The sequence below is a fragment of the Methylophilus sp. Leaf408 genome, from assembly GCF_916856905.1.
GTDB lineage: Bacteria > Pseudomonadota > Gammaproteobacteria > Burkholderiales > Methylophilaceae > Methylophilus.
Genome location: NZ_CAKASK010000001.1, coordinates 747,689 through 863,031 on the forward strand (window position 1 = coordinate 747,689; position 115,343 = coordinate 863,031).

At 46.4% G+C, this 115,343-nt stretch carries 100 protein-coding genes, 6 tRNA genes and 1 other RNA gene (2 of these 107 running past the window's edge); 52 read left to right on the top strand and 55 right to left on the bottom strand.

Annotated features, from left to right (window positions below):
* Together LPA26_RS03290 and LPA26_RS03295 are read left to right on the top strand one after the other, a co-directional pair.
* Positions 1 to 3,074, top strand: partial view of a hypothetical protein gene (locus tag LPA26_RS03290; protein WP_229007338.1) — the 3' portion only. The gene continues 586 nt to the left of window position 1, outside the view; the window shows 3,074 of its 3,660 coding nt (coding positions 587-3,660); its start codon lies off the left edge, out of view; it ends in the stop codon at positions 3,072 to 3,074.
* Between the two features lie 264 nt (positions 3,075 to 3,338).
* Entirely contained in the window at positions 3,339 to 3,836 is a 498-nt protein-coding gene (locus tag LPA26_RS03295) for a hypothetical protein (RefSeq protein WP_229007339.1), read from the top strand.
* A 118-nt stretch (positions 3,837 to 3,954) separates the two neighbouring features.
* On the opposite strand, the gene LPA26_RS03300 is transcribed toward LPA26_RS03295, so the two are convergent.
* The 5 genes from LPA26_RS03300 to LPA26_RS03320 form a co-directional block, all read right to left on the bottom strand.
* Positions 3,955 to 6,390: an AAA family ATPase gene (locus LPA26_RS03300; protein ID WP_229007341.1), complete on the bottom strand. Its 2,436-nt coding sequence runs from the start codon at positions 6,388 to 6,390 to the stop codon at positions 3,955 to 3,957.
* The gene (locus LPA26_RS03305) at positions 6,387 to 6,962 is read right to left on the bottom strand and encodes a hypothetical protein (RefSeq protein ID WP_229007342.1); all 576 of its coding nucleotides are present in this window, start codon (positions 6,960 to 6,962) and stop codon (positions 6,387 to 6,389) included. The genes LPA26_RS03300 and LPA26_RS03305 overlap by 4 nt, the downstream gene beginning before the upstream one ends.
* Positions 6,959 to 8,686, bottom strand: coding sequence for an SIR2 family protein (locus tag LPA26_RS03310; protein ID WP_229007344.1), 1,728 nt, complete (start codon positions 8,684 to 8,686; stop codon positions 6,959 to 6,961). The genes LPA26_RS03305 and LPA26_RS03310 overlap by 4 nt, the downstream gene beginning before the upstream one ends.
* A gap of 323 nt (positions 8,687 to 9,009) precedes the next feature.
* The gene (locus LPA26_RS03315; protein ID WP_229007345.1) at positions 9,010 to 9,393 is read right to left on the bottom strand and encodes a hypothetical protein; all 384 of its coding nucleotides are present in this window, start codon (positions 9,391 to 9,393) and stop codon (positions 9,010 to 9,012) included.
* A gap of 209 nt (positions 9,394 to 9,602) precedes the next feature.
* Positions 9,603 to 9,899 carry a DUF4113 domain-containing protein gene (locus LPA26_RS03320; RefSeq protein ID WP_229007347.1) on the bottom strand — a complete coding sequence of 99 codons (297 nt, stop codon included), beginning with the start codon at positions 9,897 to 9,899 and terminating at the stop codon, positions 9,603 to 9,605.
* A gap of 347 nt (positions 9,900 to 10,246) precedes the next feature.
* Between LPA26_RS03320 and LPA26_RS03325 the strand changes: the two genes are divergently transcribed.
* From LPA26_RS03325 to LPA26_RS03335, 3 genes are read left to right on the top strand one after another with little or no spacing between them, the layout of a single operon-like run.
* On the top strand, positions 10,247 to 10,744 hold the full coding sequence (locus LPA26_RS03325) for a chemotaxis protein CheX (RefSeq protein WP_229007348.1): 498 nt from the start codon (positions 10,247 to 10,249) through the stop codon (positions 10,742 to 10,744).
* Entirely contained in the window at positions 10,741 to 11,628 is an 888-nt protein-coding gene (locus tag LPA26_RS03330; RefSeq protein ID WP_229007349.1) for a response regulator, read from the top strand. Before LPA26_RS03325 ends, LPA26_RS03330 begins: the two co-directional genes overlap by 4 nt.
* A 27-nt stretch (positions 11,629 to 11,655) precedes the next feature.
* On the top strand, positions 11,656 to 12,423 hold the full coding sequence (locus tag LPA26_RS03335) for a hypothetical protein (RefSeq protein WP_229007350.1): 768 nt from the start codon (positions 11,656 to 11,658) through the stop codon (positions 12,421 to 12,423).
* A 34-nt stretch (positions 12,424 to 12,457) separates the two neighbouring features.
* Here LPA26_RS03335 and LPA26_RS03340 read toward each other — a convergent pair whose 3' ends face one another.
* The gene (locus LPA26_RS03340) at positions 12,458 to 13,381 is read right to left on the bottom strand and encodes a DNA-binding protein (RefSeq protein ID WP_229007351.1); all 924 of its coding nucleotides are present in this window, start codon (positions 13,379 to 13,381) and stop codon (positions 12,458 to 12,460) included.
* Between the two features lie 285 nt (positions 13,382 to 13,666).
* Between LPA26_RS03340 and LPA26_RS03345 the strand changes: the two genes are divergently transcribed.
* A complete protein-coding gene (locus LPA26_RS03345) occupies positions 13,667 to 14,038 on the top strand; it encodes a hypothetical protein (RefSeq protein WP_055831398.1) in 372 nt (123 codons plus the stop codon).
* Between the two features lie 144 nt (positions 14,039 to 14,182).
* Here the strand turns inward: LPA26_RS03345 and ssrA are convergent.
* Positions 14,183 to 14,548: a transfer-messenger RNA gene (ssrA, locus tag LPA26_RS03350) on the bottom strand.
* A gap of 81 nt (positions 14,549 to 14,629) precedes the next feature.
* On the opposite strand from ssrA, the gene LPA26_RS03355 reads away from it, so the two are divergent.
* Entirely contained in the window at positions 14,630 to 15,499 is an 870-nt protein-coding gene (locus LPA26_RS03355) for a prephenate dehydrogenase/arogenate dehydrogenase family protein (protein WP_229007352.1), read from the top strand.
* A 22-nt stretch (positions 15,500 to 15,521) separates the two neighbouring features.
* Entirely contained in the window at positions 15,522 to 16,802 is a 1,281-nt protein-coding gene (aroA, locus tag LPA26_RS03360; protein ID WP_229007353.1) for a 3-phosphoshikimate 1-carboxyvinyltransferase, read from the top strand.
* Here aroA and LPA26_RS03365 read toward each other — a convergent pair whose 3' ends face one another.
* On the bottom strand, positions 16,803 to 17,024 hold the full coding sequence (locus tag LPA26_RS03365; RefSeq protein ID WP_055831403.1) for a DUF2061 domain-containing protein: 222 nt from the start codon (positions 17,022 to 17,024) through the stop codon (positions 16,803 to 16,805).
* A gap of 89 nt (positions 17,025 to 17,113) precedes the next feature.
* Here LPA26_RS03365 and cmk point away from each other — a divergent pair, with 89 nt between their 5' ends.
* From cmk to LPA26_RS03395, 6 genes are all read left to right on the top strand, one after another.
* Positions 17,114 to 17,791, top strand: a complete 678-nt coding sequence (cmk, locus tag LPA26_RS03370) for a (d)CMP kinase (RefSeq protein ID WP_229007354.1) — start codon at positions 17,114 to 17,116, stop codon at positions 17,789 to 17,791.
* Positions 17,792 to 17,970: 179 nt separating this feature from the next.
* Positions 17,971 to 19,467, top strand: coding sequence for a 30S ribosomal protein S1 (gene rpsA / locus LPA26_RS03375; RefSeq protein ID WP_055871984.1), 1,497 nt, complete (start codon positions 17,971 to 17,973; stop codon positions 19,465 to 19,467).
* A gap of 16 nt (positions 19,468 to 19,483) precedes the next feature.
* A complete protein-coding gene (locus LPA26_RS03380; RefSeq protein ID WP_055831407.1) occupies positions 19,484 to 19,768 on the top strand; it encodes an integration host factor subunit beta in 285 nt (94 codons plus the stop codon).
* A 169-nt stretch (positions 19,769 to 19,937) separates the two neighbouring features.
* On the top strand, positions 19,938 to 21,167 hold the full coding sequence (gene lapB / locus LPA26_RS03385) for a lipopolysaccharide assembly protein LapB (RefSeq protein ID WP_055831410.1): 1,230 nt from the start codon (positions 19,938 to 19,940) through the stop codon (positions 21,165 to 21,167).
* Positions 21,168 to 21,196: 29 nt separating this feature from the next.
* Positions 21,197 to 21,892 (top strand): orotidine-5'-phosphate decarboxylase, encoded by a 696-nt coding sequence (pyrF, locus tag LPA26_RS03390; protein ID WP_229007355.1) that lies wholly within the window; start codon positions 21,197 to 21,199, stop codon positions 21,890 to 21,892.
* Positions 21,893 to 22,003: 111 nt separating this feature from the next.
* Positions 22,004 to 22,324: a ComEA family DNA-binding protein gene (locus LPA26_RS03395; RefSeq protein WP_229007356.1), complete on the top strand. Its 321-nt coding sequence runs from the start codon at positions 22,004 to 22,006 to the stop codon at positions 22,322 to 22,324.
* A gap of 98 nt (positions 22,325 to 22,422) precedes the next feature.
* Here LPA26_RS03395 and LPA26_RS03400 read toward each other — a convergent pair.
* A tRNA-Ser gene (locus LPA26_RS03400) sits at positions 22,423 to 22,512 on the bottom strand.
* Between the two features lie 349 nt (positions 22,513 to 22,861).
* Between LPA26_RS03400 and LPA26_RS03405 the strand changes: the two genes are divergently transcribed.
* Positions 22,862 to 24,382, top strand: a complete 1,521-nt coding sequence (locus tag LPA26_RS03405; RefSeq protein ID WP_055831416.1) for an aldehyde dehydrogenase family protein — start codon at positions 22,862 to 22,864, stop codon at positions 24,380 to 24,382.
* Positions 24,383 to 24,480: 98 nt separating this feature from the next.
* Positions 24,481 to 24,858 carry a DUF779 domain-containing protein gene (locus LPA26_RS03410; protein WP_055831417.1) on the top strand — a complete coding sequence of 126 codons (378 nt, stop codon included), beginning with the start codon at positions 24,481 to 24,483 and terminating at the stop codon, positions 24,856 to 24,858.
* 69 nt (positions 24,859 to 24,927) lie between these two features.
* Here LPA26_RS03410 and cheZ read toward each other — a convergent pair whose 3' ends face one another.
* From cheZ to flhD, 20 genes are all read right to left on the bottom strand, one after another.
* Positions 24,928 to 25,614 (bottom strand): protein phosphatase CheZ, encoded by a 687-nt coding sequence (gene cheZ, locus LPA26_RS03415; protein WP_055831419.1) that lies wholly within the window; start codon positions 25,612 to 25,614, stop codon positions 24,928 to 24,930.
* Positions 25,615 to 25,616: 2 nt separating this feature from the next.
* Positions 25,617 to 26,015 carry a chemotaxis response regulator CheY gene (gene cheY / locus LPA26_RS03420; RefSeq protein ID WP_055831421.1) on the bottom strand — a complete coding sequence of 133 codons (399 nt, stop codon included), beginning with the start codon at positions 26,013 to 26,015 and terminating at the stop codon, positions 25,617 to 25,619.
* A 111-nt stretch (positions 26,016 to 26,126) separates the two neighbouring features.
* On the bottom strand, positions 26,127 to 27,200 hold the full coding sequence (locus tag LPA26_RS03425; protein WP_055831423.1) for a chemotaxis response regulator protein-glutamate methylesterase: 1,074 nt from the start codon (positions 27,198 to 27,200) through the stop codon (positions 26,127 to 26,129).
* A gap of 27 nt (positions 27,201 to 27,227) precedes the next feature.
* The gene (gene cheD / locus LPA26_RS03430) at positions 27,228 to 27,836 is read right to left on the bottom strand and encodes a chemoreceptor glutamine deamidase CheD (protein ID WP_055831425.1); all 609 of its coding nucleotides are present in this window, start codon (positions 27,834 to 27,836) and stop codon (positions 27,228 to 27,230) included.
* Between the two features lie 2 nt (positions 27,837 to 27,838).
* Positions 27,839 to 28,729 (bottom strand): CheR family methyltransferase, encoded by an 891-nt coding sequence (locus LPA26_RS03435; RefSeq protein ID WP_055831426.1) that lies wholly within the window; start codon positions 28,727 to 28,729, stop codon positions 27,839 to 27,841.
* A gap of 42 nt (positions 28,730 to 28,771) precedes the next feature.
* Positions 28,772 to 29,479: a formaldehyde-activating enzyme gene (gene fae / locus LPA26_RS03440; protein WP_055831428.1), complete on the bottom strand. Its 708-nt coding sequence runs from the start codon at positions 29,477 to 29,479 to the stop codon at positions 28,772 to 28,774.
* 57 nt (positions 29,480 to 29,536) lie between these two features.
* Entirely contained in the window at positions 29,537 to 31,648 is a 2,112-nt protein-coding gene (locus LPA26_RS03445; RefSeq protein ID WP_305080458.1) for a methyl-accepting chemotaxis protein, read from the bottom strand.
* 301 nt (positions 31,649 to 31,949) lie between these two features.
* On the bottom strand, positions 31,950 to 34,673 hold the full coding sequence (locus LPA26_RS03450) for a methyl-accepting chemotaxis protein (RefSeq protein ID WP_229008323.1): 2,724 nt from the start codon (positions 34,671 to 34,673) through the stop codon (positions 31,950 to 31,952).
* A 202-nt stretch (positions 34,674 to 34,875) separates the two neighbouring features.
* Entirely contained in the window at positions 34,876 to 35,100 is a 225-nt protein-coding gene (locus LPA26_RS03455; RefSeq protein WP_055831513.1) for a hypothetical protein, read from the bottom strand.
* Between the two features lie 238 nt (positions 35,101 to 35,338).
* Positions 35,339 to 38,059 carry a methyl-accepting chemotaxis protein gene (locus tag LPA26_RS03460; RefSeq protein ID WP_229007357.1) on the bottom strand — a complete coding sequence of 907 codons (2,721 nt, stop codon included), beginning with the start codon at positions 38,057 to 38,059 and terminating at the stop codon, positions 35,339 to 35,341.
* A 509-nt stretch (positions 38,060 to 38,568) separates the two neighbouring features.
* The gene (locus LPA26_RS03465; protein WP_229007358.1) at positions 38,569 to 41,187 is read right to left on the bottom strand and encodes a methyl-accepting chemotaxis protein; all 2,619 of its coding nucleotides are present in this window, start codon (positions 41,185 to 41,187) and stop codon (positions 38,569 to 38,571) included.
* A gap of 57 nt (positions 41,188 to 41,244) precedes the next feature.
* Positions 41,245 to 41,757 (bottom strand): chemotaxis protein CheW, encoded by a 513-nt coding sequence (locus LPA26_RS03470; protein WP_370634310.1) that lies wholly within the window; start codon positions 41,755 to 41,757, stop codon positions 41,245 to 41,247.
* A gap of 12 nt (positions 41,758 to 41,769) precedes the next feature.
* Positions 41,770 to 44,160, bottom strand: coding sequence for a chemotaxis protein CheW (locus LPA26_RS03475; protein ID WP_229007359.1), 2,391 nt, complete (start codon positions 44,158 to 44,160; stop codon positions 41,770 to 41,772).
* Positions 44,161 to 44,187: 27 nt separating this feature from the next.
* Positions 44,188 to 44,556 carry a response regulator gene (locus tag LPA26_RS03480; RefSeq protein ID WP_055824936.1) on the bottom strand — a complete coding sequence of 123 codons (369 nt, stop codon included), beginning with the start codon at positions 44,554 to 44,556 and terminating at the stop codon, positions 44,188 to 44,190.
* A gap of 42 nt (positions 44,557 to 44,598) precedes the next feature.
* The gene (locus LPA26_RS03485; RefSeq protein ID WP_055866456.1) at positions 44,599 to 45,141 is read right to left on the bottom strand and encodes a hypothetical protein; all 543 of its coding nucleotides are present in this window, start codon (positions 45,139 to 45,141) and stop codon (positions 44,599 to 44,601) included.
* Positions 45,142 to 45,232: 91 nt separating this feature from the next.
* The gene (gene motB / locus LPA26_RS03490; RefSeq protein WP_055824942.1) at positions 45,233 to 46,195 is read right to left on the bottom strand and encodes a flagellar motor protein MotB; all 963 of its coding nucleotides are present in this window, start codon (positions 46,193 to 46,195) and stop codon (positions 45,233 to 45,235) included.
* Positions 46,196 to 46,234: 39 nt separating this feature from the next.
* The gene (motA, locus tag LPA26_RS03495; RefSeq protein ID WP_055824944.1) at positions 46,235 to 47,095 is read right to left on the bottom strand and encodes a flagellar motor stator protein MotA; all 861 of its coding nucleotides are present in this window, start codon (positions 47,093 to 47,095) and stop codon (positions 46,235 to 46,237) included.
* Positions 47,096 to 47,304: 209 nt separating this feature from the next.
* A complete protein-coding gene (locus LPA26_RS03500) occupies positions 47,305 to 48,165 on the bottom strand; it encodes a class I SAM-dependent methyltransferase (RefSeq protein ID WP_229007360.1) in 861 nt (286 codons plus the stop codon).
* A 59-nt stretch (positions 48,166 to 48,224) separates the two neighbouring features.
* Positions 48,225 to 48,791 carry a flagellar transcriptional regulator FlhC gene (gene flhC, locus LPA26_RS03505; RefSeq protein WP_055824947.1) on the bottom strand — a complete coding sequence of 189 codons (567 nt, stop codon included), beginning with the start codon at positions 48,789 to 48,791 and terminating at the stop codon, positions 48,225 to 48,227.
* A gap of 46 nt (positions 48,792 to 48,837) precedes the next feature.
* Positions 48,838 to 49,161: a flagellar transcriptional regulator FlhD gene (flhD, locus tag LPA26_RS03510; protein ID WP_055824950.1), complete on the bottom strand. Its 324-nt coding sequence runs from the start codon at positions 49,159 to 49,161 to the stop codon at positions 48,838 to 48,840.
* Positions 49,162 to 49,776: 615 nt separating this feature from the next.
* On the opposite strand from flhD, the gene flhB reads away from it, so the two are divergent.
* The 7 genes from flhB to LPA26_RS03545 are packed head-to-tail and all read left to right on the top strand — an operon-like array spanning position 49,777 to position 57,598.
* Positions 49,777 to 50,949, top strand: coding sequence for a flagellar biosynthesis protein FlhB (gene flhB / locus LPA26_RS03515; protein ID WP_055824953.1), 1,173 nt, complete (start codon positions 49,777 to 49,779; stop codon positions 50,947 to 50,949).
* A gap of 27 nt (positions 50,950 to 50,976) precedes the next feature.
* Positions 50,977 to 53,064 carry a flagellar biosynthesis protein FlhA gene (flhA, locus tag LPA26_RS03520; protein ID WP_055824956.1) on the top strand — a complete coding sequence of 696 codons (2,088 nt, stop codon included), beginning with the start codon at positions 50,977 to 50,979 and terminating at the stop codon, positions 53,062 to 53,064.
* A gap of 1 nt (position 53,065) precedes the next feature.
* On the top strand, positions 53,066 to 54,400 hold the full coding sequence (flhF, locus tag LPA26_RS03525; RefSeq protein ID WP_229007361.1) for a flagellar biosynthesis protein FlhF: 1,335 nt from the start codon (positions 53,066 to 53,068) through the stop codon (positions 54,398 to 54,400).
* Positions 54,393 to 55,199 carry a hypothetical protein gene (locus LPA26_RS03530; RefSeq protein ID WP_229007362.1) on the top strand — a complete coding sequence of 269 codons (807 nt, stop codon included), beginning with the start codon at positions 54,393 to 54,395 and terminating at the stop codon, positions 55,197 to 55,199. The genes flhF and LPA26_RS03530 overlap by 8 nt, the downstream gene beginning before the upstream one ends.
* Positions 55,200 to 55,215: 16 nt before the next feature.
* A complete protein-coding gene (locus LPA26_RS03535) occupies positions 55,216 to 55,953 on the top strand; it encodes an RNA polymerase sigma factor FliA (RefSeq protein WP_055824965.1) in 738 nt (245 codons plus the stop codon).
* On the top strand, positions 55,953 to 56,705 hold the full coding sequence (locus LPA26_RS03540; protein WP_055824968.1) for a flagellar motor protein: 753 nt from the start codon (positions 55,953 to 55,955) through the stop codon (positions 56,703 to 56,705). The genes LPA26_RS03535 and LPA26_RS03540 overlap by 1 nt, the downstream gene beginning before the upstream one ends.
* A complete protein-coding gene (locus LPA26_RS03545) occupies positions 56,705 to 57,598 on the top strand; it encodes a flagellar motor protein MotB (RefSeq protein ID WP_229007363.1) in 894 nt (297 codons plus the stop codon). Before LPA26_RS03540 ends, LPA26_RS03545 begins: the two co-directional genes overlap by 1 nt.
* 26 nt (positions 57,599 to 57,624) lie before the next feature.
* On the opposite strand, the gene LPA26_RS03550 is transcribed toward LPA26_RS03545, so the two are convergent.
* The 8 genes from LPA26_RS03550 to smc all read right to left on the bottom strand — a co-directional run bounded on the left by LPA26_RS03550 (position 57,625) and on the right by smc (position 71,180).
* A complete protein-coding gene (locus tag LPA26_RS03550) occupies positions 57,625 to 59,919 on the bottom strand; it encodes a bifunctional diguanylate cyclase/phosphodiesterase (protein ID WP_229007364.1) in 2,295 nt (764 codons plus the stop codon).
* A gap of 311 nt (positions 59,920 to 60,230) precedes the next feature.
* On the bottom strand, positions 60,231 to 60,854 hold the full coding sequence (locus tag LPA26_RS03555) for a sulfite oxidase heme-binding subunit YedZ (protein ID WP_229007365.1): 624 nt from the start codon (positions 60,852 to 60,854) through the stop codon (positions 60,231 to 60,233).
* Between the two features lie 59 nt (positions 60,855 to 60,913).
* Positions 60,914 to 61,864 carry a protein-methionine-sulfoxide reductase catalytic subunit MsrP gene (msrP, locus tag LPA26_RS03560; protein WP_229007366.1) on the bottom strand — a complete coding sequence of 317 codons (951 nt, stop codon included), beginning with the start codon at positions 61,862 to 61,864 and terminating at the stop codon, positions 60,914 to 60,916.
* Positions 61,865 to 62,040: 176 nt separating this feature from the next.
* A complete protein-coding gene (locus LPA26_RS03565; protein ID WP_082504794.1) occupies positions 62,041 to 62,934 on the bottom strand; it encodes a DUF4394 domain-containing protein in 894 nt (297 codons plus the stop codon).
* Between the two features lie 275 nt (positions 62,935 to 63,209).
* A complete protein-coding gene (locus tag LPA26_RS03570; RefSeq protein ID WP_229007367.1) occupies positions 63,210 to 64,100 on the bottom strand; it encodes a hypothetical protein in 891 nt (296 codons plus the stop codon).
* Between the two features lies 1 nt (position 64,101).
* Positions 64,102 to 66,195, bottom strand: a complete 2,094-nt coding sequence (gene ligA / locus LPA26_RS03575; RefSeq protein ID WP_229007368.1) for an NAD-dependent DNA ligase LigA — start codon at positions 66,193 to 66,195, stop codon at positions 64,102 to 64,104.
* Between the two features lie 2 nt (positions 66,196 to 66,197).
* Positions 66,198 to 67,622 (bottom strand): cell division protein ZipA C-terminal FtsZ-binding domain-containing protein, encoded by a 1,425-nt coding sequence (locus LPA26_RS03580; RefSeq protein ID WP_229007369.1) that lies wholly within the window; start codon positions 67,620 to 67,622, stop codon positions 66,198 to 66,200.
* Between the two features lie 51 nt (positions 67,623 to 67,673).
* Entirely contained in the window at positions 67,674 to 71,180 is a 3,507-nt protein-coding gene (gene smc / locus LPA26_RS03585) for a chromosome segregation protein SMC (RefSeq protein ID WP_229007370.1), read from the bottom strand.
* A gap of 80 nt (positions 71,181 to 71,260) precedes the next feature.
* Here smc and queF point away from each other — a divergent pair, with 80 nt between their 5' ends.
* The 16 genes from queF to fabG all read left to right on the top strand — a co-directional run bounded on the left by queF (position 71,261) and on the right by fabG (position 84,005).
* A complete protein-coding gene (queF, locus tag LPA26_RS03590) occupies positions 71,261 to 71,707 on the top strand; it encodes a preQ(1) synthase (protein ID WP_055825001.1) in 447 nt (148 codons plus the stop codon).
* 156 nt (positions 71,708 to 71,863) lie between these two features.
* Positions 71,864 to 71,939, top strand: a tRNA-Ala gene (locus tag LPA26_RS03595).
* An 88-nt stretch (positions 71,940 to 72,027) separates the two neighbouring features.
* Positions 72,028 to 72,103 (top strand) — tRNA-Glu (locus tag LPA26_RS03600).
* Positions 72,104 to 72,431: 328 nt separating this feature from the next.
* Complete coding sequence (locus tag LPA26_RS03605; protein WP_055825004.1) at positions 72,432 to 72,698, top strand: phosphopantetheine-binding protein; 267 nt, start codon at positions 72,432 to 72,434, stop codon at positions 72,696 to 72,698.
* Positions 72,699 to 72,730: 32 nt separating this feature from the next.
* Positions 72,731 to 73,372 (top strand): hypothetical protein, encoded by a 642-nt coding sequence (locus LPA26_RS03610; RefSeq protein ID WP_229007371.1) that lies wholly within the window; start codon positions 72,731 to 72,733, stop codon positions 73,370 to 73,372.
* Positions 73,373 to 73,391: 19 nt separating this feature from the next.
* Positions 73,392 to 74,723 (top strand): AMP-binding protein, encoded by a 1,332-nt coding sequence (locus LPA26_RS03615; protein ID WP_229007372.1) that lies wholly within the window; start codon positions 73,392 to 73,394, stop codon positions 74,721 to 74,723.
* Between the two features lie 25 nt (positions 74,724 to 74,748).
* Complete coding sequence (locus LPA26_RS03620; RefSeq protein WP_229007373.1) at positions 74,749 to 75,066, top strand: hypothetical protein; 318 nt, start codon at positions 74,749 to 74,751, stop codon at positions 75,064 to 75,066.
* A gap of 4 nt (positions 75,067 to 75,070) precedes the next feature.
* Positions 75,071 to 76,021, top strand: coding sequence for an acyl-CoA synthetase (locus LPA26_RS03625; RefSeq protein ID WP_229007374.1), 951 nt, complete (start codon positions 75,071 to 75,073; stop codon positions 76,019 to 76,021).
* Entirely contained in the window at positions 76,018 to 76,638 is a 621-nt protein-coding gene (locus LPA26_RS03630) for an outer membrane lipoprotein carrier protein LolA (protein WP_229007375.1), read from the top strand. The genes LPA26_RS03625 and LPA26_RS03630 overlap by 4 nt, the downstream gene beginning before the upstream one ends.
* Positions 76,639 to 76,654: 16 nt before the next feature.
* Positions 76,655 to 79,051 carry an MMPL family transporter gene (locus LPA26_RS03635; RefSeq protein WP_229007376.1) on the top strand — a complete coding sequence of 799 codons (2,397 nt, stop codon included), beginning with the start codon at positions 76,655 to 76,657 and terminating at the stop codon, positions 79,049 to 79,051.
* Complete coding sequence (locus LPA26_RS03640) at positions 79,035 to 79,712, top strand: alpha/beta fold hydrolase (protein ID WP_229007377.1); 678 nt, start codon at positions 79,035 to 79,037, stop codon at positions 79,710 to 79,712. Before LPA26_RS03635 ends, LPA26_RS03640 begins: the two co-directional genes overlap by 17 nt.
* Entirely contained in the window at positions 79,709 to 80,542 is an 834-nt protein-coding gene (locus LPA26_RS03645) for a polysaccharide deacetylase family protein (RefSeq protein ID WP_229007378.1), read from the top strand. The genes LPA26_RS03640 and LPA26_RS03645 overlap by 4 nt, the downstream gene beginning before the upstream one ends.
* Positions 80,543 to 80,728: 186 nt before the next feature.
* Positions 80,729 to 81,988 carry a beta-ketoacyl-[acyl-carrier-protein] synthase family protein gene (locus LPA26_RS03650; RefSeq protein WP_229007379.1) on the top strand — a complete coding sequence of 420 codons (1,260 nt, stop codon included), beginning with the start codon at positions 80,729 to 80,731 and terminating at the stop codon, positions 81,986 to 81,988.
* Positions 81,985 to 82,785 carry a beta-ketoacyl synthase chain length factor gene (locus LPA26_RS03655; RefSeq protein ID WP_229007380.1) on the top strand — a complete coding sequence of 267 codons (801 nt, stop codon included), beginning with the start codon at positions 81,985 to 81,987 and terminating at the stop codon, positions 82,783 to 82,785. Before LPA26_RS03650 ends, LPA26_RS03655 begins: the two co-directional genes overlap by 4 nt.
* Positions 82,779 to 83,264, top strand: coding sequence for a 3-hydroxylacyl-ACP dehydratase (locus LPA26_RS03660; RefSeq protein WP_229007381.1), 486 nt, complete (start codon positions 82,779 to 82,781; stop codon positions 83,262 to 83,264). The genes LPA26_RS03655 and LPA26_RS03660 overlap by 7 nt, the downstream gene beginning before the upstream one ends.
* A 21-nt stretch (positions 83,265 to 83,285) precedes the next feature.
* Positions 83,286 to 84,005, top strand: a complete 720-nt coding sequence (gene fabG, locus LPA26_RS03665; protein ID WP_055825031.1) for a 3-oxoacyl-ACP reductase FabG — start codon at positions 83,286 to 83,288, stop codon at positions 84,003 to 84,005.
* Positions 84,006 to 84,038: 33 nt separating this feature from the next.
* Here the strand turns inward: fabG and LPA26_RS03670 are convergent, their stop codons facing one another.
* From LPA26_RS03670 to LPA26_RS03685, 4 genes are all read right to left on the bottom strand, one after another.
* Positions 84,039 to 84,809: a glycosyltransferase family 2 protein gene (locus LPA26_RS03670; RefSeq protein ID WP_370634312.1), complete on the bottom strand. Its 771-nt coding sequence runs from the start codon at positions 84,807 to 84,809 to the stop codon at positions 84,039 to 84,041.
* A 14-nt stretch (positions 84,810 to 84,823) separates the two neighbouring features.
* Entirely contained in the window at positions 84,824 to 85,672 is an 849-nt protein-coding gene (locus LPA26_RS03675) for a 1-acyl-sn-glycerol-3-phosphate acyltransferase (RefSeq protein WP_229007382.1), read from the bottom strand.
* Positions 85,669 to 86,772 carry a hypothetical protein gene (locus LPA26_RS03680; RefSeq protein ID WP_229007383.1) on the bottom strand — a complete coding sequence of 368 codons (1,104 nt, stop codon included), beginning with the start codon at positions 86,770 to 86,772 and terminating at the stop codon, positions 85,669 to 85,671. Before LPA26_RS03680 ends, LPA26_RS03675 begins: the two co-directional genes overlap by 4 nt.
* A gap of 329 nt (positions 86,773 to 87,101) precedes the next feature.
* Complete coding sequence (locus LPA26_RS03685; protein ID WP_229007384.1) at positions 87,102 to 87,632, bottom strand: glutathione peroxidase; 531 nt, start codon at positions 87,630 to 87,632, stop codon at positions 87,102 to 87,104.
* Positions 87,633 to 87,858: 226 nt separating this feature from the next.
* Here LPA26_RS03685 and LPA26_RS03690 point away from each other — a divergent pair, with 226 nt between their 5' ends.
* Together LPA26_RS03690 and queD are read left to right on the top strand one after the other, a co-directional pair.
* On the top strand, positions 87,859 to 88,032 hold the full coding sequence (locus tag LPA26_RS03690) for a hypothetical protein (protein WP_200934417.1): 174 nt from the start codon (positions 87,859 to 87,861) through the stop codon (positions 88,030 to 88,032).
* 56 nt (positions 88,033 to 88,088) lie between these two features.
* A complete protein-coding gene (gene queD, locus LPA26_RS03695; protein ID WP_229007385.1) occupies positions 88,089 to 88,535 on the top strand; it encodes a 6-carboxytetrahydropterin synthase QueD in 447 nt (148 codons plus the stop codon).
* A 51-nt stretch (positions 88,536 to 88,586) separates the two neighbouring features.
* Here queD and dnaQ read toward each other — a convergent pair whose 3' ends face one another.
* From dnaQ to LPA26_RS03710, 3 genes are read right to left on the bottom strand one after another with little or no spacing between them, the layout of a single operon-like run.
* Positions 88,587 to 89,267 carry a DNA polymerase III subunit epsilon gene (dnaQ, locus tag LPA26_RS03700; RefSeq protein WP_229007386.1) on the bottom strand — a complete coding sequence of 227 codons (681 nt, stop codon included), beginning with the start codon at positions 89,265 to 89,267 and terminating at the stop codon, positions 88,587 to 88,589.
* 11 nt (positions 89,268 to 89,278) lie between these two features.
* A complete protein-coding gene (rnhA, locus tag LPA26_RS03705) occupies positions 89,279 to 89,725 on the bottom strand; it encodes a ribonuclease HI (RefSeq protein ID WP_229008325.1) in 447 nt (148 codons plus the stop codon).
* Position 89,726: 1 nt separating this feature from the next.
* Positions 89,727 to 90,494, bottom strand: a complete 768-nt coding sequence (locus tag LPA26_RS03710) for a class I SAM-dependent methyltransferase (RefSeq protein ID WP_229007387.1) — start codon at positions 90,492 to 90,494, stop codon at positions 89,727 to 89,729.
* A gap of 86 nt (positions 90,495 to 90,580) precedes the next feature.
* On the opposite strand from LPA26_RS03710, the gene gloB reads away from it, so the two are divergent.
* The 7 genes from gloB to LPA26_RS03745 all read left to right on the top strand — a co-directional run bounded on the left by gloB (position 90,581) and on the right by LPA26_RS03745 (position 98,851).
* Complete coding sequence (gene gloB / locus LPA26_RS03715; protein WP_229007388.1) at positions 90,581 to 91,360, top strand: hydroxyacylglutathione hydrolase; 780 nt, start codon at positions 90,581 to 90,583, stop codon at positions 91,358 to 91,360.
* Between the two features lie 237 nt (positions 91,361 to 91,597).
* Positions 91,598 to 93,169 (top strand): transglycosylase SLT domain-containing protein, encoded by a 1,572-nt coding sequence (locus tag LPA26_RS03720; RefSeq protein WP_229007389.1) that lies wholly within the window; start codon positions 91,598 to 91,600, stop codon positions 93,167 to 93,169.
* Between the two features lie 63 nt (positions 93,170 to 93,232).
* Positions 93,233 to 94,879: a peptide-binding protein gene (locus LPA26_RS03725; protein ID WP_229007390.1), complete on the top strand. Its 1,647-nt coding sequence runs from the start codon at positions 93,233 to 93,235 to the stop codon at positions 94,877 to 94,879.
* Position 94,880: 1 nt separating this feature from the next.
* Positions 94,881 to 95,906 carry an ABC transporter permease gene (locus LPA26_RS03730; RefSeq protein ID WP_229007391.1) on the top strand — a complete coding sequence of 342 codons (1,026 nt, stop codon included), beginning with the start codon at positions 94,881 to 94,883 and terminating at the stop codon, positions 95,904 to 95,906.
* 14 nt (positions 95,907 to 95,920) lie between these two features.
* A complete protein-coding gene (locus LPA26_RS03735; protein ID WP_229007392.1) occupies positions 95,921 to 96,745 on the top strand; it encodes an ABC transporter permease in 825 nt (274 codons plus the stop codon).
* 35 nt (positions 96,746 to 96,780) lie between these two features.
* On the top strand, positions 96,781 to 97,566 hold the full coding sequence (locus LPA26_RS03740; RefSeq protein WP_055825068.1) for an enoyl-ACP reductase: 786 nt from the start codon (positions 96,781 to 96,783) through the stop codon (positions 97,564 to 97,566).
* Between the two features lie 271 nt (positions 97,567 to 97,837).
* Positions 97,838 to 98,851 carry an acyltransferase gene (locus LPA26_RS03745; RefSeq protein WP_229007393.1) on the top strand — a complete coding sequence of 338 codons (1,014 nt, stop codon included), beginning with the start codon at positions 97,838 to 97,840 and terminating at the stop codon, positions 98,849 to 98,851.
* A gap of 373 nt (positions 98,852 to 99,224) precedes the next feature.
* On the opposite strand, the gene LPA26_RS03750 is transcribed toward LPA26_RS03745, so the two are convergent.
* From LPA26_RS03750 to LPA26_RS03795, 10 genes are all read right to left on the bottom strand, one after another.
* Positions 99,225 to 101,123 (bottom strand): SurA N-terminal domain-containing protein, encoded by a 1,899-nt coding sequence (locus LPA26_RS03750; protein ID WP_229007394.1) that lies wholly within the window; start codon positions 101,121 to 101,123, stop codon positions 99,225 to 99,227.
* A gap of 423 nt (positions 101,124 to 101,546) precedes the next feature.
* Positions 101,547 to 101,623 (bottom strand) — tRNA-Asp (locus tag LPA26_RS03755).
* 167 nt (positions 101,624 to 101,790) lie between these two features.
* Positions 101,791 to 101,866, bottom strand: a tRNA-Val gene (locus LPA26_RS03760).
* Positions 101,867 to 101,924: 58 nt separating this feature from the next.
* Positions 101,925 to 102,197 (bottom strand): HU family DNA-binding protein, encoded by a 273-nt coding sequence (locus LPA26_RS03765; protein ID WP_055825077.1) that lies wholly within the window; start codon positions 102,195 to 102,197, stop codon positions 101,925 to 101,927.
* 117 nt (positions 102,198 to 102,314) lie between these two features.
* Positions 102,315 to 104,750 carry an endopeptidase La gene (gene lon / locus LPA26_RS03770; protein ID WP_055825080.1) on the bottom strand — a complete coding sequence of 812 codons (2,436 nt, stop codon included), beginning with the start codon at positions 104,748 to 104,750 and terminating at the stop codon, positions 102,315 to 102,317.
* A 134-nt stretch (positions 104,751 to 104,884) separates the two neighbouring features.
* Positions 104,885 to 106,174, bottom strand: coding sequence for an ATP-dependent Clp protease ATP-binding subunit ClpX (gene clpX, locus LPA26_RS03775; RefSeq protein WP_055825082.1), 1,290 nt, complete (start codon positions 106,172 to 106,174; stop codon positions 104,885 to 104,887).
* Positions 106,175 to 106,207: 33 nt separating this feature from the next.
* Positions 106,208 to 106,852 (bottom strand): ATP-dependent Clp endopeptidase proteolytic subunit ClpP, encoded by a 645-nt coding sequence (gene clpP / locus LPA26_RS03780; RefSeq protein ID WP_055825085.1) that lies wholly within the window; start codon positions 106,850 to 106,852, stop codon positions 106,208 to 106,210.
* 3 nt (positions 106,853 to 106,855) lie between these two features.
* The gene (gene tig, locus LPA26_RS03785; protein WP_229007395.1) at positions 106,856 to 108,163 is read right to left on the bottom strand and encodes a trigger factor; all 1,308 of its coding nucleotides are present in this window, start codon (positions 108,161 to 108,163) and stop codon (positions 106,856 to 106,858) included.
* Between the two features lie 274 nt (positions 108,164 to 108,437).
* On the bottom strand, positions 108,438 to 108,818 hold the full coding sequence (locus LPA26_RS03790; protein ID WP_055825091.1) for a RidA family protein: 381 nt from the start codon (positions 108,816 to 108,818) through the stop codon (positions 108,438 to 108,440).
* A 168-nt stretch (positions 108,819 to 108,986) separates the two neighbouring features.
* Positions 108,987 to 109,071, bottom strand: a tRNA-Leu gene (locus LPA26_RS03795).
* 164 nt (positions 109,072 to 109,235) lie between these two features.
* On the opposite strand from LPA26_RS03795, the gene LPA26_RS03800 reads away from it, so the two are divergent.
* The 4 genes from LPA26_RS03800 to LPA26_RS03815 all read left to right on the top strand — a co-directional run bounded on the left by LPA26_RS03800 (position 109,236) and on the right by LPA26_RS03815 (position 115,236).
* Positions 109,236 to 109,472, top strand: coding sequence for a hypothetical protein (locus LPA26_RS03800; protein WP_055825094.1), 237 nt, complete (start codon positions 109,236 to 109,238; stop codon positions 109,470 to 109,472).
* A 92-nt stretch (positions 109,473 to 109,564) separates the two neighbouring features.
* Entirely contained in the window at positions 109,565 to 110,983 is a 1,419-nt protein-coding gene (locus tag LPA26_RS03805; RefSeq protein ID WP_229007396.1) for a TolC family protein, read from the top strand.
* Complete coding sequence (locus tag LPA26_RS03810) at positions 110,980 to 112,044, top strand: efflux RND transporter periplasmic adaptor subunit (protein WP_229007397.1); 1,065 nt, start codon at positions 110,980 to 110,982, stop codon at positions 112,042 to 112,044. The genes LPA26_RS03805 and LPA26_RS03810 overlap by 4 nt, the downstream gene beginning before the upstream one ends.
* Positions 112,045 to 112,080: 36 nt before the next feature.
* Entirely contained in the window at positions 112,081 to 115,236 is a 3,156-nt protein-coding gene (locus LPA26_RS03815) for an efflux RND transporter permease subunit (protein ID WP_229007398.1), read from the top strand.
* Here the strand turns inward: LPA26_RS03815 and LPA26_RS03820 are convergent.
* Positions 115,214 to 115,343 carry the final stretch of a hypothetical protein gene (locus tag LPA26_RS03820; RefSeq protein ID WP_229007399.1) on the bottom strand. It continues 521 nt past the right edge of the window, so only the last 130 of its 651 coding nucleotides appear in the window; its start codon lies beyond the right edge, outside the window; the stop codon is at positions 115,214 to 115,216. The two genes, LPA26_RS03815 and LPA26_RS03820, sit on opposite strands and share 23 nt — an antisense overlap.

A 115,343-nucleotide genomic window follows, 5' to 3' on the forward strand; every position in this document is an offset into this window, starting at 1 on the left:
GGGAAAGCGTATTGGAAGTTGTTGGGCGGTTCTTTAAGGTCGCTAGTTACATCAGAGAGTTTCCCAGAGCTTCGTTTGATCGCAGTAAATATCTTGCAGATCATTTGAATTTTGACACCCCAATCTTCCCCAAGGTATCTGATGAACCCTTGCCTGATTGGATGCGTGGAAGTAGTGCAGCCAATCCTCTTCCAGTTGAGTCTGGGTCGAGAAAGTTTATAAAATCATTTAATGACCTTGCAGAGATCAACTCTGGAGAGCTAGTAATAATTCTGGGCGATGGCGGCGTAGGCAAATCGACTGCTTTGAAATTATTACGCAGAGAAATAATTAAGATAAACCCAGAGCTCAATCTTCCAATTTTAATTTCTCTTGCGAATTATTCTGCAGGCAGCTTGGAAAGAGCTATACACAATGAATTGGGGGTCATTTATGGCTCATGGAAAACATTACCGGACAACATCTATTTGCTTTGTGATGGTTTGAATGAATGCCAGTCAAACATTATCGAGGGTTTTTTGGATGAATTGAAGCTATTGCTAAGGCGTAGGCAAATAGCATGCATTCTTTCAACCAGGGGATCATCAAGACATAAAACAATCGTACTACCGAGCAATGTTACATACTGTGTGCAGGTTGATAACCTAACTCCCATAGGAGTTAAGCGTTTAGCTGAATATACACTCAAAACCAATTGCGACGAATTTATAAAAAAGTATCGATCCCTTGCAGATGCTTCATGGTCACCAATGCTGTGGACTCCATTTTCCGTAAATGTTGCTCTCAGTCTTTGGGAAAGTAACACCAACATCCCAGATAAGCTTAGTGAAATGCTGCAGAGTTTGTTAGAAGCTCGTTGTGCTAGAAATGCTGAATCTGCAATAAGGAGCTTGAGCAATGAAGTGGTATTGAAAATTGCAGGCTCACTTGCATTTCAATTTCTTATCACGCATCAAAAACTAGAGTGCTCTCAACTTGAGGCTGGTCAATTAATTCGCAATGCAAAACTTCAATGTTCAGATGCGCTTGGAGTTTCTGATATTACTGAGTTAGAGATTCTTCAAGTATTAGTTAGACATGAACTCCTTACCCTATCGCCTGATGAGCATTTGAATTTTGGGCATCAGCTTATTGCCGGCGCTTTGGCTGGTAATTTACTCGCTCAAAATTGGAAAGCAAATTTAAATTCTTTAGAAAACTCGTTAGCCGATGATGCATGGGTTTTTGCCACAAAATTTATAGATCATGGTGAGATACCGCAATACCTTGAGAATATTTTTAAGGTTGATTTGGTGCTTGGTGCCAAAGTTGCAAGAGAACTTCCAAACTGCTATGTGAAAATAGCAGAGGATTTGTTATATAAAGCCATTCACCCCACTGCCCCTGAAACCCTTAGATTTATGGGGCTACGTGCATTGGCTAGATTAGGCACTCCTGATGCTTTAGCAAAGGTTCAGGAGGAAATAGCGAAAAACAATGAAAATAGTTATGCTGCTCAACGAGCGCTATCTATCGCTGGAAATTTAGATTTTTTACGTCAAACGTTGATTGAGGTTGAAGCTCAACAACGCTTCCCTGGCAAAGTGTCAGGCGGTCCGATGGACCTTTGGGAAATTGCACCACTACCGATTCGAATTGACCTTGCTAGGCAATTTTTATTAAATTACTCTCCTACCAAATCAGTAAAAGAGTCTTTAAGATACGTTGCCTATGAGCGTGATGAAAACGATGCTGAGATCATTGAATCATATTTATCCGCAGCTAACACGCCGGACGCCTGTCAAGCCGCGTTGTACGCCTTAGCGGAGGTTTCCCCAAGCAATGCACAATCATTTGTCGAAAATGCTCTGAAAAGTGAGGAGCCCCTATTTCATAAAATGAGCATAATGAGGTTTGCAGTGCAGTCTGGTATACCAATCGATTTAGATTTTGCAATGAATTGCGCTCTCTCCGAATTTAAAGAACCAGGCTCGGATGAACATAATACGGCTTACAAATATACCAATTTCATTGAGCAAGTTATAAATGCGAATCCATTGCCTAGTCATCTTGTCACTTTAGTCGAGCAGAAACTAATTCTTAGTAGTGGAGTGACTAAAGAAAAACTTTGGATCATGGCTACTAAATGCAAAAGTGCTGTAATTTCTAATTACGCCGTCGCTTGTATTCACGAATGGGATCTTTATTTAGGAGCCGCTTGTAACTATTTCATAGAGCAAGATGATGAACGGTTAATTCATCACGACAACATATTAAATATATGCGAATCTCATTTTGCTACAGTTGTCGATTGGGACGATTGGAAAATCTGGCGAGCATTGTCCCTAACAATTAAATTACAACCCTCTCCTCTAATTGCAGGAAGTTTAACAACAGCAATTAGAACAGCAAACAAAGTACTTGGTGCCGTCCTGCAAGAAAAAACTGAGGTGTTATCTGCAGATGAAAAAATACTGCTTGGAAAAGGCGGAATTGAATTAGCCGCAATCCATCTGGATAGTACAATTGCAAAGTTAATTCCTGCGATAAACCATGTGAAAACTTTTATAGATGAGGCAGATTTAATTTCCTTACTTAATTTTGATTGTAGGCACTACGAGAGCGCAAAAGAGAACCTTGCCAATTGTTTAAGCGGATTAAATGATGATTTAATTGATCTCGCCCTTCTAGAGTCTAAAGATCAGTGGACTCAAATGAATGGTTTGATTGCTTCATGTGCAAATAACATAACAAGCACACGATTAAACTTGATATCAAATTTAATTTTTGAGCTTTATACTATCCCGGCTGGAATCCATATCATCTGTCAAATACTTGACTCCTGCTGGAGCGATGAAGTGGCCAAAATGGTAATTAAAACCATATCTGAAATCCCAGTCTGGCCTCAAGCCGAGCAGCAGTTTTTTAATAATTTTATAAACTTAGTTGCAAGAAAGATTACTGAAGCCGACCAAGCAATAATAAATGAATCGCTCGAGAGTGCCAAAACGCGCTTTGCAAAAAGGGTTATAACATTTTGGTCTGAGATTATTAGTGGCAATCGGGTTGGACTTTCAAGATTAACATCGCATTAGAGATTCTCAGCCGTTGATTATCCACATAGTGACTATTTAATACTGAGGTCAGCTAAAGCCTTCTCAAATAAAGGCCGAACGTCACTACCGAGTCCAGTATGCATCAACCCGACTTTAATATCTGTAAAAACCCTAAGCCCCAAAGCTTAAAAACCATTATGCTTTTCAAATTAGTTATGAGTACCATACGTAGTATTAGTTGTATTCCTGAGCCAGAATCCAATACTGTGTCGGATCAATAAAGTTTTTGTCATGGAGTTTGCAATGAATGCAGCTATTTGGGGACTTATCGGAACTGTAGTAGGGGCAATAGCAAGTATTGCGACAACTTGGATTGCCTCTCGAAACAATCTCCATATTCAATTAATTACCAACAAACAAGAGCTCACTGAACGTGCTAGCGCATTTCAACGTCAGACACTAGTCGACTTACAAGATGCGATTCACGACACTCTACGACTTACTACACAAGGTTATATTCAAGATCGTGATGCGCATTTTAGAGGCAACGCTTGGGGAGACAATATGCTTGAAGAACCACTCAATGAGGAGATCCGTCTTGCTGAGCGTAGAGTAGCAATACTGAGAGAACGAGTTTCTGATGACCAACTTCGCAAAGAAATAAAAGCTTTAATGAAAGTTGCCCAAAAGACTCTGCTTTCGACAAGTGCAGCTGAAGCAAAGTCCCTTATGGAAGAGTGCTATGTTGTAGGTAATAATTTATTAGAGTCTATTGGTACGGTTTTACGAAAGCATTATTAAAACTGCGATTGGCGATATATGTTGTGTCTGATATAACTTCACTCGCAAGGCTGCGCTTTTTTCGATAACGACGATAAGCCATATTTTTCTTTTGTGAACTTAACCAAGCTAAATTAAGTTATGCAGCCAAGGCTTGATCAGGAATGTAAATTTTTGGCTCATAGATAGCAGTTGTTACGCCTTCTGAATTTCGTCCAAGTTCGATTGTAATTAGGCGATCATCCTGAAACGCTGGACTAAGCTCTAAAGCCAAATATTCAAATAAAGGTCGTTCGTGAACCGCAATAATAATTTGTCGCTTATGTTGTTTTGATAATGTACGTAATAGAGCTGCAAATTGTGAGATATGCACTTCATCCATACTTTGAACTGGATCGTCGATTATTAGCCAAGGCAAAGTGGGTTTGACAGAGAGATGTAAAGACAAGAACAATGTTAAAGCGGCTGTATTAAGATTCCCAGCGCTTAGCATAGCTTGTGGGTTACCACCCTTCCCACCTGATCTATAAAGAGTTTCCAATTTTGCTTCAACCGATCCAGTGGATGGGTCTGGTAATGCGAATGCAGGGACAAAAGGTTCATCCGGTGCCAATCTGATGAATAAATCTTGCCAGACTTTATTTAGCTTATCATTGAACACACGCCTGACAATAGCAGTTCTTGCTTCACGTGCTTGGAGGCTTAAGTTTTTGGCTAAATCAAGACGCCTTTCTGACTCAGCTTTTGCAACTTTTAATTTCTCTAATTGAATTTTTAAAGGTTTATTGCTATCGGATAATCGCATTTTTTGATCTAAATGCGATTGCCAAGTTTTCACATATTCTCGCCCTAAACGTGACACCTGTTGTCGATTTGTCATTAAAAATTCAATTGATTCAGTGAAGTTTATAAGGCGGGCGAGTACCTCTTCAAGAGACTCTGACGTCCCAGGCAATGGCTGATTTAGAGTCTTTGCAATTTCCCCAATAGAAAAACGTAATGAAGTTGCGCGCTCATCACTGCTTCTAAACTCTGCTAACCGCAGTGAAGTCTCAGATGCACGTTGTTGTAACTCAACTCCTTTACTTGCAGGGACTTTTAATTTGTCCAACTTGACTATTAACTCTTCAAATCTTGCACGCCTTGTTTTTAGCAGGTCTCGTAATTCAGGGTCTAATATACGATTAAGTACTTCAGCTCTTTCACGTTCCGCAGCAGCTATGAGTCCTAAAGTAGTTGATTTGTCTGTAGCTAAAGCTTGCAGTCGACCTGCCTGCTCGGTTAGAGCTGCAATATGCCCAGACAAATGTGACTTCAATGGTGTAGAAGATACCTCACTGTAATCTCGTCCACAAACTGGGCAGTCCTCAGATTCTATATGTGGCGACAATTGTGCTAATAATTGGGCCAAACCCATGGTTAGAGTCGCACTTTCAGTTAGCTGTGAGTCAAGAACTGCGTTTCGTGCTTTTCCTTGTTCAATGCTTTGATTGAGCTCTGATAAGCGGACACCATCTTTCAAATCCTGTGTGAGAAGTGCAAGGCATCGTTCCAATTCTCTATCAACAGCACTGTATGCTACTGAACGGGCCAACTCAGGACTGCTTACTGATGGTGATGGCAAGTCAGGAAATGTTGTTTTCAGTTCTTGATGAATTAATTCAAGCTCGTTTCCCGTTTCTTGTTTCCAAAGGTCCAGAGCAGAGCGCGTCTGCGTCTCTTCATCTTCGATAACAGTTCTTTGAGCTGACTGAGTAGATATTATTAACTGATTCCATTGTGCTTCAGAGGCTTGTAAATCACGACGAATACGAGCAATTGAATCGAGTTGGGTCTCTTCTGATGTCTCTTGAAAGTAGACTAACGCATCCTTAGGGTTTATAAACGGATTATTTTTTTCAGGATACAGTGTGGAAATTCGTTGTTGAATTTCAACTTTAATTAAGTCGATCTCTTTATCAAGCTTGTCGATTTCGGCAGTACTATTCGCTATGAGTTTTTGTATTTCATTAATATCCTCTTCTGCTTCCCCATAACTTGGCACAGATTTACGAAGGCGACGGATATCTCCGGTCGGGTGTAGGCCATCAATTAAAGCTTCTAGACGATCTAAACCCAATAAATCCTTAACGAATTTAGTAAGAGCGGAATCACTTTTTCGAGTGTCCTGATGTTGATAGAGTTCTAACAATCTACTCAGTGTAGATTGGGAGAGATAGCAACGTTCACTAAAAAACCTACTGAACTCTTCATCTAATAAATGGTGATTCTGTACACCTGCGTTAGTGACAATTAATTTAGATGCTTTATTTTGACCGTTATGGTCATTCATAGTCACTTCAACACTACCTTGAGTTTTAGATTTATGTGTCAAATGTGAAACATAATCAACCTCACTACGGCCCAATGCTTGTACCGCACCAGTAAGGCCAAGTTCAATTGCTGAAAGTATGCTAGTCTTCCCCGCACCATTTTGCCCATGTATGATTACAACTGGTGCATCAAGGGGTATCGTAACTTCGCCATTAATACTTCTGAAATCGCTTACGGTTATTGATGTTAAGCGAGGCGTCATAGCACATCCTCATCGATAACGTTATCTAATGGCTCAGAAATTAACGTATTTAAGCGACTTTCAACTGCTTCGGTGCCTTGATTAGATGATTCAATTAACGCCATTTTGATAGTGTCTTCTTTTTCAATGTCCGTGAATGCAAATACAATATCTTTTTGCAGATCTTCCGGCTCTGGTAAATCCAATGGGAGCAATACTGCCAGCCAATTTAACATGTTTGTATTTTGATAATTTTCAGCCGACACCCCTAGTGGCAACACTCTAGATACTCGTGACATAGCATCTATGAAAGCGCTTCTAGGCCGAGGGCCAGCAACTACAGTAGTCAATGGCCTCAATGATTTTATCGAGTCCAGTGCTCGTGCAATACCCTCTACTTTTTGCTGAATACGTTTTTCTGAATCAAATGCCGTATCAACTAAAAGAATTAAATCTGAAGAGGTGCCTGTGCCTACAAATGCAGCTGGGATATCAAATTGAATTCCAGCCAAATTCAAAGGTACTGTAACTCGTTTAAAGTTAGCGGCGCTAAGCACTGCAGCTACTTTTTCCACTGGTGTTGTAGCGGTCACAATGCTGTTTCCTCTCTAAAGCGTTCAAATAGGGAAGTTACATTCGTTGATTCTTCCATCAACTCATTAATACTTACTTCGCGTAGCGTAGCTCTTCCTGTACGTCCTGGTGCTCCTCTAGGTGAGCGAGACATTGCTGGCGGAATATCTAAACTATGAACAATCACGGCATTATCACCTGTTGTGACATGCTCATTATTATGCAAACATAAAGCAGCATGAACATTGGCAGCAAAGAATAAGTTAGCACTATGAGTTTTGGTCACAATACCCAATGCCCCGCTTTTAGGGTCTGTTCTATCAGAGGGCTTTAAATTCCAATTATTTTCACTCAAACCCATGCCTATAAGCCCCACAGCGACTCCCAATTCTCTTAACCCCGACATCCCTATATGCGGATGATTAACTGTAATATTTACTGGGTCCGTAGATAGCGGATAGTAAAAATGAGATTCTTGTGCAGGTGCTTTGCCTTTATGAAAAAGTGAAAGAACTCTTTCACTCTGAGCTATTAATTCCCGTATAAATGGTTCATGACCCAAACCTTCTACTACTTGGCTTAAAGTATCCCTGACTACAAAAATGCCTTTTTCAATCTCTGAACGTCCAGCAGGATCAATTGCTCCGGGACAAGTTGATGCGAGCGCAGAAAGCTTTAAGCATAGAACATTCAATACTAAGGCTGTTAATAAAGGTTTACCGTAAGCTTTAATAAGAGCTTCTTCGTTAATTGCACTTCTGTTTTCAACTGAGTAGTTTTCACGATATACATTCTTAAGTAGGCCAGCGTGATCAGGATTTAAAGAGTTTGCTGAAAAAACATAAGCAAGGTCAGTAGATGGCCATGGCCATGGCATGCTTGTTTCGGCTTGTGCAAAAACTCCTTGAATGTTGCTATCCTGAGCTGACAAGCCAATCATTAAAGTGCGTTTAGTTGTGGCTAAAAGTACCAGTTGATTAAGTATGACCCTATTCTCAGGCACAGCTGTCCATGCGTCAATTTGAGACTTCCTGGCTACTAGTCTTACGCGATAATTGGCCTCATCCTGACTTGCCTTCAGTGCGCATCCATGAAACTTGTAAAGATGAGTTCTTTGTTGATTCCCTCTTAAGTCTTCAGGTCTGACAACTACGGACAATGCAGTGCCATTACTTAACTCGGAGACAGCTTTTTCAACTAAATCATCCCAATTTGCACTTGCTATACTGGACGCAACCCCTTCGGATACGAGTAAAGCGAGGCATAAGTGTTCTGCGTCAGGTCTTGTTGATGGATTTGCATATGTACTGGCTACATCAATTCCAGCCCAAACAAGAAAGTCAGCAGCCTCTTGGTCAACAAGAACGTCTAACATACGAGCGTAATTCGTGACTAATCTTTGCGAAAACGGCTCAAGATCTGGCCAGTTTTCGATGGGTTGATCTAAATTGTTTCTTTCGATTTCTTGTGCGGTTGGATGGGTATATCCAATTATTTCAGTTAGAGCTATCCTGAAGCGACAATTTGCATCACCCTTAACAACTCGTTCTTGCAGAAATTTCAGTAAATTTTTTATTACTGTTTGTAGCCCAGGTACACGTCCATAAGATATGCCAGATCCTAGCCATAGGGTATAAATATCTTCAGATACGCCCTTCGCCATTTCTGCAAAAGGACCGTCAAGCAATTCAAGAGTTGCTCTAACAGTTATTGTGTTTGCATCGTATACTGGTGCCAAGGCCATTATTTTTTATTGTACTTATAATTATCTAAACAATACCACAATTGTGAGATGCTTAAACTCTTTGTCAGCCTAATACAAATAACAGTGTTTAGACTTCAAAATGCAGTCAATATAATTACCTAGATTTTTTGTCACATTCCCTGCACAGAGTCCTAATCCAAGAGGTTTGTCTAAATTCCCCAGGTGCGCCACAAATCTCACATATCTTGTTTGATTCTTCTTCGGCAGAAAAAATCAAACTTGAATCGCCACTAATCTCCTAGAATGGCCGAAGCAGTAAGATACTGATTTCTTGCTACAGCCATCAATCGGTAAATTTGAAATTATTTAACGAATATGTCTAGCTGCTTTCCAATTAATGCAAACGCCTGTGCGGCGCTTCCCAAAGCAATATAAAAAACCCCCGCTGGTATTGGCGCCGAGCCCTCGAGTGAGATATTTGCCAAAAATGCAACGAGCTTACTCCTTGATGGGTTGCCTTTTGTTAAGTGATTTCTATCTTCAGCGAATTGGTACGCACCAGATGCAATCCACACAGTGCCAATGAAGTTGCTTAGAATTCCGAACAAATTAAATATAGTATCAGACGGCCAATCAAGACAATAGTCAAGGTACAAAATGAACCCGCCTGCAAATACTACTAAAATAAAAGCCGTTGACTGTATCAGATTGATTTTTTTGAATTCACCAATTAGGGTAGCTATCATTTTTACTCTCATTTTTACTTAAGTTGATTTTTAATTAGAAGCTGATAACTCTCTTATCAACTAACCTTTTAACCGGACTCTCTATTTATCCATCATTTATATGTGCATTTCAAAGGCATGAGCGAACGCGGCATTGGATTAAAGCTTATTTTAGTGAGTCTTCATAGAGGCCGTATTCATTCTGATGCAAAACTGTATCGACTACATAATCATCTGACTCCTAATAGGTCACCCCAGTCCCCAGTGTAATTCGGACTCTTAAAATTACGCTGCATCGCCCAGTCTTTAATGCCTTCTATTCCCTCTGATGCAAGCCAGATCGTTCCCCTGGAATATTTGTTATTGATCTTTCCACGACCTGCACCAAAGAGTCCCGACTTCTCATCGCGGTCTGAGTAACCAAACAAATCCGTTTGCAATCCATCTGAGGGAACGGTGAATTGACCAGGATGCACTGACCTGCACAACCGTTTGACTTGTCTGTCTAAAAGTTGTGTTGGGAGCATCACCAATTGATTTCAACCTGCTGGATGCTTTATGCAACAGTTGAGATTTTGACATTAAAAATATCAGTGAAAACTGTTGCGGATGAACTGAAACATTTAGCAACAACATCATCCTAAATCCTTCAGCAACACTACAAAAGAAAAGTCGTTATGAAGTGTTTATTCCTCAAGCCTAGGAAACGCAACACACCGCCGAAACTACTAAGAATGCGAATAATAATATTTAAATATCAACGCAAAGAGCATTGATAATAATACAAATAATTAATGTGGTTTTCCTGCACTCATTCAACATTTATTATCGCATTAACCCTGTAGCATCTTAACTCTACATTGGGAGATACCAAATGCAGTTGTTATCGACAACAGACATGGTGAAAAGAATTTCTGAGTCATGGTCATTTGTGAGCGGAACCCCTTTCGAGTTTAGGGAAAGCGATCACCGTTCCACCATTGCTGACCATGAAAACATGATGGCAGTGATTTTGCCTATGTATATTGATAGCCTGCCACATCGTGAATCAATCGCAATTGGTTTGATTTTGGATGACGCTGAGGCAGTCAAGGTGGCGGCACATATGTTTGGCCTGACACCAGAAACGCTTTCAGTGGCAGATATACAAGATGCAAAAAAAGAGACCTGTAACATCCTCGGCGGTAACCTCGTTGTGGGTGAAAATAGCAAATTAGGACTCCCCAGAGAAATTCCGCTGGCTGAGTTTCTTGAGTTGCAAAAAAATGCGACATTCAGCATGCTGTTTGTAAGCGATAAACCGAATGAGGACCTGGTTAATCTGGTGATCTTCAACGTAAATAATGAATCTTCCGGGGAATTTTTATCATGAGTACAGTGGCGAAATTTTTGATTGTCGATGACAGTCGAGCTATACAAAGCATTATTAAACGAGTCATTGAATCTTGTAATTATCCGAATCTGGAGATTCGAAGTGCAAGCGACGCAGAAGCTGCAATGGAAATTCTGGAAAAATATACACCGGATTTAATCATCACTGACTGGCATATGCCTAAAATCAGTGGCCTTGAATTTTGTCAGCATGTATGCCAAACCTATAATAATCGTATTCCAATCGGCTTTATTACGACCGAATCCAACATGGATAAAATAGAATCGGCTTATAAAAGCGGTGCTAAATTTGTGATTAACAAACCATTCCAAGATGCTGATTTAAAGACATATTTAACGAAATTTGTACCCTTTTCTTCTAATGAACAATCATCGGGTAAAGCCAGTGAAGAGCTCGCAAACGTAATGACTGTGCTCTCCAGCATGCTTAAAGGACAAGCATTCACACTGGAGCCCTGCCCTGAATTAAAGCTGGCAGATTACAGCGAAAATAATTTAATTGGCTTGTTTGGAGAAAATGGAAAAACGCCGCCAGTGAATGCCCTTGCTATTATGGAAATGAGTGCAGTAGGCATATTGTGGGCACTGAATAATGACCAACCTGCCATGGTGCAATCGTTTATCAAAAATGGTACTGCTTCAAATGATCAACTGGACGAGGCACGTAAATTTATGGATGAGTTTGGTGCAGGCATGTCACTTAGCAATAAAAATGGCCCACTTAAACTGGCACGCTCCAGCATCGTCAGCAGACAGTTTCCACGCCTGGAAATGTCGTTAAAAACCAATGAAGGGCGTGCTGACTATAAATTAAATGTACCTGGCATCGGTGCAGGTTATATCACTTACATCAAATTGATTTAGGGTATCAAATTGATCTAGGAGTATTTTATGGCTTATACCTTTAATGAAATTTTTGGCAGCGTTGGACTGTTAATCAGTTGCGGCGCAGCTGTTTTGCTCGTTAAGTTGCTATTAAGCAATACCGTGCAACAAGAAAAATTTTTCAATTCACTGGGAAGGTGTAATGCCGAATTGCAAAATTCATCAAAGAATCTTGAAACGCTGTGCGCGATACTGGATAGACGTTTCTCCAATATGGAAGAGAATTCCAAACAGCCAGATCCATTATTAATCAATACCTTGCAGAGATTTGATAAAGTATCAAAAGAAATACATGAACGCCTGGATGAAATGTTTATCACTAGCTCCTTAAGTAGTAATGATAAACAGGCCAGTGATATGCCCAGTGAAGCTGTGGTCAATGAAATAAGCAAATTACAAAGTAGCATGGCAGAAATCGCCAACCAGCTACGCAAAAGTAACTATCTCTCCATGGATGAAAACGCTGAGCTTGCTGCCATGCGTAAACGGATTGAGAGCTATCAATCCATGGTCATGAAGGCGCGTTCAGAAGCTAAAGACTCTGAAACCATTATGTCTGAACTCAGGCTAGAGATAAAACAGCTACAAACTTCCAAAAAAACCAATCCGACGGCCGAAACCAGTGCTGAAAATCAGCGTTTGCAGGAGCAATTGGAAGACGCAGAGCGCGAGAAAAAAGCGCTAGAAGACAAAATCAAAGCACTGGACAATGAAATGCAACGCAACAATATTGAAAAGAAATTTATCGAAGACCGGTTTATCGAACTTTCATGATCATTTTCCTCAGGCCACCGAAGGTGGCCTGGTTTTATTTGATCAAAGGCTTTTTTTTCTCAATCTGTTTTAGCTTGTTTGAAGCTGCCAACTGCTGTCGTTGTGATTCTTTTAACTGCCCTTTTATCATGCCAACATTTTCACGCAACTCATTCACCAGTTTCTGATTTTTGGCGGCCTGGCTTTTGGTGACTGCATGCTCTTTCAGGAGTGCCTTCTTTAATTCGCTGATTTCAGATTCCAGCTTATAGGCCCGCTGGCGTTCTCGATCAACTTCTATAAATGACCTTGCTTCCAGCTTTCTGAATTTGTCTTCTGATAATTTCAAGGCTGCATGCAGCTTATTAAATTCTGCTGAAAATTCATTATTGACGCTTTTTAGTGAGCCCTCCAACGCAGATTTTTCATTTTGCAGCGTTTTTACAGCTTCTTTCTGAGTAGCCGACACCTGATGGTCAATCAGGAATCTTTTTTCACTTTCCTGCAACTGCTTTCTAAGCATGGTTAATTCTGAATGCTGTTCAGCGCTCAGGCTCTCCATTTTTTTTAGCTGGGCTTTCAGGTTTTCCAACTCAAGCTTGTTGTTGCTTTCCAGGTTATTAATAACAGAATGTTTTTCCTTCACGTTCTGCTTGGCGACTTCAAGCGCGGATTTCCATAAAGTACTCAGCGCCTCACCAGCAAATTCCCGCAAAGTATCTGGCAACCCCGAATACTCAACATCCACCCTGTTTTTAAGCCTGAGTTCGTTCCAAAAGTTATTCACCGTTTGAACCGGCGTTGACATCGTCCCTTTGCGCACAAGCTGATACAGCTTATTGGCAGTGGGTTGAATCCCATAGCGAAAGAACATCAAGCGACATACTTCACGGTATAAATCTTTTACTTGTGGAAACTGGCTGCGAAGCACTTCAACATCCTGGACAAGCTTGGCTTCATTGATATGTACAGAGGTCATATTTCAAGTAATCAAATTGCTTAATTTGTTTTGTGACAAAAATATGTACTAAATAGTTTGCGAAAAATTTGGCTCAGCTACTTTCATGTTTACAAAATGCATCAACCCATATGTTACTGGTATCATTTTATTAATACGGCAAACTATTGATTTAAATTGATATTTTGCATAATTCAGACACATTCCCATTGATTACATAACAAAAGAACAGAATCGTTTTTAACATTTTTTATCGGAATGTTAATATTTTGATTGCAGATTTATCTGCACTTTTGGAGGGAGTTAATGAAAAACAAAATCAAAATTAAAAAATTACACACGAAATGTTTATTAAACTGGAGTTTGAAAGTTGGTGATCAACTGGGTACATTAAACAAACATAAAGCAATCAAGTTAGCTAACGTAAAACCGGCTGTTTTTCACCGCTGGGTATCAGGTAAAGTAGCAGCACCAAGCTGTACACTCAACCGCATAAAACATCATGCATTTGCTACTTTGCGAATCAGGCATCGAAAAAAACTAAACCAGTGTTTGGCAGTTGGCTTGGATGAAGAAATAATTAAAGCGCAGTTCTTATGGAAAAATATGATCTTCGATCAACTAAGCATGCCAGCAAAGCGCAGATTCTTTACCGGTTTGAAAAAGGTCCATCGTTAGTCTTAGTTAGTGAAAGCCACTCGCCTTGAGTGGCTTTTTTATTAACAATCAGAGAAAAAACCAATTATCTGAAATCAATATTAAATTACAGACACAAAAAAGCCAGCATTACAAAATGCTGGCTCTTAATTTACTACTTTAAATTGGTGGAGCTGGGGGGAATCGAACCCCCGTCCGCAAGCCCTCCACAGACAGTTCTACATACTTAGCTGTGTTGTTTATGTTTAACCGTACACTCACCAACGAGCAAGCAAGAGTAAAGCGAGTTGCCTTGGATTTAATACGTGATTAAGCAACCCAACCACGCACGATCCTCTCTAAATGACGCTGCTGCCGGTTACCCGGCCCGACCGAGAGGCTCTTCGGGGCAGCGTTCAGCCGGGATTAAGCGGCTAAAGCGTAAGTTTCGTCGTTTGCGACTATACTTTTTCAGATGGATTTACGAGGGAACCTGAATCCTCGGTATGCCCTGCACTGCTTTGCAACCCACGTCGAAACCTGGTCAGCCCCAATGCAAGCTAGCAAGTATACGCCTGAAACCCAGTCAAGCCAAACTTCAGACGCAGTTGTATGACATGATACAATTCGTGAATGTTCAAGAAAATCGTGATATTCGGCGTAGGATTGATAGGCGGTTCAGTCGCGCTGGCGCTGAAAAAATTACCTAACCCGCCACACATCACCGGCGTTGGCCGTTCAAATCAAAGCTTGCAAGAAGCTCTGAGCCTGGGATTAATAGACAGCGCGGAAACAGATATTGCAATTGCGCTGGAAAATGCAGACTTGATACTCATTGCTACACCGGTCGCACAAACGCCAGCCATTTTAAAATCCATTCTTCCGCACCTTGCAGCACAGACGGTGATTACCGATGCAGGTAGCACGAAATCTGATGTCATGGCTTATGCCGAAGCCGAGCTCGGTGAGCAGTTTAAGCAGTTTGTCGGCGGGCACCCGATTGCCGGCGCTGAAAAGAGCGGTCCAGCTGCTGCGATGGCAGATTTGTATATAGGCAAAAATGTAATTCTGACGCCAGGCTTGGTCACTGACCCGGAAGCGGTATTAAAGGTGACAGAGTTATGGAAAGTGTGTGGTGCTTTGGTATCCAATATGCGCCCGGAAGAACATGACAGTGTATTCGCAGCGGTCAGCCATTTGCCGCACTTGTTGGCATTCGCGCTGGTGGAAGATTTAGCCAAGCGTGACAATGCTGAACTGCTGTTTAAGTTTGCCGCCAGTGGTTTTCGCGACTTCACGCGGATTGCCGGTAGCCACCCTGAAATGTGGCGTGACATTGCGCTAGCCAATAAACAGGCCTTATTGCAAGAACTCAACACATACCAACAGGCGATAGGCGAGATGACTGCGCTACTCGAAAATAATGACCATGAAGGGTTATTTGCGCTGTTTGAACATGCCAGCCATGCGCGTAATGCCTGGGCAAAATCCAAAATCCAATAAAAGACTTAAAAGATTCATAGATATGGAACAACTGCACTTACCTTCATATACCAAAGCGCTTGGGTCAATTACTTTGCCCGGCTCTAAAAGCATTTCCAATCGCACTTTGTTATTGGCGGCACTTGCTGAGGGCGTGACAGTAATTCGTGATCTTCTGGATTCAGACGACACTGCAAGAATGCTGGAGGCACTGCAATCGCTTGGGGTAAAACTGGAAAATATTGAGGAAAATACATGGAGAGTGACTGGCTGCGGGGGAGCGTTTCCCAATAAAGAAGCCGATTTGTTTTTAGGTAATGCGGGTACTGCGTTTCGTCCACTAACTGCGGCGTTGGCTTTTTCAAATGGTCATTATCATCTGCATGGTGTTCAGCGTATGCATGAGCGCCCGATTGGTGACTTGATCAATGCATTACGACAAGCTGGTGCAGAAGTGAGTTACGAGAGCAATGAGGGCTACCCTCCCCTGCAAATTTCGCCTGCGACACTGGATGTCAGCCAGCCAATTCAAATACGCGGCGATGTGTCCAGCCAATTTTTAACCGCCTTGTTGATGGCATTACCGCTGACAGGTCAGGCCGCCACCATTGAAGTGGTTGGTGAGTTAATCTCAAAACCTTATATTGAGATCACATTGAATTTAATGCAGAGGTTTGGCATTCATGTACAAAGAGAGGGCTGGCAGAGCTTTCATATTCCAGCATCAACACGCTATCAATCGCCAGGTGAGATATATGTTGAAGGCGACGCTTCCAGCGCTTCCTACTTTATTGCCGCAGGTATTCTGGCCGGCGATGTCACTGTACTGGGTGTAGGCCAGGGCAGTATTCAGGGCGATATCCTGTTTGCTGAAGCCGCAAAGTTAATGGGTGGCCAGGTTAGCTATGCGGAAAATCATGTGCGCGCTGAAAAAACCGGTGACCTGAAAGGCATAGACCTGGATTGCAACCATATTCCTGATGCCGCGATGACGCTGGCAGTCATGGCCATGTTTGCCAAAGGCACTACCACTTTACGGAACATAGCCAGTTGGCGCGTAAAGGAAACGGACCGCATTGCCGCGATGGCGACTGAGTTGCGCAAAGTTGGCGCAAGCGTGATTGAAGGGGCCGATTTTATTCAGATCACGCCACCGGAAAAGTTAATAGAAGATGCAGTGATCGACACGTATGACGACCACCGCATGGCTATGTGCTTTTCATTGATCAGTCTGGCGGGTGTGCCAATCACGATTAATGACCCCAAATGTGTTGCTAAAACCTTTCCTGAGTATTTCAGGGTATTCAGTAGCATTGCCCAATAATCATGCGGCATAAGCCCATTCATGCTCGTCTCGCTGATTAACCGGCGCATGCGCATGTTGATGATGGTTCCAGGCACGCTCATGGAAATAAAACACAACCGTATTAATCGCTGGTTCAATGAGGGCCATCAACCCGCCAATCAGAATGCTGCCGGTAAGCAGATAAGCAATGCTGAACGCAACGCTGAAATGCAGTATCGCGAAAGAAAATGTTTTAATCATGCTGAGCTCCTTGGTTGTTAAGCACATCATATAAAAACCGAGTTGTTTTATCCAATTCATTGTTTTTAAGTATTTGATAAGAAAAATTTATGACTGAACAAACTTTATGGCCGGTAATAGCCATTGATGGCCCTTCAGCTTCAGGGAAAGGTAGCGTTGCTGAACTTGTTGCCAAAGCATTTGGCTTTCATTACCTGGATTCCGGGGCGCTTTACCGTTTACTGGCCTATGCAGCGCATACACAATCGGTGGCCTGGTCTAATGAATCCGCGCTGGCGGATATCGCCGTTAAGATGGATATTAGGTTCGAGAGTGGTGAAATATATCTCAATGGCGAACATGTAAGTGCCTATATCCGCACTGAACAAATGGGCAAAGGCGCATCTGAAGTTGCAGTCCACCCACAAGTGCGTACTGCTTTATTGCAGACACAAAGAAACTTCAGGAAATCCCCGGGCCTGGTTGGAGATGGGCGCGATATAGGCTCAGTCATTTTTCCGGACGCCATCTTAAAAGTTTTCCTCACTGCAGGCGTGGAAACACGTGCCCAGCGGCGTTACGACCAGCTTATCAACCGAGGGGATCGTGCAGATTACGATACGATTCTGGATGATTTAAAACAACGTGACCTGCGTGATACACAGCGATCTTCTGCCCCGTTAATACAATTGCCGGATGCGATGCTGGTTGATACTACGAAAATGAATATCGCCCAAGCCGTCGATTTGATAATTGAAGCCTATAAAAAGACCACCAAAATCACATAAAAAAAGCTTTAAGTCATTGAACTGAATAATTTTTTTGTGTATAGTCCCAGATTCGCGTTACATCTGGCGCCAGCTGGATGTGACAAATATTAACTTCATCCATTGCCTGCTTATCTTGAGTAGCAATGGCTCGTACAACGGCATGTGCTGTTTTACGTGTAAATTTGGACAATTTTTTAATGGCTTCTATTTCTAATTCAACCTCTTCTAACGAATCTTTTGCAGCCCTCTTCGAAGAAAGCCTGGCCCGCCAGGAAATGCGCGCAGGTGAAGTGATCACCGCCGAAGTAGTGTCTGTAGACAATGATTTCGTGATTGTTAACGCTGGTCTTAAATCCGAGAGCGTGATTAATGCCGGTGAGTTCAAAAATGCCCAAGGCGAACTGGAAGTTGCAGTAGGCGACTTCGTTAAAGTGGCGATCGAAAAGCTGGAAGACGGTTTTGGTTCTACACAACTGTCTCGCGAAAAAGCGAAGAAAATGCAAGCATGGCTGGATCTGGAAGAAGCCATGAACGAAGGCCGTGTCGTTAAAGGCTTTGTGAGCAGCCGTGTTAAAGGCGGTTTGCGTGTGTCTGTCAGCGGTATTATGGCATTCCTGCCAGGTTCACTGGTAGACATCCGCCCGGTTAAAGATACTACTCCTTACGAAAATAAAGAGTGGGACTTCAAAGTTATCAAGCTTGACCGCAAGCGTAACAACATCGTGGTTTCTCGCCGCGCAGTGATGGAAGACACCTTGGGTGCCGACCGTGAAGCGTTGCTGGGCAGCCTGACCGAAGGTGCTGTGATCAAAGGTATCGTTAAAAACATCACTGACTACGGCGCGTTCGTGGATCTGGGTGGTATCGATGGCCTGTTGCATATCACTGACCTGGCATGGCGCCGTGTTAAGCACCCATCTGAAGTGCTGACTGTTGGTGAAGAAGTTGAAGCCAAGATCCTGAAATTCGACCAAGAGAAAAACCGTGTTTCTCTGGGCATCAAACAATTGGGCGACGACCCATGGGTGGCATTGAGCCGCCGTTACCCAGTAGGTACACGCCTGTTCGGTAAAGTGTCTAACCTGACAGACTACGGTGCATTCGTTGAAGTAGAGCCAGGTATTGAAGGTTTGGTACACGTTTCAGAAATGGACTGGACCAACAAGAACATCCATCCGGGCAAGATCGCTCAATTGGGCGACGAAGTTGAAGTCATGATCCTGGAAATCGATGAAGACCGTCGCCGTCTGTCTCTGGGTATGAAACAGTGCAAACCAAACCCATGGGATGATTTTGCTGCTACACACGCCAAAGGCGACAAAGTATCCGGCCAGATCAAGTCTATCACTGACTTTGGTGTATTTATCGGTCTGCCAGGCGGTATTGATGGTCTGGTGCACTTGTCTGACCTGTCATGGACACAGTCTGGCGAAGAAGCTATCCGTAACTTCAAAAAAGGCGACGAGTTGCAAGCGGTTATTCTGGCAATTGACGTTGAGAAAGAGCGTATCTCTCTTGGCGTGAAACAATTGACAGAAGATCCAAGCGGTAACAGCGCGCCTATCGGTGAAGACAAAGGTGGCAAACAAAAAGCCAAAAAAGCTAAAGCTGATGATGTCATTATGGATGAAGCTTCAGCAGGTACCACTAATCTGGGTGCTTTGTTGAAAGCTAAATTGGACAGCAAAAAATAATAAAGGCTTTTAGGTCATGACTAGATCTGAACTTATTGATTTACTTGCCCAGCGTTTTCCGCAATTAGTGTTGAAAGATGCCGAGTTATCTGTCAAAACCATCCTGGATGCGATGACAGAAAACCTGGCAACTGGCGAGCGTATAGAAATCCGCGGTTTTGGTAGTTTCAGTTTGAATTACCGCCCGCCCCGTTTGGGACGCAATCCTAAAACTGGCACTAAAGTACAGGTGCCAGCCAAGTATGTGCCTCACTTCAAGGCTGGTAAAGAACTGCGCGATCGTGTAGACGCAATGGTGTAAATCAGCCTTTAATTATAAAAACGGCATCTCATTGAGATGCCGTTTTTTTTTGTTGCTACGGTTGCTGATCATATAATCCTGGCAACGTGTCTTCAAGCCATTAGTATATTCATGGCACCACTACTGGCGCTTAAGGTAAAATAGGCGCTACCTAAAAAAGAGACCTTGTATGCTGGTTGAATTTGAATATTGGTGGCTACTCATTTTGCCACTGTTTTTCACACTGGGCTGGATTGCAGCCAGGGTGGACATCAAGCAATTGATCGCAGAGTCCACTTCCCTGCCCGCTACCTACTTTAAAGGTCTAAATCTTCTGATTGCCGACCAGTATCATAAGGCAGTCGATGCGTTCAGCGAGGCCCTTTACCTGAATAAAGATTCGCTAGAATTACATTTTGTACTGGGTAGTTTGTTCCGCCGCACCGGTGAAACTGACCGCGCCATTCATTTACATATGAATTTGCTGGAAAATTACGAGCTCACTGATCAACAATCGACTTCGATCAAAGTTGAGTTGGCGCAAGATTACTTTAAGGCAGGATTGTATGACCGCGCAGAAGAACTGTTCCAGACTTTGCGCCACACGCGTTATGAACAGGCCGCCCAACGCCACTTGTTGGAAATTTATGTCAAAGAGCGAGAATGGTCACAAGCCATTGCCATTGCGACTGAGTTAGAAGGCTCTTCTGGTATTTCTTACCGTAAAGAAATCGCACAGTACTCGTGTGAACTGGCGGTCAACGCCATTATTCAGCAGAACTGGCAAGAAGCTAAATACCACCTTGAGCAGGCACTCGATGCCAACAAAAACTGCGTACGTGCCAACGTGTTGCTAGGCGATATGGCCGCACAGCAAGAAGACCATGCGGCTGCGATTGCATTCTGGAAAAGAATTGAGATGCAGGATCCTGAATATTTGGGCTTGGTCGCGCAGAAGATGTTGAAAAGCTATGCGGCATTACCATACAGTCATGCCGCGGCGGAGCAGCATGGCATCAAAGGCTTAAAAGAAGGCTTAACCCAATTAAACCTATATCTTGAAACCTACCAGTTGAGCAGCATTATGTCGGTGTTGTATGAAGCAACCTTGCAAGCCGAAGGTGCTGAAACCGCCGCAAAACTGGCACGTAATGAACTGATCCGTAAACCCAGCCTGAAATCACTAGACCAGTTGTTGCAAGCGCGTGCAATCCTGGATGATGAACAGCATGACTTACAGTTAATGCAGCAAACCGTCCGTAATGCGATTGGCGACCGCGCAGCTTATTATTGTGACCAGTGCGGCTTCCGTGCCAAGCAGTATCATTGGCAGTGTCCGGCATGCAATGCATGGGAATCCCTCCCCGCTGAGCCAACAGAAGCCACAATCCGTGATATCAAATTGCTAAAACGCAAGTAAGTGTTTCCCATACCAAATAGTAATCAAATATGACTGATAGCAAAATTATTGTGGCCCTCGATTATGCCGATGCAGAATCTGCAAAGGCATTGGTCAATCGTCTCGACCCTGCCCTGTGCAAATTGAAAGTAGGCAAAGAGCTGTTTACCGCAGCCGGGCCATCGTTTGTAGAATCGCTAGTAAAGCAAGGCTACGATGTTTTTCTTGATTTGAAATTCCACGATATTCCTAACACAGTGGCAAAAGCATGCCAGGCAGCTGCAAACTTAGGTGTATGGATGCTGAATGTGCATGCAAGCGGCGGCTTGCCTATGATGCAGGCAGCACAAGAAGGGCTTGATAAAGCCTACGGCGCGAAAGCACCGTTGCTGATTGCTGTCACTGTGCTCACCAGCATGGATGAGTCAACTTTGCATACATTGGGTATACAACGTTCTTTAAGTGATCATGTATTAGCACTGGCGAAACTAACCCAGCAAGCAGGTTTACACGGCGTAGTCTGCTCTGCACAAGAGTCAGCCATGCTCAAGCAAGCATTAGGTAGCGATTTCTGCCTGGTGACTCCGGGTATACGCCCTGCTGATGCTAGCCAGGATGATCAAACCAGGATTGTTACCCCTAAAGACGCCCTTTCTTTAGGATCCCACTATCTCGTCATTGGCCGCCCGATTACCCAAGCTGACGACCCAGTTGTTGCATTAAACACAATTATTAAAAATATTTAACATTTATTAAATAATTTAAATTTATACACCCTCTCTGTAGCGTTCTTGAAGCTAGAATCGAAGCAGGCTGATTGTTTAGCCTGTTTTTTATTTTATTGATCAGGAGAATATATGAGATACATGTTTTTAGTTTGTCTGATGTCGTTACTGTTATCACCATTGGCCCATGCCGCCGTCGATATTAATACAGCCAGTCAGGCCGAGTTGGAAAGCCTGAATGGCATAGGCCCAGCTAAAGCCCAGGCGATCATTGAATATCGTAAAAAGAATGGTGGCTTTAAAACGGTCGAAGAACTGGATCAGGTACCTGGCATCGGACAGGCGACATTCGCAGGCCTTAAAAAAGATATCAGCGTTGGCGGTAAAAAAGCCACGCCTGCGGAATCCACAAAAGCCGATAAATCAATAGAGAAAAAGAAACCCTTACAGTGATTGATATTGTCGTTATTGACCGTGCACCTATATTCATTAAAAGCAAAATAGGTGCATCGAATATAAAAACAAAAAACACCCATTCGGGTGTTTTTTATTGGCGGAGAGAGAGGGATTCGAACCCTCGATAGAGTTGCCCCTATGCCACCTTTCCAGGGTGGTGACTTAAACCGCTCATCCATCTCTCCGAAAGAAGGCGCGATTATAGCCCATTCCCTATAACGCGCCAAATTATTTATACCGCAATAATCAACATGAAAAAAAAGTGATGTTGAAGACAACTTCTATACGTAAAAGAGATTGAACTTTTCCTCATTAAACGAAGTAACTCAGTTATCTTATAAATCATTTAAAACACGGCAAAAAAGCTTGATTTTGTGGTTTTTAAGGTTTAATGTTTATCCCGTTAATCATCCTAAAAAGCCTTATTTTAAGCGGCTCAGATGATGATTGATCAGGTAATTGAGCTATCGCTCAATATGGCGGTTTGGAGAGCAGTTCTGCTATAACATCTATATAAAAAGTACAGGAGTGAATATGAGTTTGGATCTATTGAAAGCCATGGGTGTAAAAGTCCCTTACAAAGCAAAATACGACAATTTTATCGGTGGTAAATGGGTTGCCCCTGTTAAAGGTGAATATTTTGACGTAATTTCCCCGATTACTGGCAAGCCTTACACGCAAGCCGCTCGCTCCAGTGCTGAAGATGTTGAGCTTGCGTTGGATGCTGCACATGCTGCTTCAGATAAATGGGCAAAAACCCCCGCAGCAGAGCGCTCTAATTTACTGCTGAAAATCGCAGACCGTATCGAACAAAATCTTGAGCTGATTGCTACTGCTGAAACGGTCGATAATGGTAAACCGATCCGCGAGACCTTGAATGCGGATATTCCTTTGGCTGCAGATCATTTCAGATATTTTGCTGGTGCTCTGCGTGCGCAGGAAGGCAGTCTGAGTGAGTTGGACGAAAACACTGTGGCTTACCACTTTCACGAACCTTTAGGTGTGGTTGGCCAGATTATCCCATGGAATTTCCCGATTTTAATGGCGGCCTGGAAACTTGCGCCAGCCGTTGCAGCCGGTAACTGTGTGGTCATGAAACCGGCAGAATTCACCCCTATCAGTATCCTGATATTGATGGAAATCATTGGTGATCTGATCCCGCCAGGCGTGATGAACATTGTGAACGGTTATGGCCGCGAAGTGGGCGCCCCGCTCTCTAACAGCAAACGTATTAATAAGATTGCTTTTACCGGTTCTACCGCAACGGGCCGCTTTATTGCCCAGGCTGCAGCCAATAACCTGATTCCGGCAACCTTGGAATTAGGCGGAAAATCGCCTAACATCTTCTTTGAAGACATTATGTCTGCAGACGATGACTTTCTCGATAAAGCCGTCGAAGGCCTGGTGCTGTTTGCATTCAACCAGGGCGAAGTCTGTACCTGCCCATCACGTGCCTTGATACAGGAATCCATTTACGACAAATTCATGGAGCGCGTATTACCACGTGTTGCTGCGATTAAACAAGGTAACCCACTAGATCCAAACACCATGATCGGCGCACAAGCGTCACAAGACCAGATCAACAAGATTCTTTCTTATATGGATATCGGTAACCAGGAAGGTGCGCAACTGTTGTGCGGTGGTGAACGCAATGTACTGGGTGGTGATCTGGCTGAAGGTTATTATGTCAAACCAACCCTATTCAAAGGCCACAACAAAATGCGTATTTTCCAGGAAGAAATTTTTGGACCAGTATTGGCTGTGACCACCTTTAAAGACGAAGCCGAAGCCTTGAGCATTGCCAATGACACTATCTTTGGCCTGGGTTCAGGCGTGTGGTCACGTGATGGCAGCCGTGCTTATCGCATGGGCCGTGGTATTAAAGCTGGTCGTGTGTGGACCAACTGTTACCACGCCTACCCTGCGCATGCAGCTTTTGGTGGCTATAAAGAATCTGGTATTGGCCGTGAAACGCACAAGATGATGCTTGATCACTACCAGCAAACTAAAAACCTGTTGGTGAGCTACAGCCCTAAAAAACTTGGTTTCTTCTAACCCTGATTCCCATGCTTAAGGACCATCAGTAACAATAAAGGGGCGAATTTTTCGCCCCTTTATTGTCTATACTTTTAAGCGACTCATTAAGGAAAATAATGGCTGAACGACTTTCTGCAACGCCCTCAGCAATCAGTTTGATAGAAAAGCTCACTGAACAACATGGGCCGATAGTTTTTTTACAATCTGGTGGTTGCTGCGAAGGCAGTGGCCCGATGTGCATGCCCGCTGCTGAATTCAGGCCCAGCCCTTCTGATGTAAAGCTTGGGGTGCTGGCAGGAGCTATTTTTTACATGGGTGACAGCCACTTCAGCTTTATGACTAACACGCATACTATTCTGGATGCAGTTCCTGGCTCCAGCGGTTCGTTTTCGCTGGATGGCGGTAGTGGTTTTGCCTTTATAACCCGCGGACGCGTGTATACCGATGAAGAATTAGCGACACTGCCTGCAGAAGAACGTGTTGGCTATGCATAAGCAAAAAGGGCCAATCGGCCCTTTTAATATTTAAATCTAGCAGCATGAAAACCTGTTTAAAAACCTGCTTTAAAAGCCTAGGCTATCCAGCAAATCATCTACCTGTTCCTGGTTAGAAACTACATCGACCTTATTGTGTGGGTCAATTTGCGGACCGTTTAGCAATGAGTCTGAAGATTCTTCTTTTTTAGCACCTGGTGAAAAATCTACCAGCACCTGTACCAGCTGCCCTTCCAGTTCTTGCACCAGGGTCGTAATTTTTTTGATTACTTGACCTGTCAAATCCTGGAAATCCTGCGCCATCATGATATCCATCAGCAGTGATTTGGTCGCTGTCGTATTTTTATCTGCCAGAGACAGATAATCCAGGGTTTCATGCACGACTAAATCGTATTCTGATTTAAGGGCGGACTTGGCCATCACCGCTTTCCACCGTTCCTGCAATGCATGGGCACGATCAGCCATTTCAGATTGCAATGGCGTAGCCTGGTCGGTTGCATTTAGTACACGTTCAGCAGCTTGTTCCGTCATTCTGGCAACATAGTTTAACCGGTCACGCGCATCCGGGATTTCCTGTGCCACTTGTTCTAATACCTTGTCATAACCTAATGCACTCAAGCTGTCATGAAGCGTGCGTGTCATATGGCCAATCCGGCTGATCATTTCTTCTTGTTGATTACCGTTCAGGTTTTGCATCATGGCAGAAGCCATTTCTACCACGATGTTTTCATGTTTCGGATTGACAGCTTCGGTCATGATTAAGCCTCGCCTTTTTCCAATTTCTCAAAAATCTTCGATAATTTTTCTTCCAGCGTGGCGGCCGTAAAAGGCTTGACTACGTATCCGTTGGCTTTAGCTTGTGCTGCGGCAATAATGTTTTCTTTTTTAGCTTCTGCAGTCACCATCAATACCGGTAATTTGGATAACTTGGCATCTGCACGAATATTCTGCAGCATGGTCAGCCCATCCATATTTGGCATATTCCAGTCAGATACGACAAATTCGAAATCACCGCTACGCAGCTTGCTTAATGCATCAGCACCATCTTCGGCCTCTTCAACATTGTTGTAACCCAGCTCTTTAAGCAGGTTACGCACAATTCTGCGCATGGTAGAAAAATCATCAACCACCAGAAATTTAGTATTCGGATTGCCCATTTATTACTCCGCTATCTTTAGTGACATATTTATATCTAGCATTATCACTCCATATCCTTTAAATGCTAGCGGCAATAAAGCCTTGATTTGCCTGTTTATTCTTTGAAGCCTTCACACACGCAAGGCGCGTTCACTATTTGTTGCCAGATAATGCAATACCATTTTTGGCAGGTCTTTCAAATGCGCAACTTCATGCACGCCACCATGTGCAACCGCTTCACGCGGCATGCCATAGACGACACAGCTTTCTTCATTTTGTGCAAAGTTGTAAGCCCCGGACTCTTTCATACGCAACATACCCACTGCGCCGTCTTTGCCCATACCGGTCATAATAATGCCAATCGCATTCTTACCGGCATGCACTGCTGCAGAATCAAACAATACATCCACAGAAGGCTTGTGTCTATTCACGGGCTCACTGTCAGACAAGCGGGTGACATAGTTGGCACCGCTTCTAGCCAGCAGCAAGTGTTGATCACCTGGCGCAATATAGGCATGGCCCGGCAATATCCGCTCGCCATCCACCGCTTCTTTGACTGATATTTTACATAGACTGTCTAAACGGGCAGCGAACGATTTAGTGAACCCTGCCGGCATATGCTGCGTGATTAAGACGCCGGGACAATCTGAAGGCATTTGCATTAAAAACGATTTGATGGCTTCGGTACCCCCGGTAGATGCACCGATAATCAATAATTTCTCACTACTGATCAACGGGTTACGGATGGCATTTTGTACCTGGCCACCAGCCACTGATGCTTTCGCTATACTTTGCAAAGTGCTGACTTTAGCTTTGGCTGCAGTACGGATCTTATCGGTAATTTCATCGGCATATTGCTGCATGCCCTGGGTGATACCCATTTTTGGCTTGGTGACGAAATCTGTAGCGCCCAGTTCCAAAGCGCGCAGGGTGATTTCAGAGCCCTTTTCAGTCAGCGTCGATACCATCAATACCGGCATAGGCCGCAAACGCATGAGCTTTTCGAGAAAATCCAGTCCGTCCATTCTCGGCATTTCTACATCCAGCGTCAGGACATCCGGATTCAATTGCTTGATCATTTCACGCGCAACCAGAGGGTCAGGCGCAGCCCCTACCACTTCAAGGTCCTTGGTATCGTTAATAAGTTCAGTCAGCAAGCTGCGTATCAGTGCTGAATCATCAATAACTAACACTTTCGTTTTCATGGGATTTCCTTTTTATAATTATTATTATCAAAACAAATCGATATCGCCGCCCACATCGTTGGTTTTCAGCTTGCTTGAGTAAGCTTGCTCGCGTTTGACCAATGTGTAATTGTTCAGCTGTTTCAGTTTTTTAACCAGTACTTTGCCGGTCTTCGGGAAATAGTAGACTTTACGCGGATAGATATCCAGCAGGTCTTCACCTGTCACTTTAATACCTTCATCCTTGAGGTATTGTTTAACAAATGCGGCGTTGCGGTCACCTACGTTATTGGTGGTGAAACTGCGCAGCACATTACCGCCGCCAAATATTTTAGCTTCCAGGTTCTCGCGTCTGGCGCCATTTCTCAGCAACTGGTTAATCAGCACTTCCATGGCATAGGTGCCATAACGCATAGACTCTGACACCGGGCTATCGCGATCAGCGCTGCCGCTCTCCGGCAACATAAAGTGATTCATGCCGCCAATACCAGACTTGGTATCACGGATACAGGCAGACACACATGAACCTAACACGGTGACAATCAGCATGTCTTTATCGGTGTAATAATACTCTCCGGGAGAGATTTTGGCCGCATCGCAGTTAAACGTTCTGTCAAAGTACAGGGTGTTTGCAATATCTTCTTGTATAACACTCATGACTATTTCCGATTCATTAATAGGCTGGAACGTGCCGCGCCATTAGTTTTTAGTTTGTAAACGGTTTTGCCGAGCAATTGCAATTGCTGCGAAACATATAGAAAGTTCTCTGAATGCCCCGCCAGTAACAAGCTGTCTTCGCCCATCAGGGTGATAAACTTTTCAATAATCTTGCCTTGGGTAGGCTTGTCAAAATAAATCATGACATTGCGGCAGAAAATCACATCAAAACCATCATTGAATGGCCATTGATGGTCCAGCAAATTTAGCTGGTTGAAACTAATGAGCTCGCGCACCGCTTTTTTCACTCTGACCAATCCATCCTGTTTGCCAGTCCCCTTTTCAAAGAACTTGCGTACTCTGGATTCGTCCATTTTCTTGATGCGATCAATCGGGTAAACACCCGCCATCGCAGTAGTTAATACATTGGTATCGATATCAGTCGCGATAATCTCAACCGGGGGTTTGAGCGTATTAAATGCTTCACAGGCTGTGATAGCAATTGAATAAGGCTCTTCGCCGGTGGAAGCCGCCGAACACCAGATACGAATGGTTTTTCGTTTTTGTGAAGCCGTCTTGACCAAATGGTCAGACAGGATGGGAAAGTGATGCTCTTCCCTGAAAAATGAAGTCAGGTTGGTGGTCAAAGCATTGGTAAATGCCTGCCACTCATCTGAATGATTATTTTGCTCAAGCTTATCGAGATAGAGCTTGAAACTTTGCATATCGAGCGCACGTAAGCGCCGCCCAATACGGCTATACACCATGTCCGTCTTTGCATCGGACAATGAAATGCCTGCATGGCGATAAATCAGACTTTTAATTCTGACGAAATCATCGCGCGTAAACAAAAACTCGCGATCTTCTTGTTCTTGTTTTTTTAAGGCAGTCACTTCGTTATCCTATGCAAATCCGTCAGGTTCCATCAGCTTGAATTAAGCCTTGGTCGTGTTGATGCGATCTTTCATCTGGTTGATAGCCAGCTCAATCTGTTTCTCTTCACGGGCTTTGCTTTCAGCGCTTGTGCGTGCATATTTGCTACGCTCTTGCATTTGAGAGATTGCCAAAGCAGCCGCTGTATCATCAGAACGGCGGTTTTTTGCTTCTGGTGTTTGCGCTGCGAATGGGTGTAATGCTTCTTTGTACTGTTTAACAACATCAGCAGCTTTAGGCTCACGTGCTACAGCGGCTTTGATTGCAATTTTAGTTGCGCGATAGTTCCAGTCCTGGATACGGTCATCCATGTCGGCCTTGCTGTCGATAAATACACCTACACAAATAAATACATCATCTGCCTCTTCCAATGGGATGGTGCCATCAGCAACACAATCCATCACAGCCATGGCCACGCCACGTTGTGCTGGTCCAAACATCTGAGTAGCCTGGCGACCATCTTTAATGGTGACCTTGTTAAACATTACAGTGTTTGGTTTTACCATCATGTTTGGCGCTGCAATCGCCAATAAACCGTTTACTCCTTGTTTTTGATCGGTGAGCGTACGACAAAATGCGTCTTCTGCAGCGCTACCGCGTGGGCCCATAATTAAGTCAATATGTGCCACGTTTTTCAAATCCAGGCCACCCTCTGGGCGATCTTCGATGACCAAACCTTCGCCAATCAATACTCGATCAATCACTGCCATTTTTATACTCCTGTTAATTATTAAAAGTACTACTTATAAAAGGGCTTACAGCCTGCCCTATCCGTTACTGACTTTGCGGAAATCTCCCGCCCAGCCTGCATTTTCATGACGCGAACCTTTTGCGTTGCCTTCTACGATAAATACGCTAACCGCTGTTGCCAGCTCATTGGCGTGATCCATCAGTGATTCGGCAGCCGCAGCAGCCTCTTCAACCAAGGCGGTATTCTGTTGTGTTACATCATCCATACGGATCACGGCATCATTCACCAGGGCAATGCCTGCACTTTGCTCGTTAGAAGCAGAGGCAATCTCGCCGATAATGACGCTGACACGTTTAACCGAGCCAACAATTTCATGCATGGTTTTACCGGCTTCTTCTACCTGGCGGCTACCTTCTGCCGTCTTGTTGACCGAGTCATTAATCAATTCTTTAATTTCGCGTGCAGCGACTGAGGAGCGCTGGGCAAGATTACCCACTTCTGCCGCTACCACTGCAAATCCACGGCCTTGTTCGCCAGCACGCGCCGCTTCAACAGCCGCATTCAATGCCAGGATATTCGTTTGGAAAGCAATGCTGTCGATGACAGAAATAATGTCTTCAATCTTGTGGGCACTTTCATTGATGTCGCTCATGGTGTGAACTACTGCATTCACAGCATCGCCACCTTTGATCGCCACTTCGGACGCCTGCGCAGCCAGTTCATTCGCCTGTTTAGCGTTTTCGGCATTCTGTTTCACGGTTGAAGACAGTTCATCCATGCTGGATGCTGTTTTTTCAAGGTTAGCTGCCTGGTCTTCAGTACGACGGCTTAAGTCGGCGTTGCCCTGAGCAATTTCTTTCGCTGCAATATTGATGGATTCAGCGGCGGTTTTTACCGTCAATACCGGCTCAACAATCATATCCAGCGTATTGTTCATCCCTTCGACAATTTTGCGGTAGTCGCCTGGATGACGGGAGGCTTCGGCACGTACAGTGACGCGTCCTTCTTTGGCCGCTTCAGCCAGCATTTCAGCATCCTGGTTCAATGCTTTCAGGTTGCTACGTACTTTCTCGATAATCAGGTTGATTTCAGCTTTCTGGCCTGGGAACTGCTCTAATGGCGCATCGAAATTACCATCACCAAAGGCTTTCACACAGGCCATGGCTTTTTGGTTTAACTCAATATGACCAGCAACAATTTTATTAATAGAATCGGCTAATACCGAGAACTGGCCTTTAAACATATCCGCACGTAGCGTCATGTCAATATTGCCTTTTTCATGCTCGGTGTTGACCCAGTTGACGGAATCTACAATACCTTTGAGATTGCCACGGATACGATCAACACTCTTGTTCATCGCTGCTTTTTTACCTGGCATAGGCTCAAGCTGGGCTGTTAAATCCCCGCGTCCGATGCTATCCATCACGGCGATGAATTTTTCGGTTTCGCCCACATAGGCAGACACCATATTGTTGATGCCTTGCGCGACTACTTTAAAGTCGCCATCAAACTTAACGAGTTCAAGTGCAGTATCGGATTCGCCTTCTGCATGCGCAGAGGCCATTTTTTGCATTTCTGTAATCAAGGTTTTGACGTTAGTTTTTAAACTGTCAAAATGATGATTCAGTTGGGAGAGGTCACCAGGTAAGCTATCGAGTTGTGTATCGAAATTGCCCTGGCTCAGTGCCAGCATAGAGTGACTGGTTTTTTCCAGCAGCTCGGCAGGCAGCGCTAATATCTGATTGATAGCTTGCGCAATATTACGGTATTCGCCATTAAATTGTGCAAGATCAATTGTTTTCTTCAAATTGCCATTCGCCTGCTCGGCAGAGATCAACGCAATTTGCTGAGCCAGGCTATTTAAAGAACCTTTAGCCTGATGCAATGCATTCAGTACACTCTCGCCACCAGAGCCAGCAGTGTCATCTGTGCTGCTGAAATCTCCATCAGCAATTTCTTGTGCGGTCGCTAATACTTTGGCGGCTTCACCACCGAGATTACGTTTGACACTCAACACCAACAGCGTGCCCAACGCCATATTGCCCACAATCAAACCTGTCACCAAGCCACTATGTGATACACTGACAACAGCCCCCACACCTGACACAGCCAGCAATAAGCCTAATTGAGACGACAATTTCAAACGACCAAATTTGCCTGTTAATGCACCCAATTTCTCTGACAACATGTTGTCACTCCTTATTTTTGATTTCCAAAATCCCTGTAAATGGATGGTTTGTACTATTTATCGGTTTATGGTGGTCATTATTAAGGAACTTGCCTGGATTTAAATGATGCTAAAAAAGGGGAAACTCCATTCTATTTTGGTAATTGCAAAGCTAAAGAAAACAAGAAATGTGACGTAGGTCATGCGACATTGCTATCGCAATAACGAAAGCGTCAACATCTAAAATACACCCTTTGACATGTCTTTACAAACAAAAAAAGCCGACCTTATTTAGGTCGGCTTTTTTTGATTCCGTTACTGGCTAAAACTCTTCCCAGTCACTATCGTCAGTACCAGTCCGTTTGGAGGCGCTGGATTTCATCGGTGGCGGACTACTGCCACCTCCGGAAGCCGACTTGCCAAATGAGCCTTCAGAGACAGATTTCGAGCTATAACCGCTATCCCTTTGCGCACTCTGCTGGCTAGAGGCCACTTTCACCGGGCTGTGTCTTGCTGCCGGTTTCTGCGTCACCGCATGCCCGCCACCAAAGCTCTTGCCTTCCAGCTTGAACTGGCTGATGGCATCAGCCAGCTGGTTAGCCTGGTCTACCAGTGATTCAGCTGCTGCTGCCGCTTCTTCAACCAAGGCCGCATTCTGTTGCGTGGTTTCATCCATGCTGGTCACTGCCTGGTTGACTTGGTCAATACCGGTGGTCTGCTCGGCAGAGGCAGCCGAGATCTCACTGATGATGTCAGCCACACGTTGTACCGAGGACACCACATCTTCCATGGTGCTACCGGCATTCTCAACCAGGCGCGTACCTTCAGTGGTTTTATTCACTGAGTCTGTGATCAACTCTTTAATCTCTTTCGCAGCACTGGCTGAGCGTTGTGCCAAATTACGCACTTCACCTGCCACTACGGCAAAGCCTCTACCCTGCTCGCCTGCACGGGCGGCTTCCACCGCTGCGTTCAGGGCCAGGATGTTGGTCTGGAAGGCAATACCATCAATCACAGAGATAATGTCTTCAATCTTCTTGGCGCTATCATTAATGGCACTCATGGTCGCGACCACTTCGTTAACCACGGCACCGCCTTTGACAGCCACATCAGAAGCAGTTAATGCCAGCTGGTTCGCCTGTTTGGCGTTCTCGGCATTCTGTTTCACCGTTGAAGCCAGCTCTTCCATGCTGGCAGCCGTTTGTTCCAGGCTGGAGGCTTGCTGTTCCGTACGGGCTGACAGGTCGGCGTTACCGCTGGAGATTTCATTGGCGGCTGTGGTGATGGTTTCTACGGCTTCAGTCACGGCGATGATCGGGTCTACCACCATATCCAGGGTGCTGTTCACACCTTCGATAATCTTGCGGAAGTCGCCCTGGTGTTTGTCAGCGTCTGCACGTACGGTAATACGGCCTTCACCGGCAGCTTCGGCAAGCAGATTCGTGTCTGCAACCAAAGCGTTCACCGCGTCGATACACGTATTCAGGTTATTCTTGATTTCATTAAAGTTACCGTTGTAGTGCTCGGTAATAGGCTCAGGGACATCGCCTTTTGAAATACGGTCAACATAGTTTGCGGCCACATTCAAAGGTCCAATCACTGAGTCCAGCGTGGCATTGACGCCTTCTACAATCTTGCGGAAATCACCCTGATGTTTGGAGGCATCTGCGCGAGTTGACAACTGTCCATCCACCGCTGCTTTTGACAGCAAGTTGGCATCACCCACCAATGCATTGACGGCATCAATGCACGTGTTCAGATTATTGATGATCAGGCTGTAATCGCCCTGGTATTGCTCGGTGATCTTGGTCGGAATATTGCCCTTGGCAATGTTATCCAGGTAGCCGGAGGTGACATTCAACGGCTTCACAATTGCATCCAGTGTGTTGTTCAAGCCTTCCACAATCATGCGGAAGTCGCCCTGATGACGGGAAGCGTCAGCGCGTGTAGATAAACGACCCTCTACAGCGGCATGCGCAAGCTCGTCGGCATCACTGACCAGGCGCTTAATATTGCCACGCACCTGTTCAATCGCTTCGTTCACGAACGCTTTTTTACCCGGGAATTGTTTCAGTGTTTTATCAAGGTTGCCTTCACCAAAGGCTTTAACCACCTCAATCGCTTCTTTGTTCATCGCAATATGGCCAGCCACCATTTTATTGATGCCTGCGGCCATTTCACCGTAACCACCTTTGAAGCGGGTTTCGTCTACAGAACAATCTATATCACCTTCGTCGTGCTGCTGGCTGACATAGTTAAGGGACTGTACCAGGCCATCCAGCGTTTTTTGCAGTACGCGGATAGAGTAAGCCACACTGGTTTTATCGGTTTCGGGCAAAGTGATCTTCTGGTTAAGGTTGCCCTCAACAAAGTTACGTGCGATGACGGTTAACTCTGATGGCTCCATACCCAATTGCTTGAACATATTGCGCTTGATCAGCAACCCGATAGAAACCACCATCGCAAGCGCCACCAGTGCAATCGCAAACAGCAGGATTATGGCCTGATTTTTAATGCTCAAAGCCTGGCTGGCATTTGCGCGCGCCATATCATTATTAAATTTACGATGCTGACTGATCGCCGTTTGTACACGACTGATCACGGCCTGGTTAGCCAGCAACACGTCGCGTGCTTCTGTTTTTTTGTTTGAAAGAGACAAGGTAAGTGCATTACTGCCCAAACCATCATATGCACTGATCGCATCATAGTCTTTTTTCAGCAGTGCCTTATCATCGGCATTGCTGACATATTTGTCATATTTTTTGAGCGCAGCCATCAGTTTGCCATGAGTTTCGGCAACCTGTTTTTCAATCACCTGCATTTTGCCGTTATCTGTATTCAGCATGTGCTGCCAGATCAGACTATTCAATGTCTCAAATGCGGCCAGTGTTTCGTCTAACACTTCAATACTGGGTGCAGCTGTTTCATTCGCATAATTGGTATAATCATATACTTTCTCAGTCTGAAAATAACTGATACCAGTCAGTGTGAATAGCCCCAAAGCTGCCACGACAATCAGAATGTACATTCTTTTTGCGACGCTCATAATTTTCATACTCCAAATCCGTTAATTTTTTCGCCATAATTTGGCTTGCATACTATGTTGTTACACCTAAGTAATTTTCTATCAGCCGATAAAATGCGTTTTATTCGTTCTTTTCAGGCTCAAGTTTTCAAATCACGAAATCCGGGCCTGAATAAAAAAGCCCCTTATCCAGTAAGGGGCCTCTGCTTAAGCGATGCTTTGCTTATTTTTTTACTTTTGATGCATCAGCTACATCAGTTTTTTTCTTTGCTGCAGATGATTCGGCCACGGCATCACCTTTCATATGCGTGGCAGTCAGTTCGGCACTACCTTCTTCGTAACAAACACGACCCATCATTGATACTGTACAAACTTCAGCTGCCAGCGCATGAGCGGACAATAAAGATAATGCGCACAAAGCGACGGCAGTTTTAAACGTGTGTTTCATAAAGTCTCCATTAAAGTGTTGAATCTGGTTTAGCGGTTATCTCTACCACTTAACTGTGTTTACGAAGACTTTGAGTAAAACTTGAGAATACTTACACTTGCGTTACAAAATATATTTATTGCAACATTTAAGATACTTTTTGTTGCACTTTCATCACAGTTTGATCACTCTCATCATTAATCCTCAATACAAAAAAGCCGACCTTATTTAGGTCGGCTTTTTGTGATTCCGTTACTGGCTAAAACTCTTCCCAGTCACTATCGTCAGTACCAGTCCGTTTGGAGGCGCTGGATTTCATCGGTGGCGGACTACTGCCACCTCCGGAAGCCGACTTGCCAAATGAGCCTTCAGAGACAGATTTCGAGCTATAACCGCTATCCCTTTGCGCACTCTGCTGGCTAGAGGCCACTTTCACCGGGCTGTGTCTTGCTGCCGGTTTCTGCGTCACCGCATGCCCGCCACCAAAGCTCTTGCCTTCCAGCTTGAACTGGCTGATGGCATCAGCCAGCTGGTTAGCCTGGTCTACCAGTGATTCAGCTGCTGCTGCCGCTTCTTCAACCAAGGCCGCATTCTGTTGCGTGGTTTCATCCATGCTGGTCACTGCCTGGTTGACTTGGTCAATACCGGTGGTCTGCTCGGCAGAGGCAGCCGAGATCTCACTGATGATGTCAGCCACACGTTGTACCGAGGACACCACATCTTCCATGGTGCTACCGGCATTCTCAACCAGGCGCGTACCTTCAGTGGTTTTATTCACTGAGTCTGTGATCAACTCTTTAATCTCTTTCGCAGCACTGGCTGAGCGTTGTGCCAAATTACGCACTTCACCTGCCACTACGGCAAAGCCTCTACCCTGCTCGCCTGCACGGGCGGCTTCCACCGCTGCGTTCAGGGCCAGGATGTTGGTCTGGAAGGCAATACCATCAATCACAGAGATAATGTCTTCAATCTTCTTGGCGCTATCATTAATGGCACTCATGGTCGCGACCACTTCGTTAACCACGGCACCGCCTTTGACAGCCACATCAGAAGCAGTTAATGCCAGCTGGTTCGCCTGTTTGGCGTTCTCGGCATTCTGTTTCACCGTTGAAGCCAGCTCTTCCATGCTGGCAGCCGTTTGTTCCAGGCTGGAGGCTTGCTGTTCCGTACGGGCTGACAGGTCGGCGTTACCGCTGGAGATTTCATTGGCGGCTGTGGTGATGGTTTCTACGGCTTCAGTCACGGCGATGATCGGGTCTACCACCATATCCAGGGTGCTGTTCACACCTTCGATAATCTTGCGGAAGTCGCCCTGGTGTTTGTCAGCGTCTGCACGTACGGTAATACGGCCTTCACCGGCAGCTTCGGCCAGCAGATTCGTGTCTGCAACCAAAGCGTTCACCGCGTCAATACTAGTGTTCAGGTTATCAATCATCTGGCTGTAATCGCCTGGATAATGATCGGTAATCTTGGCTGGGATATGACCACGGGCAATATTCTCCAGATACTCTGAAGTCACTGTCAGTGGTTTCACAACTGCATCCAGCGTGCTGTTCAGGCCATCAATCACTTTGCGGAAATCGCCATTGTGCTTGCCGGTATCTGCACGGGTAGACAAAGCACCATTTTGCGCGGCAACTGCCAGTTCATTCGCATCTGCCACCAGTGCATTCACAGCATCAATACACGTATTGAGGTTGTTAATGATGAGGCTGTAGTCACCCTGATATTGCTCGGTGATCTTGGCTGGAATATTGCCTTTGGCAATGTTGTCCAGGTAGCCGGAGGTGACATTCAAAGGTTTCACAATCGCATCCAGCGTGCTGTTAAGCCCCTGGACAATAGTGCGGAAATCACCCTCATGCTTGCTTGCATCAACGCGTGCAGTCAAACGACCTTCAACCGCGGCATTCGCAAGCTCATCGGCATCACTAATCAGGCGTTTAATATTGCTACGCACCTGTTCAATCGCTTCGTTCACGAACGCTTTTTTGCCAGGGAATTGTTTCAGTGTTTTATCAAGGTTACCTTCACCAAAGGCTTTAACCACCTCAATCGCTTCCTTGTTCATGGCAATATGGCCAGCCACCATTTTATTGATGCCTGCGGCCATTTCACCGTAACCACCTTTAAAACGGGTTTGGTCGACTGTGCAATCAATATCGCCTTCATCATGCTGCTGGCTGACATAGTTCAGGGACTGCACCAGGCCATCCAGGGTTTTTTGCAATGTGCGAATCGAATAAGCCACACTAGTCTTATCGGTTTCTGGAAGGGTAATTTTCTGGTTAAGGTTACCTTCAACAAAGTTGCGTGCAATCACGCTCAGCTCAGTTGGTTCCATACCCAGTTGCGCACGCAAACGTTTGGTAATCAATATACCTGTCACCACAATCACAGACAGGCACAGCAAAGCAATAGCCGCAGATTGCCACAGGGCTTTCTGTTTAATAGCGGCCGCATTGTCGGCATGCACCTTACTGATCTTCTGGTTATACACCATATGATCATCCAGCTTATTAGCCAGCTCAACGGCCACTTTATCTGCTGCCTGCAGAAGGCTGGCCGCTTCAGGCGAACCGGCATCGGACAAAGCAAGCACACGGGTCATCTGGTCGAAATATCCCGCAAGCATATTCTGCTCTTGCGCGAACATTTCCTTGTCTGTGCTATCGCTGGTCAGGTCTTTGTAATTACTCATCGCTTCTTCAACCACTTTACGGCGGTCCTGAATTTGCGAGGCAAGCTTTGCCTTCTCGGCAGGCGTAGTTGCAGACACGTGTCTCAAAAGATTCAAACGCAGGCGCTGGTAATAATTTTCAGCTTTGGATAACTCCAGGATGCTTGGAATACTATTCGCATTGGCATGATTGGTGTACTCATAAACCTTGACTACCTGAGTTAAGGTAAAGCCAATTAAGACTACCATTGCGATCGCGCAGGAGGCGATCAGCAGATACATTCGTTTCGCAATTGTCATAACAAATCCCTAACCAAAATAACTGACATATTCAGTTTTATATCGCTGAATTATGGCAAAAAAACAATGAACAATATGCGGCTATCAGAGGGGTATTTACCTGCCAAATCTTGCTCAGGCAATCCTGTAAAAAAAGTCGCTGTGATCAGCTGGTTCTGTCTCATGCAGACTTTACTGATACACATCATGAATATCGACTTTTTTCAGGGAAACTTTAGGTTAAGTGCAGACGAATTTAGTGATTAAATTCAATGACTTTTGCTATATAAAAATGATTTCAGGAAGAAATATTTTTTAATTGGTTTTGAAGAGAGTTTTCGTTTAAAAATTAAGAAAAATATCTTCCTTACCGGATAAAAAATAAACACCACCAAAGCCTCCTGGTGGTGTTTATTTTTTTAAAGTGGATAACCGATCAAGGCGGATGCCCACAACAAAAAACCTTCATGCAATGTATTAAAAATTTCACGTAGTCTAATTGTCATGCTGCACCCTCCGTTAGTTACATGTTAAAACTCTTCCCACTCGTTGTTATCGGTACCGGTTTTAGCCAGTTTTGGCTGTGCCTGCTGGCTGCTTGAAGTGCGCTGTGTCACTGGTTTTGCTTTATGTGTGATAGGTGCTGATGCAGGCTTTCTCGCTGGGGTAACCGTTGTACGTGCCGCTGGCTTTTGAGTGTGCAGTCTGTATTTATTGACTGAATCCATCAAGTTTGAAGCCTGCTCAACCAGAGACTCAGCAGCCGCGGCCGCCTCTTCAACCAAGGCAGCATTCTGCTGGGTTGTTTCATCCATTTCAGTCACTGATTTATTGACCTGATCAATGCCGGAACTTTGCTCGGCAGAGGCGGCAGTGATTTCACCCATGATATCGGTCACGCGCTGCACAGAAGTCACAATCTCGTGCATGGTTTCACCAGCACTTTCAACCAGTTTGGTACCTTCTGCTGTTTTGCTGACTGAATCACTGATCAACTCTTTGATTTCTTTAGCAGCGCTGGCTGAACGTTGTGCCAGGTTACGCACTTCACCCGCCACCACCGCAAAGCCTCTACCCTGCTCGCCTGCACGCGCAGCTTCAACCGCAGCGTTCAAAGCCAGGATATTGGTTTGGAAAGCGATGCCATCAATCACGGTAATAATGTCTTCAATTTTGCGCGCACTTTCGTTAATCGCGCTCATGGTAGTGACGACATTACCAACCACTTCACCGCCTCGAACAGCCACTTGCGATGCAGCTTCAGCCATTTGATTTGCCTGGCGTGCATTGTCAGCATTCTGTTTTACGGTAGAAGCGAGTTCTTCCATGCTGGACGCAGTTTCTTCCAGGCTGGATGCCTGTTGTTCTGTGCGGCTGGAAAGGTCATTGTTACCGCTGGCAATTTCTTGTGCAGCAGTGTTGATGGTCTCGCCTGCTTCACGAATCTGCATCAATAACTCTGTCATGTTTTCCAGCAGGTTATTCACACCTTTACAGATTTCTGCTGTCGGGCCCGTTTTATCAGACAAATCGATACGGTCAGTCAAGTCACCCTCTGCCGCATTGGCAATGATGGATGAAATCTGGTCACTGACGCGACGCTCCTGTGTAATATCCACCCACTCTAGTGAAGTGCCAGAACGTACGCCAGCATTGTCAAAAATCGGCATGGCTTTCAGGCGTACAAACATGTCACCCAGTGGCATTTCAACCACATGTTCTTTGGTTAAACCAGTCAGTAAATTGCGTTGATGCGCCGGATTTTTATGGAAAATATCAAAATTCTGGCCGATGATTTTTGAGGCTTCAAAATGTGGCAACACTTTACGGAAATTAGATTCCGAGCTACGCATTAAACGCTCTGTGGAGGCATTCATGTAGCGGATAATGCCATCGTTATCGGCCATCATCATATTGGTAGAAGCTGAGTCCAGTGTTGTTTGTATTCTGAAGGCTTCAGCAGATTTAATCGCTTGTTCCTTATCAGCCAATACCGCTTTTGTAATGTCGGTGGCATATTTAACAACCTTCACCGGCTTGCCGTCCAGGCCGATAATCGGGTTATAGGAGGCCTGTAACCAGATATCCTTGTTGTTCTTGCCATAACGATGATAGACACTCTCGTCTGGCTCGCCACGGTTTAATTTGGCCCAGAACTCTTTGTATTCAGGGCTGGCTTTATGACGCTCACTGACAAACATGCTGTGATGTTTGCCGACGACCTCTTCCAGGGTGTAACCGGTTACCGCCAGGAAGTTCGGGTTGGCAGTGATCACGTTACCGCTAAGGTCAAACTCAATCACGGACTGTACTTTAGCGATGGCTTGAACCTTGCCCTGGTAATCCAGTTCAAGTTGTTTTTCTGCAGTGATACAGAAAGAGTAAATCTTGATTTTTGCCAGTTTTTTATCATCATCCAGGAGTGGCACATAATTAGCGCTAAACCAGTATTCATTACCGGATTTTGAGACGCGGCACACTTCCTGTTTACCACTTTCACCCCGGGCCAGTTTTTCCCATAATGCTTTATATTCAGGGCTTTGGGCAGAATGTGCTTTCAGCAAGAATCCGATGTGCTTCCCGATCACTTCTTCGCGGCTGTAGCCTAAAGGCGCTACCACGAGTTCATTACAATTCAGGACTTTTCCATTGACATCACATTCCAGTACACCAAAGGTCTGGTTGACCGCGTAGCCGTCTTCCTGGAAAGAGAAATTTAGTTTTTTGTCACGTGTAATATCAGTCAGGTAGGCTACGGCTTTGCGCAGTTTGGCGTTTTTATCCAGCACCGGTGCGTAATAGCCCTGAAACCAGGTTTCTTTATCCGACTTATTGATCAGTTTGAACGTGCCTACAGATGACTTGCCTGCAGCAAGATCTTTCCAGAAACTTTGGTATTCAGGCTTGGCTGCATCTTCTGCAGACAATAACTTGCGATGATGTTGTCCAAGCAATTCATTGGCGCTGTAACCTAGCACTGCACACAAATTCTCATTTGCGTGGATAATTTTTCCATCAGCATTTAATTCAATGATGGCTCTCGCCTTATTGATCTCAGTCTTAAGCGCTGAGAATTCGGCATACTCATCCAGAATATGCTGATACTGCTTAGTACCTGCTGCCAATTTATTTAAAATTGTTGAAAACATAATGGGCCCCTAGGAAGAAATTCCTGTTTCAATTCCGTTATTGAAAAGCGCCAGTGCTTAATGCACGACTGCATCCATTAATTCCATTTCATTGCTTGTCATCAGTTTCTCTATATCCACCAGTATCAGCATTTCCTGCTCTATGGTGGCTAAACCAACGATGTACTTGGTATCAATACGCGTCACCAGTGATGGCACTTCGCGCAGATGCTCTTCGCGCAGTTCACGCACATCAGACACGCCATCTACGACGATGCCGACAATACGGCCATTCAGGTTAAGGATGATGACAACGGTAAATTCGTTGTACTCAACCTTGCCCAGTTTGAATTTGATGCGCAAATCCACAATCGGCACAATTTTGCCGCGAAGATTGATCACGCCTTTAATGAATGGCGGCATATTGGCAATTTGCGTCACCGCGTCATAGCCGCGAATCTCTTGTACCTTGAGAATCTCGATGCCATATTGCTCATTGCCCAATACAAACGTCAGGTATTCGCCGGCTGCCGTTTTCATGCTGCCAGTATTGTTACCGCCGTGGTTGTTAGTCGTTTCTGTTGTAGTCATTGCATATGCTCCTTATGCATTGATGTGATTCTGTAAATTGGAATAATTCTGGTCAGCAAAAGACCGACCGCCCGTGATGTAATTGGTTGTTTGGCCCATCTGTGTAATGGCCGGCACATCAAGAATCAATGCTACTGAGCCATCACCCATGATGGTGGCGCCGGATACACCTGGAATACGTTTGAAGTTGGTTTCCAGGCTCTTGATCACTACCTGTTGCTGGCCTACCAAGCGATCGACAAACAATGCAGATTTCTTGCCATCCGCCTCCAGGATCAGCAGCACGCCGTCAGTCGGGGCTGTGATTTCGGTAGGATGGTTAAACAAAGCATGCAATGCGATGATCGGCAAGTATTCGCCCCGCACATGCACCATCAAGCCTTCGCCAGTAACGGTTTTCAGATCTTCTGCACGTGGTTGCAAGGTTTCTACAATCAGGTTCAACGGCACTACATACAGGCTCTTGCCCAGTGAGACAGACATACCGTCCAGAATCGCCAGTGTCAGCGGTAGTGAAATGGAAATAGTGGTGCCATATCCCAGCGCCGAGCGGATTTCGATATTACCGCCCATGGCACTGATGTTACGTTTGACTACGTCCATGCCTACACCACGACCTGAAACATCAGTGACCACTTCAGCAGTAGAAAAGCCTGGTGCGAAAATAAGGCTGTATACCTCGCTATCGCTCATGCTCTCGTTCACCGGTAATCCATTCGATGCTGCTTTAGCCAGGATACGGTCACGGTTAAGGCCACCACCGTCATCCGTAACTTCAATGACAATGCTGCCGCCTTTATGGGCTGCTGATAAAGTCAGCGTACCGCTTTCAGACTTGCCGAGTTCGCGACGCACTTCAGGCTTTTCAATACCGTGGTCCACACTGTTACGCACCAAATGCGTTAATGGGTCGACAATACGTTCAATCAGGCTCTTATCAAGCTCTGTCGTCGCACCATTGGTGACAAATTCAACTTTTTTGCCCAGTTTACCTGCCAGGTCACGCACCATCCGTGGGAAGCGCGAGAACACGAAGTCCATAGGCATCATACGGATAGACATGACAGATTCCTGCAAGTCACGTGTATTACGGGTCAGCTGGCTGACACTGTTGATCAGGCCTTCGTTATCAGTCGGATCCAGTGCATTCACGCGCTGTTCAATCATGGCCTGGGTAATCACCAGTTCGCCAACCAGGTTAATCAACTGGTCAACTTTTTCAATACCAACACGAATCGAACTGCTTTCTGCATTCTGTGGTGCAGCAGGCTTGTCTGATTCGCGACGTGATTGTGCACGGCGGTCTTCTTTCACTTCTGCAGGCGGTGCATTGGTGGCAGCTTTGGCCTCTGCTTCAGAGGAGGCTTTCGCCAGCGCTGCAGCTGCATTGTCATCACCAATCATTTGTGCTTTTGGTGCATCAGGGTGTGGCTTAAACGGTGCAAAGAAACCGTAACCTTCTTCCTGTGGTTCTTCACCGCTATTGGTAAAGAAGCCATAACCCACTTCTTCAGCAACAGCAACTTTGCCGTTTGCGCTGGCAGCTTGTGCCGGCTTGGCGTCTGCTGACACAGGTTCACTATCGAAGAAACCGTAGCCAAGATCAGCTACAACTGGTGCCGCCTCTGCTGGCGCCGCTTCTGCGGCTACCTCTACAACAGGTGGCTCGGCTGCAGGCGCTTCTGCGCCGGCTACTTTAACCACCAGTGCATCCGGATCCACAATAAAGGAACAGATGGAAATAATGTCGTCGGCACTGGAGTCTGTTTTAACCAGCAAAGCATGTTTATCACCACGCTTGTAAATAGCAACTTCGCCTAACAAGGCTAATTCATCTTTGAGATTATCTAAATCTTTTTCGGTGACTTCCGGCAGGCCCACATCGTAAACCTGGATACCGCTTGCCTGCTCTTCAGCTGTAGCGGTTAATGCCAGTGCTGGTGCGGGTGCGCTTGCTTGAGCCGCAGCAGGTTCTGGTGCAGCCGGTGCAGCAGCCGGGGCTGGTGCTTCAGTTTTTCCTTCAGAAAGGGCTTTTAAGGTGGCAGAGATTTCGTCCACTTGCGTGGCATCGACTTCGGACCCGTGGCGATGACCATCCAGTTGCATTTTGATCACGTCTTTAGCGGCCAGGAAAGCATCTACATGCTCCATGGTCAGTGCCATTTCCTGCTTGCGAATCTTGTCCAGCAAGTTTTCCAGGACATGGGTAATGCCCGCCATATCCATAAAGCCAAACGTAGCTGCACCACCCTTGATTGAGTGTGCTGCCCTGAAAATAGCGTTCAGCTCCTCAATATCGGGAGAGTCCACATCAATATTCAGCAGGAGACGTTCTGCCTCAGCGAGTAATTCCTCAGCCTCGTCAAAAAACACCTCATAAAACTGGCTCATATCCACTGTCATTATTTTCTCCAGTCCCTTAACCGGCGCTTAAGCACCAATGACTTTTTGTACGACTTCGATCAAACGTTTAGGATCAAAAGGCTTTACCAGCCAGCCATTAGCTCCAGCGGCTTTACCCTTTGCTTTCATTTCATCTGATGACTCAGTAGTCAGCATCAGGATAGGTACTTTTTGATAGGAAGCCAGGTTACGCAGATTGGTAATCAGCGTCAGGCCATCCATGACAGGCATGTTCTGGTCGGTCAATACCAGGTCAACGGTCTTTTCCTTGGCCCTGTTCAAGCCATCCTGTCCGTCTACGGCCTGCACGACATCATAGCCGGCGGCTTTCAAACTGAACGCAACCATTTGACGCAAAGAACCTGAATCGTCTACTGTTAAAATTGTCTTCGCCATTTTCACTCGCCTTTTTCGCTCATTATGTTAAACATGCTGTGATTAGAATAAATCGATATCACCGGTCGCCAAATCCTGCTGATTTACTGACTTACGTAAATGGCCGGTGAGATGGGCGCTACCTTGATCAAAATTCTGGTTTAGTTGCATGATGAAATCTCTGATTTCTTCATGCTCGTTCTCTGCCGCCATCGGAAACTGGTGGCTGGATAACTCATCTAATAATGTTTTCAAGCCATTGACACGATTGATCGTGCGTTGCAATAGCTGGTTGGTCATGTCCTGGAATTGCATGCCAGTCACAACCTTGTTTACTTCCTGCCCGATATTGTCCTGATAGACCTGCAACTGCTGCACCAGGTCAAGGTGTAGCTTGCCAGTGTCAGCCAATGACTGAATGACGGCTTGCTGCTCCGTCAATTGGGCATAGACATTCATAAAACTGGCGCTCAGTTTTTCAATCGCTTCGTTCAGCAAAAAGGTCGTTTGTTGTAAATCGGTTTCGATTTCCAGCAAATGCCAGTTGCCATTGCGAGAAACTGCAGCCAGTAACTCTCTTAACTCTTCGATGGGCAATGTTTTCATAGTGGTCCCTATCTTGCCTGATTTCCGTGTTTTTCAATCAAGAAATAAGCATTGTAAAAATCGCTCATTTCTTGGCTCCTTGATTTAATGTTTATTTCTTTTCAATTTCTTTTTGTGGCTCTTGTTGCGAACTGCTTTGTAATGCCTTCACCTGTGAAAGATCACTTTCGCTGGCTGAAATCTGGTCATTGTCTTTCAACAGATCTTCTTCGGTTTCTTTATTCATAATGATCAGGCTGATACGCCGGTTAATCGGATTAAATGGATTTTCTTTATCCATCATGATGGCAGAGCCTAAGCCGACCACCCGCATCAATTTGGTCTCATCCATACCACCGGAAATCAGTTCACGGCGCGATGCATTCGCCCGGTCTGCCGATAACTCCCAGTTGCTGTAGCCATGGTCACCATTGGCATAACCTGCCGCATCCGTATGGCCGGACAAACTGATCTTGTTATCCACGCCATTCAGCGTTTTACCTATCTCGTGCAGAATCTGTTTGGCATAAGGCTGCAATTCCGCCTTGGCATTCTCAAACATGGGCCGGTTCTGCTCATCAATAATCTGTATGCGTAACCCTTCACTGGTGATATCCAGTTTAAGCTGCGACTTGAATTGCTTTAAGGTCGGGTTTTCTTCAATCGCCTGTTCAATCTTGGCTTTGAGTGATTCCAGCTTGATCTTTTCAGCGCGTTTCAACGCTTCTTTCACATCTTCGATCTTGACCGTTTTCAGCTTACCGGGATCGCCATCTACCGGTTTCACCTGTCCTTGTTTTTTGGTGACATCGCGGCCGCCGGTATTTTTCAGTGCAGAATCACTTTGCCCGACAGAAGGCCCCATCAGCACCATGTGTAAAGGTGTCTGGAAATATTCGGCAATGCCTTCTTTTTGTGCTTTGGAGGTAGAGCCCAGTAACCACATCAACAGGAAGAACGCCATCATCGCAGTCACAAAGTCAGCATAGGCAATTTTCCAGGCGCCACCGTGATGACCGCCACCGGATTTCTTTATCTTTTTTACAATAATCGGGGCAACACGATCTTCTGCCATGATGTTCTCCAGCGATGCGCTGATTAATAACTAGGTTAACTATTTCGACTTGGCCTGTTTCACGTGCTCTTCAAGCTCGGTAAATCCAGGGCGTTCGGTGGAGTACAAAACTTTGCGGCCAAATTCCACGGCAATCGGTGGGGCGTAACCGTTGAGGCTGGCAAGCAATACCACTTTCACGGTTTGAAAGCTTTTGCTGGACTCTTCCAGTTTTTGCTCCAGCAGTCCGGACAACGGGCCAACAAATCCATAAGCCAGCAAAATACCGAGGAAAGTACCGACCAGTGCGTGCGCAATCAGGATGCCAAGCTCGGCAGGTGGCAATGCCACGTTTTCCATGGTGTGCACCACACCCATCACCGCGGCCACAATACCAAATGCCGGCAGGCCATCGCCCAGCTTGGCGATACAATGCGCTGGTACATGGCCTTCCATATGGTGGGTTTCAATTTCGTTATCCATCAGGTTTTCTACCTGGAAAGCATCCATGTTGCCGGAGACCATTAAACGCAGGTAATCAGTGATGAATTCCACAAGGTGGTGGTCATGCAGGATGGACGGATATTTGCTGAATAGAGCACTGGATTCAGGGTCCTCGATGTCTTTTTCAATCGCCATCAAGCCATCCTTGCGAATCTTGGTCAGGATCTCAAACAGCAATGCCAGCAAATCCATATACAGCTGTTTGGAGTATTTGGAGCCTTTGAATAAGGTCGGCAAGGCTTTCACGGTAGCCTTGATGGCTTTACTGTCGTTACCGACAATAAACGCACCAAACGCGCCGCCAAAAATCATCATGACTTCAAGCGGCTGCCACAGTGCGCCCAAATGACCGCCTGCGAGCGCATAGCCCCCGAAAATCATGCCGCATACGACTACATACCCGATGATAACGAACATGCCCTACTCCACTTTTAGCATTGAATACCTACAGCATAGCAATCGCCAGCTGGTTTCAATGTTTCAAATAAAAGGGATTTAGCAGGTTAATTATTGATCGTGCCGTTGCCGGCATACACTAAATACGGATAAGTTCGAATATAAAAATGGCTGCCAGCCATTGCTTGACAAGTGATTTTAAAAAACAGCTTCTACAGAGTTAAAGGGTGTTACAAGGAATACACGTACAGTGCAGGAGAGCTATTGGAGGGATAGATAATACGCCCTGCAGTTAAGCCAGGCACAGGAAACTCTGAGCTGACAAACAGGCTTCCTGGTCGCATTTCCCGGTGAACTTTTTGCCATACATCCGGCATCACCGCAGGCGACAAATAAGCAAACACTACATCCAGTTGTGCAAAGTCACTCTGGCGATAATCACCTAGCGTGAATTGCGTACGCCTGTGGGAAAAAATCGACCGTACCTTGCTCACCAGCCAGGGTAATGGCGCGATCTCAATCCCGTCGATCTGGTCTTGAGTGCGTTGGCGTGATAGAAACAACGACACATCACCAAGACCGCTGCCAATATCCAGCACACGCAAAGGCTGTTCACCGGCATGTTGCTCCAGGATTTGATGCATCGCACGCCATGTGGCAGGAAACGAAGGGTAAAAAGGGACGCGGGTATTGTGCACCGACCAGTAAAGCGTCAGGGTCACTACAAAACCGGCAAGATAGACCATAGCAGGGATATCAACCTGCTGCATCACTAAGACGGCTACAGGAAAAACAAGATGAATCCAGCGCCACCAGACCGGCATAAACGCAGCTCTGGCCATAAGGCTGACTAGAAATGCATGTGGAATTAACCAGAACCAGACCGAGTCCAGTCTTAATCCGACGCTACGTAGTTCGAAAGCGAATACGCTGTTGATTACGCCTGGCGCAATGCTCGCAATCAACAACAAACTCAAACACTGAATCAGCAATGCCTGACACCATAATTTCTGTGGCCATAACTTTTGAGACAGGGAACGTTGTGCAACAACTTGCTGCAACGCCCCTGACGAAAGTTTAATAGAACGCATGCTGTGTCTTTCTATCAATACCAGGTTGCACTCATCAACCTGACCAGTCACTCATTCACTTAAGCTGTCATTGAAACCAGTTTGTAGCTGAGTTCTTTGGCTTTTTTGGTTTTACCGGCACGTGAAGGTACGTGGCAAAGGTTGCACACATAGTTCTGGTTCAAATCGTAGCTGTTTACGATGTATTGGCCACCGCAGCAATGACAGACTTTAGTTGTCAGCATTTTGCTTTCAATAAAGCGAACCAGGGTCCAGGCACGTGTCAGAGACAAGATTGGCTCTTCAGTCTGGCTTGCATCTGGGCTTTGCACTTGCTGGATATACAGTGTGTAGGCTTTGATAATGGCGTGTATGCCTTCAACACCTGCGTAATCCACCATGAAACGATAGATATTATAGAAAATGGAGGAGTGAATATTTGGCTGCCAGGTCAGGAACCAGTCGGTCGAGAATGGCAACATGCCTTTTGGTGGGGAAACACCTTTCATCTCTTTGTAGAGCTTGATCAAACGCTCACGAGATAAAGTCGTTTGTGATTCCAGCAATTGCAACCGTGCGCCCAACTCAATCATTTGCATGGCCAGTTTAATTTGTTCTGCTTCGTTAACTACACTCTTCTTTTGCATGATAAACCCTCTTTTCTATTATTTATCGTCAGATGGGAATGACAACTTATACGGTAGATTCTGCTGCTTGAGCGGACATCAATACCGCTGTGTGCAAATGTGCTTGTGCAGGATCTTTAGTGTAGCTGGTCAACATACCCAGGATTTCGCTGTCATCAAAACGGAAGCGGGTCAGGAGCATGTTTGTGTTACACAGTTTGAGTAATTGTAGGTTGGTCAGGTTTTCCAGCAGGTCTGCGATTTCTTTGTTGATACCCAGACGGAAAATTGCGGTGGCTTTATCAGCGCGGATCAGTTGTTGTGCCAGCATCAGGTAGTTCAGATTGGCATCTTTGATTTCAGCGAGTAAATCGTTTTGCATGACATTCATGATCTTTTCTCCATTTATTTGCGGTTCAATTTAAGTACGCATTTGCGTTAGGCGTACTTTGCGCGCATTCATGGATGCCAACAATCAGGGTTTGTCGGTTAATTTTGTAAGACGGACGAAAACAGCCATGTAGGTGTTTGTCTTACAAAACCCGACATGGCATAACACATAACCATAAAAAACATAAGGTTATGATATTTATTTAATGTTTAACTAGAATAAATATAGCTCTATTTTCTCAGTGATGATCTTCTTTCAATTCAAAAAATAATTAAAGTTTTCCCTTTGTATTCCGATAACAGATGCTTTTTCTCTAAGAAAACGTCATTCGGTTAATCACGCGGGCACTTTTTGTCATAACTCGTTTACGGCAGTACGAAATAAAACTTTAGGGTTTTCTTTGAAAATAATTCATTTATTTTTTAAGTGATTGTTTTTAATAGGAAAATAAATTTAATATTTGCATTTATTAACACAAATCATTCTATAACTATTAGATTGCGGTCAATAAGTCCCTTTATTCGAACTATAAAAAAATGATTCACTGCTTAATAATCACTCATGTATTAACGGAACACCTGTCGTGTTTCTGAATACCAGATCAAAGAGTGAGTTATGGCAGCTGATGACAGCGATATGGAGAAAACCGAGGACGCGTCCCCCAAGCGATTGGAGAAGGCACGCGAAGACGGTGATATCCCCCGCTCCCGTGAGTTGGCAGCCTGTGCAGTATTGTTCACCAGTGGGATGGCCATCATGATGCTGGGCAAACCGATGGGTGAGGCATTAAAAGATGTATTGAGGCAAGGTTTGAGATTTGACCAGGCCTTGGCGTTTGAGCCGGAACTGCTGATCACTCATTTATTGAAAGTAATCGAGCAAGTGATGTGGGCCTTCCTGCCACTGGCAGTGATTATTGTGGCGGTAGCCGTAGCCTCTCCTATATTAGTGGGGGGATGGGTAATGTCACAGAAATCACTGATGCCTAATTTCGGCAAACTTAATCCTATTAAAGGATTAAGTAACCTGATCTCTAAAAACTCAGCCGTTGAACTGGTGAAATCGATTGCGAAAACGGTGCTGGTGGCTTCAGTCGGCTATGCCATCGTTAAAAAAGATCTGCAACCTATGCTGGGTTTATCTGAAATGCCGCTGGAATCCGGCATTAGCGCCATTAACGATTATATGGTGACCGGCTTCCTGACCATTGCTTCAGCCCTGGTGCTGATTGCGGTGATTGATGTGCCCTACCAGCTTTATCAGTATGCGCAAAAGCATAAGATGACCAAGCAGGAGCTGAAAGACGAAGCTAAAGAAGCTGAAGGTAGCCCTGAAGTGAAAGGCCGTATCCGCCAGCAGCAACGTGAAATGGCCCGCAGGAGAATGATGAGCAATATTCCGACTGCCGACGTCATCATTACCAACCCTACCCACTATGCGGTGGCTGTACGTTATAAAGAAGGTGAAAATGGCGCGCCTATCGTAGTGGCTAAAGGTGTAGATACGATCGCACAGAAAATTAAAGAGATTGCAGCTGAACATCAAGTGATGACACTGGAATCCCCTAAGCTGGCCCGTGCTTTATATGCACATACGGAATTAGAGCGCGAAATTCCACAAGCCTTGTATGCGGCCGTGGCCGAAATTCTGGCGTATGTATTCCAGCTGCGCGTGTTCAGACAACACGGTGGTGTACGTCCGGCCATGCCAGACAATGTGCCGGTACCGGATGCACTGGATCCACACGCTCTGGTGGCTACACCACCAAGCGCAACAGATATTGAATAGTTAAAGCAAGGTTTAAGGAGCTTATAGATGAATAACTGGCAACAAATGATGGGGAAACTGGATGGTCGCGCAGTCGCGGCACCACTCATTATTGTATTGCTGCTGGCCATGATGATCCTGCCGTTACCGGCCATCGTGCTTGATGTGTTTTTCACCTTTAATATCGCGTTGTCCATCCTGGTGCTGATGATAGGCCTGCAAACAACCAAAGCACTCGACTTTATCGCTTTCCCAACCGTATTGCTGATGACCACCATGTTGCGCCTGGCGCTGAACGTGGCTTCTACCCGCGTGGTGTTGACCGAAGGACATGCCGGACCGGATGCAGCAGGTAAGGTAATTGAAGCTTTTGGCCACTTCCTGATTGGCGGTAACTACGCAGTCGGTATCGTAGTGTTTGTGATCCTGACCATTATCAACTTTACGGTAATCACCAAAGGTGCCGGCCGTATTGCTGAAGTAGGCGCACGGTTTACCTTAGACGCAATGCCAGGTAAACAAATGGCGATTGATGCTGACCTGAATGCCGGCCTGATTGGAGAAGACGAAGCCCGCCGCCGCCGTAAGGAGGTCAGCCAGGAATCCGAATTTTACGGCGCGATGGACGGTGCCAGTAAATATGTTCGTGGTGATGCGATTGCCGGTATTTTAGTGATCATCATCAACATCGTTGGTGGCCTGATCGTCGGCATGGTGCAGCACGACCTCAGCTTTGGCGACGCAGTTAAAAACTATACCTTGCTGGCGATCGGTGATGGCCTGGTGGCGCAAATTCCATCACTGGTGATCTCTATCGCAGCCGGTGTGGTGGTTTCACGTGTTGCCAACAACGAAGACATTGGTGGTCAGCTGATCACCCAGCTGTTTGAGAATCCACGTGTCTTGAGTGTGACTGCTGGCATTATCGGCGGTATCGGCCTGATTCCTGGCATGCCGCACCTGGCTTTCCTGGCACTGGGTGCCATGCTGGGCGGCATGGCTTACTCTGTGAAAAAGAAACAGGAAAAAGCAAAACTGCAAGCCATTCTGGAACCGCAACCGGAAGATAAACTGGCACCTGCCAGTGAAGCCGAGGAGGCGACCTGGAACGACGTACTGCCAGTGGACACTGTCGGTCTCGAAGTGGGTTACCGCCTGATTCCATTAGTGGATAAAGCGCAAGGTGGTGAATTGCTGAAACGGATCAAAGGTATCCGCAAGAAATTCGCGCAGGAAATCGGCTTTCTGGCACCTACCGTACATATACGTGACAACCTGGCCTTAAAACCGAATGCATATCGCATCACCATGAAAGGTGTAGAGATGGCGAGTGGTGAATCCAATTTCAACCAGATGCTGGCGATTGACCCCGGTGCAGTGACTGGGGAACTAGATGGCGCAAAAACTACTGACCCTGCATTTGGCCTGCCAGCAGTATGGATTGAATCCGAGCGTAAAGAATACGCGCAAAGCCTGGGTTACACCGTAGTGGATGCAGGTACCGTGATCGCCACACATTTAAACCATATTATTTCACTGAACGCCGGTGAACTGCTGGGCCGCCAGGAAGTACAGCAATTGCTGGATCACCTGGGTAAAGAGTCCAGCAAACTGATTGAAGAGATTGTCCCAAAACTGATTACGCTTTCTTCATTGCAAAAAGTATTGCAGAACCTGTTGAACGAAGGCGTGCATATCCGCGATATGCGTACGATCCTGGAAACATTGGCTGACCATGCGCAATACAGCCAGGACGCTAACGACCTGACCGCCATGGTGCGCGTCAAGCTGGGCCGTGCCATCGTACAGGATTTATTCCCTTACAGCGACGAAGTGACGGCGATGACCTTGGACGGACAGCTGGAACGTTTGCTGCTACAGGCATTACAGAACAATCAATCCGCACAAAACGTGATTGAACCTGGCATTGCTGAAAAACTGTCTCAACAGACAGAAATGGCTGCCAGACAACAGGAGCAAATGGGGCTGACACCGGTATTGCTGGTAGCCGCCCCGCTACGCCAGGCCTTATCAAGATTTTTAAGAAGGACTGTCCCGCATCTCAGAGTGCTGTCGCACGACGAGTTGCCAGACAACAAATCCATTCGAGTGACCAGTTTAATCGGAGCGCAATAACATGAATATCAGAAGATTTTTTGGCAAGAATGCACGTGAAGCATTGGCTCAAGTCAAGCAAGCCTTAGGCGAAGACGCCATTATCGTGGCCAACCGCAGCGTCAATGGCGGCACCGAAATTATGGCAATGCTTGAAACTGATATCGAGAACTCTGGTGGCAAGCAGTCAGCAGAGACTAACCATGATGCGCGCAGTCTGCTCGAATTTGTCAACGGCAAAGAACCAGCACCACGCATGATGGCACCTCAGCCAGTGGCCGCGCCTGCTCCGGCGCCTGCTGAAGAAGCCGTATTAAAAGATCACGCGATCATGGATTTGTTCAAACAGCACAGCGAACAGCAAGAGCAGGCCTACCAGGTCGCTACGCAAACGCTGGAAGAAAAAATGCTCACCATGATGCAGGAAATGCGTCATATGCGCAGCAACTTTGAAACCCAGATGAGCGCCATGACCTGGCAACACCATTTACAACACAGCCCTGCAAAATCCAAAGTATTGAGCACCCTGCTCTCTGCCAGCTTCAGCGCGGCGCTGTCACGCCAGATTGCAGAAAAAATGCCGCAACATATCGATGTACAAAAAGCACCGATGTGGGCTAAAGAAGTGATCAGCCGCAACCTGCATACGCTGGATGATGAAGATGCATTGCTGGATAAAGGCGGTGTATATGCCCTGGTTGGCCCGACTGGCGTTGGTAAAACCACGACCACAGCTAAACTGGCAGCACGCTATGTGATGAAACATGGCACGCAAAACCTGGGCCTGATCACCACAGACAGCTACCGTATTGGCGGTTACGAACAATTACGTATTTACGGCAAAATCCTGGGTGTGATGGTACATGCGGTAAAAGATGAAGAAGACCTGAAAATTGCACTGAACGAGTTAAAAGGCAAACACATGATCCTGATTGATACCGTCGGTGTCAGCCAGCGTGACCAGGCAGTGACTGAGCAGTTATCCATGCTGAGCCGTGCTGAAACACCAATCCAGAAATTACTGTGCCTGAATGCGACTTCAACTGGTGAAACCCTCACTGACGTGATGCGCAGCTATAAAAAGCATGATATTGCCGGTTGTATCGTCACCAAACTGGATGAAGCGGCAGCGATTGGCAATGTGCTGGATGTGCTGATCCGTGAGCGTATGCGCCTTTTCTACACGACCAGTGGCCAACGTGTACCGGAAGATATTGAAGTGGCAAACAAACATGCACTGGTAGAACGTGTGTTAACACCACATCAGGCCAGCCTGCCATACCAGTATCTGGATGAAGAGTTGCCGCTGGTGATCTCAAGCATGATGCAAGCGCAAGGAGAGCAGCAGCATGTTTAACTACCATGACCAGGCTGATGGATTGCGCCGTATCATGGCCCGCTCATCAGCACGTGTGATCAGCGTCATGGGGGCGAATGGCCAGCCTGCTGAAACCTGGCTCAGCCAGTTGGCGGCAAGTATGGTGGGTCCTGGGCAGCGTCTGTTGCTAATTCAGGCTAAGCAACGACCTATGACAAAATACACACTACATGCGGTGGCTTTGCGCCAAAGCATACTCAGCCGCGCGGTGGTCAAGCATCCGCAAGGTTACGATCTGGCGACGCTGGCTGAAACTGACATATTAACCTCGTCCTTATCCGGCGATTTAAAAACAGAGCTTAACGGTATAGTGAATCAACTTGCGTATGACTACGATACCGTGATGATAGAAGCATTATTAGATCCGCTTGACCAGACCCTGATATTGCCCGTGATGGCACAACATACATTAGTGTTGCAGATGGGGCGTAATGAAGCAGCCATTAAATCGGCTTACATGACAATCAAGCGCCTTTGCCAGCAGCATGGGCAATTGCCATTAAGCGTAGTGGTGACGGATTCCAGCCATGAGCAGGGCCAGCAATATTTTATGCGACTGAACCAAGTCTGCCAGCAGTTCCTGGGAATCTCCCTGAGTTTTCTGGGCGCTATTCCTGAAAATAAAGTGCTACAAAAGACAGAAAATATTCAAGCCCATGGCTTGAAAAACCGCCATGGCCTGGAGCCATCTCCGGCAACGCAGTCTGCACTGGCATTCAAGGCAATTGCCAGAAGCCTGGATCAACGTGTAAGCACGTCGTCACTGGCTGCTGCCTAGAGTAAAGAGGGATAACATGTATACCGCTAAAGGCAAAACTAACAATACTGACCAGATGCTCAAGCAGCATAGCGGCCTGGTCAAGAAAATGGCATACCAGCTGAAATCAAAATTGCCCTCTTGCGTGGAGGTCGATGATTTGGTGCAGGCCGGGATGATAGGCCTGATGGATGCTATTCAACGTTATGAAGATACGCACGGTGCGCAGTTTGAGACCTATGCCTCACAACGTGTGCGCGGCGCCATGTTGGATGAATTACGTGGCGCCGACTGGCTGCCGCGTGGTATCCGCAAAAACATGCGAGATATCGAAGTAGCCGTGCAACAGCTAGAACAAAAGTTGGGCCGCCCGCCTACCGAATCAGAAATCGCCAAACACATGAATTTCAGTCTCGAAGACTACTATGATGTATTGAGCGACTGTCAGGGTCACCAGCTTATTTATTATGAAGATTTTCATGATGACGATGGTGGTGGCGAGCACTTCCTAGACCGCTTTGTGGATGATGACAGCAATGACCCGGTTAAATCCTTGCTGGAAAGCGATTTCCGCGAGGCGTTGATTGACTCCATCGATAATTTGCCAGATCGAGAAAAAATGTTGATGGGCCTTTACTACGAACAGGAACTGAACCTTAAAGAGATAGGCGCCATTATGAATGTGTCAGAATCACGTGTCTGCCAGCTGCATAGCCAGGCCGTGGCCCGCTTGCGTGCGTCAATGCGTGACAAATCCTGGACCGGAGTCTCCTGATGGATTGGGGTAGCCTGGCAGGCCTGCTTATCGCCCTCGCCGGCCTGGTGCTGGGTCAAACGATTGAAGGGGGACACCTTAAATCGCTGATGCAACCGTCAGCGTTTGTGGTGGTCATGCTGGGCACGGTCGGTGCAGTCTTGCTGCAAACCGAACTGAAAACATTTATCAAAGGCCTGCGCATGCTGCGCTGGGTATTCGTACATCCTGAAGACGACCGTCACAAGCTGGCCCAGCGCATTAACCAATGGAGTTTGCAGGCTCGTAAGGAAAGTGTCTTATCCCTGGAAAGCCAGATCAAGCGCGAGCAAGATCCTTTCGTACGCAAAGGCTTGCAATTGCTGGTAGACGGTACACCGGCTGACCGCATCCGCGAAGTGTGTGCCATTGATATGTATTACTTTGAAGTGCAAGAGCGCGATGCCGCCAAAATCTGGTCGGCTGCCGGTGGTTATGCGCCAACAGTAGGTATTCTGGGCGCGGTACTCGGTCTGATTCACGTCATGGAAAATCTTTCAGATCCTGCCAAAATCGGTAGCGGTATTGCGGTGGCTTTTGTGGCAACCATCTACGGTGTGGCATTGGCCAACCTGGTTTTCCTGCCGATTGCCAATAAGCTAAAGGGCCATATCCAGCATGAAATCTCACGCCGTGAAATGCTCCTGAATGCCTGGGTTTCTATCGCCAGAGGCGATAATCCGAAACTGGTCAGTGAACGTCTGGAAGCCTATTTGCGCCTGCGGGAGTCGTGATGTACAGGCGTAAGATCTACGATGACGATGATGAAAGCCACGACAGGTGGCTGATTTCGTATGCGGATTTCATCACCCTGCTGTTCGCTTTTTTTGTGGTGATGTATGCCACATCAACGATTAACCTGAACAAATACCAGACATTATCCAATTCGGTAGTGAATGCTTTTCAGGGTAATCCTAGCCAAGCGCCATCGCTGAATACTGAAAACCCATCCTCTTTGCAAAACCTGAGCGCCATCAAGAAACCATTGCCGCTGAGCTATTTGTACCAGGAGAAAAAACAGCGCGACATGGAAAAAATGCGCGCCATTGGTCAACAATTGGCCAACGTGTTATCCGTTTGGATAGAACAAAAAGCCATCACCGTGCAACAAGGTGAGTTTGGGGTGGATATTGCCATCCAGAATAAATTGCTGTTCAAGGCTGATCAATCCACGATGTCGGACGAAGGCCCGTATGTCATTAAACTGGTGAGCGAAGTGTTGAAAAACGAATATCGCACCATACAGGTGGAAGGCCACATTGACCGCCATGCGTTTGCTGATGATCCTAACCCAGAGGCAAAACGCTGGGAAATAACCGCGACTCAGGCCGCCCGTGTGGCAGGGATACTGGGTACACGAGGCGTGATCAGCAAGCGGCTTTCTGCGATTGGCCTGGCCGATACCAAGCCTGCTTCCAGCAGTGAAAATGATCTGGCGCAGACCATCAATAACCGTATTATCATCCGCGTGCTGACTGCTGAAAGTAATGCGCAGCAAGCTGCCAATAATACCAGTACCACCCAGCTGGAAATTTTACCGAAGGCGACTGAGCCTGTTGAGGCTGCCGGGGGGTCAATCAAGGAAACATTGATTGAAACGCCTGCTGTCGTTTCAACCAACCCATAATTCATGCAGCCTGATTAGGGCAGTCATCAAACCAGTGCCTGCTCCAGGCAGGCATCAAACTGTGCAATCGGCATAGGCTTACCAAACAAATAGCCTTGATAGCGTCGGCAACCATTATTCAGTAATAAATCCATCTGCTCCGGCGTTTCCACTCCTTCAGCAATCACGCTGAGGTACATGCTTTGCGCCATGGCAATAATCGTGCGCACAATAGTGCGGTCGTGGCTGTCGGTAACGATATCATTGACAAATGAGCGGTCAATCTTGAGCTGGTATAAAGGTAATTTTTTGAGGTATTGCAGCGAAGAATAGCCGGTACCAAAGTCATCGAGTGAAAACTGGATCCCCAGGCGACTCAGCTCACTCATGATACTCACAGCGTCATCCACATTTTCAAGCAACAGGCTTTCGGTCAGTTCAAGGCGCAATACATTCGGGTTGATCTGGTGTTTCTGGATACAGCTTTTGACCATTGCAATAAAGTTGGCTTGCCTGAACTGGCGGGCGCTAATGTTTACCGACAAGCTGAGATCACTGGTTTTACGGTCTTGCTGCCACTGCGCAATCTGCGCGCATGCCTGATCCAGCACCCACATGCCTATATCGATAATTAACCCGCTGGATTCCGCCACCGGGATAAACTGCAACGGGGAAATAAAGCCACGCTCTGGATGTTGCCAGCGCAATAAGGCCTCGGCACCAAACGGCCGACCGGTATGATCAACCTGTACCTGATAATGCAAAGCCAGCTGCTGCTGCTCGATCGCCTGGCGCAATTCAGTTTCCAGCATGATCTGGGTAGCAATTTCTGTCTGCATGCCGGCTTCGTAAACGCATGCGGTGTTGCGTCCCGCCTGTTTGGCTCTATGCATGGCGATATCAACCGCTTTCACAAAGTCGGTTTCAAGCGCATCGGCACTGGTAAAAGTGGATAGGCCCATGCTGGCAGTGATCTGCAGCTTATGGTTGGCGACTTTAAATGCACGCTGAAATACCTTTTTGAGTTTGCGCTGTAGTGCCCACACTTGCTGCAGCGCTTTCTCGCCTTCGCCGGACAGACCCGACAGCAATATCAGGAACTCATCGCCACCCATACATGCCAGAAAATGTGGTGACGCAACCTTCTGCAGCCGCTCTGCCACTTGTAATAGCAAATTGCTGCCCAGCGTATGCCCATGCGCTTCATTTATCCACTTGAAGTGATCCAGGTCAATATAGATCAATCCCCAGTGATGAGTCGTCTCTGCTTGTGATTGCAAGTGTTGAAGCACCTCGTAGGCTTTACGGCGATTAGGGAGGCCGGTCACCGGCTCCAGGTAAGCCAGTGCTTCTATCGTATCCTGCGACAAATGCCTGTCGACCACGATACTTACTAGCTTGGCCGCCTGCTCAATCATCGACTGTTCGTTTGCCGTGGGCGTCTGCGGCTGGCGATAGTAAATGGCAAACGCACCCAGCACGTCACCCTCCGCTGTCAGCAGGGGTTCTGCCCAACCCGCACGGATACCAGAAGCTTTGGCTGCATCGCGGTGATTTATCCAGTTGGGATGCGTCATCACATCTTCCACAATCACGCGTTGTTTAAGTGCAATTGCAGTCGCCAGCGACCCTTTGTCAGTTTCAAGTTGCAGCTGGCACAAGGTTTCCAGCATGGCCTTAGGCAAGGTCGGCGCAATCACCGTTTGCACCAGCTTGCCCAGGTGTTGCGTGAGCACAATGGCGCAATACATATCCGCATGCATGGCTTCAATATCGCGGGCTATTGTTTCCAGCACACGGGTGGCATCCTGCTCTTTAAGGACCAGTTCCAGCATTGAAAACTGGAAGCGCTCATAAGCGATAGCGCGCAATTTCTCATGCTGGAACTCCTGCGCGGACTGGCGTTCTTGCGTTACTTCACGCACCAGTAACAAATAGCGCTTCTCGCCGTCACTGTTGGAAAAATCGTGGGTGACTATCTCAAGCCAGCGCTGATCTACATTTTGTATGGGGAGTTGCGGTAATTGGAGTTGCTGTAAAGGGAGTTGTATGGTCCGCTGGGATACGCCTGGCAAAGGCTGGGAAAGTAATCCTTGTAACGGCCCATGTATAAGCTCTGGCAAATGTGTCCATATTGAGGAAACCATTTGTCCATCGTTATCTGAAACAGCGATATTCGCCCGATTAAAAAATAATAAGGCATCACAATTTCCGTGCTGATCGGTTTCCGCAGCTAAACCAAAACCAGAGGAATCAAAAGAGGAACGCCATTCTTCAACCGTGCTGGCGAGTGCTTGATTGGCCAGAACGAACGCGCTGGGCTCGAAAATTACTTTTAACATCAGATACCTTCACAACCGCAGTGTAAATCCAACTGCCGACAACCAAGACACTATGCCTGTCGGTTGTTGAAATGACACACCCCAAAATCATTAGTGAGAGTCGTCCCTAAAGTATTGCTCTCTTTTATATTTGCGATAATGTGTCCTGGCGTTAATGATGTCAAGCCTGAATTAAATATACAGGCGTGCGGCTGTCACATGAGAAGCTTAAACAAGGGATTAGGCGCTATGAATAACGCTCATGCCTTCTTGGAATCAGCTCTTTGTTGGAAGAGCGTAGTGAACATAGGGATGGCATCTGGCATCAATACCTATCGTTTGGCCTGATTAACATGCAGTTTCCAGCGCGCAATCATTAATCCGGCAAACACCATGCTGTAAATCACCGGTTCAGTGACATCTTTTTTGACCAGCCACCAGTAATGCAATAAAACCAATAGCCCGATGACGTAAACCAGTTTATGCAGGCTTTTCCAGCGCTGTTTGAGTGCACGTATGGCACGCTGGTTAGAAGTGGCGGCCAGTGGTAAAGTCAGCAGAAAAGCAGATGCGCCAACCAGCACATAGGGGTGTTTGATAATGTCTTTAACGATATCCGGCCAGTCAAAACTGTAATCCAGCCACAGGTAAGTCAGCACATGCAAGCAGGAATAGGCAAACATCCATAGCCCGAGTAGGCGGCGCACGGCAATCAACCAAGCTTGCTGCGTCCATTGTCTGAGTGGCGTGATACTTAAAGAAAGTAGTAAAAACACCAGCCCCCAGGTGCCAGTGGAGCGCTCGACGAATTCAACAGGATTGGCACCTAAATCATCGGTCATTCCCAGGATTAGTAGACGTAATAGTGGCAGGCTTGCACCTAGCCAGATCAGGGTTTTTAAGGTGCGGATTTTAGCGACAGGACCTGTCGGTAATAGGGACGTCAGAGGGTTCATACAAACGTTAAAATCTGTTTTAGGCTGTACAAAAATACTAGCGGTTTAACGATCAGGCCCTAGAAATTCTTTTTTAAATCCATTCCGGCGTACAGCTGCCCTACTTCATCATAACCATTAAACATTTTGGTTTTGATCCGCCCGGCAAATAAGCCTGCACCAATACGTTTTTCTGAGGATTGTGTCCAGCGTGGGTGATCAACTTGTGGATTGACATTCGCATAAAAGCCATACTCACGCGGGCCGGCTTTCACCCAGGTGGTAGTCGGCATTTTCTCCACAAAGCGGATGGTAGTAATTGCTTTGGCACCTTTGAACCCATATTTCCAGGGCACGACCAGGCGGACTGGTGCACCATTCTGGTTTGGTAACACTTTGCCATACAAACCCACCGCGAGTAGCGTTAACGGCTGCATGGCTTCATCCATTCGCAACCCTTCTACATATGGCCAGTCAAGAATAGGCATCCTTGCACCAGGCATATGACGCGGGTCATTGTAAGAAACAAACTCTATATATTTGGCATTGCCGGTCGGTTGCGCCCAATCAATAAGCGCTTTCAATGGCAAGCCTATCCATGGGATCACCATTGACCATCCTTCAACGCAGCGCATACGGTAAATACGCTCTTCAAGGGGTGCCAGTGCGAGTAACTGCTCAATAGTGATTGTTTTTGCCTGCTTGACTGCGCCTTCTATCTTGATCGTCCACGGTGTAGGTTTAAATAATACGGCTTCGCGCGCAGGGTCTTCTTTACCGGTGCCAAATTCATAATAGTTGTTGTAACCGGTGACATCCTCGTAGCTGGTCAGTTTTTCGTCTTTACCATAGGCGGTTTTTTTCGCATCCAGGGTAGCAGTCGCCGCTTTGGCATAAGCAGGCAACAACAGACTTGTGGTTAAAGCACTGGCCGCCTTAAGTACCGCACGACGCTGGTGAAACACCTCAAACGGAGTGATTTCAGAAGGCTGTATGTCACTGGGGTTACGGCGATTATTGTCCAACAACATACTGGCTCCTAAGATGTTTTAAAAGGTTCATGCGTTAATCAGATTGGACATGATAGATTAATAAAGAATCCCAGATAGCCTTCTTTAAAAATAAAGCCTGCCCAGCTGACGGAAGTATGGTTAAAAAAAGGGCTAAAGTCGTGAGACGTTTAGCCCTTTTGGTATTACTCAGATGATTAAACGCGCTGCTTGGATTTTCTCGCTGCAACACCTGCAATCAAACCCATCCCCGCCAGCAACATGGCGTAGGAACCTGGCTCTGGTACAGCTGCCAAACCTGTTACACCATTAAACGTACCGTTCAAAGTGGTTAAATATGTGGCTGCACCTGTGGTCAGGTTGATAGAAAACAATTGCGAATTCAATGTGCCGTCATCAACATTAAACAATGCATACGCTTGACCGTTACCTAAAATATCAAAGCCATTAGCGGATAAAGGGTCAATTCCTAATGAACCTACTGTTTGAATTCCACCATTCGTACCTGGACTATTAAAACCGGTATTCAGGAAGTTCAGGGTGTTGCTGCTTGTGTTGATGTAATACAAATCAGTAGTATCACCCGCCCCTGGATTCACGCCGGGATTGGAGTTCGTGTAAGCAACTGCGGTGTAACCATTGCCAATATTGTTAGCGGTATTACCCACAACGCCGGTATTAGCATTAACCGCATAATTATTGCCTGCGCCAGTCACCACACGTAATGAAGGGTTGCCACCAAAATCCGCTGTAGGATTAAAGTCGATGCCTACAGATTGACCAGTTAATGAAGCGCCAGTCAAACTGGCTTGAAAAGTAGCCGCGCCAGTCGTCGTGTTGAATGTATAAAGATTATTAGCACTTGTCACACCGTATACCAATCCATCGGTAGGCCTGAGATCGACGCCAAGTAATCTCTCACCGGCAGACAGGCCGCTGACATTGATATAGGAAACAGCGCCAAGATTCAGCGTATCTATCACTGCCAATTGATTAGTGTTGAAGGTGTATAACGTGTCAGCGTTTGCCTGTAAAGCGCCGGCCAGCATGACTGTTGCAAGTACTGCCTTTCGAATAAAGCGTGTATTCATTGTCTAACCTCTCTCAATAATTATTTTATATAGAAATCTGATAACCCCGATAAACTATATCACGATAAATAATACTGTGTTTAATTATTAACAAATCCAACTTTTACACATAAGAATCAAGTTATTGTTATCGCAGATAGTCGAGCGTCACGGCGCTTAATCAGACTAATTTGTAAGGCAAGTTTGTAAGACGAGTCAAATCACATAAGAGATTTAACTCTTACACGTTGACAGGCTGAATTTACTGCTAGTTCTGAAGAATATGTAAATAATTATTAAGGATTTGCAGCGCGTGCTTTTTCAAGCATGGCAGTTAATTCTGGATCCTGGATTTTTTGGCTGATACTTTCTGCTTGTGCCAGTAAACGCTCGGCCCCCGCTGCATCATTTTGTAAGTGCTTGGCTTCTGCCCATTCAATGGCCGTTTTAGCTTCATAAAAGCTGCCACCATTTTCTTGCGCATACTCCATCAGGCGTTGATAGGTTTTATCAGCACTCACGAAGTCTTTTTTGGCTACAAATAACTTAGCCAAAACCAGACTCGCTTCAGCGTATTGCTGAGGTTCGGCTGATTTACGCAACATCATGACGCCTTTCAACTGATATTCAATCGCCTGGTCCAGTTGTTGCATTTGCTGAAACGTAAGCGCTTCATGTACATAGCTATCAGCTCGTTCATCATCATTTAGTGCCAGTTTTTCACCTGCCTGAAACGCTTGCAGTGACTCGCTGTACTGGCCATTCTCAAACAGAGCTTCGCCGATCAAATTATGCGCTATTCGTACATAGCGCCGCATATTTTGCTGCTCGCTTAATTTGAGCGCTTGCTGGTAACTATCCAATGCAGCTGTGGTGTGCCTTGATTCCTGCTGCACATTCCCCAGCAGCATGTAGGCTGAAATCAAATCCAGACCTTGTGGCTTGAGGGCAATGGCTTTTTTAAAGCTTTGCTCTGCATCGGCTGACTGATTCAAGGCAGATTGCGCACGCCCTTTGCATAACCAGAACTCCGCTTGTGCGGGGTGTTTTTCAGCGATGTTGATGGCTTGGGAGAACTGACGTTTTAGCAGTGCCGAATCACAAGACTCTAATGCAGCATCTCGTGCAAATGATTCATTAATAATCAATAAATTAAGTAATATAATTAAAGTAATTTTCAGATGCATATCACAATAGATCAGCTTGTTTAGGTGAAGTAGTTTCCGCAGATAAATTTTCTTTGGTTATTGTTTCTTGAACCGTACCGGCACCAGACGATGCCAGCATCGCCAGCAATGCGTCTTCATCAAGAATGGTGACATTAAGTTGCTGTGCTTTTTCCAACTTGCTGCCAGCCTCTGCACCTGCAACCACATAACTGGTTTTGGCAGAGACACTACCGCTTACCTTACCGCCTTCTGCTTCTATCAATGCCTGAGCCTGATCTCGCTTGAGTGTAGGCAGCGTGCCTGTCAGTACAAAAGTCTTGCCTGCAAATGCCGCTGATTGGGATTTTTTTGGCAGATCCGCCCAATGCACGCCCAGTCGCCGCATTTCAGCAATCACTTCAATGTTGTGCGGCTCTTGAAAAAATTGGTACACCGCCTCCGCCACCACCGGTCCTACGTCATTGACCTGCATTAAACTTTCAATGTTGGCATTGATCAGCGTATCCAGATCACCGTAATGCTGAGCGAGATCCTTGGCCGTTGCTTCACCCACATTGCGAATTCCTAGCGCATAGATAAATCGTGGCAAGGTGGCTTTCTTGCTTTTTTCAATGGCAGCCAGCACATTTTGTGCTGACTTATCGGCCATACGGTCCAGGCCTGACAATTTTTCTAAATCAAGGCGGTAAACATCATCCAGATGATTCACCAGGTTACGTGCAACCAGTTGGTCAACCAGTTTCTCGCCCAAACCTTCAATATCCATCGCACGGCGCGAAGCAAAATGTGTAACTGCCTGTTTACGTTGTGCCGGGCAGATCAATCCACCGGTACAGCGCGCAATCGCTTCATCCTGCAGGCGGACTACATGTGAGCCGCATTCAGGACATGTGACCGGCATGACAAATAAGCGCGCATTTGCCGGACGCAACTCAGGTTTGGGTGAAACAACTTCCGGAATGACATCCCCCGCCCGTCTGACAACCACCGTATCACCAATTTGAATATCTTTACGGCGTAACTCATCTTCATTGTGCAAGGTGGCATTGGTGACTGTGACACCGCCGACAAACACCGGCTTCAACCTGGCCACCGGGGTAATGGCACCTGTGCGACCCACCTGCACAGTGATGTCTTCAACTATGGTCAACGCTTCTTCAGCCGCGAATTTATGCGCAACCGCCCAGCGTGGCGCACGCGAGACAAACCCTAGCGTGCTTTGCAGATCAAAATCATTGACCTTGTAAACCACTCCGTCGATGTCAAAAGGCAAACTGGGGCGCAAAGCACCAATCTCGGCATAATAATCACGTAAGCCTTGTGCACCTTGCTTAACGCTGCGCAGAGTCGTCACCGGAAAGCGCAAGTCAGCCAGGTACTGCATGGCCTCTGCATGTGAATGCAATGCAGGAATCCCTTCACTTGCACCCAAGCCATAGGCAAAAAAATGCAATGGGCGTTTTGCCGTAGTATTAGAATCCAGCTGGCGCAGGCTGCCGGCAGCGGCATTACGTGGGTTAGCGAACAGCTTGCCACCGATAGCGGCCTGTTGCTGGTTCAGTTTTTCAAAATCTTTCTTCAACATCAGTACCTCACCGCGCACTTCAAGTAAAGCTGGCGGGTTGCTTGAGGTTAGCCTGGTTGGAATCGCGCGGATGGTTTTAAGGTTGTGGGTGACATTCTCACCGGTATAACCATCTCCACGTGTTGCGCCTTGAACAAATACGCCATTTTCATAAGTCAGCGTAATTGCCAGGCCGTCAAATTTGGGTTCTACCGCGTATTCAATTTTTGTTTCATCTGTCGCCTCACGCACGCGGCGATCAAATGCTTCGAGCTCCTGCTCACTGAAAGCATTGTTAAGCGAAAGCATGGCTTGCCGGTGTTGTACGCTTTCAAAAGCGGCTGACGCCAACCCGCCTACACGTTGGCTGGGGGAGTCTGGAGTGACCAATTCAGGATGTTTTTGTTCAATCTCCAACAACTCCCGGTAGACACCATCATATTCATTGTCATCCACTTGTGGTTCATCAAGCACATAATAATGGTAGTCGTATTCAGCGATACGCTGCTTAAGCTGTTGCAAAACCAGCGCAGCATCATTCACAGACATGATTAAGAGAACAGGCGTTTGGCATGGGCGCTACCGGGCGTAATACCCTGTGCAGCCATGGCATTTGAAATATTGTTTAACTGCTGGCGGATTTTGTCTAGCTGCACATCACCGATAGGCTTGCGGTTTACATCAATCAAACTCGCACTCAGGCTGCCTGCCATATTGCGTGCTAAATCGACCATGCGATCAAACACCTGCAGGCTGTTAGCTGTTGTAGGGATATCCAGCTGAAATGTCACTCCTGTCATAACTGCCGTTTTTAGCATCTCGCCAGAAAAAGGTTTACCTTCATAATTGCGAATCGAATACTCGAGGTCGCCATCACTGTTAAATAACTCAAAACGGCCTTCTGGACTAAGTTGCATACCGCTGGCTTCTGCGAGGCCGCGTAGCTTGGTTGCATGGAACATTCCCTGATTGGCCAGCACATGAAACTCTACGGCTTTATCCACCTCAATGCAAAAAGCATCAATTAACTGAGCCTGTTGCGACGGCTCGTATCCGCCCTGCCAGTGAATGGTCAATCCTAATGCGCGTGCCAGTGTTTCCATCGATTTCTGGAAGCGTTTCAGTGTGTCCTGGTCAACCGGGCCACCCCTGTCTGCCAGCTGCAAACTGCAAACTACCTGGCTTAATGGTACTTGATTCTGCATCGCGGCTGCATCCATTGCCAATACATCCAGCCACACTGCTGATGAAGCTTGTTGCCCCCATAAAGTAGCATGGTGCGGGAACGTCCGGGCTTCAGCTTGCAAGTCTTCCAGTTCAATCAGCATGACCCCTAATGGCGCATCGATTACGCCTACCCAATCCATAGCGGTATGCAAGGCAGCCGGTATGACAACGGCTGATACTGAACCTGCTGCGGATTCGGTTTGATAGTCATTATCTGACCTTGAATCGTAAGATTCTGGAGAGTAATCTGTGGTTAATTGCTCCATTGCCGGTGATTTCGGCTCAGAGAAATGATCAGTTGCCTGGTATTGCGGCTGATGCGCGGATGGCTCGGCTTTATAAGCAGGCTCTGTGAAAGCGGGTTCTGTTTTTGAAACTGAAGGATTAGCCACTGGTGGCACTGGACGTACTTCGTTACCCTGCTTATTGGCATCAGGGTTTTTCAGGGGTGGTGCGGAGGCTGTTTTTGCTTTTGCATTATCCCCAACATTAAATTCCGGCTCGAATTTTACTGATGGGCGAACACGTGGTTCTGACATCCAGCCTTCAACTTCTTCGGCATTTTCAGCACCTTGTGTTTTCCTGGCAGGTTCTTTTACCTGGCTGCCGTCCAGCACATCGGCACGGGTGTGGCTGAAACGGTATTCAACATCTTTACGGTACTTTTTCTCTTGCCACCAGTTAAAAACTACCACTGCCAGTACAATGCTGACCCCCAGCAATACCAAAATCATCCACAAATCAGACATGTATGCTTACTATCCTTTAAAACTCCGCGATATGATACAACAAAACATGCCTTACGCCGCATGCATGCGTATCGCCTCATCTATATCAACATCTACAATCCTTGATACTCCGGATTCCTGCATGGTTACGCCTATTAATTGTTGAGACATTTCCATGGTGATTTTGTTGTGCGAAACAAACAAAAATTGCGTTTTTTCAGACATTACCCGCACTAACTGACAAAACCGCTCGGTATTACTGTCATCCAGTGGTGCATCCACTTCATCCATCAAACAGAATGGTGCGGGGTTCAAGCGGAACAACGCAAAAACCAGTGCCATCGCCGTTAAAGCTTTTTCGCCGCCAGAAAGTAATTGAATAGTTGTATTTTTCTTGCCGGGCGGCTGCGCAAACACTTGCACACCTGTATCAAGGATTTCGTCACCCAGTAACTCCAGCTTGGCCTGACCACCGTTAAATAACGTCTGGAACAACTCGCCAAAGTTACGATTGGCCTCTTCAAACGTTGCACGCAGCTTGCCCCGCGTTTCCCGGTCTATCTTCTGGATGGCTTCTTCAAGCGTCTCGCTGGCGGTCAGTAAGTCTTTCAACTGGCTATCCAGATAGCCCTTACGCTCTTTCTCAACAGACAACTCTTCAATCGCTGCCATGTTAACCGGCCCCAATTGTTGTATCTGCTGCTGTAACTTTTGTGTAGTTTGTGCCAACACATGCACTTTGCTATCAGTATCCAATCCATTCTGAATCAATGCCTCATCCAGCCCGGTTTCTGCCAGGGCAGATTGACATTGTTCTACCTGTAAGCGGCATTCTTGCTGCTTAAGGCGGCGTTGTTCAACAGCATCCCTTAACGGATGCAACTGTTGCTCCACCAACATGCGGTTGCGCTCTTGTGTCTGCAGTGAATTTTCCTGCTCAGCAAGCTGGTTTCTCGCCTGAGCCAATGCTTGCTCGCAATCGTGCTGTTGCGTCAGCGCATGCGCAAGGTTTGCTTTCAGCGTTTCCATATTGCTGATGGCTAATGTCTGCTCAGTTTCAACCAGATGATGTTGCAGGTTCTGACTTTCCTGCTCGTTTTGCGTCAGTCGCTGCTGTAAGTCATTGACAGCATTTTTGAGTAGTGTTTGCTCAAACACTTGTGACTGATGTGCCTTTTCAGCTTGTTGAACAGTATCACGAAGATTGTAATATGCCTGTTCGGCTTGCTGTTTTTGCGCCTGTGTTTCGCGTGCCGTTTGTTCCAGGTTAGCAAATTGCGCTTGATGCCCTGAAATATTGGCATGTGCCTGTGCGATTTCCGCAGCCAGATCAGCCTGGCGGCTTTCAACTTGAGTAATGTCTTCTTTAAGTACTGTTTGACGACGCATGGCATTGTCATGCGCCTGTTGCAAACGTGATACCTGCATCTGCGCGTCATGGAGGCTAGTCGTCAATTGCTTGATGCTTTGGTGGGTTTGCTGCTGTTGCTGGCGGGTATTTTGCAGGCTGACTTCTTGCGTATGCACTTGTTGCTGCGCCACAGCCACGGCCTCTTGCGCGTCTTTCAACCCGGCTTGAAGATTATCCAGCTGTTGTTGCCGCTCCAGAACGCCTTGCATCTGGTTTTGGCGACCATGAAACACCGCACTAAACCGCTGGTAAATATCCCCGCTTTTGGTCAGCAAACTAATATCATCTGGCAATAGTGATTGATAGCTTGATAATTGCTGAGCATCAGCAAGCACATATATTCCAGCCAACCAGTGTTGCAATGCAGCAGCCACCTGCGGTTGCTTGATCGTCAACAAGCTATACAGACTTGGCAACCCTTGCCATTGCTCCGTCGATGAAGAGGTTGACCCAGCATGAACAATCGCAATAGCAGCCTGGGGATGTGGCAACTGCGACCACTCCAATATAGTTTCTGGCAATAATGCATTTAATTTATTACCCAGGAACGCCTCTAATGCCGTCTGCCATTCTGAATCGACCTGAACGACCTGCCATAAGCGAGGCGCGGATTGCAAACCCGTTTTTTGCAACCAAGGGCCTAGTTGCTGGTCCTGTTTCATGCTTTGCTGCAACTTTTGCAGTGATTGAATCTCGGCTTCCAATTGATGCAATGCACGTTGTGCTTGTTGCCAGCCATTGCGTGATTGCTGCACCGTTTGCTGTTGCGTGTGTTCCATCGCCCGCAAATCGGCAAGCTGCTGCTCTTCACGCTGCAAAGCAGCCTGCTGCTCAATCATCTGCTGTTGAAGCTGTCCTAAGGCCTGTGTATCCGGCAATGCCCAGCGTTCAAGCTCATTATGCAATTGCTGTAAACGTTGCCCCGCTTCGGTCAGGTTACGCTGGATAAAATTCACGTTATTCTGTTCCAGCTGCATTTGCTGGCGGCTTTGCTGCACAGCTTGCTGCGCCTGATTTGCTGCTTGCTGGATTACCTGTAATTGTGTTGATTGCTCTGGCAAACCTTGCTGCAAGGATTGCAGATTCAGCGCATGCTGCGCCACCGAACTCTCAGCAATGGTCAATGCAGCCGTTTTATCAGCTACCTGGGTTTGCAACTGTGAGTGCTGTTGGGCGCGGTGTTCCATCTGGCGCTGCAACTGCAACTGCTCCTGCAGCAGCCGGTCTCTCGCTTCTTCTGATTGCTTGACTTGCAAACCGAGATTAGAAACCTGCGAATTCGCTTCATAAAAAGCGGCTTGTGCCGTATGCAATTGGGAAGAAGCTTCCTGATGATGTTGACGCGATTGTTCGAGTTGTAGCTCCTTGTCGCGCAAGCTGGCCATTTGCGCTTCCAATGCATTCACCGCCTGGTCAACCGTTTGCGAAGCGGCTTCATGCGCTAGCACGGCATCCCGCTTGCGTAACCACCACCACTGGGCCTCAGCCAGCTTGTGCGCGTCTTGCAAGGCATGAAATTTTTGCGTGACCACTGCTTGCGCTTCAAGCTTGATAATCTGCTTATTCATCTCCCGCGAAATATCTTCAACCCGTTCGAGGTTTTCACGGGTGTCTCGCAGTCTCAATTCCGTCTCACGCCGACGTTCCTTATATTTGCTGATGCCGGCGGCCTCTTCGAGAAAAACCCGTAATTCTTCAGGTCGGGCTTCCACGATACGTGAAATCGTATTCTGTCCAATAATTGCATAAGCACGACCACCTAAACCAGTGCCCAGGAACAAATCTGCCACATCACGTCTACGCACGGCGGTATTATTAATATAGTAAGTAGAGCCTTTATCGCGCTCGATCACGCGCTTGACCGAGATTTCGGCATATTGATTCCACTCACCACTGGCGCCGCCCAGGCTGTTATCGAACACAAGCTCCACACTCGCACGTGAAATTGGTTTTCGATTGCCTGAGCCATTAAAAATCACGGCATCCATCGCATCGGCACGCATTTCACGCGCTGAGGATTCGCCCAGCACCCAGCGTACGGACTCCATCACATTGGATTTACCACAGCCATTCGGCCCGACCACGCCTACACGCTGGCCGTGCAGATGAATGGTGGTCGGATCGACAAAAGACTTGAACCCCGCAAGTTTTAGATGAGTGAGACGCAAAGTAAGAAAACCGCTTATAAGAATTTGAATGGTTGCTTAAGCGTTATAATACCCACTTTTCCCAAGAAACATAGCCTGCAATGAACGAACAATTACTCGGTGGCAAACCAACAGCTGAACCCACTAAAGCACTGGAAACCTTTGAAAACCCGAATTCAAGCCGTGATTTTCATATTCATATGGAAATTCCGGAATTTACCTGCCTGTGCCCGAAAACCGGCCAGCCTGACTTTGCAGTGATTTATCTGGATTACATTCCTAACAAATTGTGTGTGGAATTAAAAAGCCTGAAACTGTATATGTGGTCATTTCGCGATGAAGGCTGTTTCCACGAAGCGGTCACCAACCAGATACTGGATGATTTAGTGGCAGCAATTGACCCTAAATTTATGCGCGTTACCGCTAAATTTTATGTACGGGGCGGCATTTTCACGAATGTAGTGGCCGAACATCGCGCCGCTGGCTGGCAACCACAACCTTATGTCGAGTTGTCACAATTCAGCGCACAGAGCAATATCCGTGGCTAAAAGCAGCTTTTAAACTGGCGCCAGCCATAGAATGAACGGCAATCACAGTTTTTTACAGAATCCTGCGAAAAATCGTTGACAAGATATGTGCCCGTCATTAATATGGCGCCTTCTTTGAATTGCAGTGCAAAACAAAGAAATGCATTACCAGGATTAGGGGGTATAGCTCAGCTGGGAGAGCGCTTGCATGGCATGCAAGAGGTCAGCGGTTCGATCCCGCTTATCTCCACCAAGTAGTTGAAAGTATTGAGTTTTTTTATAAAAATATTTTTCGATTTCTTGAAACAATGGTATACTGCACATGTTGCAAAATTTCTTAGGTCCCCATCGTCTAGAGGCCTAGGACACCTCCCTTTCACGGAGGCGACCGGGGTTCGAATCCCCGTGGGGACGCCAAAACACTTTATAGTGTTTCTGCTTCAAAATTCATTGCAATCAAGGTTTAACCACTAAATCTTGAATACTTGAAAAATTCCGGTTTCACCTCCAAAACGGCATCGTTATTCCGCCGCACAAAACTTCAAGACTCATCCTCGTTCCACATAGTCATTCATACTTTCCTACTGACTAGTGATGTCTTAAAGGTTTCCAACATTTGCTTGAGCCTAGACGCTCTGAACTTATGGTTTCAATTAGCTATCAATGAAAATTGAACAATACTGCTAAAATACATCAAACTTAAAGATTATGTTTTTGACCTAACCAACTTCACATAAAGAGTTATATGACGGAAAACACTGCTTTACAACTGGAAGTCGCCGAGTTAATGGTACAGGCATTGAACCTGGATGTTGCTGCGAATGAGATAGAACCTGATGCACCTTTATATGGCACTGGCTTAGGCCTGGATTCGATTGATATCCTTGAAATTGCACTGGTGGTTTCCAAACGCTATGGTCTGCAACTTAAGTCCGATAACGAAAACAATCACCAGATTTTCAGCTCTCTGCGTAGTCTTACCGATTACGTAGCAGCCAACAAAACCAAGTAGCGCGGCCTTCCGCCAAGTAATCAAAAGACGCCATGCCTAAAGCTTTTAAAGCCATCAGTGGCCTGCTAATAGCATTAGTCATCGTCTCTTTTGCGCTCCTTGTTCACCATGTAAATACCTTGGGACAAGCTAGTCTGTTAGGTGCCCTGCTCGCCTTAGCGCCACTGTTATTGATTGCATTTGTATTTGCGATAAATATTGATTCCAAATTATTGGGCATCGGTTTCGTATTGCTGGTTTTAATCTCAAGCTGGTGGGCATTGCCGCTGATCAAACAGCATACCGGTTTGATTTTCTGGTTACAGGACATAGGACTTATGCTGATGTTACTCATTACTTTCGCCAGAACACTGCAAGCCGGTCGTAAACCTTTATGTGTAGGTTTTGCCGAGGCTATTAATGGCGGGCCACTACCCGCCGATCACGAACGCTATGCTTATCATGTAACAATAGCCTGGGTTATTTTCTTCGGTTTGATGATAATTGTCTCTAGTTTGCTTTTCTTTCTTTCCCCGCTAGCTACCTGGTCGTTTTTTGTGAACTTCCTGACACTGCCTTTGGTGGCGCTGATGTTTATTGCAGAATTCCTGGTGCGCCGAACCGTTCTTACAGACTTGCCAAATGGCAATGTTATGGATGCTGTCCGTGCATACCTGGACTCCAGACAATCTTGACGCTTTAAACAATTATTCCATGCAGAAATTTCCCTTAGTAAGCCACACCAGCCTCAATGACAAGATTGCCTGGCGAAAAAATTCAGCGGTAACTGTCGGGCAGTTTCTTGCTGATGTGGCTGCACTGGCAAATCAACTCCCGGCAAGCAGGCATGTGTTGAACGTCTGTCGTGACCGTTATCACTTTGCCGTTGGCTTTGCGGCAGCTTTGGTGAGTAATAAAGTGAGCCTGCTACCCCCGACACACACGGTTGAAATGGTGCAGCGACTGCAAGCTTTTGCTACAGATGTTTTCTGCCTGCATGACAATCAGGATTGCGACATCGCGCTGCCTAAATTGCTTTACCCGTTAAGTTTGGCTAAACAAACAACTGCTGAAGAAATTCCATTGATTGATGCTCAACAAGTAGCGGCTATCGTTTTTACTTCCGGCTCAACTGGCACACCATTGCCTCATATAAAAAGCTGGGGTTCGCTGGTGCATAATGTACAGGCGCAAGCCGAAAGTTTGTGTTTAAAACCGGACATTACTTACACTTTTGTAGGCACTATACCGCCCCAGCATATGTACGGATTCGAGTCCACAGTGTTACTGCCGTTGCAAAGTAGCAACGCTTTGCACAGCGGACAGCCGTTTTACCCCGAAGATATTACTGGCGCGCTTAACCAAACCAATGGCGAACGGATACTGGTTTCCACCCCTCTGCACTTACGCTTGCTGTTAGATGCAGAAGTGTCGTTACCTGAAATAGCATTAGTTTTATCAGCAACTGCGCCGTTATCGGAAGCTCTCGCCCACAAAACAGAAGCATGCGTGCATGCACCTTTGATTGAGATATACGGCAGCACTGAAACCGGCCAGATTGCGACCCGGCGTACTACGCAAACCGATGAATGGCGACTCATGCCAAATGTGCGCTTGAAAACCGTCGCTGACCGGTTATGGGCTGAAGGTGGCCATGTAGAGATCCCAGCGGCACTCAATGATGTGATTGTGCCCACTGCTGATGACAGGTTCCTGTTGCAAGGACGCATGCAGGATATTATCAATATTGCAGGAAAGCGTAACTCTCTAGCCAGCCTCAATCATCACTTGACCAGTATAGACGGTGTGGTTGATGGGGCGTTCTTTATGCCAGACGAGCTGTCGCAAGACCACGTGACGCGTCTAAGTGCGTGTGTAGTGGCGCCTACCCTTACTGCCGCACATATATTAGACGAACTGCGCAAACGGATTGATCCGGTATTTTTACCCAGGCCTCTGTTGTTTGCGCAATCGCTGCCTCGCAACAGCACGGGCAAACTTCCCCGCCAGGCATTACAAATCTTTATTAGTGAGCTCACGAGGTAACACTAAAGTAACTGAAGAATAGCTCATGAAAAAACATACTCCATTCAGCATCTCTCCAGACCACCCGGCTTTCCCAGGCCACTTTCCGGGCACGCCTATCGTGCCGGGCGTTGTGCTGTTAGATAAAGTACTGCATGCCTTAAGTAGCGAGATTGGCCTGACGGTTACTGATTGGCAGATCAGCTCGGTCAAATTTCTGAGCCCGCTGACCCCGGGTGAATCTGCTAGCCTTGAATACGAGCAGCTTGCCAATGGCAGCATCAAATTTGAAGTATTGTGTCACCACAATAATAATCAACGCCACATCGTCATTGGCAGCCTCAGTGCAAAAGTGAAGGCTTAACAGCATGTCACAACCAAAAGAAAGCGTTTATAAGAAATCTGCCCCATGGTTGCAGCGCAAAGAGCGTAGCAATATGCTGATGCTGCATATTATGAGCTGGATCTCATTGCGCCTGGGCCGTACTATCTCTCGCTCGGCATTGCATCTTATCGCCTTTTATTTTGTACTGTTCTCACCGGCCAGCCGTAAAGCTTCCCTGAATTATTTACCGCGTGCACTGGGGCGGCCGGCTAGCTGGCGAGATCTGTACCGGCATTTTTTCAGCTTTGCTTCCACTATCCATGACCGCATTTACCTGATCAACCGTGACTACGATTTATTTGATATCGAGATTCACGGTAAAGATGTCATTCGTCCCCTGATCGATGCCAAAGAGGGTGTGCTGCTGATGGGTGCACACTTGGGAAGTTTTGAAGTGATGCGTGCGATTGGCCGGCAACTACCCGGTTTAAAAGTGTCTATGGTCATGCACGAAGACAATGCACAGAAAATCAATGCCATGCTGGCAGCGATCAATCCGGAAGCCTCTATGGGGGTGATTCCTTTAGGCCAGATCGACTCTATGTTGCAACTACAGCAGTGCCTGGATGAAGGCATGCTGGTAGGCATGCTTTCTGACCGCACCTTGGGTAATGAGCCTATGGCAGAGGTAGATTTGCTGGGCGATACAGCAGCCATTCCAACCGGACCGTTCCGCATGGCTGCCTTGCTGCGCCGCCCGGTCGTATTTATGGCAGGTTTGTATATGGGCGATAACCGCTACCAGGTACACTTTGAAACGCTGGCAGATTTTTCAGAGGTTCCACGCGGTCAGCGTGAGCAGACGGTAAATGCAGCGATTGCGCGTTATACCGAATTACTGAACCAATACACGCGTGTGGCGCCTTACAATTGGTTTAATTTTTTCGATTACTGGCAGTCGACCCCTGCTTCATTGCTGGATAAGGACAAATGAATATCCCGAATTTTATGATCAAACGCTACATAACGATGGCGCTTACTGGCTTGTTGCTATGTCTGTTGTCTTTGACCGGCAAAGCCGAGGGCACCTGGGATCTGGACCAACTCATGCGATTGCTGGCAAATAACCAAAGCGGGCATGCCAGTTTTATTGAGAAAAAAAATATCGCTGTACTGGATAAGCCTGTCGAATCCTCTGGTGAGTTGTTCTATACCGCTCCTGACCGTCTGGAAAAACGCACCTTAACGCCAAAACCAGAAAGCATGCTTCTAGAGAAAGACAGATTGACTGTTGAACAACGCGGCAAAAAACACGTATTGTCTTTGCAGAGTTACCCTGAAATTGCTGCCTTCATTGATAGTATTCGCGGCACGCTGGCTGGCGACCGCAAAGCCCTGGAAAAGTCTTATAAACTAAACCTCTCCGGATCACAGGAAGATTGGAAACTCAGTCTGCTGCCTGTACAGGATAAGATGAAAAAAGTAGTAAGCAATATTATGATTAGTGGCGCCAATCAGTGGGTGCAGACCATAGAAATCAAACAAGCCGATGGTGATAGTTCAGTCATGACAATTACGCCTGTTCCTCAAGCGCCTGCCTCACTCGAATAATAAGCCTACTTCTCTAGTGACCAAACCTTCTTTATTTGCTCAACAGAGCCCTGCGCGTACGGCATTAGTGCTGTGGCTACTCATGGTCTTGCTTAGCCTTGGAATTATAGCCCGTAGCCATTTTACCGCCGACTTATCGGCATTTTTGCCTAGCCACCCCACTGCAGAACAGCAATTGCTGATGGATCAGCTTAAAGATGGTTTGGCTTCAAGACTGATATTGGTCGGTATCGAGGGCGCTGACCCGCAAACGCGTGCAATGCTTTCTAAAGCTGTCGCCCATAAGCTACGCAGTCACCCTGCATTTGTCAGCGTTAATAATGGCGAAGAAATTACAGCAGAACGTGACCGTGAGTATCTGTTTAATCATCGCTACCTGTTGAGCCCCGCTGTGACGCCTGAACATTTCAGCACCGAAGGCCTGCGTGTAGCCATCGCTGACAGCATAGACCAGCTAGCATCCCCGGCTGGTTTGCTGACGAAGTCTTTGTTACCGCATGACCCAACTGGTGAGATGCTGCAATTGCTGGATGCCTTCAGTGGGAGTAGTCGCCCGGATATGTTTGAAAGCGCCTGGGCATCGCGGGATGGCAATACTGCACTGCTACTCATGCAAACAAGCGCCGCAGGGTCAGATACTGATGCGCAGAAACTGGCGATGCAGGCCATCAGCACTGCATTCGACCAAGCGGTAAACATCAGTGCATCCGGCATCAAGCCAACATTATTAATGACCGGCCCCGGCGTATTCTCAGTCATTGCGCGCGATACCATCAAAATGCAGGTCAGGGTTATTTTTATCGTCAGTTCGGTCCTGATCGCATTGTTGCTGTTAGCCGTATATCGCTCGAAGATAGCTTTGTTATTAGGTTTTCTACCGGTCGCTACCGGCATCCTGGCTGGCATCGCATCGGTAAGCCTGGCATTTGGCGTGGTGCATGGCATCACCCTGGGTTTTGGTACGGCATTGATAGGCGAAGCAGTGGATTATTCGATCTATTTGTTCATGCAAACCGAGCATGGTGGCAACAGGGAACAGAACCGCAAAAAGTGGGTGGCAACCGTGTGGCCTACCGTCAGGTTGGGCGTGCTCACTTCGGTGTTTGGCTTTGCATCGCTGCTGATGTCCGGCTTTCCCGGTTTGGCGCAACTCGGCCTGTATTCGGTTGCAGGGTTGATAGCCGCTGCGGCCATGACACGCTATGTACTGCCTTTCTTGTTACCTGCTAATTTTGATATCAAGGACTTCAGTAATAGCGGCACTCGACTGGCACACTATGCTAAATCCGCAAGCATCTTGCGCTGGCCGGCCATTTTGCTGGTAGTGGCGTCAGGCATCATCGTCTACAACCACCACGATCGATTATGGAATAAAGAGTTATCGGCACTCAGCCCGGTAAGCGCGGCTGACCAGGCATTGGATGGCCGGCTACGTAGCGGTATGGGCGCACCGGATGTGCGTTATGTCATCGTTTTATCAGGGGATAGCCAGGAAACGGTACTTGGTAATACCGAAAAAATATCGCTGACGCTGCAAAACCTGGTGAATAAAGGTTTGCTGGCCAGCTTTGATAGCGCCAGCCATTACTTGCCTAGCCAGGCCACCCAACAAGCCCGGTTGGAAAGCTTGCCTGATAGCGCAGAACTCAAATCCAGGTTGAATACCGCAGTGAAAAACCTGCCGATTAAAGCCGCTTTACTAGAACCATTCCAGCAAGATATAGAAACCAATCGGGCAAAGCCCTTGTTGCAGCGCAGCAACTTGCAAGGTACTTCGATGGCGATGGCAGTAGATGCCATGCTCTTGCAGCAAGGCCAACGCTGGAGCTCGCTGATCCCGCTGACTGCCCCCTCTGGCAGCGATATCGATGCTACTCAGGTGCGTCAAGCGCTACGCGATGCGAGCGTCCCGAATGTGTTGTTCGTTGATATGAAAGCCGAGTCCAACAAACTTTATTCCAGCTATATGCAGGAGGCAATTTTGCTATCGCTGGCGGGTGTGCTGGCGATTATCGGGTTGTTATTATTTGCACTGCGTTCATTCAAACAGTTACTGGCAATTATTATCCCGTTAGTGGCTGCAGTATTAACAGTGATGGCTGGCCTCGCTTTAGTTGGCCAGCAGCTGATTATCCTGCACTTGATTGGTTTACTCCTGATTGTGGCGATCGGCTCCAACTATGCCCTGTTTTTCAACCCAAGCAGTCAAGGCAAACAGGCTATCGCTCCCCAGACTTACGCTTCGCTGGTGTTCGCCAACGTCGCCACCGTGCTCGGCTTCGGCTTGCTGGCTTTCTCCACTGTACCGGTGTTACAGGCGATGGGGGTGACCGTGGCGCCTGGGGTGATTCTGGCATTGATTTTCTCCGCAGTATTCGCACGAAAGCAGCCGCCTGATGCGATACCTGGTTGATTTAGCCACTAGCGGGAAAAAAGCCGGCACTCTTTTTATCCTGCTGCCAGGCGCGACTCACATGCCTGAGGACTTTATCACGCAAGGTTTTGTACAGGCAGTACGTGAACGTGATCTGGACATAGACCTTATGCTAGTGGAATTGCCGTTTGAGCAGATTGCCAACCAGACTGCACTGCGTGATTTGAACCGTAAAGTGGTGACACCTGCGATTTCACAGTACCAGTCAATCTGGCTGGCGGGCATTTCCATTGGCGGCTATATCGCCATGGCGCATGCGCATTATTATCCAGGTCAGGTGCATGGTCTATTCCTGATGGCGCCTTATCCCGGCAATCGCATGACCACCGGCGAAATCGCCAATGCTGGTGGCTTGCTGGCGTGGCAGCCAGGGGTCATTGCAGATGACGATGTTGAGCGCGCTAACTGGATATGGTTAAAACATGCGCAGGCAGTTGAAATACACCTTGGTTACGGAACCGACGACCGCTTTGCAGATGGCATTGCGTTGATGGAGCAGGCAATACCTGTCGCCCAGATAGGTAAAATCCCAGGGGATCACACCTGGCCGGTTTGGCAGCAGCTGTGGTTTAACTTCCTTGATAAACAGCAGGCACAGTGGAAAACCATCCGCAACCAGAATACGGCTGCACAATCATGACAGAGCTTCAAACCAAAAACGAAAGTCTTCTGTTCAAATGGAAGCAGGCACCGTCGTTTATCAAAGCGTCTATCTTGCTACATGTGGCATTACTGATTTGCCTGTTGATCGCCCCTGCTCTCTGGCACTGGTGGCTGGCTGCATTCCTGGCCAACCATTTGGTAATCTCGTTGGTGGGTTTATGGCCGCGAAGTACATGGCTAGGGCCAAACTGGACTAAATTACCGCCAGCTGCCATATTGAGGAATGAAATAGCCCTGACTATTGACGACGGGCCTGAGCCTGCAGTCACACGTCGGGTGCTAGATATACTGGACCGTTACCAGGTCAAGGCAACATTTTTCTACATAGGCAATAAAGCGGCACAGCATCCTGAACTGTGCCGTGAGATTGTTACGCGCGGGCATGCGATAGAAAACCATAGCCAGCAGCATAGTGTCTTTTTTTCAATGTTCGGCTATAAAAAAATGATGAAAGAAATTCTGGCTGCGCAGGAAACTTTGCAACGCATCACTGGTAAACGGCCCACGTTCTTCCGTGCACCTGCAGGTTTACGGAATCCGTTTCTCGATCCTATCCTTAAAAAATTGGGATTGCACCTGGCAAGCTGGTCTGTACGCGGATTTGATACCAGAGTGAATGACGCAGAAAAAGTGAAAGCAAAGCTCATAAAAGGTTTGTGCCCGGGCGCTATCATTTTGTTGCATGATGGTAATGCTGCGATCACCCCGGCCAATGAACCTGTCATAGTAGCCGTGCTGCCTGCATTATTGGAGGCTGCCAAAGCAAAGAGACTGCGCTGTGTCACCCTGGCCGAAGCCGCTAATTGATATATTTACTAATTGCCAGTCCATCTGTTTCAGTCTTAGGGTACTCAGCTATACTGAACTCATGCAAGTTACGTTGTACTGAGCTGTAAATGAACGTAGCAGAGAACTTTTGATCAATGCACTAGAAATCCGTACTAATTAAAGATATGCGTAATATTAAATTCTTGTAACGAAAGCCGAGATTTTTTGAAACCATTATTACTTTCACATTACACCGTGACCAGTTGCATAGGCCAAGGCTTGCAGCAAACACTGGATGCTTTGTTACAACAACGGCAAACGCTTAAACCTTGTGATTTCGAAACCGTCGATTTGCCGACTTTTATTGGTGAAGTTGAAGCCCTGGATGATGTCACCATGCCGCCAGGTATGCAGGAGTACGACTGCCGCAATAATCGCCTGGCAAAATTAGGCCTGGAGCAGGATGGCTTTGACCTGGCTGTCAAAGCAGCCATCGACACCTATGGCGCCGATCGTATCGGTGTCTTTTTAGGTACCAGTACCTCTGGCATATTGGAAACAGAACTTGCTTTCCGCAACCGTGATAGAACCACAGGTAAACTGCCTAAGAATTTTATCTATGGCAAAACCCAGAATACTTATTCAGTCGCATACTTTACCCGCGAGTATTTCAAGCTTGCCGGGCCGGCTGCTGTGGTTTCCTCTGCCTGCTCTTCCAGCGCAAAAGTATTCAGCATTGCCCGGCGTATGATAGAAGCAGGCTTGATTGATGCCGCAATCGTTGGTGGTGTAGATACCTTGTGCCTGACTACACTCTATGGTTTCAATTCCTTAAACCTGCTTTCCAGCCAGGCCTGCCGGCCATATGACAAGGACAGGGATGGTATTTCAATTGGTGAAGCCGCTGCATTTGCTTTACTCGAGCGCGCGCCTGATACCCAGACGCCAAACTCAGTTAACTCTATAAATTCAGCTGACACCATCTTGTTACTAGGCGTAGGTGAATCCAGCGATGCCTACCATATGTCATCACCTCATCCTGAAGGATTAGGTGCGAAGCTGGCGATGCAGCAAGCGTTACAAAGTGCCGGCTTGAAACCATCTGACATCGATTACATTAACCTGCATGGTACAGCTACACCAAGTAATGATGCAGCAGAAGCTAAAGCGGTCAGGGCCGTGTTTGCGCAGGAAAATAAAGATGTGCCATGCAGTTCCAGCAAAGGCGCTACCGGGCATACGCTAGGCGCTGCCGGTGCGGTTGAAGCAGTGATTTGCGCCCTCGCACTGCAGAACAACTTTATCCCCGGCGGCCTGAATACCGAGGCTGTAGATACTGAACTACAGTTAAATTACCAATTGCAAAACCGCCCTCAATCATTGCAACGGGTGATGAGTAATTCGTTTGGTTTTGGTGGTACCAACTGCAGTTTAATTTTCGGTTTGGCCAACGCAGCAGACGCAGAAACGAGTGACAAGCCATGAGCTCCAGATTAACCGTATATATCGATGGCATAGGCCTGATCGCGCCGGGATTGAATGATTGGGCAAGCGGCAGCCAGACGCTGGCGGGCCTGGCACCTTACCAATCAGCGAAAACAGTGATTCCTACGCCGGAATTGTTACCGGCAGCAGAGCGCAGACGTGCCAGCGATATTGTGAAAGTGACATTAGCGACTTCGCTGGAAGCCATTTCCCAAGCCGGTTTAAGGGACAACAACCTGTCCAGTGTATTTTCATTTTCCAATGGCGATGGCGTGAACTGCCATAGTATTTGTGAAATGCTGGCATCCGAAGACAGGGAAATATCCCCTACCCGCTTCCATAATTCAGTACATAACGCGGCTGCAGGCTACTGGAGTATCGCCACAAAAACCATGGCGACTTCATCAGTACTCTGCGCATTCGATGGCAGTTTCGGCGCCGGCCTGCTGGATGCGCTTACGCAAGTAGTGGTTGAAGATACGCCTTGCATCTTGATGACCAGCGATACGCCTTACCCGGAACCCATGTTCAGTAAACGGCCAATTCCTGATAACAGCGGGATTGCACTTTTGCTAACCCCTGAAAAGAGTCCAGTAAGTATTGCGAAAATCACTGTGGGTGTGACTGATGAACCGGCCTATCAATTTAGCGATGCCGAGCTGGAAACTTTACGAACCGCCATACCATCTATGCGCGGCCTGCCATTGCTGCAATGGATTGCACGCAAGGAGAGTGGACATATAGTGCTGGATTACCTGGATGATTTACGCCTGGCGGTCGAGGTGACCCCATGCTAGATAATCAAGAATTTTTTGAACCTGGCAAGCCATTGGACCAAGCCTGGATTGCCAGTCATATTCCACACCAAGGCGATATGTGCCTGCTAGACCAGGTGCAAGCCTGGGATGCAGCCAATATTCGTTGTACGGCCATTAGTCATCGCTCAGCAGATAATCCTTTACGAGCAAATCAGCAATTGGGGATTGCCAATGGTATTGAATATGCAGCACAGGCGATGGCTGTCCATGGTGCGCTAACGGCGCCTAAAAACCAGCCAAAACCCAAAGTCGGTTATCTGGTCAGCGTGCGTGGCGTGAATATGCACGTGGCACGGCTGGATGATATCCAAGCAGATCTTTTCATTGATGCGACTTGTATCATGGCGAATGAAAATAATATGCTGTATGAATTTAAAGTAAGTGCCGGTGAAAAAATACTGCTTGAAGGCCGTGCCGCTGTGGTTTTAGATGCGGATGCCCTAATCGCTAATCACTAGAAAATCTATGAAGGTTGCATCATGAAAAGAGCTTTGGTAACAGGTGGTAGTGGTGGTATAGGCGCAGCGATTTGCCAACGCCTGGCAACAGATGGTTATCACGTGTTTATTCACGCCAACCATCATAAGGCGACTGCTGAGCAACTGGCACAGGAAATCACGGCAGCGGGCGGCAGTGCAGAAGCCTTGCAGTTTGATGTCACCGACCAGGCAGCGGTCAATACGGCATTAAGCCTGCTGGTTGAAGAGGAGCCTATACAAGTATTAGTCAACAATGCCGGTATACATGATGATGCTGTGTTTCCAGGTATGAGTCCGACGCAATGGCACCGGGTCATCGATGTATCAGTAAACGGATTTTTCAATGTGACACAGCCGTTGATGATGCCTATGATACGCAGCCGCTGGGGGCGCATTATTAATGTATCTTCTATTTCAGGGATCACCGGCAACCGCGGTCAGACGAATTACTCGGCGGCTAAGGGCGCGCTGAACGCCGCGACCAAATCCTTGGCACAAGAAGTCGCCAGCCGTGGAATTACCGTGAATGCGGTTGCGCCAGGTATTATTGAAACGGCAATGACCCAAAATACCTTTGATGCGCAAGCGATTAGCAATATGGTGCCTATGAAACGTGCAGGCACCGCAAAAGAAGTAGCAGACCTGGTCAGTTTCCTGGCTTCGGATCAATCTACCTATATTACCGGGCAGATTATCTCCATTAACGGCGGAATGATTTAAATCTCGAAGATAGTGTGTGATTTAACTGCTGATCTAGGTACGCAAGCGCCGTGTTACCAAGATCGGCAGTCTAAAAACAAATCCGACAAACAATCGTGTATACATCCAGGTAAGCAGCACATTGTCGCGTAAATAACGGAAGTGCGACACGCCACCTTCATCTGAACTGAAATAACGTACGGGTGCCGGCAGATTAACCACTTTAACTCCCAGCCAGCTCAAGCGCACTGCGGCTTCAGGGTCAAAATCGAAATGCCGCATCCAGGGATTAAATCGCATTACTTTCCTTAACGGCTCTATCGGATAGACACGGAAGCCGAACAGGGAATCGCCAATATTTCCACCTAGCGTTTCCAGGTTAGCCCACATATTGGAAAGTTTGCGCCCTTGCACACGGATATTAGGAGCGCTGGCATCGAAGATCGGCTTGCCAAGCACCATAGAAGCTGGCTGTTCAATAGATGACTGCATAAATTGCGGGATTAGCTCTGCCGGATGCTGCCCATCTGAATCCATGGTCAGCACATGCGTGTACGCTTCTGCACTCGCCTGATGCAGCCCCTGCAGCACAGCCGCACCTTTGCCTTTATTTTGCGGAAGATGGATCACACGCAATCCGGAATCTGCCTCTGCCATGGCTTTCAACGCCACTTCCGACCCATCCGTACTGCCATCTATCACTACCCACACAGGGTTCCAGAACTGGCGTGCCGCCTGCACAGTTTCGTATACTTTGACACCTGGGTTGTAACTCGGAATCAACACAATATGGGTTTTTGAAGGATTCATAGTTGGACTTATCATCAGATTTGCTTGAATCACCATTGAACCGGCGAATCAAAGTCAGGTGTATCAATGCTGGATGTATTGTGACTTTCCAACATCGGCATTTTCAAAGCATCGTCCCTTAGCACATCCTTGAAATAATCTTCAAGTTCTTGCATAAAGCTATGCGTATCTTCAGGTGGAGAGAATCGTTTGCCGAGCCTGACCTTATAACTGACCGGCATCACCGGTTTACGGAACAAAGACCAACCTTTGCTTAAATAGGGAGAGTTGGTTTCAATAATCACGGTTTGAACAGGTACTTTTGCCTGACGCGCAATGACTGCGATGCTGCCTTTTAAAGCGTTGACAGGTGGGCGCACGGTACGCGTACCTTCAGGGAATAATAATAAGTGGCTGCCAGTGTTAAAGTCTTCCGTGGCCTGCTTGATCATATGCCGTATCGGGTCATTACGGATGTAACGCGCTAAACGTGCACCTGCCCCTAAAAAAACATTATTCATAAGTTCAGACTTCATGACACAGGCGACATTAGGCAATCTGGAAATAATCATGACCGCATCTAACAGGCATGGATGGTTAGGCGCGATGATCAGTGGCTGCTCATTGCGTAGTTCGTCCAGTTCAGTCAGGTCAAAACTGCAACGCTGCGATAAACTCAGGCTCATCAGGTAGGCACGAAAAGAAATCATGATCACATATCGCCCAAAATAAAGCGCTTTACGTTCAGGCAATAATGGATAAATCAGGCTGGCTATCAATGTCCAGCACAAGCACAAAAAGCCTAACCAGAGTAAGCCTGCATAGAGCACAAAGTAGTCATACAGTCTCACCAGCAACGTTGAGAATGGAAATGTGAATACGCGATTAAAGGTCTTCATGCGATATGCAAAGCTTGCGAATCGTCTTGTATCAAGATCTCTTGCAGCGTTGCCTCTATCTCAACCAGTAACTCGTGACGGCAGATATCCGCTTGCACAAATATTGCCTTTACCTCTTTTTTAAAGTGATTGTTGAGTGTTTCACGAATGGATGCCAGGTCTGCTGCATGGCGAACATACACCCGGAAACATGCATTGGAAAGATTGAACAGTTGTTTGCCTTGCATACGGTTGGCCTCGCTGACCACTGCTTGCAGATTGATTAGCGTCTCTCTGGTTTGTCCAATGACATCTTGAACATGCAAAGTTTCATGGCCCACAATGCTAGCAGTGCCTGATATAAACAAGCTCATTTGCAGCCCTATCTGCACCAGGGTCGCTCTTGAAAAACTAGGCGTCAATGGACCGTATTGTTCTGGATAATTATAAGCTTTAACCTGCCGGGGATTTTCAATCGCTATTGCAGGGGTTTTACCGGCCAAAAATGCGATGCTTAATGGTCCGGTTTGCAAACCCAGTGCACAGGCCGCAGGCAATTGCTCGCCATGTTCCCTGCCCACATTCACAAATACATTTTTACGGCCAATGTTGAATTGGCGATACCGCTCAAGGGTATCGCTATGAGCAACAGTATTGCCATTGATATCAGCCATGTAGTTCCAGAAACGGTAAACCTGCGAATAGCCAAGTTCGTCTATCAATGCGAATATCAGTTGATAAGCGGTTTCAGTTGCCTGTTGTAATCCCGAAATCGTGTGCACTTGACTATCAATCATCATTTTGGATGACTCATCCAAAGTGATTACGCCAAACAGCAGCTCTCCGTTAAGTCTGTAACTAATGAGACCTTTATGAGCGCTTATCAATGGCTGATTCTCTAGTATCGCGGATTCGAGAGGCAGCAAGACTTCGCTAGACAATTGGATACCTGACAAGACAGGCGCGTTGAGATGAATTTCCGGGATATTATCGTGACCACAGTGACTATCAAGGTCACCTCGAGAGCCGCTAAAACTGACCGCCCCTAAAACCTGATCTCGCCATGTTTGGGGTTGACGCTTTAATTCGGAATAAGGCATGTATTCAAGTTTAATGCCCATTAGATTACTTCATTTAAAAATTGCATTACACACCAAGTTCGGCACCAAACGGAATTAAGTTTACTACTTTCATATTGGACACAAAGCAAGTTTGAGTCAATAAAAAGCTAGTCATTTCAGAAAACGAATTATAAGGGGTTACAGTGCCACAATTACCAAAGCTTTGATATTTATGATAATTAAATGCTTGGCATATTTTTTCAAACTGTGAAAGCGGCAGATTGTGAAGTGTTTTTTTAATGGTTAGTTTGAATGTTGTTGTCACCTCAATATAAAAAGTATAGCCCGTGAGTTTTGCTCACAGGCCGTTATTTTTTTCAAGTTGATAGTTACTTTAAGTACGGTTTTATTTTACTCAGAATCTCTTCACTATCAGGGCGAGTCATACTGTTGAATGAGTATACTTTTTGCCCACCCGGCAGAATGACGTATTTATAGAAATTCCATTGTGGTGCTTTGCCTGTTTGTGCGATAAGTTGCTGATACAGCGGGTTTGCGCTGGCACCAGTCACGCTGGTTTTTTCCATCATGGGAAACTTGACAGAATATGTCAGTTTGCAAAAGTCACCTACCTGCTTGTTATTGCCAGGTTCCTGTTTGAAATCGTTAGAGGGGAATCCAATGACAACCAGCCCTTTATCCTTATATTGCTCATAAATGGATTCCAGCGCTTCAAATTGTGGCGTGAATCCGCATTTGCTGGCGGTGTTTACAATTAATATCGGTTTATCCTGAAATTGACAAAAATCGACAGTTTGACCCTGCAGCGTTTTAAACTGGTGTTGATATATAGGTAAGCAGTCTGCAATTGCCATTGAAGAAACTCCCATGGTACACAATGCGATTATCAAACCACGCATTAAAATCTCCTGGTATTAATCATAATATTTACATTAATGCTTTACAGACAATCAGTTAGCCCAATTGTTCTATCTGATCGCTAGCATATTTTATTTTTCACTCTTTAAACATGGACTAATTTCAGGAACTAAACTTGGCTTTGGCACAGTCTATGCTAATGAATACGGTAAGAATGTCATGACTGACATGTTTGAGCAATAATTAACTGGTAATGAGGAGTAAATTATGTTGCAAAAAGCAGGCCCAACCGACAAATTCAAACGTATTGACCAAATGCTGGAAGACTTTGCAGGCGATGAAGTGGATGATTTTGACACTAGCTATGGCAGCTATGAAAAAAGTCATAAGCACTACTCTGCAGATGAAGATGCATTGATGGATATTGACGATTTATATTAATAGTGTGACCGTTTTTCGTGCAGAGTGAGCTGCATGGTTACTGATATAATAGCGTCATGGAAATTACTACACGCTTGGAGTTCGATGCCGGACATCGTATTCCTGATCACAAAAGTCAATGCCGCAATTTACACGGTCACCGCTACGCGATAGAGATTACGTTATCTGGTGACATTATTCAGGCAGAACACGCTTCAGAAAACGGAATGGTGATGGACTTTGCCGACGTTAAGCGCATTGCCAGAGAAACCATCGTCGATCGCTGGGACCATGCTTTCCTGGTTTACCAAGGCGATAACGCTGTTCTAGATTTTTTAAACAGCCTGCCTAATCACAAAACAGTGATTTTCCCGACTATCCCTACTGCAGAAAATATGGCTGCCGAAGCTTTTAAATTACTAAAGGCGCAATATCACGGCACCTTTGACAATCATCTTAAATTGATGAAAGTCAGGCTGTATGAAACACCTAACAGTTGGACAGATGCGTTTGATCAAGCCTAGCTAAGTTTTTTGATCACGTTAAGTTAATGTTTTAACTATTTATTGGACTGCTTACCAAGGTGTTGCACCGGATTTAGCCAACCCTTCAATATATTTGGCATGTGCTGCGATCTCTTCTACATCTGCGGTAACCAATTTTAGTCTGCTTAAATCCACCACGATACTTGCATCATTTACCTGCTCAGACGTACCGGTTAACTCCATTAGCAGGCTTTCCTGGCCTCGCGTCATTGCGATATAGACTTCACCTAGCAATTCCGCATCAAGTAACGCGCCGTGCAGCGTGCGCTTGGAGTTATCTATGCCAAAGTGCCGGCACAGTGCATCCAGGTTATTACGCTGGCCAGGACGTGACTCTTTAGCCATTTTAAGCGTATCAACAACACCACTGACTGATGCTTCCAGCTTATCCAGGCCCAATCTGGCCAATTCCATATTGAGGAAGCCCATATCAAACGGGGCATTATGGATAATCAATTCCGCACCGCGCACAAACCCCACAAATTCTTCGGCGATTTGAGCGAATAGCGGCTTGTCCTGCAAAAACTCCAGCGAAATGCCATGTACTTCCTGCGCACCGGCATCAATCTCGCGTTCAGGGTTGATGTAGACATGAAAGTGACGCTGGGTTGGTCTGCGGTTAAAAATCTCTACCGCAGCAATTTCAATAATCCGGTGGCCCTGGTCGGGATATAGGCCGGTAGTTTCCGTATCCAGAAAAATTTGTCTCATGTATCCGCTTTTTAAATGATTGATTTGGTAGGAGATGATTTTGCGATCGTTAACACGCCCTGGTTTGCCAGCACATCCGCGCGTTCATTGCCCTCATTGCCGGCGTGCCCTCTCACCCAGATCCACTCTATGGTATGCGGGGTTGCCAGTGCATCCAGCATTTGCCAAAGATCAGCGTTCTTGACGGGTTTTTTATCAGCCGTGCGCCATTGCTTTTGTTTCCAGCCTTTAATCCACTCGGTCATGCCTTTTTGCACATAACTGGAGTCGGTGTAAATCTTAATAAAGGAAGGTTTTTTTAAAGCCTGCAGGCCCTTAATCACCGCCATCAACTCCATGCGGTTATTAGTGGTGAGGGCTTCACCGCCAAATAATTCTTTTTCATGCAGCCCGGCTTTCAGCCAAACGCCCCAACCACCTACGCCCGGGTTTCCTTTGCAGGCCCCATCCGCATACATTTCAATCCAGCTTTGTGTCGACATCCGCGCATTTTAACTGTTTTTGTACTTTGTTTTGAATGCGTGTCCGGCTTTTTTGCGTTTGTAATGCCTTGTTCAGCGGTGATTTTTTCCAGTCAGGCTTGAGCAGCCGAACATGAAGCACTCTTTTTTTCGCCACCAGAAAATAAACACCGCCGGTCATGCCAAAAGTGCAAGCTCCCCATTTTTCGAACCTGGTCTGGCGTTCAAGCCAATGTTGATCATTGATCGGTAAGGCATGCATCAGGTGATGGCTCTCTACGATTTCAAACCCCAATACATTTAACCAGTCTCGAATCCGCCGAGCGGTGAACAGACGTTTAAAAGCGCCTGCCTGCTTGAACCAACCGGCTCTCGCACGCAAACCAAGGCAACTGAAAGGTGTTATGCCGGTCAGGATTAAGGTTCCCTCAGGCACCAATACCCGAAAAGCTTCACGCAATGTTTGCTGCGGATCATGGCATTGCTCCAATACATGCGGCAGGCAAATCAGGTCAACGGAATTTTCAGCTAAAGGTAAATACTCAGGCTCACAAAACATGGAGCTGTCTTTTGTGAATTGCCCATGCAGATAATGCTTGTAAGGAATACGGCACTGCGCGAGCAGATCATACCCTGACCAACCCAGTTGCAATGCATGAAAACCGAAAACGTTGGCGACAGCCTGCTCATAAACCTTAGTCTCACATTGGGCGATGTAGTGTCCCAGCGCAGTGGCATCGAAGGTGACTGGCTGACTAGGCTGCATGTAGGCTCCGATGAAATTTACAAAGATGATACGTTAAGGTTTTACGCCTAACTTGACATTAATGACCGTTTTCTCAATGATGCGTGATGCAAGAAACTTCCGCAAGTATAGAAATCACTGCCCTGCCCGCTTTTAGCGATAATTATTTATGGCTGATACATACTGGCAAACATGCTTTGGTGATTGATCCGGGCGATGCCACGGTGGTGGAGCATGCATTGCAAGCCAAGGGGTATCAGCTGGAAGGCATTTTATTGACTCATCATCACTCAGATCATGTGGGTGGTGCCCTCGCCTTGCAGCAGCATTGGCAGTGTCCGGTATACGCTCCCGATCATCACCACCCGTCATACAATGCGGTAAAAGCGATACGCGTCAAAGAAGGTGATTGTATTGAGTTTGCGTCTTTTCCAGACTTATCCTGCCAGGTCATGGCATTACCGGGGCACACCCTTGACCATATTGCTTACTATATCAATCAGCAACATTTATTCAGTGGCGATGTCTTGTTCGGTGCAGGCTGTGGACGTTTATTTGAAGGTTCTCCAGCACAAATGTATGCATCTTTGCAACGGATAGCGGCTTTGCCGGCAGATACATTGATTTATCCGGCGCATGAATACACGGTGCATAACATCGCCTTTGCCAGCACTGTTGAGCCTGACAATACTGCTTTACAAAAGCGCGCGCAAACTACTGCCATGCTCAGGCAGAACCAACAGCCTTCCTTACCGACTACACTGGCACTGGAACTGGCGACCAACCCCTTTTTACGTTGCGAGTCTCTGGCACAACAAACCAAGTTTAAAGATAAGCCAGCTGTCGAAATTTTTACCGAACTACGCGAACGCCGTAATGTCTTCTAACCAAAAACAAATTTACACGCACAAAGTCCATGGCTACGCAAGGGCTTGTCTCACATTGAAATTAACGTAGAATGTGTCCTCCTTTACCGTTCTCATACGTTACGTCAACCACATGCTGTTTGACCGGGATTTGCGGCCAATCAAGTTTTATCAATGCATGCACATGCATTCATACAGGGATAGCCAGGCTATCTGATGCGACATCGTGCATTAGCCTCAGGATTTTGAATTACCGTCATGCGTTTTAATCAATTACTGTTGTGTATTACCTTTTTGGCCTGTCCATTGCTGGTAATGGCCGAATACGTAGAACCAGCAACCTTGTCGGATGATAACGGCAGTTATGATCAAAGCTTTGGCGAAACCGAGGCTGAAAGTTACAGCTCCACCTACCAGTTTGAGGATGCGCTGACATTACAAGATAGCCTATGGGACCGTGTACGTGATGGTTTCAACATGCCGGATATTGATTCGGACTATACCAACAAGCACGAACAGTGGTATGCCTCGCGGCCTGATTATGTCTCGCGTATGCTGGAGCGCAGTAAAAAGTATCTGTACCACATCGTTGTCGAAGTCGAAAAACGTGGCATGCCGACCGAAATTGCGCTATTGCCTATGATTGAAAGCGGGTTTAACCCTAAAGCTTTATCGACCAGCAAGGCGTCTGGCATCTGGCAATTTATTCCCTCCACCGGCAAAGACTTCGGCCTTAAACAAAACTACTGGAAAGATTCACGCAAAGACGTCACCGCTGCGACACAGGCAGCGCTGAATTACCTGCAAAAGCTATATACCATGTTTGGTGCCTGGGACCTGGCCCTTGCGGCTTACAACGCCGGCGAAGGTACAGTGGCACGTGCGATTGAGCGTAATCAACGCCTGGGATTGCCCACCGATTACCAGCATTTGTCATTGCCTGACGAAACACGTAATTACGTGCCCAAGTTACAGGCGATTAAAAACATTATTTTCCGCCCGGAACAGTATGGGTTGACGCTTAATGAAATTCCTAACAAGCCTTATTTCACCACTGTTCAGGCACCGAATAAAATTGATGCGAAACTGGCGGCAGAACTCGCAGGCATTTCGCTGGAAGAGTTCACCGCATTGAACCCAAGCTTCACGCGCCCGGTGCTTATCACCGAAAACAGTTACCAGAAGCTGTTGCTTCCAACGTGGGCAGCCAGTAATTTCACCAATAACTTGAATGGTTACACGCGCCCTTTATCCAACTGGCATAGCTATCACCCAAAACGTGGAGAGCGTTTGGGCGATATCGCCAATCGCTTTGATATCAGCCTGTATGAATTAAGTGCAACCAATAACCTGAAACCGAACAGGAACCTGGTGGTGCGCAGGACATTATTAGTGCCTGCAGGCAATCACTCTACGCTGACCAAGCCGATTGACGCAGTGGCCATGGCACAAATCCCGATTGAAGTGGCTGTTGAAAAAGCAGCTTCAAATAAATACACAGCTATCTCACACAAAGTGAAACAAGGCGATACACTCTCTAAACTGGCGAAACGCTACGGGGTAAGTTCCAAGCAAATCATGCAGCAAAATCACTTGAAAAGTAAAAACCTGGTGGTTGGTCAAACCCTGCAATTTGAACAGCAAGAGAGTATGACCAGCGTTTCAGGCAAGAAGAGCTCTGGTGCACATATTACAAAAGCCAGTTACAAGAAGGCTTCATCCGGCAATAGCCATCGCTCTAAAAAATCCACCTCTTCGAATAAATCGTCTTCTTCATCGAAGAAGTCCTCAACATCCTCTACAAAAAAGAGCAAAACCAGTCATAAATAACAGAATCTGTATATGATGTGTGTTCTGCCTGACTATAAACTTGCCTAACACACAATATTGCACATGGCTCACCGTTATTTCCTGATTATTTCTTTGTGTGGCTTGTTGGCAGCCTGCAGCGCAGACGTTTCCGAGCAAAATAACGCTCCGTACAATCAATCCTTTCCCAGTCAATCTGGCGGTACATTCATTGATGCTATGCCATCAGACCCCAGCAGCCTGATTTTCATGGTAGCTGGAGAATCCGCTTCCAGCGCGATTACTGCCAATATATTCAACACATTGCTGAGATATAACAAGGATCTTGATCTGGCTGGTGAATTGGCTGAGTCATGGCAAGTAGCTGCCGACCAGAAAACGATTACCTTTCATCTGAAACCTGGTTTAGTTTGGGCGGACGGTCGCCCGCTCACCAGTGAAGATGTGTATTTCACCTGGCAATTGATTATTGATGAAAAAACCCGCAGCCCTTATGCATCCGATTTTCAGCTAGTCACCAAAGCCGAAACACCGGATAAACTGACTTTTGTAGTGCATTACGACCAGGCTTTTTCGCCTGCGCTGGATAGCTGGGCTGGCTTGCAAATTCTGCCCAAGCACAAACTAGCCGGGCAGGATATTCACACCACCAGCTTCGCGCAAAAACCGTTGGGGAGCCATTATTACCAATTAAAAGAATGGCGGCATGGCGAATATCTGAAACTGGAACGTAACCCGAAGGCTGTTTTAGGACAAGCGCAAATCAGCACTTTGATAGAGCGGATCATTCCGGATCCAGGCGCACAATTCCTGGAGTTAATGGCGGATCATATCGACAGCATGAATATGGACCCTATTACCTATGCCCGTATTATTCCATCGCGTCCTGAGTTACAAGCCAGGTTAAATCAATATAAAGCGCTAGGTAACAGTTATACCTATCTAGGCTTTAACCTGAAACGCCAACCGTTTAATGATGTGCGCATTCGCAAAGCAATTAATTACGCGATTGATAAGCAGGAAATCATCGATGGCGTTTATTTGGGATTGGGTGAACAGATTGCTTCGCCATATAAACCTGGCACACGCTGGAGCAACCCTCAATTAAAACCCTATGCTTTTGATCCGCAAAAGGCACGCACTTTATTGGCTGAAGCTGGCTACAAGGATACTGATGGTGATGGCATTCTCGAACGTGATGGAAAAAAACTGTCATTCGAAGTCTTAACAAACCATGGCAATAAGGAACGCGAAAAAACTGTTGTCATTATTCAGCGCCGCTTAAAAGAAGTTGGTATTGATATTCGTATACGCTCTATTGAATGGGCGAGTTTTATAACCCGCTTTATCAAAACCGGTGATTTTGATGCAGTAGTGCTGGGCTGGCAATTAGGGCTTGAGCCGGACCAATATGGCATCTGGCATTCCAGCCAGCAAAAGCCAGGTCAGTTTAACTTTATTGGCTACAATAACCCTAAAGTCGATAAGCTGCTTGAGCAAGGACGTAGTGAATTCGACCCAGACAAGCGTATGCACGTTTACCACCAGTTTGCGGAAGCTTTGTACGAAGACAGCCCCATCGTTTACTTATCGGCAGGTTACGGCCTGACAGCTATCCATAAACGCGTGCAAGGCATTATGAATCCGGTGCCACCAGCCGGCGTTGGTTACGACTCTCAAAAATGGTACATCCCACTGCCCCTGAGACGCACACAGATACAGGCTGAATAACATGCTTAGTTACCTGATAAGACGATTGCTTTGGATGGTGCCGATGCTGATTGGCATCAGTCTGATTTCTTTTTTTATTATGCATTTGGCCCCTGGCGACATCACCAGCACCGAGACTGCTTTTGACCCAAAGTCATCTGAAGAATCCAGGCAAAAATTACGTGCTTTATATAATCTGGACAAGCCAGTCATCGTGCAATACGGCCTATGGATGGAACGTATGGTACGCCTGGACTTTGGCCATTCATTTGCCAGCCATCAGAAGCCGGTGTTCTGGTCGGAAAAAGACAAAGACGGCAATGTGACGCCAGGCATGATTGAGGAAGCCCTGCCTATCACCTTACTCATGAATATTGCAGGTTTGTTAATTACCCTGTCGCTTGGCGTACCTTTAGGTGTGTGGGCTGCCAAACGATATGGGCAATGGCCTGACAGGTCAATTACCCTATTCAACTTTATCGGTTTTTCTATTCCCGGTTTCTGGCTTTCTTTGCTATTGATGTACTGGCTGGGCGTGATCCATCCCTGGTTCCCCATTTCAGGAATGCACAGCTTGAATTACGATCAACTGGATTTCTGGCAAAAAAGCCAGGATTTGTTTATGCATTTGTTCCTGCCGGTGGTGATTCCCTCTATTACCGGCCTGGCAGGCATTACTTTATTCGTTAAAAATGGCATGCTGGATGTCCTCAGTCAGGATTATGTCACTACCGCACGTGCCAAAGGCCTAAGTGATCATACGGTCACTTATCGGCACGCGCTGCGTAATGCGCTTTTACCGCTGATTACGCTTATTGGCCTATCTTTGCCTGGGTTGATTGGTGGATCGGTGATTGCCGAAACCATCTTTGCCATCCCGGGCATGGGCAAATTATTTTATGAGGCGGTAATGATGCGTGATTTCCCGGTGGTCATGGGTATATTGACCATAGGTTCCGCACTGACATTGCTGGGTAATTTACTGGCAGACCTTGCTTATGCCTGGGCGGACCCACGTTTGCGCAAAGGTGTGATGCCTGCCCGGTAATCGACAAGTCAATCATGAAAAAAATATTGCATAATCCATTGGCGCTCACCGGTCTATTACTGATCAGCATCATTCTATTGCTCGCCCTGCTCGCTCCCTGGCTGGCACCATATGACCCAGACGATATACACGTGAAGCAAATTCTGCTGGCGCCTTCTATGCAGCACTGGATGGGTACGGATGGTTTAGGGCGCGATGTATGGAGCCGCATGTTGTACGGTGGCAGGGTTTCGCTATTGGTTGGTCTTGTTGCGGTAGGTATTTCGACAGCGATTGGCGTGTTTCTTGGCGCCATTGCTGGCTATTATCGTGGCTGGGTTGATACTATCATCATGCGACTGGTCGATATCATGCTTTCCATCCCCAGCTTCTTCCTCATTCTTGCCGTGATCGCTTTCTTAAGTCCCTCAATCACCAATGTCATGATTGTGATTGGCCTGACTTCATGGATGAGTATCACACGGCTGGTGCGGGCAGAGTTCCTCAGCCTTACCCAGCGTGAATTTGTGACTGCTTCGACTGCATTGGGTGCGCAAGATTGGCGCGTGATATTTAAGCATTGCCTGCCTAACAGCCTGACGCCAGTCTTGGTCAGCGTGGTATTGGGTATCGCCAGTGCGGTGCTGCTTGAATCCGGCCTCAGTTTTCTCGGGCTTGGAGTGCAAGCACCGCAAGCATCCTGGGGCAATATCCTGACGGATGGCAAAGAGTATATCCAGTTTGCGTGGTGGTTATCGCTATATCCCGGGCTTGCGATCTTAATTACCGTGTTAGGGTATAATCTGCTTGGTGAAGGTTTGCGGGATGTGTTTGACCCAAGGTCACACACCGCACGCTAACCGTTAACCCTTAAAATCAATAAACAGGATCAAGCATGGCATTTCTTGCTGGAAAAAAAATTCTGATCGCCGGTTTGCTTAGCAACCGCTCAATCGCATATGGCATCGCAGCGGCCATGAAACGTCAAGGCGCCGAACTGGCCTTTACTTATCAAGTGGATAAACACGAAACGCGCGTTCGTGATCTCGCAGCTGACTTTGAATCAACTTTGGTATTACCCTGTGATGTGGCTGAAGATGCCCAAATCGACAATTTGTTTGTCGAGTTGGCAAAAGTATGGGATGGCTTGGACGGTTTAGTACACTCCATCGCTTTCGTTCCAAAAGTCGCACTGGCTGGTGATTATTTGGACAATATCAGCCGCGAATACTTCCATATTGCGCACGACATCAGCTCTTACAGTTTCTCGGCAATGGCCAAAGCAGCCTATCCGATGATGCAAGGTCGCAATGGCAGCCTGCTCACGCTAAGTTATTTAGGCGCTGAACGTACTATGCCTAATTACAACGTGATGGGCGTAGCCAAAGCCAGCCTGGAAGCCAATGTACGTTACCTGGCACAAAGTCTTGGTCCACGCGGCATCCGCGTGAATGCGATTTCTGCTGGCCCCATCAAGACATTGGCAGCTTCAGGAATTGCTGATTTCGACAAAATGATTGGCTTTAATGAGAAACATGCGGCCTTACGCCGAAATGTGACGATAGAAGAAGTTGGTAATGTTGCCGCCTTTCTTTCGAGCGATCTGGCTTCAGGGGTGACTGGCGAAATCACCTATGTTGATGGTGGTATGAATATCACTGCTGCCGGTCAAATCGACTAAGGCTTTCAAGAGTTGCAAAAAACGCCTGCACTTTAAATGTCGGGCGTTTTTTTTTGCAAAAGTTAAAGAATTTACTTTTGAATTCAAACATTATTAACACCAAAATAGTATTAATAAAACTATTATCTCCTGTCCAATTAGGTGTACTAAATAAAATCAAATATCTAATTTTTATTTATAAATAAAAATATTAAATAAATATATCACTCACTTAATAATAAATATTAAAAGTTCAATTTTCAGTTTACCAGGTCCTTGCGTGGGTTGAATTATGAGAAATGAAAAAATAGATATACTTAGATTTATCGGTCTATCCATGATTATTTTCGCTCACGTGGATCCGCCAGGAATTCTCTTTCAACTGCGAAACTTTGACGTCCCCTTAATGATATTAGTCTCAGCAATGTCATTTAGCCTAAGTTATAAAACCAATGAGCCATACCAGTCTTATGTATGGAAAAGAATTAAAAGACTGGTTTTCCCAGTCTGGATATTTTTAAGTTTTTATTTCCTCGCCTTAATGGCATTTGATCCTGGTAACCAAGAGCTTGAAACGCATACCATAGTCACCTCTTACGCGCTGCTCGAAGGCATAGGATATGTCTGGGTAATCAGGGTATTTTTATTGGTTGCACTGATCTCGCCTGTGATATATGCCTGGCATCAAAACACAGCGAGCAATAGCACATACTATGGCGTGCTGGCAGCCACCCTTTTACTTTATGAATTGGTACGTTACTTTGCCATGCCATACATCTGGCAAGATCCAGCAGAAATAGCGTCGGCCGTCTTATTGTATGTTATTCCCTACGGGATTCTGTTCGCGATTGGCTTACGCATGGCTAATGCCGCAAAGCTTCAACTTTACGTACTTACTGGTATTAGTTTGGGGATATTTGCCACTGCGGGTATGGGACTGTTTGTTTTCAATGGCGAGTTTATTCCTACGCAATCACTGAAATACCCTCCCTCGATTTACTATTTTTCATATGCGGTTTTTGTTTCAAGCTTGCTGTGGATTTACAGCGATAAGATTGAGTATTTTTTTGAGAAAATTAATATAAAAAATGTTGTGCTGTTTATTGCCAGTAATTCTATTTGGATTTACTTATGGCATATTCCCTTGATTAAGAATATTCATACACAATACGTGCTCAAATTTTTCATTGTTTTCTTAACAGCTGTTGTGATCACTTATTTACAAACTTTGCTGATAAGCCATTTGCTTGAGCGTATCGATCGTGTCGAACTAAAGAAAAACATCAAAATTTTATTTACTGGCTAAATTCGGCTAGACGCAGTATTTTGGATATTGTTAATTAAACGAAGAGTAATGCATGACTGCGGACTAACGCAGTGATTAAAAATAAACGGTTTGAACTAGCCAATTAACAATCCATGTTTCCCTATTGTTTCATTACCATTTCTTATCTGCATTTTCAGCTTTTTCAAAGAGCTCCCTGCTTATTATTTTTGCAGCTAGCGTTAAGCATAATCACCTTCGTTAGCCATTAAACTCTATTAATTGTCACGCAACTGCGGAAATAAAACCTTTATTTAAAGCTCTGATCAGAGTACTTAAGATCAGACAAGAAGTCGAAAACAAAAAAGGAGGGCAACTGCCCTCCTTCTTCAATGGTATCCAATTAATTAATTAATTAATTGTTACCGTTAGACAACAATACTTTCGTGTTGTACTGAATATCTTTTTTAGCTTTCAGCGATGACACATAAGCATATGACATTTCAGACCCAAGTGCCGCTTGATACGCTTTATAAGCCTTGTCAGCGACCTCAGGACTGTCTTTAAGCTTCTGGTTCACGGCGATCACTTTAATCACTGTATAACCCTTATTAGGCTCGTTAAAACCATAATAGGCTGGCAGAGTATGAGTATTCACTTTGAATACATTTCTCATCACTGCATCAGTTAAGCCCTGCGCATTTCTACGGTCAATGGTAACAGGCGGAATCCAGTCGGCATTCACTGCTTTGCCAGCTTTTAACTCGGCAAGAAGCGCCTCGCCTTTTTGCTTGGCCAATTTAGTCGCAGCTTCAGCTTTCAGTAAAGACTCAATACCGCTTTTGACTTCATCAAAAGTACGCGGTGCTTCTGGTGTGTACTCAACTGCCCTCGCGGCAACCACGTTGTTCGCAGAAATTTCTACAGCTTCAGTATTACGTTTTTCTTTTAACACTTCGTCAGAAAACACCATAGAGGCCAGACGGTCACTCTTAAAGAATTTGGCAATTTCATCTTTAGTCATTGCCGGTGAAGTTTGTACTTGCAAGTTAAACTTCTTGGCGACTGGCTCTAAACTGCCGGATTGCTCGTAAACAGTATTGCCGAAGTCATCTGCTAGTTCAGCATATTTAGCCTGTGCTTTCTGGAACAGTAATTCGGCTTTGATTTTGAGCTTCATAGAATCAAAATCTGAAGACTGGCCAGTAATACCGGTCAATTTGATAATGTGATAACCAAACTCTGATTCCACCAGATCACTAATCTCGCCAACTTTCATTGAAAATGCAGCATTTTCAAATGGCTTCACCATGGCACCACGTCCAAAACTGCCCAGATCGCCGCCTTTACTGGCAGAACCCGTGTCTTGCGAAAATTCAATTGCCAGCTTCTCGAAGTTTTTAGGATTTTCTTTTACCTGCTTAAGAATGGACTCAGCTTTTTGCTTAGCGGCCGCTTTTTCTTCAGCGCTAGCTGTACTGTTAAAGCCAATCAGGATATGGCTGGCCTGGCGCTGCTCATCCCCTTGGTATTTAGCAGCATTTTCTTCGTAATCTTGCTTTACTTCTTCATCACTAACGCTGACATCACCAACTAAGCCGGCAGCCGATAGCAACGTGAACTGCAGTTTCACCTTGGCTGGCGTGATAAATTTAGTTTTATGTTGATTGTAGTACGCTTGTACTTGTTCAGGCGTTACGGTCACTTGATTGATAAAATCAACGACCTTGACGTCTGCAACAGACACTTCACGCTGTTCGAACTCAGACATCAATGACTGCTCTGCAACTTTTTGCGGCATAAATACCAGGTTGGTTAAGCCATCACGCACTTGCTGTACGGTTAAGTCCTTGCGGATATTCTGCTCGAACTTTGCGGGAGTTAATTTATTCTGCGATAACAGTTGGTTATAAGTATCTTCAGAAAACTTACCATTGCTTTGAAACTCAGGCATACCCACCACATGCTGGCTCAATTGGTCATCACTGATTTTAAAACGGTAATCCTGAATGGCGCCCTCGACTACACGGCGAGTAATAATGCTATCCAGTACGGATTGTTTAAACGCTGGGCTTTCCAACAAAGCAGCATCTACTTTTTGCCCTTGAGATTGCAAGTAATTACGCGCATTCTCCACAGCGTTTGAATACTCTTGCAGTGATATTTTCTGGCCATCTACTTTCGCAACTGCGACCTGGCCGCCTGCGTTGTTTAGATATGAATCAATACCAAACAATGCAAATGGTACAACAATCAGTGCCAAAATGATTTTTGCCATCCACCCTTGTGTATGTTTTCTTAATGCTTCTAACATTTTTTAATTTCCATTACCTGATTTTTTTGCAACGGCAAACTATACCATAAACCGATACAAATCGCCCCAATCCAGCAGTTGCAATCGCTTTAAAAGCATATGGTTAAGAAGCTTGCGGAGCCTAAACTAATGACGAAAGTATCGAACGTGAAATCACTCGCTAATACTTGAACACGGGCACAGAAAATAGATTAGCAAATGCCATGGAGCATTTGTTGTTGAGAGCATGTTTGGTGGGAAACGCATGCTGCTTAGGACAAAGATTTCTAAACACAGATCATGATTAAAATTTAGCAGACTCAAGCTCAATTGACTAACTTATACATTAAAAGTTAAGCAATAAATCAACACAACATAAAAACAAAAAATGTTTACAAAAGACAAAAAAAACGAGTTAGGGATTAACCTAACTCGTTTTAATGTTGGCGGAGCGGACGGGGCTCGAACCCGCGACCCCCGGCGTGACAGGCCGGTATTCTAACCAACTGAACTACCGCTCCAGTACTCGTCAAAAATGAAATTATAGCACGATATTTTTTATAATTTCAACAACTATTTTCTAAATATTTACCGCCACTTATTGCTACTTATTAAAGTAACTTATTAAGTGTGGCAAGACTCAAAAAATTAAGAGCGCAGACATCGCACTCTTGATTTTTAAATTGTCTGGTGGGTGCTAACGGGGTCGAACCGCTGACATTCGCCTTGTAAGGGCGACGCTCTACCAACTGAGCTAAGCACCCGTAACAACCCAAGTGTTGCTACAGTTGGCCGAGCATGTTAGCGCTCAACCAAAGCACGCTAGTTTACAGCATCTTTCAGACCTTTACCAGCCCTAAATTTAGGAGATTTAGCAGCCTTGATGTTGATTGTCGCACCAGTACGAGGATTGCGGCCGGAACGGGCTGAACGCTCACCTACATAGAATGTACCAAAACCAATTAATGTTACCAAATCACCTTTTTTCAGTGCACCAGAGATTGCCTCTGTTGTTGCATCCAGAGCACGAGCGGCTGCGGCTTTAGAAATACCGGCTGCATTAGCAATATGATCTATCAATTCTGATTTATTCACGTGTTTCCCCTATCTAGTTAAAAAAACAGGTACATCCTGTATTGCCTTTATATCAAGCCGCAAAACGAGCTGTCAAGCGCTAATCCCGCGTTTTGACAATAATTCGCATCAATTTGCCTAATGCGTGACTGCTTGTTCTGGATTTGCGTCTCCAGCAGCAACAATTTCAACGGCTTCAGTATTTACCGCAAGTGGTTTTGGCGCGCTTTCCAATGCCAAATCCAGCACCTGATCTATCCATTTTACTGGGTGAATTTCCAGGTCTTTTTTGATATTTCCAGGAATATCTACAAGATCTTTTTCATTCGCTGAAGGAATCAATACGGTTTTAATACCACCACGATGCGCTGCCAATAATTTCTCTTTTAACCCACCAATCGGCAATACTTCACCGCGCAGGGTAATTTCACCAGTCATTGCCACATCAGCACGCGCAGGAATACCCGTCAGAACCGATACAAGCGCAGTTGTTAATGCAATACCTGCACTTGGACCATCTTTTGGCGTAGCGCCCTCAGGAAGGTGGATATGGATGTCCTTTTTCTCATAGAAATCAGGACTGATGCCCAATCCTTCGGCACGGCTACGCACGACGCTCATTGCAGCAGCTACAGACTCTTGCATCACATCGCCCAATTTACCGGTGGTAATGGTTTTACCTTTACCCAGTAAGGTTACAGCTTCAATCGTCAGCAATTCACCGCCCACTGAGGTCCATGCAAGGCCAGTCACCTGCCCCACCTGGTTATCCTTGGCGGCAACACCGAAGTCATACCGTTTCACACCAAGATATTGCTCAAGGTTTTTGCTGGTGACGTTAATTTTCTTAACGGTTTTAGTTTTACCTTTAGCCAGCAACTGCTCTTTAACCGCTTTACGGCAAATTTTGGCGACTTCCTGCTCAAGGCGACGCACCCCGGCTTCACGCGTGTAGTAACGTACGATATCGCGTAAAACGCTTTCTGCCACAGAAATATCCGTGGTTTTCAATGCGTGTGCTTTAAGCTGCTTAGGCAACAGGTAGCGCTGGGCAATATTGATTTTTTCATCTTCGGTATAACCTGAAAGACGAATAATCTCCATACGGTCCAATAACGGCTCCGGAATGTTCATGCTGTTCGCCGTAGCAACAAACATTACATCGCTTAAATCATAGTCAACTTCAACATAGTGATCAGCAAATGTATGATTTTGCTCAGGATCAAGCACCTCTAGCAATGCAGAGGACGGATCTCCACGCATGTCTTGCCCCATCTTGTCGACTTCATCGAGCAAGAATAACGGGTTTTTCACGCCAACTTTAGTCATGCTTTGCAGTACTTTGCCTGGCATGGAGCCAATATAAGTGCGGCGGTGACCGCGAATTTCTGCTTCATCACGTACACCACCCAAGGCCATGCGCACAAACTTGCGGTTGACTGCTTTGGCAATACTTTGCCCAAGCGATGTCTTACCGACACCTGGAGGGCCTACCAGGCATAAAATTGGGGCCTTTAACTTACCAACACGTTGCTGCACGGCAAGATATTCAACAATGCGCTCTTTAACCTTATCCAGGCCATAGTGATCGGCATCCAGGATATCTTCGGCTATTTGCAGATCCTTGCTGATCTTGGTTTTTTTCTTCCAAGGCAAATTGAGCAAAGTATCAATGTAGTTACGGACAACAGAAGCTTCTGCCGACATAGGCGACATTAATTTCAGCTTTTTGAATTCTGCAGTGACTTTGGTTAAAGCTTCTTTCGGCATGGCAGCGTTTTTAATACGCTGCTCAAGCTCATCCATCTCGGCATTTTCATCTTGCTCGCCGAGTTCTTTCTGGATAGCTTTAACTTGTTCGTTCAAATAGTATTCGCGCTGGCTTTTTTCCATTTGCCGCTTCACACGGCCACGAATGCGTTTTTCTACTTGCAGGATATCAATCTCTGATTCCATCAGGTATAGCAAATGCTCCAGGCGTTCAATCACGCTGAGCATTTCCAGCACTTTTTGCTTCTCTTCCAGTTTCAATGTCAGGTGGGCAGAAATAGTATCCGCCAGGCGACCTGGTTCATTAATTGTTGAAAGTGACGTGAGGATTTCAGGAGGAATTTTTTTGTTCAATTTGACGTATTGATCAAATTGGGTCATGACTGTACGCATCAAAGCTTCCGCTTCTTTATCGCTTTGGTCAGTTTGCTCTACTTCTTCGCCCAATGCCATAAAGCATTCGTCGGTTTCTGTGAAATCAGTCACACGTACACGATGCAAGCCTTCCACCAGCACTTTTACCGTGCCATCGGGCAGCTTCAGCATTTGTAATACCGTCGCCAAAGTACCAATTTCATAGAGGTCTTCAGCCACAGGATCGTCTTTATTTGCAGACTTCTGCGCAACCAGTAAGATTTTTTTATCACCCTCGGAAGCACGCTCCAAGGCCTTAACTGATTTGGCACGGCCAACAAACAGAGGGATGACTAAATGGGGATATACCACGACATCGCGTAAGGGCAGCAATGGGATTAAGGTGGCTTCTTCTGGAGTCTCAACGTCAAACAAAGTGTGTTCAGTCATAGCTTCTTTCAAAAAGTGTCAAAGGCTTGTGCCTTTGCATTTAGATGGGAACGTACTTTGAAAAATCAAGAGAACGGATCTCTTGTGACATAGATGGTATCTTGCAATAGCCCGAAGGCTATTGCAAGCATGATTTAACTCGCGTTTTCAACGCGTTTTTGGGCATCCTGATAAATCAGGATGGGTTCAGAGGTATGCTCGATCACACCTGCATCGACAATGACTTTGGACAAATCTTTGAGCGATGGTAATTCATACATCAGGTCAAGCAATGAATGCTCCAGGATAGAACGCAGGCCTCGGGCACCGGTTTTTCTTTCCAATGCTTTTTTGGCAATCAAACGCAGCGCAGAGTCTTCGAACTCAAGCTCAACGCCCTCCATCTTGAACAGCTTCATGTATTGCTTGGTCAGCGCATTTCTTGGCTCAACCAGAATTGTCATCAATGCGGCTTCATCCAGCGATTCAAGCGTCGCCACGACTGGCAACCGACCAATGAACTCCGGAATCAAACCAAATTTGATTAAATCTTCTGGTTCCACATCACGCAATACTTCACCTACAGCGCGGATATCTTCTTTGCTTTTTACTTCAGCACCGAACCCAATACCACCTTTTTCTGAACGGTGGCGAATGACTTTATCCAGCCCGTCAAATGCACCACCGCAAATAAACAGAATATTGGTGGTATCTAACTGCACGAACTCTTGATTCGGATGCTTACGCCCACCTTGCGGCGGCACTGAGGCAATCGTTCCCTCAATCAATTTAAGCAAAGCTTGTTGTACGCCCTCACCCGATACATCGCGAGTAATGGAAGGATTGTCAGATTTACGGGAAATCTTGTCGACTTCATCAATATAAACAATCCCGCGCTGCGCTTTTTCAACATCGTAATCACACTTTTGCAGCAACTTCTGCATGATGTTTTCTACGTCTTCACCCACATAGCCTGCTTCAGTCAAGGTAGTGGCATCAGCCATGACAAACGGCACATCCAGCATTCTTGCCAGAGACTGTGCTAGCAGTGTTTTACCCGAGCCTGTAGGCCCGATCAGTAAAATATTACTTTTTTGGACTTCTACATCATCTTTATTGTTTTGACCACCGTCAGAAAGCGGGTTGTAACCCAAACGCTTATAGTGGTTGTAAACCGCTACAGACAAATTCTTTTTAGCTTGCACCTGACCGATGACGTATTGATCAAGAATGGCGCAAATTTCTTGTGGTGTAGGCAGCTTTTTATCTGCTGACTTGATCTCGTTCAGACTTTGAATTTCTTCACGAATAATGTCATTGCATAAATCTACGCATTCATCACAAATAAATACAGAAGGGCCTGCAATCAGCTTTTTAACTTCATGCTGACTTTTGCCACAAAACGAGCAATATAAAAGCTTTTCGCTATCTGACTTATTGGCCATATTTATTCCCCTGCTGGTCGTCTTGCACTGATATTAAACAGTACGTGCGGCAATTACCTGATCTACCAATCCATAATCTTTGGCAGCATCAGCACTCATAAAGTTATCACGGTCTGTATCGGCAGCAATCCTGTCGACCGGCTGGCCGGTATGATGCGCCATGATGCCATTCAACTTGTCTTTTAAATACAGAATTTCTTTAGCATGAATGGCAATATCTGAGGCCTGGCCCTGGAAACCACCCAATGGCTGGTGAATCATTACACGTGAGTTTGGCAGGCAGAAACGTTTACCTTTTGAGCCAGCTGTTAACAGGAACGCGCCCATGCTAGCGGCCTGACCAATACATAAAGTACTTACATCAGGCTTGATAAACTGCATGGTGTCATAAATAGACATACCAGCAGTGACCGAACCGCCTGGTGAGTTAATGTACAAAGAAATATCTTTGTCAGGATTTTCAGCTTCCAGAAACAGCAACTGCGCTACAACAAGGTTGGCGGTCATATCATTCACCGGGCCAATCAGGAAAATAACGCGCTCTTTAAGCAAACGTGAGTAGATGTCATATGAACGCTCACCTCTACCACTTTGCTCAATGACCATTGGGATATACCCAAGACCTTGCGGCTCCATTCTTTCTTGCATCATGCCATCATGTGCGTTCATATAATTCATGGTTTAAGCACCCATCATCAATTCATCAAATTTAATTTTTTTGTTGGAGACTTTTGCTTTTTCAAGCACCCAAGCCACTACATTTTCTTCAGTCGCCAACGCTGCTGGCTCATCCAGACGTTTAACATCCGCGTAATACCAGGTCACCAATTCAGCCGGTTTCTCAAAGCTCAATGCAAAAGTATCTACCATTGCACGCACTTGATCCGCATTGGCTTGCAAATTATTGCTATTCACCACTTCAGTCAAAATCAGGCGCAGTTTAGCATTGCGTTGCGCTTGGGCTTCAAATAGTGAAGGATCCATGGGCACTGTTTGCGGGTCAACACCACGCTCACGCAAGTTTTGTACTGCAACCTGCATCAATCGGTTGGTTTCAGCTGCAATGATAGATTTTGGCAGCTCAAAAGTAGTTTCGTTCACCAGCGCTTCAAATACACTCTCTTTTAAACGCGATGCTATGCGTTTGGCTACTTCTTGTTCCAGGCTTTGTTTGATTTCAGACTTCATCGTTTCCAGATTGCCATCTTCAACACCCAGGTTTTTAGCAAATTCCGCATCCACCGCAGGGTAAACCGGTTGGGAAACTGAAATGAACTTCACAGCATAAGTTACTGTTTTACCAGCCAGTTGCGCTGGATTATGGTCGGCAGGATAAGTGATATCGAAAGTTTTTTCAGTACCGGATTTAGCGCCCACCAAAGCATCATCAAATTCGCTGACACGGCCAGGCTCACCAATCACGAGGTCAATACCACGGTCGCCAGTGCTCTCAACCTGCTCGCCATCGATGGAAGCGCTCAATGTAATGCTAATACGGTCAGCTTTTTTGGACGCGCGTTTTACAGGCTCGTAAGTAACACGCTGCTTAACCAATACATCCAGTGTTTTTTCAACATCGGCGTCAGTAACTTCTAATGTTGGGCGTTCGATTTTGACTTTGCTCAAGTCGCCTATGGTGACTTCAGGAAAAATCTCAAAAGTCGCTACATATTCTAATTCTTCAGCAGCTTCTTTAAATGGAAGATGCTCAATATTCGGGAAGCCAGCAACACGCAGTTTGTTTTGCTCGACAGCATCACCAAAGCTGGTTTCAACCGCTTTGGAATAGACTTCATCACGCACCTGGTTACCGTAGTGCTGATTTACCAGACCAACCGGCGCTTTGCCTGGACGGAAACCTGAAAATTTGGCGGTGCGCGAAATTTGTTGCAAACGTTGTCTGATTTGCCCTTCCAGCGGAGCTAAAGGGACTTTAATTGTCATGCGACGTTCCAAGTTGCTGACTGTTTCAACAGATACTGCTGCCATGCTGCACTTCCTGTAAAAATCGTTTGATAACGATGGGTTATGTGAATGGGCGCGCCATTGCGCGTCTCAATGAATGTTTAGCATAACCTGACCATACTCTATAAGCTTTACAAAGTGATCAAATCATGAAAAAAGAGCATAAAAATATAACACAAGTCTCAATTGAAATAAACTTCAAAACAGCACTCAACCCAGATGCAGGTTGCAGAGGCGATGTTGCGCGTTTCGATTAGATAAAACAATAGACTCGCTAGGGTTTTAAGAGTCTTAGCCCTTAAATCTCGCCTAACGCCACAATAGCTTCAATTTCAACCAGTACATCGCGCGGCAATTTAGCCACTTGTACAGTAGAACGCGCCGGTGTGTGGGTGCCAAAGGCCTCGCCATACACCTGGTTCATCGCTACAAAATCATCTAGGTTTTTCAAAAAAACAGTGGTTTTAACCACTTGATGCAAATTACCACCTGCTGCTTCAATAATCGCCTGCAGATTTGCCAGCACTTGCTGGGTTTGCGCTACCACATCGCCGTCATTCAAGCTGCCATCAGGGCGCAAAGCGATTTGTCCTGAGGTATACAGCGTGTTACCGACGATTACGCCTTGCGCATAAGGACCTATTGCTGCCGGTGCATTTGGAGTTTGTACGATTTTCATGATTTATTCCATTATGATTAAGTCAACAACCAATTAAGGCAGTGCCCAAACAATAAAGGCTTCCTAGGAAGGAAGCCTGATTGATCGTAATACAATTTAAATTTGATAAATTTTAAAATGCCGCCTTAAAACTTATGCCATACTTTTTTTCATATGGCTTTAAATGTATGGTGCGAAAGGAGAGACTCGAACTCTCACGCCTCGCGGCGCTGGAACCTAAATCCAGTGCGTCTACCAATTCCGCCACTTTCGCATTGCCAGTCATACATGCAAGCATTCATGCGTGCACTACCGACTTCGCCATTATAGCGCATTCCAACTGCGCTCACAATCTACCTGACATCACATTGACAAGCCGGGCATTCAACTGCAAGATGCGGAATTGATTATCGTAAATAGTTAGTGTCAGGACAGGATATGCATTCAGCCGAAGAAAATATGCTCAGAGCAGAACTTGAGCTTTTAATGAGAGAACGTGAAGTGTTGCTCAAGATTGCAGGCGTTGCTGCAGGATTGATTGCAGAATTAAATTCGGCAGACCTTCCTATCCGTACTGTAGAGGCCGCTGATTTGCTGGCTACCAGCATTAACCAGTTACCAGAAGACCTGCTCCAGGATGCACTGGATGCTGTCAACGCGACTATTGTCGAATAAATTGTTGAATAGTGCTTCAACGTTGAGCATTTCTATCAGCCGGCTAGATTTCACCGCCAATACGCGCGTTATTTATAAATATTGTTGACAATATGCGTTACCTAGCCTGCTTTTGCCCGCTATTACTCGCAGCATGCGGCATTGCATATCAGGCCCAACCAATACAACAGCAGCAAAATATTGAGAATATCCAGCAAGCCTCGCCTACACAGGAAGGTTTCAAAGAGTTTGTCCGCACACAATACCCGCAAACTGTCTGGCCGATTACTTCCTGGGATATCGACAGGCTGACATTATCAGCCCTCTACTTCCACCCTGCCCTTAAAGTAGCCAAGTCTGATTATGCCGTTGCACTCGCAGGCATTACCAGCGCGGGCCTGCGCCCAATGGTCGGTTTGAATGGCCAGCTTTCGCATAGTAACCAGGCCAACGGCGATATCAATCCGTGGGCTTATGGCTTGCAAGTCGATATTCCATTTATCACTGCCAATAAACGCCAGATCAATATTGATATTGCGCAGTACCAGGCAGATATTGCCAAAATATTTGTTTCAGAGAGTGCCTGGATGCTCAGGCAGCAACTGAGTCTGGATTTGATCACGCTGGCAGAACAGCAGGCTTTGCATTCCAGCCTGACGAAACTGCAAAAGTCGCAGGCGGATTTATTGAATGCCTATCAAAAAAGGCTGGACCTTGGTGTGGCGGGTAAGTCTGATGTGCTGCCGATACGCCTGCAGCATGATCAAGCGGCCTGGCAGCTACAACAGCTGACATTGCAAATCAAGCAAACCCAGCAAAAAATCATGCATGATGCAGGCCTGACCGACCAGCAAAATGTATCCCTGAATATTGCACCGCTGAACATTTCTCAAATTCTTAAGGCCAGATTTGAGCAACCGCAAACCTATCACGACGCAAAAACAATCCAGCATTACGCATTAATCAACCGCATGGATATTCAGCGCGGGCTGGCACAATATGCCAAGGCAGAATCACAACTGAGGTTGGAAATGGCCAAACGCTACCCTGATATCTCATTAAGCCCGGGTATCTTGTATGAATATGGTGACAGGATCTGGGCGTTAGGTATTGGCGGCATGCTGAATCTGCTGAATAAATCATCAGACCTGTGGGCATATGCCGAGCAGGTGCGGCAGAACGAGGCGACACGATTCTATGCCCTGCAACACCACATTATTCAGTTATCTGAACAAACCTATTTAAAATATCGTGATACAGCCAATCTGCTGATTACAATTACGCAGGAATACACCCAGCAATCCAGCCGCAAGCAGCAGTTGGAAAGCCAGTGGCGTAAAGGTCTGATTGATAAAACGGAATACCTGCAAACTGAAATCCAGTTTTATGCCGCACAGCAACGACTGGTCATACAACAGGCCAATGTGCTGCGCGCACTGCAGGAAATTGAGAATGTCATGCAAAAACCATTGCTTTTATCAGAGCAATCGATGACATTTGCCATAAAGACACAAGAGGCGCCATTAAAATGAATAAAAAAGCACTCTGGATTATCGGGGCTCAGATTGCACTTATTATCCTGCTGATTTGGGCGGTTGTCCTGGTTGGCCGCGATGAATACGAGACCATGCAGGATGACAATGAAGAAGAAATTGAAGGCCCGGTGCATGTAGTCGAGCAAAACGGACTGCAGCTCGTGCAGTTAAACCTGGCCACCCAGCAAAATAGTGGCATCCGTGTAGAACCGCTGCACCCTTATGACTATCATGGCAATATCAAGGTTCTGGGCACTGTGGTGTCTATCCAGACACTGGTGGATTACAACAGCCAGTATCAGCAGTTAAAAACCCAATTAGCCATTGCCGAAAGCATATTGCCTAACCACCAATTGCAATATCAGCGTTATAAACAATTAAATGAAGACGATAAAAACGTCTCTGACAAAGCGGTTCAAGAGGCGCAGGCACTGGTGATTAATGACCAGACCCAAATCAAGTCTGCGCAGGCACAATTAAAAGCATTGACGGATACCATAGTCGCACAATGGGGTAAACCGTTGGCGACATTAATTACACAGCACCCTGCAACAGGCTCGCTGCATGATTTACTGACGCAAAAAAAAGTACTGGTGCAAGTCAGTTTCCCGCTTAATTTCAAAGAGCCTGAAGCAAACTCGACTATTTTTATTTCGCCCATCCAGGATGAAATCAAACCTGTGCGTGCCGACTATGTTTCCCAGTCTATCCAGACTGATATCAGCAATATCGGTAAAACCTATTTCTATAGTGCGCCGGCAGAGTTCCTGCGCGTGGGCATGCGTGTCAATGTGGTGCCTGCCCAGTCAGCATCCTCTATGCTGAAAGGTGTGATTGTGCCGAATCAGGCCATTGTCTGGCATGGTGGTATGGCCTGGATTTATGTCAAAACCAAAGCAGATACGTTTTTGCGTAAACCAGTGGCTTCTGATGTAGAGCTTGACAATGGCTGGTTTGATAATAGCCTGCGCCCGGGTACTGAAGTCGTCACCCATGGGGCGCAATTGCTGCTCTCGGAAGAATTTAAATTCCAGATTAAAAATGAGAATGACGATTAAGCCGCGCCAACTTAAGAGCCGGAAAGAGCCACAGGCATGATGTCAGCACTGGTCAGATTCGCGATTCGATTTTATGGCGTGATTATCGGCCTCGCACTGCTGGTGTTAGGCTATGGTACGTATAGCCTGACTCAAAGTGATTTAAACGTCTTCCCTGAGTTCGCCCCTACCCAAATCGTTATCCAGACTGAATCTCCTGGCCTGTCAGCCAGCCTGGTAGAAAAACTGGTCACCCAACCGATTGAAAATATCATCGCCGGTGCCATAGGCATTAAAAGCCTGCGTTCACAGTCCATTCCGGGATTGTCTGTCATCACGGTTATTTTTCAGGATAAATCGGATATCTACCGAAACCGGCAAATCATCGCCGAACATCTGAATATGCTGGGCAACCAGCTACCACCAGGCATCACCCCCAACATTACCCCGCTCACCTCTTCTGCCAGTACGGTGCTGGGTCTAGGCGTCACCTCGGACAAACTCACCCTGATGCAGTTGCGTACCTTGGTTGATTGGCACCTGACGCCACATCTGATGGCGATTCCAGGCGTCGCGGATATCAATGTCTTCGGTGGCGAAGTCCGCCAGTTCCAGATAAAAATTGATCCGCGCAAGCTGATGCTATACCAGTTGAATGTACAGGATGTGGTGAATGCCGCAAGCCGCGCCACCGGAGTGCGCGGAGCCGGTTACATCCAAAATGACAACCAGCGCATTATTTTGAATAGCCAGGGCCAAACTACTACGCCGCAGCAGTTAGGTAATATCACGTTAATACGCAAGCTGGGGCGCACTATCCGCATCAACGACGTGGCAGAAGTTGCTGAAGGTGCAGCACCATCGATCAGCGCTGCCGCCATTAACGGTAAACCTGCGGTGTATCTGTCTGTGCAGGGCCAGCTGGGTGCCAACACCTATGCGCTTACCAAATTACTGGAAACCAAGCTGCGGGATATCAAGCCCAGTCTGACAAGTCAGCAAGTCACTTTGCATGAAGGGCTGTTCCGTCCGGCAAACTTTATTGAAACAGCGATTCAAAGCTTGCGCTCCGATATCCTGATTGGCTCAACGCTGGTCATAGCCGTGCTATTCCTGTTTTTGTTTAATGTCCGCACGGCAGTGATTTCTGCAACGGCTATCCCGCTTTCACTGCTTTCTGCCATTGTTGTGCTGCATCAATATGGCGTGGGCCTTAATATCATGGTGCTGGGTGGTCTGGCCATTGCCTTGGGCGAAGTGGTTGATGATGCCATTATCGATACGGAAAATATTTTCCGGCGCTTGCGCGAAAACCGTCAGCTTGCTCAGCCTTTGCCGATTCCACAAGTGGTTTTTCAGGCCTCCATGGAAGTGCGCGGTTCTGTTGTCTATGCCACCATTATTGTCGCACTGGTATTTTTACCACTAATCACACTGACTGGTGTAGCAGGTAAGTTGTTTGCACCTCTTGCCTATGCTTATATCTCAGCCATCATGGCCTCACTTGCGGTCGCTCTCACTTTGACACCGGCGCTATGTTACGCCCTTCTCGGCAACGCGCGGCTGGACGATCAGGAATCACCGTTACTGCGCTGGTTGAAGCAAAAATATGTGAAAGTGTTGCACCACATAGAACATCGTTATCAGCTGATCCTGGTCACCAGCTTTGTCTGTATTGCTATTGGGCTGGTGTTATTGCCGCTGTTCAGGAGCCAGTTTATTCCTGCCTTGCATGAGGGCCACTATATCCTGCATATGACAACCGTGCCGGGCACTTCAGAAGTGCAATCCCTGAAACTTGGCAACCAGGTGACCAAGGTATTACTTGAGATCCCAGGCGTAAAAAGCGTTGCCCAGTGGGTTGGCCGTGCGCCTAATGCTGCCGATACTTTCGGCACACATTACAGCGAGTTTGAGGTTGAAATCGGCACCGTTTCAGGTGCCGACCAAGAACGTATCTATCGCGCTATCCGAGAAGAACTCTCGGGAGAAACTGAAGATGACGATGACGACGGCAAAATAGAATTAGGGTTTCTAGGCGCAAACTTTGCAATTAATACTTTTTTAAGCGAGCGTATTGAGGAAACCATTTCAGGCTATGCTGCGGGCCTGGTGATTAATATCTATGGACTTGACCTGGATGCACTCGACCGCGATGCGCAAAGAGTAGCGAATGTTCTAGGCAGCATACGCGGTGTGCGCGATGTGATGGTGCAATCGCCACCGGAAACGCCCGAAATTGCGATAAGGCTCAAGCAGGAGAAACTTTCATTATGGGGTTTGCAGTCTGTGGATGTACTGGACACGGTTAAAGCAAGTTATGAAGGTGTGCCGGTCAATCACGTGTTTATGGGTAACCGTTCTATTGGCGTCAGCGTATTGCTAAACGACGCCAACCGGGATGATATTGCTGATATGCGAAATATCCCGATTTTTAATGCTGAAGGTCAAATGCTGAAACTGTCCGATGTGGCTTATATTGCACAGGAAGGTGGCCGCTCCAAAATTTTACACTCTGGAGCAAAACGTATTCAAACCATTACTGCCAATATTGCAGGCCGCGACCAGGAGGTTGTGCTCAGTGAAATACAGAAAGCCTTACACCAGAAAGTGACCCTCCATACCGGAAATTATATGGAATTTTCAGGCGAAGCTGAGGCCAATGCCGAGTCCCGTCGCGATTTAATCGTCCATTCAATGGTAGCCGGCGTCGCTATCTTCCTCATGCTTTATATCGCTTTTGGCAGCTTGCGTAACCTGTTATTGACTTTTGCCAACCTGCCCTTCGCATTGATCGGTGGCGTCGTGGCAACATTTTTTGCGGGTGGATGGATTTCAGTCGGCACGCTGGTTGGCTTTGTAACGCTGTTTGGTATCACACTGCGCAATTCGATTATGATGGTTTCGCATTTCCAGCATCTGGTCGATAAGGAAGGTTGCGAATGGAACATGGAAACCTGCATCCGTGGTGCGACGGAACGCTTGCCATCAGTATTAATGACTGCCTTGGTGACGGCACTTGGTTTATTGCCGCTGGCGATTGGTAGCGGCGAACCGGGACGTGAGATTGAAGGTCCGATGGCGACCATTATTGTGGGCGGTCTGATTTCTTCGACCATCCTCAATTTGCTGATCTTGCCGACCATCATGCTGCATTTTGGCAGGTTTGAGAAAACAAGCCAGTTTGAGACTACAGAATCAGGCGCCCGTTAAGCACTTTGGTATCCAGCCCTTGCTGAAACAAATCAAATTCGCTTTGATGCACTATCCAGGATTTGAATGCTGATTGCGGCAGGATTTTAGATAATCCGGCATCCACA

What these genes read in the sequence shown, in the direction of transcription:
- LPA26_RS03410 (WP_055831417.1), top strand. Translation starts at nt 24,481, where the DNA reads ATGGCTGAACGACTTTCTGCAACGCCCTCAGCAATCAGTTTGATAGAA.
- LPA26_RS03640 (WP_229007377.1), top strand. Translation starts at nt 79,035, where the DNA reads ATGCGATACCTGGTTGATTTAGCCACTAGCGGGAAAAAAGCCGGCACT.
- LPA26_RS03690 (WP_200934417.1), top strand. Translation starts at nt 87,859, where the DNA reads ATGTTGCAAAAAGCAGGCCCAACCGACAAATTCAAACGTATTGACCAA.
- LPA26_RS03425 (WP_055831423.1), bottom strand. Translation starts at nt 27,200, where the DNA reads ATGAAAACGAAAGTGTTAGTTATTGATGATTCAGCACTGATACGCAGC.
- LPA26_RS03720 (WP_229007389.1), top strand. Translation starts at nt 91,598, where the DNA reads ATGCGTTTTAATCAATTACTGTTGTGTATTACCTTTTTGGCCTGTCCA.
- LPA26_RS03800 (WP_055825094.1), top strand. Translation starts at nt 109,236, where the DNA reads ATGCATTCAGCCGAAGAAAATATGCTCAGAGCAGAACTTGAGCTTTTA.
- rpsA (WP_055871984.1), top strand. Translation starts at nt 17,971, where the DNA reads ATGGCTTCTATTTCTAATTCAACCTCTTCTAACGAATCTTTTGCAGCC.
- tig (WP_229007395.1), bottom strand. Translation starts at nt 108,163, where the DNA reads ATGGCAGCAGTATCTGTTGAAACAGTCAGCAACTTGGAACGTCGCATG.
- LPA26_RS03365 (WP_055831403.1), bottom strand. Translation starts at nt 17,024, where the DNA reads ATGATTAAAACATTTTCTTTCGCGATACTGCATTTCAGCGTTGCGTTC.
- clpX (WP_055825082.1), bottom strand. Translation starts at nt 106,174, where the DNA reads ATGGCCAATAAGTCAGATAGCGAAAAGCTTTTATATTGCTCGTTTTGT.
- fabG (WP_055825031.1), top strand. Translation starts at nt 83,286, where the DNA reads ATGAAAAGAGCTTTGGTAACAGGTGGTAGTGGTGGTATAGGCGCAGCG.
- lon (WP_055825080.1), bottom strand. Translation starts at nt 104,750, where the DNA reads ATGACTGAACACACTTTGTTTGACGTTGAGACTCCAGAAGAAGCCACC.
- LPA26_RS03295 (WP_229007339.1), top strand. Translation starts at nt 3,339, where the DNA reads ATGAATGCAGCTATTTGGGGACTTATCGGAACTGTAGTAGGGGCAATA.
- LPA26_RS03545 (WP_229007363.1), top strand. Translation starts at nt 56,705, where the DNA reads ATGTACAGGCGTAAGATCTACGATGACGATGATGAAAGCCACGACAGG.
- motB (WP_055824942.1), bottom strand. Translation starts at nt 46,195, where the DNA reads ATGGCAGAAGATCGTGTTGCCCCGATTATTGTAAAAAAGATAAAGAAA.
- aroA (WP_229007353.1), top strand. Translation starts at nt 15,522, where the DNA reads ATGGAACAACTGCACTTACCTTCATATACCAAAGCGCTTGGGTCAATT.
- LPA26_RS03480 (WP_055824936.1), bottom strand. Translation starts at nt 44,556, where the DNA reads ATGGCGAAGACAATTTTAACAGTAGACGATTCAGGTTCTTTGCGTCAA.
- LPA26_RS03465 (WP_229007358.1), bottom strand. Translation starts at nt 41,187, where the DNA reads ATGTTTTCAACAATTTTAAATAAATTGGCAGCAGGTACTAAGCAGTAT.
- LPA26_RS03470 (WP_370634310.1), bottom strand. Translation starts at nt 41,757, where the DNA reads ATGACTACAACAGAAACGACTAACAACCACGGCGGTAACAATACTGGC.
- LPA26_RS03315 (WP_229007345.1), bottom strand. Translation starts at nt 9,393, where the DNA reads ATGATAGCTACCCTAATTGGTGAATTCAAAAAAATCAATCTGATACAG.
- LPA26_RS03805 (WP_229007396.1), top strand. Translation starts at nt 109,565, where the DNA reads ATGCGTTACCTAGCCTGCTTTTGCCCGCTATTACTCGCAGCATGCGGC.
- flhF (WP_229007361.1), top strand. Translation starts at nt 53,066, where the DNA reads ATGAATATCAGAAGATTTTTTGGCAAGAATGCACGTGAAGCATTGGCT.
- LPA26_RS03320 (WP_229007347.1), bottom strand. Translation starts at nt 9,899, where the DNA reads ATGCTCCCAACACAACTTTTAGACAGACAAGTCAAACGGTTGTGCAGG.
- LPA26_RS03405 (WP_055831416.1), top strand. Translation starts at nt 22,862, where the DNA reads ATGAGTTTGGATCTATTGAAAGCCATGGGTGTAAAAGTCCCTTACAAA.
- queF (WP_055825001.1), top strand. Translation starts at nt 71,261, where the DNA reads ATGAACGAACAATTACTCGGTGGCAAACCAACAGCTGAACCCACTAAA.
- LPA26_RS03555 (WP_229007365.1), bottom strand. Translation starts at nt 60,854, where the DNA reads ATGAACCCTCTGACGTCCCTATTACCGACAGGTCCTGTCGCTAAAATC.
- LPA26_RS03475 (WP_229007359.1), bottom strand. Translation starts at nt 44,160, where the DNA reads ATGACAGTGGATATGAGCCAGTTTTATGAGGTGTTTTTTGACGAGGCT.
- cheD (WP_055831425.1), bottom strand. Translation starts at nt 27,836, where the DNA reads ATGAGTGTTATACAAGAAGATATTGCAAACACCCTGTACTTTGACAGA.
- flhA (WP_055824956.1), top strand. Translation starts at nt 50,977, where the DNA reads ATGAATAACTGGCAACAAATGATGGGGAAACTGGATGGTCGCGCAGTC.
- LPA26_RS03680 (WP_229007383.1), bottom strand. Translation starts at nt 86,772, where the DNA reads ATGGGCATTAAACTTGAATACATGCCTTATTCCGAATTAAAGCGTCAA.
- LPA26_RS03670 (WP_370634312.1), bottom strand. Translation starts at nt 84,809, where the DNA reads ATGATAAGTCCAACTATGAATCCTTCAAAAACCCATATTGTGTTGATT.
- queD (WP_229007385.1), top strand. Translation starts at nt 88,089, where the DNA reads ATGGAAATTACTACACGCTTGGAGTTCGATGCCGGACATCGTATTCCT.
- LPA26_RS03675 (WP_229007382.1), bottom strand. Translation starts at nt 85,672, where the DNA reads ATGAAGACCTTTAATCGCGTATTCACATTTCCATTCTCAACGTTGCTG.
- cheZ (WP_055831419.1), bottom strand. Translation starts at nt 25,614, where the DNA reads ATGACCGAAGCTGTCAATCCGAAACATGAAAACATCGTGGTAGAAATG.
- LPA26_RS03610 (WP_229007371.1), top strand. Translation starts at nt 72,731, where the DNA reads ATGCCTAAAGCTTTTAAAGCCATCAGTGGCCTGCTAATAGCATTAGTC.
- LPA26_RS03710 (WP_229007387.1), bottom strand. Translation starts at nt 90,494, where the DNA reads ATGCAGCCTAGTCAGCCAGTCACCTTCGATGCCACTGCGCTGGGACAC.
- LPA26_RS03310 (WP_229007344.1), bottom strand. Translation starts at nt 8,686, where the DNA reads ATGGCCTTGGCACCAGTATACGATGCAAACACAATAACTGTTAGAGCA.
- LPA26_RS03570 (WP_229007367.1), bottom strand. Translation starts at nt 64,100, where the DNA reads ATGCATCTGAAAATTACTTTAATTATATTACTTAATTTATTGATTATT.
- LPA26_RS03645 (WP_229007378.1), top strand. Translation starts at nt 79,709, where the DNA reads ATGACAGAGCTTCAAACCAAAAACGAAAGTCTTCTGTTCAAATGGAAG.
- LPA26_RS03335 (WP_229007350.1), top strand. Translation starts at nt 11,656, where the DNA reads ATGGCTTATACCTTTAATGAAATTTTTGGCAGCGTTGGACTGTTAATC.
- LPA26_RS03745 (WP_229007393.1), top strand. Translation starts at nt 97,838, where the DNA reads ATGAGAAATGAAAAAATAGATATACTTAGATTTATCGGTCTATCCATG.
- LPA26_RS03530 (WP_229007362.1), top strand. Translation starts at nt 54,393, where the DNA reads ATGTTTAACTACCATGACCAGGCTGATGGATTGCGCCGTATCATGGCC.
- LPA26_RS03615 (WP_229007372.1), top strand. Translation starts at nt 73,392, where the DNA reads ATGCAGAAATTTCCCTTAGTAAGCCACACCAGCCTCAATGACAAGATT.
- LPA26_RS03565 (WP_082504794.1), bottom strand. Translation starts at nt 62,934, where the DNA reads ATGAATACACGCTTTATTCGAAAGGCAGTACTTGCAACAGTCATGCTG.
- flhD (WP_055824950.1), bottom strand. Translation starts at nt 49,161, where the DNA reads ATGAATGTCATGCAAAACGATTTACTCGCTGAAATCAAAGATGCCAAT.
- msrP (WP_229007366.1), bottom strand. Translation starts at nt 61,864, where the DNA reads ATGTTGTTGGACAATAATCGCCGTAACCCCAGTGACATACAGCCTTCT.
- LPA26_RS03540 (WP_055824968.1), top strand. Translation starts at nt 55,953, where the DNA reads ATGGATTGGGGTAGCCTGGCAGGCCTGCTTATCGCCCTCGCCGGCCTG.
- LPA26_RS03685 (WP_229007384.1), bottom strand. Translation starts at nt 87,632, where the DNA reads ATGCGTGGTTTGATAATCGCATTGTGTACCATGGGAGTTTCTTCAATG.
- LPA26_RS03340 (WP_229007351.1), bottom strand. Translation starts at nt 13,381, where the DNA reads ATGACCTCTGTACATATCAATGAAGCCAAGCTTGTCCAGGATGTTGAA.
- LPA26_RS03380 (WP_055831407.1), top strand. Translation starts at nt 19,484, where the DNA reads ATGACTAGATCTGAACTTATTGATTTACTTGCCCAGCGTTTTCCGCAA.
- LPA26_RS03355 (WP_229007352.1), top strand. Translation starts at nt 14,630, where the DNA reads ATGTTCAAGAAAATCGTGATATTCGGCGTAGGATTGATAGGCGGTTCA.
- LPA26_RS03815 (WP_229007398.1), top strand. Translation starts at nt 112,081, where the DNA reads ATGATGTCAGCACTGGTCAGATTCGCGATTCGATTTTATGGCGTGATT.
- LPA26_RS03535 (WP_055824965.1), top strand. Translation starts at nt 55,216, where the DNA reads ATGTATACCGCTAAAGGCAAAACTAACAATACTGACCAGATGCTCAAG.
- LPA26_RS03730 (WP_229007391.1), top strand. Translation starts at nt 94,881, where the DNA reads ATGCTTAGTTACCTGATAAGACGATTGCTTTGGATGGTGCCGATGCTG.
- flhC (WP_055824947.1), bottom strand. Translation starts at nt 48,791, where the DNA reads ATGCAAAAGAAGAGTGTAGTTAACGAAGCAGAACAAATTAAACTGGCC.
- LPA26_RS03395 (WP_229007356.1), top strand. Translation starts at nt 22,004, where the DNA reads ATGAGATACATGTTTTTAGTTTGTCTGATGTCGTTACTGTTATCACCA.
- LPA26_RS03660 (WP_229007381.1), top strand. Translation starts at nt 82,779, where the DNA reads ATGCTAGATAATCAAGAATTTTTTGAACCTGGCAAGCCATTGGACCAA.
- LPA26_RS03750 (WP_229007394.1), bottom strand. Translation starts at nt 101,123, where the DNA reads ATGTTAGAAGCATTAAGAAAACATACACAAGGGTGGATGGCAAAAATC.
- clpP (WP_055825085.1), bottom strand. Translation starts at nt 106,852, where the DNA reads ATGAATTATATGAACGCACATGATGGCATGATGCAAGAAAGAATGGAG.
- rnhA (WP_229008325.1), bottom strand. Translation starts at nt 89,725, where the DNA reads ATGTATGCGGATGGGGCCTGCAAAGGAAACCCGGGCGTAGGTGGTTGG.
- ligA (WP_229007368.1), bottom strand. Translation starts at nt 66,195, where the DNA reads ATGTCTGTGAATGATGCTGCGCTGGTTTTGCAACAGCTTAAGCAGCGT.
- fae (WP_055831428.1), bottom strand. Translation starts at nt 29,479, where the DNA reads ATGGCAGTGATTGATCGAGTATTGATTGGCGAAGGTTTGGTCATCGAA.
- LPA26_RS03725 (WP_229007390.1), top strand. Translation starts at nt 93,233, where the DNA reads ATGGCTCACCGTTATTTCCTGATTATTTCTTTGTGTGGCTTGTTGGCA.
- LPA26_RS03330 (WP_229007349.1), top strand. Translation starts at nt 10,741, where the DNA reads ATGAGTACAGTGGCGAAATTTTTGATTGTCGATGACAGTCGAGCTATA.
- LPA26_RS03630 (WP_229007375.1), top strand. Translation starts at nt 76,018, where the DNA reads ATGAATATCCCGAATTTTATGATCAAACGCTACATAACGATGGCGCTT.
- LPA26_RS03485 (WP_055866456.1), bottom strand. Translation starts at nt 45,141, where the DNA reads ATGAAAACATTGCCCATCGAAGAGTTAAGAGAGTTACTGGCTGCAGTT.
- flhB (WP_055824953.1), top strand. Translation starts at nt 49,777, where the DNA reads ATGGCAGCTGATGACAGCGATATGGAGAAAACCGAGGACGCGTCCCCC.
- LPA26_RS03455 (WP_055831513.1), bottom strand. Translation starts at nt 35,100, where the DNA reads ATGAAACACACGTTTAAAACTGCCGTCGCTTTGTGCGCATTATCTTTA.
- LPA26_RS03500 (WP_229007360.1), bottom strand. Translation starts at nt 48,165, where the DNA reads ATGCGTTCTATTAAACTTTCGTCAGGGGCGTTGCAGCAAGTTGTTGCA.
- LPA26_RS03605 (WP_055825004.1), top strand. Translation starts at nt 72,432, where the DNA reads ATGACGGAAAACACTGCTTTACAACTGGAAGTCGCCGAGTTAATGGTA.
- LPA26_RS03580 (WP_229007369.1), bottom strand. Translation starts at nt 67,622, where the DNA reads ATGTCTGATTTGTGGATGATTTTGGTATTGCTGGGGGTCAGCATTGTA.
- LPA26_RS03620 (WP_229007373.1), top strand. Translation starts at nt 74,749, where the DNA reads ATGAAAAAACATACTCCATTCAGCATCTCTCCAGACCACCCGGCTTTC.
- LPA26_RS03450 (WP_229008323.1), bottom strand. Translation starts at nt 34,673, where the DNA reads ATGAGCGTCGCAAAAAGAATGTACATTCTGATTGTCGTGGCAGCTTTG.
- LPA26_RS03550 (WP_229007364.1), bottom strand. Translation starts at nt 59,919, where the DNA reads ATGTTAAAAGTAATTTTCGAGCCCAGCGCGTTCGTTCTGGCCAATCAA.
- dnaQ (WP_229007386.1), bottom strand. Translation starts at nt 89,267, where the DNA reads ATGAGACAAATTTTTCTGGATACGGAAACTACCGGCCTATATCCCGAC.
- pyrF (WP_229007355.1), top strand. Translation starts at nt 21,197, where the DNA reads ATGACTGATAGCAAAATTATTGTGGCCCTCGATTATGCCGATGCAGAA.
- LPA26_RS03790 (WP_055825091.1), bottom strand. Translation starts at nt 108,818, where the DNA reads ATGAAAATCGTACAAACTCCAAATGCACCGGCAGCAATAGGTCCTTAT.
- gloB (WP_229007388.1), top strand. Translation starts at nt 90,581, where the DNA reads ATGCAAGAAACTTCCGCAAGTATAGAAATCACTGCCCTGCCCGCTTTT.
- LPA26_RS03655 (WP_229007380.1), top strand. Translation starts at nt 81,985, where the DNA reads ATGAGCTCCAGATTAACCGTATATATCGATGGCATAGGCCTGATCGCG.
- LPA26_RS03810 (WP_229007397.1), top strand. Translation starts at nt 110,980, where the DNA reads ATGAATAAAAAAGCACTCTGGATTATCGGGGCTCAGATTGCACTTATT.
- lapB (WP_055831410.1), top strand. Translation starts at nt 19,938, where the DNA reads ATGCTGGTTGAATTTGAATATTGGTGGCTACTCATTTTGCCACTGTTT.
- LPA26_RS03325 (WP_229007348.1), top strand. Translation starts at nt 10,247, where the DNA reads ATGCAGTTGTTATCGACAACAGACATGGTGAAAAGAATTTCTGAGTCA.
- cheY (WP_055831421.1), bottom strand. Translation starts at nt 26,015, where the DNA reads ATGGGCAATCCGAATACTAAATTTCTGGTGGTTGATGATTTTTCTACC.
- LPA26_RS03345 (WP_055831398.1), top strand. Translation starts at nt 13,667, where the DNA reads ATGAAAAACAAAATCAAAATTAAAAAATTACACACGAAATGTTTATTA.
- motA (WP_055824944.1), bottom strand. Translation starts at nt 47,095, where the DNA reads ATGTTCGTTATCATCGGGTATGTAGTCGTATGCGGCATGATTTTCGGG.
- LPA26_RS03300 (WP_229007341.1), bottom strand. Translation starts at nt 6,390, where the DNA reads ATGACGCCTCGCTTAACATCAATAACCGTAAGCGATTTCAGAAGTATT.
- LPA26_RS03460 (WP_229007357.1), bottom strand. Translation starts at nt 38,059, where the DNA reads ATGACAATTGCGAAACGAATGTATCTGCTGATCGCCTCCTGCGCGATC.
- LPA26_RS03625 (WP_229007374.1), top strand. Translation starts at nt 75,071, where the DNA reads ATGTCACAACCAAAAGAAAGCGTTTATAAGAAATCTGCCCCATGGTTG.
- LPA26_RS03445 (WP_305080458.1), bottom strand. Translation starts at nt 31,648, where the DNA reads ATGTTGTCAGAGAAATTGGGTGCATTAACAGGCAAATTTGGTCGTTTG.
- cmk (WP_229007354.1), top strand. Translation starts at nt 17,114, where the DNA reads ATGACTGAACAAACTTTATGGCCGGTAATAGCCATTGATGGCCCTTCA.
- LPA26_RS03740 (WP_055825068.1), top strand. Translation starts at nt 96,781, where the DNA reads ATGGCATTTCTTGCTGGAAAAAAAATTCTGATCGCCGGTTTGCTTAGC.
- LPA26_RS03735 (WP_229007392.1), top strand. Translation starts at nt 95,921, where the DNA reads ATGAAAAAAATATTGCATAATCCATTGGCGCTCACCGGTCTATTACTG.